This window comes from Streptomyces sp. NPDC023573 (assembly GCF_055559735.1).
This window is the reverse complement of sequence record NZ_JBVHKB010000007.1, coordinates 394,590-496,163: the sequence shown is the minus strand read 5'-3', so window position 1 is coordinate 496,163 and position 101,574 is coordinate 394,590. Positions and strand designations below refer to the sequence as shown.

Genomic DNA, 101,574 nt, shown 5'->3' with positions numbered 1-101,574 from the left:
CCGGTTCCGGCAGCAACGACGACCGCGAGAAGCCGGACTCGTGGAAGCACGACAAGCCCGAGGGTGGCGTCCACGCAGGTGGCGGTGCGCTGGCCGGTCTGTCGGCGGACGACTGGGAGAAGGACAAGGACAAGGACAAGGAGTCCGGTTCCGGCAGCAACGACGACCGCGAGAAGCCGGACTCGTGGAAGCACGACAAGCCCGAGGGTGGCGTCCACGCAGGTGGCGGTGCGCTGGCCGGCGTGTCGGCTGACGACTGGGAGAAGGACAAGGAGTCCGGCTCCGGCTCCGGTGACAGCGAGCAGACCTGGAAGCACGAGAAGCCCGAGGGTGGCGTCCACACCGGCGGTGGAGCGATGGCGCTCTCCGGCAGCGGCCTGGCCGCCGGTTCGGTGCTGATGCTCGGTGGCCTGGGTGCCGTCGCGTACAAGCTGCGCCGCCGCAACGCCTCGGGTGCGGCGGCCGCCTGACCGGCGCTCCGCACTGCTGATCGAATCCGTCGTGGCCGCCGCCCTCTCCGGGGCGGTGGCCGCGCCGATTTCCCCCGTACAGCCACCCGTCCCTCCCGTACGCGAAAGGCAGCATGCGCATGGCCGCCCCGCAGCCGTCAGAACCAGCCCCCGCCTCCCCTGCCCTCGGCCGTTCCCTGCTGTGGCCCGTCGCGGCGGTGGGGCTGGGCTTCCTCCTCGTCTACAACTCCTTCGACGCGTCGGCCGGAGTCCCGCCGGCCCCTGCCGTGGTGTCCCTCCCCGCGGCCTCGGCCCCCGTCTCGTCCACACCGTCCGCGTCCGCGCCGCCCGCCGGCCTCGGGCTGCCCCGGTCCGAGCCCGAACGGATCTCGATCAAGTCGATCGCCGTCGACGCTCCCTTCACGCCCCTGTCGATCGGCCCCTCCGGACAGCTGGACGCACCGCCCGCGCACGACGCGAACCTCGCGGGCTGGTTCAAGGACGGCGCCACCCCGGGCGAGCGCGGCACCTCGGTGGTGGCCGGGCACGTCGACACCAAGACCGGTCCCGCTGTGTTCCTGCTGCTCAGCACGCTCAAGGCGGGCAACACGGTGGACATCACCCGCCGGGACGGCGCCGTCGCGACGTTCAAGGTCGACTCGGTCGAGACGTTCAGCAAGGAGGACTTCCCTGACGACCGCGTCTACGCCGACAACGGCACCGCCCAGCTGCGGCTGATCACCTGCGGTGGTGTCTACGACAAGAAGAAGAAGGACTACGAGGACAATGTGGTGGTGTTCGCGCACCTCGCCTCCACCAAGAGCCCCTGAGGCGGTCCGGCCCCTGCCCCTGACGTACGGGTGAGGGCTTAGCGTCTGCGTGCTCCCGGCCGGCCGGGCCCGGAGCACGCAGACGAGGAGTCCGCCCATGACCGCCCGCCCGTCCCTGCCGCGTGCCGCACCGGCGACGGCTGCCGGGACCGCACCGAGGGCGCTTCGGTTCTACGAGGAGCGAGGGCTGCTGCCTCCTCCGACGCGCAGCACCACGGGGCAGCGGCGGCAGTACAGCGCACGCGATGCCGCCCGGGTCGGATTCATCCGCGAGCTGCTGTCCCTTGGGCTCACCGTGGAAGACCTGAGCCACTGCGCGGACCGTCTCGACCTGCTGATGGACGATCCGCCGCAGCGCTGCGGCGCATCCGGGACGGGGGGCACGGAGAGCCCGGGGGTCGCCGCGCGGAGGCCGGCCGTCCTCGACTCGGAGATCGCCCGCCTCACCCGGCTTCGCGAGCAACTGGCGTCCCGCGTCGGGGTGGATGCCCGGCCCTCCGCTGACGCCACCGGTATCCACTGGCTGGGCCGTCCCCCGCGCACCTAACATCCCGGGGTGACCACGAGCCCCGCCGGCGTGCGGATACAGCAGCGACACACCGACCGTCCGGGCCGTGACATGGCGGTGGACCTCTGCGCGGTCTCCGAGCTCGGCCGGCTCGCCGGACACGCGGACCGTCGTTCGAGGCATCTGGGGCTCGCCCTCCTCGCCGAGCGGGCGGCCGAGCCCCACCTGTCCGCCGGTGAAGCAGCCGAGCTGGCGGAGCTGCTGCCGCCGGACGTTCCCGAGTCGCCGGACGAGTCGCTCCTCCTGGCCGGGCTCCACGGGCGTCTCGGGATCCACCTCCCGCGCGGACTGCCCGCCTGGCGTACGGTCCCGATGCCGGAACGGGTACGGATCGCCTGGCTGCGGGCCGACCTCCTCACCGACCCCTCCGCGCTGCGGGACGAGCCGCCCGGCGAAGTGCTCCACCAGGCCGTGCGCTCCATCGACGCCTGGGACGCCCACCGGCCTGACCGGCTCGTGGCGGAGGTTCTGGAGACCCGTGACCCCGCCGTGCGTGCGGAGGCCGTCCGGCTGATCCGGCAGGGCCTGCACGCCGGCCTGCTGGCCCCCGGCCTCGCCAGGGACCATCTGGCCGGGCTGCTCGGCTCGGATCGGGACGACACGGCCGTCGCGGCTGCCGCCCTGGAGGAACTGGCCGAACCCTGGGCGGCGTCCGACCCTCTTCCCGCCACCCTCTTCGCCCCGCATCTCGACCCCGCCCGGCCGCTCGGGGTGACGGCTCGCGCCCTCACCGCTGCGGCCCGGCACGGGCACCGGGCGCTGCTGCGGCGTACGGCGGCGGACCCCGCCGCACCCCCGGCGGTACGCCGACTGGCCATGGAACTCCTCGGCGACCTGGCGGAACGCGGTGACATCGGCGCGCTCCTGGACATCGCGGCCCAGGACCCACTGCTGCTCGGCGGACCCGCGATCAGCTGTCTGCAAGGGCTCCACAGGCGCGGGCACTTCCCCGACGCGTCGCAGGCGCCGGCCGTCGTCGGCCTGGCGCTGGCCGATCACTCGATCGACTCCCGCACGGTCGCGACGGTCCTCTACACCTGCCGCCGGACGGTCCTCGACCTGCTCGTCGACGCCCCGGCGGACGACCCGGGCGCGCCACGCCGGCTCGACCTGCTCGTCGCCCTGGCCGGGCAGGGGACGGGAGACCTCCCGATCGGGGCCGCCGTCACCCGGCTGCTGCCCTCCGCCCGCGTACCCGCGCCGTTCCTCGGCGCGATCCGCGCACTCCGTCACGAGGACGCCGAGGAGGCCGTCCTCGCGCTGCTGCCCCGTGTCCCGGCCGCCGCCCTCGACACGCTCGAAGCCATCGGTGGGGACCGCACCGTCGCGGCGCTGACCGAGGCGCTCGGCCCGGAGCCCGACGGACGTGGCATCGCGCCCTTCCTCCGTCCCGTACGCCACCGGGCACTCGAACTCCTGTGGCAGCTGAACACCGATCCGGACCTCCGGCGCCGCCTGCTCGCCCGTGTCGGTCCCACCGCGCCGCCACCGGCCGTCGCGGCCGACCTCGGAGCCCCCGACGAGCGCGAACTGGCCCTGCTGGCCGCGGGTCCCGAACCGGCCGATCCGGTGGCGGCGCTGTGCGCGCTCGCGGCCCGCGGGAGCGCCGCCACTCTGCCCGCCCTCACCGGCCTGCTGCTGAGGACCGTGAGCGAACTGGCGGCGTCATGGGAGACGGTGGAGACGGGCCCGCACCCGGAACCGGCCCGTGCCACGGAGCCCGTGATCCCCCAGGAGATCGTGGACGCCGTACGCGGTCTGGGCGGCCGCCTGCACGAACGCCGCAGGATCAGGCCGTCCTGCCTGCTCGGTGCCCGGGACGCCCGGGAGGCCGGCGACGCGCTCATGGCCGGAATCGTCCTCGACCTGCTGGACCGGCCGGACCTGTCCGCCCGTCAGCAGTCCGTCCTCCTGGAAGTCCTGCGGCGCACGCCCTCCGCGGAGACCCGCCCCCGCGTGCACCGGCTGCTCCGCCACCGCGATCCGCATGTGCGCAAGCAGACGATCGCCGCCCTGGCCGCGGGCGCGGCGGGCGAGGACGCCCAGGCACTGTCGGCCACACTGATCGCCCTGACCCGGGCCGAGGACATCCAGACCGTACGCCAGTCGCTGCTGGCCCTCGGCCACGCGGAGGCCCGCTGGGCCTGCCCGGCGATCACCGCACTCCTGGAACACCCCACGATGAACATCAGGAAGACCGCCGCGTCGGTCCTCGCGAGCGCCGGGACACCGGCCGCGGTCCCCGGCCTTCTACGCGCCCTCGGCCGCAACGACAACCCGGGGCTGCGCGCCGGACTGGCCGCCGCGCTGCGCGCGGTGCTGGGCGACGCCTGCACGGCCACGGTCCTCGCCGCCGCGGCGCGCACCGGGGACATCCGTGAGCGCACGCGGCTGCTGGGGGCCCTCACCGGCGACCTCACCGCCCGCACGGTCGTCGCCCTGGCCGATCAGAGCTCCCCGCTCGTGCCGGATCTGCTCGCCGCGGTGGCCGACGGCCGGATCCGTCTCGGCGCGGGGAGCGCCGCCGGCCTCGCGGAGCTGTCGGCCGCGTACGGGATCACACCGCCCGGCCGTCCGTCGGCCGGGGACGCCGGTTCATGGGCAGCCCGGCTCGTCGGCCACGGCTGGAGCGCACCGGTCGCCCTGTGCCTGGCGGACAGCCCCGACGCGCTGCCGCCGCAGCGCCTGAGGGAGCTGCGGCCGATGCTCGCGGAGTGGCTCCGCCTGGCCCGGTCCGTACCGGAAGCCGCCCGCGACCGGGTCATCGGCCTCGTGCTGCGGCTGTGCCCCGCACCGTGGCCGGCCGACGAACTGGAGAAGATGGCGGACTCCGTCCAGGTGCTGACGGACGGTCTCGCGGGTCAGCGGGAACACCGGGCCGGACTCCTCGCCGTGCTCCAGGCCGTGGCGCCACGGCTGCCCTGGCCCGAGCGCATGGCGCTCGCCGACGCCGTACGGGCCATGACGCCCCCACAGCACGTGCCGGCGCTGCGGCTGCTCCGCGCCTGCGACGCCGTTCCGGTCAGAGGCGACCTGGACCGGGCCCTGGCCGCCGCCCGCCTCGACGACGACGTACAGCAGGCCGAGACCGCCGTACTGCGTGAGGCGTTCGGTATCCCGGAGGAGCCGCCCACGCCGGGCAAGGAGACGGAAGCGTGGCGGTCCGCACTGCGCCTGGCCCTCCGCACCCGCCGCGCTCTGGAGGAGTTCCGGCGCCGTGTCCCGTACGCAGGGGACTCCCGGCAGTGCCTTCGCGCCCTCGTCGACGCCTACTCCCAGGCCGACGACAACGGTGTACGCGCCCTCCTCGTCGACTGGATGACGGGCATTCAGCCGCTGGGAGCGCCCCCGTGGACGCTCTCGGAGCCGACGGGCCCGGCTTCGGAAGTCGTACGCGACGACCACGGCCGGCCGCGTTCCGCCGAGCGGCGCACCCGGCTGATGGACCTGCTGGAAGCACCCGACCCCGGCCGCAGATCCGGCGCCGCCCGGCAGCTCCTGGACTGGCCGGAGCCGGATACGGCCCGGGCGGTCCTCGACGCCCACCTCCGAGGACGTGTCGGCCTGCCGCCCGGAGAGCGCCTGGCACGCGCCCTGGCCACCGTCGCCCCCGAGGAGCTGAGCGGGGAGGAGGTCGTGCCCGCCAGGGTGACCGGCCTCGCCCCGCACCTGGGCCCCTGGGACCTCGTGCCCCTGATCCCGCTGCTGCTCGGATGGTGGGAGCACGGCCCCGCCGGTCTCCGGGCGGAAGCCGCCCACGCCCTGCGGGCGGCGCCCGCCGAAGTCCTGGCGGAGCACCTCCTGCCCCGGATCGAGGCAGGAGCCTGGGGACTCCTGGACCTGCTGGCGGGACGGCCGCTGCTGGGTTCCCCGGACAGGACGAGAGTCCGGGAGCGGCTGTGCGCCGAGGGGCGGGACGACCTCGCCGAGAGGCTTCTCCTGGACGGGGGCCCTGTCCCCCGCACGACGGCTCCCGCCGGAGCGGTCCACCGGCCCGGGCGTGCCGAACTGCTCCGCCTGGCCCGGACCGGGGGACCGGAGCAGATACGCAGGGCCCTCACCCGCCTCGCCGAGGAGCACACCGGCCGCGCGCCGGACCCGGACCCCGCCCTGAAGGAGGTGATCGGTGAGCTGCTGACCCATCCCCGGCCCAAGGTCAGGCTGCACGCCCACCGGATCTCGCGCACCATGCTCGACCGGCCGGCCCACCTGCTCCACACGGCCGTCCTGCTGGACGACCCGCAGCCGGACGTCAGACGCACGGCCATCAGGACGCTCAGCCATGCCGCCTGGGAGCCGGCCGTTCCCGCGCTGGTCGCTCTGCTCGGCCACACGCATCCGGCGGTCCGCCAGGAGGCCGCCGAGGGGCTGCTGCTGATGGGCGGAGCCGCGGTCCCCGCTCTGCGGCACGCCGCGGGCCAGGCCCGTCCCGACAAGCGCTCGCGCTATACAGACGTCCTGGACCGGCTCACCGGGTCCGGCGGCGCGCCGCCCCTCCGGTGAGTGCTCAGTGGGCGCCCTCCCGCTCGGCCACGGCGACCTGGTGCAGCGTGCGGCCGGTGCGGGCCGAACGCGCGTGGTACGGGTCGGGGGTGCCCGGCCGGTCGTGGACGGCCTGCCGGTCGTCGGCCTTGATCAGCAGCCAGGCCTCCGGCCCCCGGGTCCCTTCCTCGTCGTCGATACGGAAGCGGGTGAGCGCGAATTCCCCGTGCAGCTTCGCCCCCTCGAGCCGGAACGTGGCATGTCCTCGCTCCAGGGACTCGGCGAACGGGACGGGGTCGCCCGCGAGGTCGTGACTGGTCGGGGTGTAGGTGCCCTGGTCCCAGACGATCACCGTGCCGCTGCCCTGCTCGTCCTGCGGAATGACCCCCTCGAACTCGCGGTACTCGAGGGAATGGTCGTCCGTCGGAACGGCCAGCCTCTTGTCGCTCGGATTGTCCGACGGGCCTCGCGGCACGGCCCAGGACTTCAGGACGCCGCCGACCTCGAGACGGAAATCGAAATGCATGCGCCGGGCGTCGTGGATCTGCACCACGAAACGCCGTGTGCTCTCGCTGTCCACGCCTGATCCTTCCGCCGGGATGCGGTCGGACGATGCGCGCCTGCCCGGTCGAGGCCGTGCGGGCACCGCACAGTCCATGCCTCCACTGTGCTTCCGTCGGCCGCGCGCCGCACGGCGGAAGCCGCGCGGCGACTCCGGTCAGCCGGTGTACCGCGCGAGTGTCCGGTCGGCCGCCGCGCCCGAGCGGTGCCACCAGGTGGTCACCGGTTCCCACACCCGGATCCCGTCCGGTGCCCCCGGTGAGGCGGCGTCGAAGGTCCGCCCGCGGTGCGCGGGGTCCCCGGCGACCGTCAGCCGGTCCACCACCCGCAGTTCCGTGGCCGCCGGGTCCAGCGTGCGCACCGCGGCGTAGCCGGATCCGCCCGCCGGCAGACGGTACGGACCGCTCCCGCCCTCGGGTACGGGCAGGGCCGGGCCGTCCAGGCCGCCGAAGACGACCGTGGGGACGCGGTCGACGACGCAGGCATGCCGGCCCCGGTTGGTGACGCTGATCCGTACCGTCTCCGGCTGGTCCGAGGCCGCGGCGGCGACGTCCAGGCTGCTCTCCCGACACGTCGGGACAGGGGGCGCGGCGGAGGAGGCCGTCGCGGCGCCGGCCGGAGCCAGCAGGGCGAAGGCCAGGGCGACGGTGGCGGGAACGGTCACTTCGGCACGGATGCGCATGAGTTGTCCGTTCCCCGCCACGTCCACTTCTACCTGTGCCCGCCCGGTCCGGACCAGATCCTTGACGGGCCTCGGGCCACTCTCTTAAATCAAGTGTTGAAAGATGCCGCCCGGGTGAGTGTGCCAAGCGTTCACCTCTCGGCGTTCATCTGTCATGCGCATGACATTCATCCCCCCACCCCGAAAAGAAGTGAGACCGTGCATTCTCCCCACCACAGCGGACGCCGCCTCCCGAAGAGGCGCCGTACGACGCTGTACGCCGCGCTCTCCCTGCTCTGCTGCTCCGTGGTCATGACCGCGCTTCCCGCCGGAGCCTCGGCCGCACCCGACCCCCACACGGCTGCGTCCTCCACCGCTTCCCGGACGGCGGCCGTGGCCTTCGCCGACGAGTTCGACGGCCCCGCGGGCTCGGCCGTCGACGGCGGCAAGTGGCTGACGGAGACCGGCGACAACGTCGACAACCACGAGCGGCAGTACTACACGGCGGGCAACAGCAACGCCGCCCTCGACGGCCAGGGCAACCTGGTCATCACCGCACGCAAGGAGAACCCGGGCAACTACCGGTGCTGGTACGGAACCTGCGAGTACACCTCGTCCCGGCTCAACACCTCGGGAAAGTTCACCGCGACGTACGGACACGTCGAGAGCAGGATGAAGATCCCGCGCGGACAGGGCATCTGGCCGGCCTTCTGGATGCTCGGCGCCGACATCGGCAGCGTCGGCTGGCCCAACAGCGGTGAGATCGACATCATGGAGAACGTCGGCTTCGAACCCGGCACCGTCCACGGCACCCTGCACGGCCCCGGCTACTCCGGCTCGGGCGGCATCGGCGCCGGATACACCCTCCCCGGCGGAGCCGCCTTCGCCGACGACTTCCACACCTTCGCCGTGGACTGGGCCCCCGACTCCATCACCTGGTCCGTCGACGGCACCGTCTACCAGCGCAGGACACCCGCCGACCTCAACGGCAACCCCTGGGTGTTCGACAAGCCGTTCTTCCTCATCCTCAACCTCGCCGTGGGCGGCTACTGGCCGGGCGACCCCGACGGGAGCACCAGCTTCCCGCAGCAGCTCGTCGTCGACTACGTCCGGGTGACCACAGCCGACTGAGCACGGACGCGGACCGGCGCCGGCCACCGCCGCCGGTCCGCGTGCGGACGTAGCATGATCCGTATGGAGCAGCGCACACTCGGCAGGACCGGCCGTGACGTATCGGTCGTAGGACAGGGCACCTGGCAGCTCGGCGGGGACTGGGGAGAGGTGCGGGAGGCCGATGCCTTCGGCGTCCTCGACGCCGCCGTCGAGTCGGGGGTCACCTTCTTCGACACCGCCGACGTCTACGGCGACGGCCGCAGCGAACAGCTGATCGGCCGCTATCTGAAGGAACGCCCGGACGCGGAGGTCTTCGTCGCCACCAAGATGGGCAGGCGTGCCGAACAGCTTCCGGAGAACTACGTCCTGGACAACTTCCGTACCTGGAACGACCGCTCACGCGCCAACCTCGGCGTCGACACCCTCGATCTCGTACAACTGCACTGCCCGCCCACGGCGGTCTACTCCTCCGACGCCGTGTACGACGCCCTCGACACGCTCGTCTCCGAGCAGCGGATCGCCGCGTACGCGGTGAGCGTGGAGACCTGCGCCGAGGCGCTCACGGCCATCGCCAGGCCCGGAGTCGCGAGTGTCCAGATCATCCTCAACCCCTTCCGCCTGAAGCCCCTCGACGAGGTCCTCCCGGCCGCGGCGGAGGCCGGGGTCGGCATCATCGCGCGCGTGCCGCTCGCCTCCGGACTGCTGTCCTGCAAATACACCGCCGACACCGTCTTCGCTCCGGAGGACCACCGCACGTACAACCGCCACGGCGAGGCGTTCGACCAGGGCGAGACGTTCTCCGGCATCGACTACGCCACGGGCGTGGCCGCCGCGTCGGAGTTCGCCGGTCTCGCGCCCGAAGGTGCCACCCCGGCACAGACCGCGCTGCGCTGGATCATCCAGCAGCCCGGTGTCACCGGTGTCATCCCCGGTGCCCGGTCGGTGGAGCAGGCCCGGGCCAACGCTTCGGCCGCCGCTCTCCCGCCGCTTCCGCAGAGCACCCTCGACGCGGTGCGCGACCTGTACGACCGCCGGATCCGCGCGGAGGTCCACTCGCGCTGGTGACCGAGGCTCAGTCCTCCTCGCCCTCGCCGTCCTGGCCCGGCTCCGCCGCAGGTCCGGTCGGCGCGGGCGATTCGAGCCCAGCGGTCGGCGAGGAGCCGGGATCCGGGGTGTCCGCCGCGCCGGTGTCCGGTGCGAAAAGGACCGTGCCCAGATACACCGCCGCCAGGAAGGCGACCGTACCGGCCACCGCACTCGCCACGCGCGGGCGGCGGCGGATGGCCTCACTCGTCTTGATCCGGCGCGTCGTGGCCGGTCTGGCCGCGGATCTGGACGTCCGGGGCGCGGGAGCCGCCCGTCTGCGCCCGCCGGACTGCGGCAGCCGGTACGTCGACGGCCCCCCGGCCGCCTGGGCGTTCGGGGCCGGCGCGGGAGGGACATGCGCGGCGGGCCGCGGGGCGGCGGTCGCGTGGTGCGGCAGCGGCTCGGGCCGGCCGCGCCAGGCATCCGTACGGAACCAGTCGGAGACCTGCTGCGCGCTCGGCCGGTCCTCGGGCTGCTTCGCCAGCAGACCCAGGAGATACGAATCGAACGCCGGGGAGATGTCCACCCCCCGCTGTCTGACCGGCACCGGAGGCGTGTCCACGTGCTGGTAGAGCGTCGCCGTCGCCGTGTCCGAGCGGAACGGCGGCTGACCGGCCAGCAGTTGATAGATGACGCAGCCCAGCGAGTACATGTCCGACGCGGAGTCCGCCGTACGGCCGAGGGCCCGCTCGGGAGCCAGGTAGAGGCTCGTACCGACGATGTGGCCGGCCGTGGTCAGCGCCGTGGAGGGGTCGTCGACGAACTGGGCGATGCCGAAGTCCCCGATCTTCACGGACCCGTCGGCGTCCAGCATCAGGTTGCCGGGCTTGATGTCCCGGTGGACGATGCCCTGCCTGTGGGCGGCGGCAAGACCGGCGGCGGCCTGGCCGGCGATATGGGCCACCTGCTCGGGATGGACGGTCTCCTGAGCTTCCAGCAGATCCCCGAGGCTCCTTCCCTCGACCAGCTCCATCACGAGATAGAAGCGGTCCTCCCAGGAGCCGAAGTCGAACACGGCCACCAGGTGAGGGTGGCTCAGGCGCGCTGCCGTCTGCGCCTCGAGGCGGAAACGCGCGGTCGACGAGGCATCGGCCTGGTCGCCCAGCAGCAGCTTCACCGCCACCGCACGGCCCAGCACTTCGTCCGTGGCGCGCCACACCTCACCCATACCGCCACGGCCGATGGGGGATATCAGCCGGTACCGCCCAGCAACCAGCACCTGTGCACACCAATCTCGAATTATGGCCCTCTCCGACTGCCGCGGCGGCGACCTCATCGGGCTCATCGCCTCGGTACGGTGCGTCGGGGTGCGCGGCATGATCAGGATATCCGTCCCCGGGGCCGCCGCTCGCCCGGCCTAGGCGCGAGACGCGGGATCCGGCCAATCGGCGGACCGGACCGGCTTGTTCTCACCCGCCGCGGAGCCACTCCAGCACCGCGGCAGCGGTGAACTCCGTCTGTCCGCCCGGAAACAGCAAATCCGCCTTCCCGAACTCCGCGCCGTCCGCCGTCGCATGGGCGTCGGGTACGGCGACGCACCGCATGCCCGCCGCGTGAGCCGCCCGGACACCAGGGACGGCGTCCTCCAGGACCACGCACGAGCCGGGCGCCACACCGAGCCGCCGGGCCGCCTCCAGGAAGACGTCGGGCTCCGGCTTGCCGTGTGCCACCTCCTCGGCGGACACGTAGAGCGGGAGGTACGCGTCCAGTCCCGTGACCGCGAGCGAAGCCGCGATCGCCGCCCGGGAGGACCCCGACGCCACCGCCATCGGCACCCCGTCCTCGTGCAGCCGCTCGACGAGGGCGCGCATCTCCGGAAAGGCTTCGGTCGATGCCCCGGCGAGCTCCAGGTACAGGGCGTTCTTGCCGGCCAGGAGTTCGTCGACCGGCGCCTCGATCCCGTACTCCTCCCGCAGGACCGTGAGGGTCTCCCGGGTGCCGATCCCGATGAAGCGGGTGTGGTTCTCCCAGCTGAAGTCCCGCACGCCGTACCTGGCGAGGAGCCGGCGCCCCGCCTCGTAGTAGTTCGGCTCGCTGTCCACGAGGGTGCCGTCGAGATCGAAGAGGACGGGCGGGGTGGGGAGGGGCGCGGTCTTCATGGCCTCCAGCATGCCCGAAGGCGATCAGCCGGGGCCCGCCGCCCGCCCCACCGTCTCGACCAGTGGCAGGACCCGGTGTGCCACCCGCTCGCGCAGAGCCACTTCCGTCCGGGTCCTGACCACTCCGGGGAGCTGGATCAGCTGCTGGATCACATCCTCCAGATGCCCGTTGTCCCGGGCCACGACGCGCGTCAGGAGGTCGCCGCCCCCGGTCGTCGAGAACGCCTCGATGATCTCCGGCACGGCGGCGAGCGCGTCACCCACCTCGTCCAGATGCCCCTGGGTCACCTCAAGATGCACGAAGGCGAGTACGGGGTGTCCGAGGGCCGCGGGGGAGAGGGCGGGGCCCGTGCCCGTGATCACTCCGTCCCGCTCCAGCCGGTCCATCCGGGCCTGCAGGGTGCCGCGCGCCACGCCGAGGATGCGCGCGTACTCGCGCACGCTGGTGCGGGGCTGCTCGATGAGCAGCCGGAGGATACGGGTGTCGAGAGCGTCCACCGCCATGCCGGGCTGTGCTCCTCCTGGGCCGGAGATCGGTCGCCCGACTCTACCCAGGGCGTGGGTCACCCGGCACGGCGCCGGCCGTGAGGTCTGCCCAGGGCGTGGGTCACCCCGGCCGTGAGGTCTTGCCCAGGGCGCCGGCGCGCCCGGCAGGCCAGGTCGGTCGCGGTGACCGTTTGACGGTGCCGACAGGGCGTGATTGCTTTGAGCGGTGGAAAGGTTTCATAGGGTTACTCCCGGTCTGTGACCGAAAGCGGTTGAACATGGCTCTCGCTTCGCCGGTGCACTCACACAACGAGTGGGACCCGCTGGAGGAGATCATCGTCGGGCGGCTCGACGGTGCGACGATCCCCTCCGGTCATCCGGTCGTGTCGTGCAACATCCCGCCCTGGGCGGGGCGCCTGCAGGGGCTGGCGTCGGGCCTCGCCTACCCACGCCGGCTGGTCGAGCCCGCGCAGGAGGAACTCGACCGGTTCGTCGAGCTGCTTGAGTCCCTCGACGTCACCGTCAGGCGCCCGGACCCGGTCGACCACAAGCGGCGGTTCAGCACCCCCGAGTGGACATCGCGTGGATTCTGCAACACCTGCCCGCGGGACAGCATGCTCGTGATCGGCGACGAGATCATCGAGACCCCGATGGCCTGGCCGTGCAGGTACTACGAGACCCACTCCTACCGCTCGCTCCTCAAGGACTACTTCACGCGCGGCGCGCGCTGGACGGCGGCACCGAAGCCGCAGCTCACCGATGAGTTGTTCGACCCGGAATTCCGGCCCCCCGCGGCCGGCGAGCCCATGCGCTACATCCTCACCGAATTCGAGCCGGTGTTCGACGCCGCGGATTTCGTGCGCGCCGGACGCGATCTGTTCGTCACCCGGAGCAACGTCACCAACCGCATGGGCATCGACTGGCTGCGCCGCCATCTCGGGCCCCGCTACCGGATCCACGAGATCGAGAGCCGCTGTCGCACCCCCATGCACATCGACACGACGTTCCTCGTGCTCGCTCCCGGCAAGGTGCTGGTCAATCCCGAATACGTCGACGTCGACCGCCTGCCCGACATACTGCGGTCGTGGGACATCCTGATCGCCCCCGAACCCGACCGGATCGACGACCGGCTGCTCAAGCTCACCTCGCTCTGCGGCAAGTGGCTCAGCATGAACATCCTCATGGTCGACGAGAAGCGGGTCATCGCAGAGCGGCGCCACACGGGCATGCTGCGCGCTCTCGAGAAGTGGGGCTTCGAGCCGATCCCGTGCGATCTCCTGCACTACGCGCCGTTCGGAGGCTCCTTCCACTGCGCGACGCTCGACGTCAGGCGCCGCGGAACGCTCGAATCGTATTTCGACTGAGCGCTCCGCTACGCCTGCTCGCACGCCCCGGCGGGTGAGCGGGTGCTCAGACCGCGGACCAGCCGTTGTCGACAGGCAGGATCGCCCCGTTGATGTTGCTCGCCGCGTCGGATGCCAGGAAGAGGATCGCCGCCGCCTGCTCCTCGGCCCGGGCGGGCGAACCGACATTGCCCATGTAGGGGGCGAGGGCGGCCGGCCCGTGGGCGCCCCGGTCCGCGTCGACCCGGATGTTGGTGACCGTGCCGCCGGGCGCGATGGCGTTGGAGCGGATGCCCTTGTCGCGGTACATGACGGCCAAGGACTTGGTCAGGCCCGCGATGCCGTGCTTGGACGCCGTGTAGGCGGCACCCGCGGCGCTGCCCCTCAGGGAGGCCTCGGACGCGGTGAAGACCACGGCGCCCTTCCCCGCGGCGAGCATGTGCGGCAGCACGGCCCGTGTGAGGCGGAACGGAGCCGTGAGGTTGATGCCGATGACGCGCTCCCACTCGTCGTCACCGGTGTCGGCCGCGGCCGACATGCTGTCCATGATTCCGGCATTGTTGACCAGGACGTCTATGCCGCCGAACTCCTCCGCCGCCGTCGCCGCCACCCGGTCGGCGACGGTCTGGTCCCGCAGGTCCCCGATCACGGTGACCGCGGTCCCGCCGGCCTGCTTCGCCTCCTCCGCGACGGTCCGGGCGGCCGCCTCGTCGACATCGGCGATCACGATGCGGGCCCCCTCCTTCGCGAACAGCAGGGCGGTGGCCCGGCCGATGCCGGATCCGGCGCCGGTGACGATGACGCTGCGGCCCGGGCCGCTGGTGGTGGTGTTCACGTGATGCTCCTCGGCTTCGTCGACAGGGCAGGAACGCTACCTTTAATGGCGGCGAGTGCCAATATGGCAAGTGGTGCCATAAAAAGTGTCGCTACGATGGGTACAGCCGTGAGGGAAGGTGGCCGAAAACCGTGGAAACCGCGCACGCCGGAGGGGTGCCCGACCCTGCCTCGGCCGCCGCCGGAGCCGTCGGCGGCGCCCGCCTCGGACGCCCGCCGCTGACCGAACGGCGCAAGGCCGCGACCCGGCTGGAGATCGCCCGCGAAGCCGTGCGCCTCTTCGCCGACCGGGGTGTGGCCGCGACCACCGCCGAGGAGATCGCCGCCGCCGCGGGGATCTCGCAGCGGACCCTGTGGCGCTACACCTCCTCGAAGGAGCTGTGCGTCCGCCCCTTGCTGACCTACGCGCTCGACTTCGTCATCGCGCTGATGAGGTCGTGGCCGCGCGACCGGCCGCTGGCGGAAGCCGTCGCCGGAACCCCGTCCTCCCACCCGCCCGCATCGGCGGACACCGACGCGGGCGCCCTCCGCGACCTGGTCCTGCTCACCCGGACCGAACCCGCGCTGCGCGCCGTATGGCTGCAGGTCCACCATGACGCGGAGCCGGCCTTCGCCGCGGTCATCGCCGAGCGGACGGACCGCGGGCCGGACGACCTCGAACCACGGTTGCAGGCGACCCTGCTCAACGGGGCCCTCCGCGTCGCCGTCGAACAGTGGGCGTGGAGCGCGGACCCGCAGCCGGTTTCGCTGTCACGCACCATCCACCGCGCGCTGGGGCTCGCCCGCTCCGGTCTGTCCGACTGAGCGCCCTGACCGGCGCTTTCGGACGTGTCCGCTCGCGCGTCCCGTCGTTGACCACGGCATGAACCTGCGGTCCATCCCCCTCGTGATCGTCGCCCTCCTGAGTACGGTCGGCTGCGTCTCCGTCCCGGCCGAAGCGGAGAGGCCCTCGCCCTCCGCCTCCGTACCTTCCGGAAACAGGCCCGCCGCACAGGCGCCCCCGGTACCCACCGAGCCCGCGGCCGTCCAGGACACGCTCGGGAGGACCGAGAAGGGGCCGGACCGTGCGGACAGTGGGAAGGAGAAGAAGAAGGGGTCACGTGCCCCGGCCCGGCGTGCCGACGTCGTCGCGCCGCCCGTCCGCCAGGAGGCACGGAACCAGCCGCTACGTGCCGCTCCCGACCGGCCCCGAGCGCCACGCGGCGTGGGCGCGCCCCACCGGCCCCGCCCGGGCCGGACGTACGACATGCGCACCGTCTGTGCGACGGGGCAGGGGGTCGCGTCCGCCGAGATCGTCGACCTGTGCCGCTCCACGTACGGCCGTTGACGGGCGGCACGGAGCGTGACCGCACCGCCGTGCGGTCACCTGTCCAGGGGCGGCCGGCACCCCGGGCGCAGCACCGCCGGCGGGTCTCGCGGGCGCGGATGACGAACACGCGCCGGTGCGAGACGTACGGTCGCGCAATTCGGATGCGGCGGACGCGGCCGCATACCAGGATGTCGTGCGATGACGAACTCACCGCAGCCCAGCACGCCGCCCGCCCGTCCTCTCGCGCTCGTCACCGGAGCCGGCCGTCCCGAGGGCATCGCGTATGAAGTCGCACTCGAACTCGCGGGTGGCGGCTGGGACGTCGCCTTCACCTATCTGACCGCCTATGACGCCCGGATGGACTGGGGCGCGACCCCGGGCGCGGCGGACCGACTGAGCACCGAACTCGCCGGACTGGGCGCGGAGGCCGCCGGGTTCGAGGCCGACCTGGCCTCCCCGGACACCCCCGCGCAGCTCTTCGACGCGGTCACCGGACGGTTCGGCGGACGCCCCGTCGACGCCCTCGTGATGTGCCACGCCGAGTCCGTGGACTCCTCGATCCTCGACACGAGCGTCGAGAGCTTCGACCGCCACTTCGCCGTGAACGCCCGCGCGAGCTGGCTGCTGCTCAAGGAGTACGGGGCCCGGTTCGCGGGAACGCCCGGGCGCGGCCGGATCGTCGCCCTCACCAGCGATCACACGGCGCACAATCTGCCCTACGGGGCCAGCAAGGGTGCCCTCGACCGGATCGTCCTGGCCGCCGCCCGTGAGTTCGCCGGGCTCGGGGTGACCGCGAACGTGATCAACCCGGGTCCGGTGGACAACGGCTGGATGCCCGCCCCGCTCAAGGAGAGGCTGACCGAGGCCACACCGCTGGGCCGCCTGGGCGTCCCGCGGGACTGCGCGAACCTGGTCGGATTCCTCTGCTCCGAGCAGGGCGGATGGATCAACGGGCAACTGCTCAGCAGTGACGGCGGGATCGGGAGCTGACGGCCGGCCACCGGTGGCCCGGGTGGCGGCTCCGCCGTCCGGACTCCTGAGCCGTTCGTGCGACGTATCGCCTCCGGCTGGTCCGTTGGCTCTGCCGTGGCCGAGCGGTGTCGGCCGTTCATGGGCCATTGGCACAGGAGATCGGGTGTCGGTTGAACCATCAGTCCCCCTGGTGCTGAAATAGAGCTATCAATGGCGCTGCGGGTCCCTCGGGGATCACCGCGGCGCCTTTCTCGTGTCTGCGCCGGCTCACGTGCGGAAGGTAGGGGGCAACTTGCTGAAGAGGGCGTTCGTGGCACCGGATCCGGGACGGATGCGACTGCGGTTCGCGTCCCGGGCCGTGCTCGGCATCGGGCTCGCCGTCGCGCTGTGCGGGGCCGCCGGGCATTCGCTGGAGGCGGCCGTCACCGGTGGCCTGGCAGCGCTGCTCGCACTGTTCACGGTGACCGACGCGACGGTGCGTGGGCAGGCGATCACGACCGCCTTCCTCCCCGCCGTCGGTCTCCCGGTGCTCACGCTGGCCGCTGTGCTGCACGATGTACCCGTCGCCCGTGACCTGGCGTTCCTCGCCGTCGTGGGGGCCGGGGTGTACGCGAGGCGGTGGGGGCCTCGCGGACACTCGCTGGGCGTGTTCGGCTTCATGTCGTATTTCTCCGCCCAGTTCCTGCACACCGTGCCCGGCCGGCTGCCCGAGCTGTACGCGGCCGTGCTGCTGTCGCTCGCCGCGTCGTCGGCGGTGCGGTTCGGCGTGTGGTGCTACGAGCGGCGGTTCCGGGCCCCCGTGGCGGTCGCCCTCCCCTCCGGGGCGTCCGGGCTCGCGCGGATCACGACGCGGCAGGCCGTGCAGGCGACCGTGGGGGCCGGCTTCGCGCTCGCCGTGGGGCAGGTGCTCTCCGACCAGCGTTGGTACTGGGCTGTCGGCGCCACCTGGTGGGTGTTCGTGGCCACGACCTCGCGAGGCGAGACCGTCGTCCGCGGGTTCCGGCGCTTCCTGGGAACGGTGCTCGGGATCGGGCTGGGCTTCGCCGTGGCCGTGCCGTTGCACCATGAGCCGGTCGTGGCCGCCGTGGTCGTGGCGGCCAGTGTGTTCGGGATCTTCTACGCCGCCGCCGTCTCCTACACCTGGATGATGCTGGCCGTGACCGTCATGGCGAGCATGCTGTACGGGCTGCTGGGCGTGCTCGACACCGGGCTGCTCGTGCTGCGGGTGACCGAGACGGCGGCAGGTGCGCTCGGTGCCGTACTGGCGGTGCTGTTCGTGCTGCCGGTGACCACGCACTCGGTGACCGAGGCCTGGGTGGAGCGGGCGCTGCGATGTGTTCATACGTGCACGGCGGAGGCCGCCGCCCGGCTCGCGGGGAGCGAGGACGCCGACCCGCCTGGGCGCGTCGTCGAACTGGAGGCGATCCTCGGCCGCGTGCGCCTGTCGCTCGCGCCGCTGGTGCACCCGCTCAACCCGCTGCGGGCCCGTAAACGACGGGCACGGCTGGTGCTCGCGCTCCTCGACGACTGCGTGCGCGAGGTGCGCGGCCTGGCCGCCGTCGCTGCCGACCCGGAGGCCTCGCACGACGTCCGGCTCGCCGCGGCCTGCTGGCGGGTGGAGGCCGCCGTCGAGGCCCTCACCGACGCGCCGGCCGTCGGGCACCGCCTCCGGCCCGCCGACACGACGGCCACGGAGCCGACGGGCGCCGATCAGATGCTCGCCCACCTCCACGCGCTGGAGCAGGCCCTGCTCGAACTCGCCGTGCCCCTCCGCAGGTCCCGCCCGGCCCCGGCCGGCGCCTGAGCCGTCGTCCACGGCGGGATCGGCGGGCATCACCCCGGCTCGGACCACGCCCCCGCCCTCCGGCGACAGGCGCCCTGCCCCTCCCGCTTTCAGGCCGGGAGCGGGACAGGGCGCCTGCTACCGTCGGCCGGGAAGATCGTGACGGACGTGAAGAGGGGTAGCGGGATGGGCGCCGATCAGGAGAAGCGGGCATTCATAGGGTCGTTCACGTCGGCGGGCGGACTCGGCATCAGTGTCGCCGCCATCGACCGGGACACCGGGGCGCCGTCCGTGCTCGCGTCCACGGACGCCGTCGCGGACCCCTCCTTCCTCGCGGTCGGCCGCAGCCCCGGGACGGGCGGCCCCGTGCTCTACGCGGTCAGTGAGACCTCCGACGGCGCCGCCGCGGCCTTCGCCGTCGACGACGACGGCACACCGCGGCTGATCGGCGAGGTACGGCCGGTCGGCGGGAGCAGCCCGACCCATCTGACCCTCGCCGCGGGCCACCTCCTGACGGCCAACTACGGCTCCGGGAGTGTCACCGCGCTGCCGGTCCGGGACGACGGCTCACCCGGCCCGGCGGCCGGCGTGCTGCGGCACGAGGGCCGCGGCCCCGACGAGGGCCGCCAGTCCGGCCCGCACGCGCACCAGGTGGTGGCCGACCCCTCGGGGAACTGGGTGCTGAGCGTGGACCTCGGTACGGATTCCGTCCGCGTCTGCGCGCTCGACCCCGCCACCGGCTCCCTGCGGCTGCACGCCGAGACGGCACTGCGGCCGGGGACCGGACCGCGTCATCTCGCCTTTCACCCGTCCGGGGGACACGCGTACGTCCTCAACGAGCTCGAGCCGACGGTCACCGTGTGCCGCTGGGACGCGGCCGGAGGCCTGCTCGAACCGCTGGGGGAGACGCAGGTGCTGCCGCACGACCACGACGAGGGCGAGGACGCCCGTACGTACCCGTCGGAAGTGGTGGTCTCGCACGACGGACGGTTCCTGTGGACCGCCAATCGCGGCCACGACAGCATCTCCGTCCTCACACTCGACGAGACGGCCGAGAAAATCGCCCTGGCGGCGGCCGTGGGCTGCGGCGGACGCTGGCCCCGTGATCTCACCCTCGACCCCACAGGCCAGTGGCTCTACGCCGCCAACGAGCACTCCGGGAACGTCAGCTGGTTCGCCGTGGACGCCGAGACGGGAATCCCGGCACACGCGGGCTCCATCGAGGTTCCGGCCGCCTCCTGCGTGGTCTTCGCCTGACGCCCGGCCCGGAGACGGCATGCGGCGCGGACCGTGGGAGCCGGTCCGCGCCGCACCGTCCGGTGCGAAGGGCGCTGATCAGTGCGCCTGCGCCCCCTGGACCCCCTGAGGGGTCTCCGGGGTGATGCCCAGCGTCGTCGCGTACAGCGAGAGAACCAGCTTGCCGATGGCCGGGTACGCGCCGAGCGGCTCGGCTGCCGAGCAGCCGGCCTCCTTCGCGGCGGCGTCCAGCAGCCCGGCGTCGATCTCCGGCCCCACCAGGTACGGCGCGAGCGCCAGCTGCGCGGAGCCGGAGTTCTGCAGCTGCGCGGCGACCGAGGCGACCGAGCCCTCCACGTCCAGGGCCGCGGCCATCACGGGCACGGCGAGACGGGCGGCCAGCAGCATGCCGGTGATCCCGGCGGCCTGCACGGCCTCCTCGCCGCCCACCGTGGCCAGCACGATGCCGTCGGCCGCGGTAGCCACGGTGAACAGCCGCGCGCGGTCGGCGCGCGCCAGCCCGGCCTCCGAAAGGCGTACGTGCAGTGCCTCGGCGAGCAGCGGGTGCGGACCCAGTACGTCGGTCAGCTCGGCCTGCGTGCCGCTGTCCATGACGGCCTGCCGTATGCGTCGCATCAGGGCGCTGTCCGGGCCCGCCAGCAGCGGTACCACGACGGCGGACGGGCCCGAGGGCTCGGCGACCTCGCGGCCGGCGGCGACGGCCTGCTCGTAGCGCGCGGTGCGCTCGGCGGCGGCGTGGGTGAGCGTGGAGACAAGAGTGGGATATCCGGCGTCGTCGCCGTCGAGATAGCCGATCTGCGCGTTCAGACCGGGCAGCTCGGACCGGGCGATGCTGATCACTTCCTCGGCCAGGCTGCGCGAGGCCGGGGAAGGGGTACCGGGAAGGGCAAGAACGAGCGCGGCTGCGCCCTCAGGTGCGACCACGGGCTCCGGGCGGCGGTGCCGTCCGGACTGGCGAGGTCGCGGCATTCGTACAGGCAGGCCGGAAGCGGGCCCAGTGGGGGTGCTCATGGCGCCGCATGCTACTGGTTTTGGGTGCCCCTCTGTTCGGGGAGGGGGTCGTCAGGCGTTATCTGTCCGTATATGTCTGTTGAATGGCATAGCAGGCGACTGACCTGCTCCGTCCCGGCGGACGAGCGCTCGAAACGTCTACGTTACTCCCGGTACGTAGAGCAGCGACGGGTGGGCCGGGAGTCGCAGCCCCGGGCCTGCGAGGGCCCGGGCGATCTCCAGCGCACCGTGCAGCGGGTCACCCTCCGCCGGAACCACCCGCGCCTGCGGGACCTGCCGCGCCAGCTCCTCCCGCAACGGGCCGAGAAGAGGCTCACCCATGCGGAACAGCCCACCGGTCAGAGCGACTTCACACCGATCGGTGCGGGATCCTGAGGGGCGCGGACACACCGCTGCCGCCGCCTCGGCGATGTGGGCCGCCGCCCCCCGCAGAATGCCCGCCGCCACATCGTCCTGAAGGGCACAGGCCCCGACCTCGGGGGCGAACGAGGCGAGCAGCGCCGGACGGTCCGTACGCGGATAGAGCAGGCCCGGAAGGCCGCTGACAGGCCCGAAGACCGCCTCGAGCCGCGCCAGCAGGACGGACGACCCTCCGCGGCGGCCGTCATGGGCCCGCATCGCCGCGTCGAGCCCCGCGCGGCCGATCCAGGCGCCGCCGCCGCTGTCGCCCAGCAGGTGCCCCCAGCCGTCCGCCCTGTGCCATGACGTGAGGTCGGTGCCGAGCGCGATCATGCCGGTGCCGCCCGCGACGACCGCGCCGAGGCGCTGTCCCAGCGCCCCGGCGTACGCGGTCACCGCGTCCGCGGCCAGCGCCACCCGCCGGACGCCCAGCGCGTCCGCGAGCGCGCCGGGCAGCTGGGCCCGCAGCTCCTCGCCCAGGGTCGCCATCCCCGCGGCCCCCACGGCCGCCGCGGTGACGGCCGCCCCGGGCCCCGCCTGTTCCAGCAGCCGGCGGACGGCGGGCAGCAGCTGCTCCAGGAGGTGCCCCGCGTCGATGCCTCGCGCACCCGTCCGTACGGGCTCGGCGCACGCGGCGGTGACCGCCGGGTGCCCCGCCGCCACCGGTGCGAGCGCCACGCGCAGCCCGGATCCGCCGGAGTCGACGCCCACGGCGAACGGCCGGTGCGGGGCGCCGGTCACGGCAGCTGCCAGTCGACCGGCTGTGCCCCCTGGCGCTGGAGAAGTTCGTTGACCTTGCTGAAGGGGCGGGAACCGAAGAAGCCGCGGTCGGCCGACATGGGGGAGGGGTGGGCGGACTCGACCGCAGGGTAATCACCCAGCAGCGGACGCGCGTTGCGGGCGTCGCGCCCCCACAGGACCGACACCAGCGGCGTCCCCCGGGCAGCCAGCGCGCGTATGGCCTGCTCGGTGACCTCTTCCCAGCCCTTGCCCCGGTGGGCCGCAGGACGCCTGGGAGCCGTCGTGAGCGCCCTGTTGAGCAGGAGCACCCCCTGCCGGGTCCAGGGCGTCAGATCGCCGTTGGAGGGCCGTGGAAGCCCCAGATCCGCGTGCAGCTCCCGGAAGATGTTCTCCAGGCTTCCGGGCAGCGGGCGGACGTCCGGGGCCACGGCGAAACTGAGGCCGATCGCATGCCCCGGCGTCGGGTAGGGATCCTGCCCGACGACCAGGACGCGCACCTCCTCGAACGGCTGCTGGAACGCCCGCAGGACGTTGGGCCCCGAGGGCAGGTACGTACGCCCCGCGGCGATCTCCGCCCTGAGGAAGTCGCCCATTGCGGCGACGCGTTCGGCCACGGGCTCAAGGGCTTGCGCCCATCCCGGCTCGACGATCTCTTTCAACGGTCTTGCTGCCACGGGGCGCACTCTACTGGTGCGCCGACGGGGCGATGACCGCGCCCGTCGTCCGCCCGTTCACCGCGGCATGACCGGTCAGCGGAGCACCACCGCCCGCACACACAGGACATCCGGCAGATGGGAGACCAACTGCTCCCAGGTGTCACCGTCGTCCGCGCTCGCGTACACCTCGCCGTTGCGATTGCCGAAGTAGATCCCCGCCGGGTCGGCGTCGTCCGTGCAGAGAGCGTCCCGCAGCACCGTGCCGTAGTGGTCACCGTCCGGGAGGCCCCGCGTCAGAGGCTCCCAGGTCTCTCCCGCGTCCTGCGTACGGAAGACGCGGCAGCGGTGGCCGGCGGGGACCCGGTCCGCGTCGGCGTTGATCGGGAAGACGTAGAACGTGTCCGCGCGATGCGGGTGCGCGGCGGCGGCGAAGCCGAAGTCCGAGGGCAGGCCCGCACCGATGTCCTTCCAGTGCTCCCCGGAGTCGTCGCTCCGGAACACGCCCCAGTGGTTCTGCAGATAGAGCCGGTCGGGGTCCGCCGCGTCCCGTGTCACCTTGTGCACGCACTGGCCGAACTCGGGGTCCGGGTCCGGCAGGAAGACGGCGGAGACACCCTTGTTGGACGGGGCCCAGCGCTCGCCGCCGTCCTCGGTCCGGAACACTCCCGCCGCGGAGACGGCCACGGTCACGGCTCCGGCGTCCCTCGGGTCGGTCAGGATGGTGTGCAGCCCCTCGCCGCCTCCGCCCGGCACCCACCTGGACCGCGTGGGGTGCTCCCAGAGCGGGCGGACCAGCTCGAACGACTCGCCGCGGTCGTCCGACCGGAACAGCGCCGCGGGCTCGGTCCCCGCGTAGACGACGCCGGGGGCCTCGGGGCCGGCGGGCTGCAGCTGCCAGACCCGCTCCAGCGACGCCTCGGTGAACTGCGGGAACTTCACGGCAGGTTGCTTCGGCTCCACCCAGGTCGCGCCCAGGTCGTCGGAGTGGAAGACGGAAGGGCCCCAGTGCGCGCTGTCGCCGCCGACCAGCAGCCGGGGCTTCTCGCCGCGGGTGTCGATCGCGATGGAGTAGATCGCCTGCGCGTTGAAATGCGGATCGCCGAACGTCCACGAGCCGCGGTGTCTGCGGCCGATGAAGAGTCCCTTGCGGGTGCCTACGGTGAGCAGTACTTCGGTCATGACTGGACCTTCCGAGACGCCGTTGTGCCGGTCGGGGTCAGTCTGCACCCGGCCACTGACAACGGCCGGGAGACGCGGCGCCGGCCCATGCCGCAGGGGCAGGGCGAGGCAGCGCACCCTGGACCACGCCGACACCGAGCGCACGGGCGTCCGTCGTCACCCAGGGGGGACGAGGCCACCCTCAGCGCGCAGGCGGAGCCGTGCTGCTGCGCACCACCAGGCTCGTCGCCAGGTCGACCCGGGTGGTCGCCGGTTTCCTGCCCCGGCCCAGGTCGAGGACCAGCCGGGCCGCGGTCTCGGCCATCTCTATGAGCGGCTGGCGCACCGTGGTGAGCGGCGGGCCGATCCAGCGCGTGAGCGGCAGGTCGTCGAAGCCGACCACGCTGAGGTCTTCCGGGATCCGCAGTCCCAGCTCACGCGCGGCCTCGTAGACACCGAGTGCCTGCAGGTCGTCCCCCGCGAAGATCGCCGTCGGCGGTTCCGGCAGGCGCAGCAGCTCCAGGGCCGCCGTGTAGCCGCCCTCGTGGTTGAACTCGCCCTCCCGGACCAGGTCGGGGTCCATCGGGACGCCCGAGGTCTCCAGGGCGGCGCGGTAGCCGTCGATCCGGGCGCGGCTGCACATCATGCGTGCCGGTCCACCGATCACGCCGATCCGCCGGTGGCCCAGACCCGTCAGGTGGCGGGTCGCGGCGAGCCCGCCCTGCCAGTTGGCCGCACCGACCGAGGGGATGTCGTCGCCCGGGTCGCCCGCCGGGTCGACGACGACGAACGGGATGGAGCGGCTCGTCAGCTGGGCACGCTGCGCCGCGTCGAGGTCCGAGAGCACCAGGATCACTCCTGCCGGCCGGCGTGCCAGCACACCGTCCACCCATGTCTGGCCCGGGGTGAGCCGGCCCGCGCTCTCCGAGAGGACCAGGCTCAGGCCCTCCTCCCGCGCGACGTTCTCGACGCCCCGGACGACCTCCATCGCCCAGGCGCTGTCCAGCTCGTGGAAGACCAGGTCGATGAGCTGTGACTGCTGGGAGGCACCGCGCCTGCGGCGGTAGCCGTGCCGCAGCAACAGCTCCTCCACCTTCGTGCGCGTACCTGGGGCGACATCGGCGCGACCGTTCAGCACTTTCGAAACTGTCGGAGCCGAGACTCCGGCCGCTCGGGCGATCTCTGCCAGCGTGGCGGTGCTCTCCGACGACTCGCCGACGGGCGCCTTCTCCTGTTGGGGCTGGACCTTTGCGGGGCTCATGCACGAATCGTAGCTCCCCCGCGGCTCTGGGCAGGCGTCTGGGCAAGGTTGGTAAATCCTTGCTCCCGCCCTCTTGACGCGCCCGAAACACGACCGTACGGTTCCGGCAACATTCGAAAGGCACGCCGAAACATTCGACAGAGGGTGCGGTCATGCGGTCGGGGATATTTACTCAGGGCACACGTACGACGAGATGGGCCGCGGCGGGCGCGGCCATGCTCATGGCCGGCGTGCTGGCCGGCTGCGGTTCCGGAGGCGGCGGGAGCGACGGCGGAACCATCACCGCTTACGTCTACGGGGACGACGCGGTCAAGGTTCAGCAGGCGGCGGTCGAAACGTTCAACAAGACCTCCAAGGTCAAGGTGAAGCTGGTTCCGGTCCCCGGCGCCGACTACGTGAACAAGCTGCGCAGCGCCATGGGTTCGCCCAGCGCCCCCGATGTCTTCTTCAACTGGGGCGGCGGGTCCATCAAGCCGTACGTCGACTCCAAGGACCTGGTCGATCTGACCTCGACGGTCAAGAACGACGCCACGCTCAAGGACGGCTTCATTCCCTCGATCATGACGGCCGGCGGTCTCGAAGGGAAGGTCTACGGGGTGCCCATGCGCGGCATGCAGCCCGTGATGCTCTTCTACAACAAGACCCTCTTCGCCGAGCACAAGATCGAGCCGCCGAAGACCTGGGAAGACCTCCAGGCGGCGATCAAGACCTTCAAGGCCGCCGGGATCATCCCCTTCGCGCTCGGCGGCTCGGAGAAGTGGCCCGAGCTGATGTGGATGGAATACCTGCTCGACCGGATCGCGGGCCCCGAGGTCTTCAAGAGGATCCAGGACGGCGACACCGACGGCTGGGGCGATCCCGCGGTGCTCAAGACGGCACAGACCGTCAAGCAGCTGATCGACCAGGGCGCCTTCGGCAAGAACTTCAACTCCGTGGACTACGGCAGCGGAGCGGCGCCGACACTGCTCAGCAAGGGCAAGGCCGCCATGCACCTCATGGGTTCGTGGGAGTACTCGACGCAGCTGGGCAAGGCGCCCGAGTTCGCCAAGAAGGACCTCGGCTGGACCGCCTTCCCGACGGTCGCCGGAGGCGTGGGGGACCCCGCGAACGTGGTGGGCAACCCCACCAACTACTGGTCCGTCAACGCCCGGACCAAGCACAAGGACACCGCCATCGCGTTCCTGAAGACGATGGCGTCGAAGACCTACGCGCAGGCCCTCGTCGACAACGGTGACGTACCCACCACGTCCAACGCGGCGTCGATGCTGAGTGGTTCGCCCAACCCGGAGTTCGCCACCGACCAGTACGAAATGGTGGAGAAGGCCCCGAGCTTCACCCTCTCGTGGGACCAGGCGCTCGAATCCCAGTACGCCACGCCACTGCTCACGGAGATCAGCAAGCTGTTCGCCGGCAAGACCACCCCCGAGCAGTTCGTCGAAGCAATGAAGGCCGCCAAGTAACGATGTCCCACCACACTCCGGTCGCGAAGAGCCACGGAGACAGGAAGGCGGCCGCCGGCAACGTCGGCCGCCCGCCGGTCGCCTGGGCCGTCCCCGGCATCCTCTTCTTCGCCGTCTTCGCGATCGTCCCTCTGGCGATCGCCGTCTATCTCTCCTTCACCGAGTGGGACGGACTCGACTCCCCGACCTTCACGGGTCTGGACAACTGGACCCGGCTGTTCAGCGACTCCGAGTTCGGCCAGGCCGCCTGGCTGAGCCTCCTGCTCACCACGATCAGCTGGGTCTTCCAGACTCCGGTGGCCCTGCTGCTCGGCGTGTGGGCCGCGGGCCGCCAGCGCAGTCGCGCGTTCCTGTCCGCGATCTTCTTCATCCCGCTCCTGCTCTCCACCACCGCCATCGCGATACTGTTCCGCGCCCTGCTGGACCCCAACTTCGGTGTGATCCGGACGATCGGGCCCTGGCTCGGCATCGACCCCAACGTCATGGGATCGTCCACCGGCGCCCTGCTCGTGGTGGCGTTCGTCGGCGGCTGGCAGTTCATGCCCTTCCACACGCTGATCTACCAGGGCGGCGCCCGGCAGATCCCGGAGGTCCTCTACCAGGCCGCCTCCATCGACGGCGCGGGCATGGTGCGGCAGTTCTTCCACATCACCCTGCCGCAGCTGCGCCACACGATGACGACCTCGTCGATCCTGATGATCGTCGGCTCGCTGACGTACTTCGACACCGTCCTCATCATGACCAAGGGCGGCCCCGGCACGGACACGACGATCCTGCCCTACCTGATGTACCGGACCGGCTTCCAGACGTACGACCTCGGCTACGCGGCGGCCATCGCCACGGCTCTCGTCGTCGTGGCCACCAGTATCTCGTTGATCATGGTCCGCCTCAGTGGCTTCGGGACCATGCGCTCCACCCGGGAAGGTATGTGACGATGTCGATCGACACCCGCCCCGCTTCTCCGCGGCAGCGCACGACACCGGCCCCGCCGCACCGCGGCCGACCGGCCCGCCGGCGCAGGCCCCTGGGCAACCCCGTCGCCGGCATCGGCTCGCTGATCTGGCTCGTCATCGTCCTGGTGCCGCTCTACACGCTGGTCTCCGCGTCGCTGATGCGGCAGGACGAGGCGCTGAACGGCGACCCGCTGGCCATCCCCTCGGACCCGACGCTCGACAACTACATCTTCGTGCTCGACAGCGGGTTCCTCTCGCTGATCGGCAACACCGCGATCGTCGCCGTGGCCACGGTGGCCATCGTGCTGGTGCTCTCCGTCCCGGTGGCGTACGTCGCGGTGCGCACCCGCAGCCGGCTCTCGTCGCTCGCCTTCCGGACCTTCCTGCTCGGGGTGGCGATCCCGGCACAGGCGGTGATCGTGCCCCTGTACCTGATGATCGGCAAGATGGGGCTGTACGACACCCTGTGGGCGATCATCCTGCCCACCGCCGCCTTCGCGATGCCCGTAGCGGTCCTCGTGCTGAGCGGCACGATGCGCGACGTCTCCGAGGAGATGTACGAGGCGATGGCCCTCGACGGCGCCTCGCCCGTGCGCATGCTCTGGCAGCTGGCGGTGCCCCTGTCCAAGGCCGGGATCAGCACGGTGGCGATCTTCTCCGCCCTGCAGGCGTGGAACGGCTTCCTCTTCCCGCTGATCCTGACCCAGTCGGAGGAGCAACGCGTGCTGACGCTCGGGCTGTTCAACTTCATGAGTCAGTTCGGCGTGAACATCCCCGCGGTACTGGCGGCGATCATCCTCTCCGTCATACCGATCTTCGCCGTGTACCTCGTGGCGAGGCGGGCGCTGATCAGCGGACTGATGGGGGTGGGCGGCAAATAGCACATCGACGCCGCTCCGGACCACCGCACTCATGAGAGGAACCCCTGCCGCCATGGCAATCCACCCCGCCCCACACACCCGCCGGGCCGATACGCCCACCACCGTCGACGGCCCGTGGAGCGACCCGTCGCTCACCCCCGAGGAGCGGGTGGCCGACCTCGCGGCCCGTATGACGCTCGAGGAGAAGGCCGCCCAGCTCTACGGCATCTGGGTGGGCGCCGACGCGGAGGGCGACGGAGTCGCGCCGCACCAGAACGACATGGTCGACCCGGTCGACTTCGAGGACATCACCACGCGCGGACTCGGCCAGCTCACCCGCCCGTTCGGCACCGCACCGGTCGATCCCGGCGTCGGCGCGGTCTCCCTGGCCACCGCGCAGGCCAGGATCTCCGCGGCGGGCAGATTCGGCATCCCCGCCCTCGCCCACGAGGAGTGCCTGGCCGGCTTCACCGCCTGGGGCGCCACCGCCTATCCGGTCCCGCTCGCCTGGGGCGCCGCCTGGGACCCGGAGCTGGTCGCCGAGATGGCCCACCGCATCGGCAGCGACATGCGGTCGGTCGGTGTCCATCAGGGCCTCGCCCCCGTCCTGGACGTGGTGCGGGACCTGCGCTGGGGCCGCGTGGAGGAGACGATCGGCGAGGACCCCTACCTCGTCGCGACCATCGGTACGGCCTACATCCGCGGCCTGGAGTCCTCGGGGGTCGTCGCCACGCTCAAGCACTTCGCGGGCTACTCGGCGTCGGCCGGCGCCCGCAACCTCTCCCCGGTCCGGGCCGGCACCCGGGAGATGGCCGACGTGATCCTGCCCCCGTTCGAGATGGCGATCCGTGACGGCGGTGCCCGCTCGGTGATGCTGTCGTACGCCGAGATCGACGGCGTACCCGTCGCCGCCGACGCGTCGCTGCTCACCGGACTCCTCCGCGACACCTGGGGATTCACCGGCACCGTCGTCGCCGACTACTTCGGCATCGGCTTCCTCGAGACCCTGCACAAGGTGGCCGCTGACCGCGGTGACGCCGCACGCCTTGCCCTCACCGCGGGCGTCGACGTGGAGCTGCCCACCGTACGCAGCTACGGGGACGCCCTGGTCGCCGCCGTGCGCGACGGACTCGTGGCGGAGGACCTGGTGGACCGCGCCCTGCGCAGGGTCCTGCTGCAGAAGTGCGAGCTCGGCCTGCTCGATCCGGACCGCACGGTCCTGCCCGCCGTGCTCGACGGGCTGGATCCCGAGCAGGCACGCGGCACCGTGGACCTGGACCCGCCGCGGAACCGCGCCCTGGCCCGGCTGCTCGCCGAGCGGTCCTGTGTCCTGCTGGCCAACCCGGAGGCCGCGCTCCCGCTGAGCGGCACCGGACGGATCGCGGTCGTGGGACCCCGCGCCGACGACCCGCTGGCCATGCTCGGCTGCTACTCCTTCCCCAGCCACGTCGGGGTCCAGCATCCCGGAACAGCCATGGGAATCGACGTGCCGACCGTGCTCGAGGCGCTCCGCGAGGAGTTCCCAGGTGCGGGCATCGACTACGCGCAGGGCTGTGAGGTGGACGGCACGGACGCCTCCCGGATCGAGGAGGCCACCGCTCTGGCGGCCGGGGCCGACGTCTGCGTGGCCGTACTGGGCGACCGGGCCGGGCTCTTCGGCCGCGGCACCTCCGGCGAGGGCTGCGACGCGGCCGATCTGGCGCTGCCCGGTCTCCAGGGCGAGCTCCTCGACGCGCTGCTCGCGACCGGGACCCCGGTCGTCCTCGTCCTGCTGACGGGACGGACGTACGCGCTCGGCGGGCGGGCGGACCGGCTGGCCGGCTGTGTGCAGGCGTTCTTCCCCGGTGAGGAGGGCGGCCCGGCGCTCGCCGGTGTGCTCTCGGGGCGGGTCAACCCCTCCGGCCGACTGCCCGTGGGCGTGCCCAACGGTGCGGGCGGCCAGCCGTGGACGTACCTGCAGCCGCCGCTCGGCCTGGCCAACGGGGTCAGTAACCTGGACCCGACCCCGCTCTACCACTTCGGCCACGGGCTCTCGTACACCTCGTTCGCCTGGGAGGGCAGTGACGACGTGCCCGCCGACCTTCCCACCGACGGCGAGACCGACCTCGCCGTCACCGTCCGCAACACCGGAGACCGCGACGGGGCCGAGGTGGTCCAGCTCTACGTCCACGACCCGGTCGCCCAGACCACGCGCCCGGAGGCGCGGCTCATCGGGTACGCCCGGGTGCCGCTCGCCGCGGGGGAGTCCCGGAAGGTCAGTTTCCGTTTCCACCCGGACCTCGTCTCCTTCACCGGGACGGACGGGCGCCGGATCGTCGAGCCCGGCGACCTGGAGCTGCGCTTCGCCACCTCCAGCGACCAGGCCGACGCCAAGCACACCGTACGGCTGCGTCTCACCGGCCCTGAGAGGACCGTCGATCACCGGCGCCGCATGGTGTGCGCCACGTCCGTCGACTCGCTGATCCCGCGGGCGTGACGTGTGGGGGCTCCGGCCCCCACACACCCGCCCCGCGCCCCGGGGAGACGCAGGGGCGGTCCCGAAACTTTCGAAGGCCACCTCGGCGCGCCCGGGGGCAGGCTCAGCGGCCCCGCGCCACCACGGAGAGAGACCTCTTCCGAAGTGGGCCTGCCTCCCCGCGTCGCCCCCCCTGGACATCCGCCGAGGGCTCACGCCCGACCAATTTGTCATGCGTATGAACAAAATGGGAGAGGGACATGGACAAGCACACCAGCCGCAGATCGGTCCTCGGGGCAGGCCTCGGGTTCACGGCCCTGACGGCCACGCCGCTCGCGTCGCTGATGGGCCTCACCGGGGAGGCCGCCGCGACGCCGGGCGGCCCGGGGCCCTCTCCGGCGGTCCGCCCCACGGACCCCGGCGCGTACATCTCCTTCATCTCCCGATCCGGCGCCTTCCCCCTGGTCAGGTCCGGCAGGGCGGCTCCGCTCGTGGTCAGCGACCAGGACCACGCCGGCGTCGTCCGGGTGGTGGGCGATCTCCGCGACGACATCGAACGTGTCACCGGCGTGCGCCCCGCACTCTCCCGGAACGAAGCGCCCCGCGCCCGCGAGATCGTCATCGTCGGCACCATCGGCCGCAGTCCGCTGATCGACGGCCTGATCGCCGCGGGCAAGCTCAAGGTCTCCGGGATCGCGGGCGCGTGGGAGACCAGCCTGCAGACGGTCGTGGAGAAGCCGCTGCCCGGCGTGGACCGCGCGTTCGTCATCGCCGGCAGCGACCAGCGCGGCACGGTCTTCGGCGCGTACGACGTCTCCCGGGGCATCGGGGTCTCGCCCTGGTACTGGTGGGACGACGTCGCCCCCGTCCACCGCGACGCGCTGTACGTCCTGCCGGGCCGGCACACCCAGGGCACGCCCGCCGTGAAGTACCGCGGGTTCTTCATCAACGACGAGAACCCGGCACTCGGCACCTGGGCACCGGCCTTCTTCGGCCCCGGCAAGGCGCCCGGCTTCGAGGGCGGCTTCAACGCCGCGTTCTACGCCAGGATCTTCGAAGTGATGCTGCGGCTGAAGGCCAACTACCTCTGGCCGGCGGTCTGGGGCCGGGCCTTCGCCGAGGACGACCCCGAGAACCACGCCACCGCGAAGGCCTACGGGGTCGTCATGGGCACCTCGCACGAGGCGCCCATGATGCGGGGCATCGAGGAGTGGAACCGGCACGCCGTCGCCGCTGTCCGCGACAGCGCCGGGAACATCACCCGGCCGGGCCACGACCCGTACGGCGGCACCGGCGAGTGGTCGTTCCGCCGCAACGCCGAAGCCGTCAAGGCCTACTGGCGCGAGGGCGTGCGCCGGATGGCGGACGAGGACTTCGAGGGCGTGGTCACCCTCGGGATGCGCGGCAACGGTGACGTCGGCCTGCCGGACGGCGACGGTATCGACCTGATGACGGAGATCATCGCCACCCAGCGCCAGATCCTCGCCGAGGAACTCGGCGCGCAGGACGCCGCCCCGCAGGTCTGGACCCTCTACAAGGAGGTCCAGCACTACTGGGACCGCGGCCTGCGGGTCCCGGACGACATCACCGTCGTCCTCACCGACGACAACTGGGCCAACGTCCGCAAGCTGCCGGACCTGAAGAACGACGCCCGCAGCGGCGGTTACGGCCTCTACTACCACTTCGACTACGTCGGCGTGGGGCGCAACTACAAGTGGGTCGACACCGCCTCGCTCCCCAACATGTGGGACCAGCTCCACCAGAGCGCGGCCTACGGCAACCACGGCCTCTGGGTCACCAACGTGGGCGACCTCAAGGGCAACGAGCTGCCCACCCAGTTCTTCCTGGAGTACGCCTGGGACCCCGGCCGCTGGCCCCTGGAGGCGCTCCCGGAGTGGGAGGAGCGCTACGCCGCGCAGAACTTCGGCGAGCGCCGGGCCGAGGAGATCGCCGAGATCCTGCGTACGTACGCCCGGCTGCAGTCCCGCCGCAAGCCCGAGCTGCTCAACCGGAGGATCACCCTCGACCCCGCCAAGGACCCGGCCACGGACTCCTCCGCCGTCGTCTACGACGACCGGGCCACGCCCTTCAGCATCGTCGACTACCGCGAGCTGGAGCGGGTCACCGAGGACTGGCAGCGCCTCGACGCCGCCGCCGAACGTGTCCGGCGGAGCCTGCCGGCGTCCGCGCAGGACGCCTGGTACGAGCTCGTCGGCTACGCGGTCCGGGCGACCGCCAACCTGTACGCCCTGCGGGAGGCGGAATTCACCAACCTGCACTACGCACCCCAGGGCCGCGCCCTGACCAACCAGCTCGCCGCCACCGCCGAGGCGGGCCTGGCCGAGGACTTCGCACTGGCGCGCCGCTTCGGCACCGAGGTCGCCGACGGAAAATGGGAAGGCTTCCAGACCCAGCCGCACATCGGCTACGGCGATGTGGACCGTTACGGGCCGAACGCCCCCTGGCAGCAGCCCGAGCTGAACGACGTGGCGATCGCGGACGAGATCTTCCCCGCCGTGCGGCGCATCGAACTCCCGCGCAAGGCGGAGATGGGCGTGGCCGTCGACGGCTCGTCCGACTGGTGGCCGGCGTCCGGCACGGAGGCCGTCCTGCCCGTCTTCAGCCCGTACCAGAGCCAGCCCGCGCAGTACGTGGAGGTCTTCAACCGGGGCACCGAACCTTTCGGCTTCCGCATCCGGACGGGCGCCTCCTGGCTGATCGCCGACCGGACGCGGGGCAGGGTGGACGCCCAGACCCGTGTCACCTTCCGGGTCGACTGGTCCCGGGCCCCGAGGGGCGTCACCCGGGTCCCCGTCACCGTCTCCGGCCCGGGCGGCAGGGAGATCACCGTCCGTGCCGTGATCGACCGGCCCCGGCTGGAGCGGTCCCGGCTCAAGGGCTTCGTGGAGGCCAACGGCTACGTCTCCATCGAGGCCGACCACTTCCACCGGGCGGTCGGCGGCAACGGGATCTCCTGGCGTCGCATCCCGCATATCGGCCGCACCGGATCAGGCATGGAGCCCTTCCCGGTCACCGCGGCACGGCGGACTCCGGGCGGCCGGGGGCCCCGGCTGGAGTACCGGGTCAGCGTGTTCACCACCGGGCCGGTGACCGTATGGGCGTATCTGTCGCCCCGCAACAACGCCCTGGCGACCGACGGACTCACGTACGCCGTCTCCTTCGACGACGAAGCCCCGCAGTCCGTCAACATCACCGAGGTCACCGGGGCGGACGACGGCACCATGAACACGCAGTGGGCCCGCAACACCTCGGACAACGTGAACCGCACCGGCACCGCGCACCACATCGGCCGGGAGGGCGCCCACGTACTGAAATTCTGGATGGTCGACCCGACCGTGGTACTCCAGAACCTCGTGGTGGACACCGGCGGCCTCAAGCCCAGCTATCTGGGCCCGCCGGAGAGTCTCCGGCTGAGCTGACCGGAGCGGGACGAGGAGGCGGCAGGGATGAGCATCGAGATCCGGGACACCGAGGGGCGCGGCGCGGCGCTTGAGGTGGCCCCCGGGCCCGCGGAGGGGCCCCTCCAGGTCGGGCTCCGCATCGAGGGCGCCTCCTGGTCCTGTTCCACGGCCTCGGCCAGGGAGCTGGCCGCGGCGCTCGTCGCCGCGGCCGCCGAGGCGGAGAACGCGCGGTCGGCGGAGCCCGTCACCGTCAAGGCGCGCGAGCTGCTGCGCGGCGACGTACGGGACGGGAACCGGCTGATGACGGTGGAGTCCGTCCGTACGGACGGCGCGAACGTCCAGGTGACCTGGAACTCGGGAGGCGGACGCAGCTGGAGCCAGATGTACGAGGCCGACGCCGACATCCGCCTCCGGCGGCGGCTGCGGCCGGAGGGGTGAGCCAGGCGTCGTACGGGACGCTTCATATTTCGACATCCGCCGTAGTACGGTGGATCTCGTAGTACGGTGGTTCTCGTACGAAGCGACGGCCCGGCACGCCCCGGGCCGCCGCGCCGCCCGTCGCGTCCCGAGGTATCGGAGTCCCCCTGTGAGTGCACTGTTCGAGCCCTACGCCCTGCGGTCGCTGACCGTTCCCAACCGCGTCTGGATGGCCCCGATGTGCCAGTACAGCGCGGAAGCGTCAGGCCCTGACGCGGGTACGCCCAACGAATGGCACGTCGCCCACTACGCCTCCCGCGCGGTCGGCGGCACCGGCCTCGTCCTCGTCGAGGCGACCGCCGTCAGCCCGGAGGGCCGGATCAGCCCCGCCGACCTCGGCATCTGGAACGACCGCCAGGTGGAGGCGTTCCGGCGCATCACCACCTTCCTCAGCGGTCAGGGCACGGTCCCGGGCATCCAGCTCGCACACGCGGGACGCAAGGCGTCGACCGACCGTCCCTGGCGCGGCGGAGCCCCCATCGGCGTCGACGACCCCGAGGGCTGGAAGCCGGTCGCCCCGAGCCCCCTCGCGTACGACGAGCAGCACACGGTGCCCGCCGAGCTGAGCACCGAGGACATCCAGCAGATCGTGCGGCAGTTCGCCGACGCCGCCCGCCGGGCGCTCGACGCGGGCTTCCAGGTCGCCGAGATCCACGGCGCGCACGGCTATCTGATCGGCGAGTTCCTCTCCCCGCACAGCAACCACCGCACCGACGCCTACGGCGGCTCCTTCGAGAACCGCACGCGCTTCGCGCTGGAGGTCGTGGACGCCGTTCGCGCCGTGTGGCCCGAGGGGCTCCCGCTCTTCTTCCGTATCTCCGCCACCGACTGGCTCACCGAGAACGAGGGCGACCCGCGCGAGGGCTGGACCGCCGACGACACCGTCCGCCTCGCCCGCGAACTGCTCGCCCACGGCGTCGACCTGCTCGACGTGTCGACCGGCGGTCTCGCGCCGAAGGCGCGGATCCCCGTCGAGCCCGGCTACCAGGTGCCGTTCGCCGAGCGCGTGCGCAACGAGACCGGTCTCCCGGTGGCCGCCGTCGGGCTGATCACCGACCCCGTGCAGGCGGAGAAGATCGTCACCGACGGCAGCGCCGACGCCGTCCTGCTCGGCCGGGAACTGCTCCGTGACCCCTACTTCGCCCGCAACGCCTCACGCTCACTCGGCGGCGACGCCGAAGCGCCCGAACAGTACGGCTACGCGGTGTGACGCCGCGTCAGTGGGTACGCTGAGCGGCGATGTTCACTCCCCAGGGCCCCACACTGCGCGAACTGGCCGTGCAGGCGCTCTCCTCGACGATGCGCGGTTACGACCTGCTCGCGCCGAAGTTCGACCTGACGCCCTACCGCACCCCGGACCGGGTGCTCGAAGCCGTCGCCGGCGCGGTGCGGCCCCTCGGGCCCTTCGAACGCGGTCTGGACGTCTGCTGCGGCACCGGAGCGGGGGCCGGCGTGCTGCGCGAGCTGTGCCGGGAACGGGTCACCGGCGTCGACTTCAGCGCCGGCATGCTCGACGTCGCCCGGGACGCCTTCACCACCGGCACCGGCGGTCCCGCGGTGGACTGGGTCCGGGCCGACGCCCTGGCCCTGCCGTTCAGGGGCGCCTTCGACCTGGCCCTGAGCTTCGGGGCGTTCGGCCACTTCCTGCCGGAGGAACGCCCCGCGCTGTTCGACCAGGTGTACGCGGCGCTGCGGCCCGGCGGCCTGTTCGTCTTCCCGGTGGGCGCGCCGCCCGCGGTGGGCTCCCGGGCCTACTGGTCCCTGCTCGGCTTCGACCTGGCCATGCGGGCGCGCAACGCGCTGTGGCGTCCGCCCTTCGTCATGTACTACCGCACCTTCCCGCTCGCCGGAGTGGTGGACGACCTCGTGGGGACCGGATTCACCGTGCGGCTGCTGCCGCTGGAGGAGTTCGGCCGGAGACCGGACGGCAGTCCGCACGTCCGGCTCGTGGCGGCGGCCCGTGGATAAAACTACGACGACTCTCGTACAATGGGTCTCCCCGTACGAAGTGGAGGCACCGTGACGTCGAACGCCGCTCGCGTGCTCGCCCACCCCTCGCGCGAGGAGATCCGCGTCGAGGGCGTGCTCCACGCGCTGTCCGACCCGATCAGGCTCCGGATCGTGCACCAACTGGCGGGCGCGACCGACGAGCAGGCATGCTCCCGCTTCGATCTCCCGGTCTCCAAGTCCACCACCACACACCACTTCAGGGTGCTTCGAGAGAACGGCGTCATCTCCCAGTTCTACCGAGGCACGGCCAAACTGAGCTGCGTACGGACCGAGGATCTGGAGGCGCTTTTCCCCGGCCTGCTGGACAGCGTTCTCGGCGGGGTGGAGCTCCAGGCCGAGCGTCTCGGCCTGGTCTGACGCGCTACCGGGACCCGTCCCGGGCCGCGTCGAGCAGCCCGGACCAGTCGGGAATCTCCACCGGCCCGCGCCTGCCGACGATGTGGGCCTCACGCACCCTGCGCGAAGCCGTCGGTGCCGGCGTCCGGGTGGGCGCTGTACGAGGAGACGAACTCGGAGAGGCCCGGGGCCCCGGCGGAGCCCGGTCAGGTCATCAGGCCGCGCATCCGGTCGATCTCCACGGCCTGCTGCGCGACGACGTCGTTGGCCATCTCCTCCACCAGCACGTTGTTGCCGTCCGCGAGAGCCTCGGTCGCCATCGTCACCGCGCCCTGGTGGTGGGTGATCATAAGCTCCAGGAACAGCTTGTCGAATGCCTTGCCCTGGGACGCACGCAGCTTCTCGATCTGCTCGCCGGTCGCCATGCCGGGCATCGTGGAGTGGTCGTGCGTCTCCTCCCGGTCGTCCCCGCCGTTGTTTTTCAGCCAGCCCTCCATGGCGCCGATCTCCGGCTTCTGGGCTGCCGATATGCGTTCCGCGAGCCGTTCGACGGATGCGGAGGAAGCCCGTCCGGGAACGAGGGCGGTGAGCACGAGCGCCTGTTCGTGATGCTCGATCATCATGCGGGCGTAGCGGAAGTCGGCGGAGTTGGGCGTGTCGTCCCCCGCGGCCTTCACCGCTTCGTCCGCCGAGAGCGTCCTGGCCGGCTCGCCGGGCTTCCCGGGCGCCACGACCGAAAGGCCCTTGTCCGCCTCGGCTTCGGCCGCTCCGCCGCTGCCGTCGTCGCAGCCGCCCAGAGCGAGAACTACGGCCACGAGCGTCGTCGCCAGAGCGGCTGCGCGCACGCGTGTGGTCCGACGGGGCATCAACACGGCGACCTCCATGGGCACATGAGTCTGTCGCAGACTGTCCTAACACCTTCCACCAGCTCGTGATCAAAAACTTTTATTACGTCTCTGTTGCCATCTGTTGGTGTGTACATGAGAGGGACGATACTGCCGGGGTCCAAGGACCGTTCGTCGATGAACGGATACAAGGGAGGACGCAGTGACCTCGTTGCACACCACCAGCGTGCGGCGCAGACGTCTGGGCGTGGCGGCAGCCGCGGCCGGGCTCATCGCCACGCTGTTCACGGCCGGACCCGCGGCCGCGACACCGGACCCCGGCGACACCGCCACCACCCGCAGCGGTGTTTCCGCGAGCGAGCAGGCCGAAGCACGGGCTGCGATCGAGAGCGGCGAGATACCCGGCGTGGACGAGATCGTCCACAGCGCCAACATCGAGCACCTCACGAACGTCCCCAAGGACGCGCTCCAGGGGAACAACACCGACCTGGCCTTCCAGGGCACCTACGCCTACGCCGGAAACTACGACGGCTTCCGGATCTTCGACATCCGCAACCCGAAGAAGCCGAAGACCGTCGCGCAGGTCCTCTGCCCCGGTTCGCAGAACGACATCTCGGTCTCCGGGAATCTCCTCTTCCTGTCGACCGACTCCTCCCGCAGCGACAACTCCTGTGCCAGCACCACCCAGCCGGCCACGGAGAAGTCCTCCTGGGAGGGCATGAAGGTCTTCGACATCAGCGACAAGCGCCACCCGAAGTACGTGGCCGCAGTCGAGACCGCGTGCGGTTCGCACACCCACACGATCGTTCCCGAGCGCAGGAACGTGTACGTGTACGTCTCCTCGTACTCGCCGAACGAGACGTTCCCGGACTGCCAGCCGCCGCACGACGGGATCTCCGTCATCAAGGTGCCGCGCAGCGCCCCCGAGGACTCCCGGATCGTGAACTTCCCGGTGCTCTTCCCGGACGGCGGCAACCCCGGAGCGCCGGCCAACCCCGGAGTCTCCAGGACCACCGGGTGCCACGACATCACCGTCCTGCCGTCCAAGGACCTGGCGGCCGGGGCGTGCATGGGTGACGGCCTGCTGTTCTCCATCAAGGACCCGGAGAACCCGAAGATCATCGACCGGGTCCAGGACAACGTGAACTTCGCGTTCTGGCACTCCGCGACCTTCAACCAGGACGCCGACAAGGTCGTGTTCACCGACGAGCTCGGCGGCGGCGGCGCGGCCACCTGCAACGACGAGATCGGCCCGAACCGCGGTGCCGACGGCGTCTACGACATCACGGGCAGGGGGGACCACCGCAAGCTGGTCTTCCGCAGCTACTTCAAGATCGACCGTCCGCAGGCGGACACCGAGGTGTGCGTCGCGCACAACGGCTCGATCATTCCGGTCAAGGGCAAGGACCTGATGGTCCAGGCCTGGTACCAGGGCGGCATCTCCGTGTGGGACTTCACCAACTCCTCGAAGCCGAAGGAGATCGCGTACTTCGAGCGCGGCCCGGTCTCCACGGACGCGGTCACCACGGCCGGCCCGTGGTCGGCCTACTACTACAACGGCTACATCTACTCCAACGACATCGCCAAGGGGTTCGACGTCCTGAAGCTCGACGACCGGCGGACCGACCCCGCGAAGAAGGTGCGGCTGAAGGAGCTCAACGTGCAGACGCAGCCGGACTACTTCGCCCGCTGAACCACCGGTTCCTCCCGCAGGTGAAAGTGAGTGCCCCGCCGGACGGTCTCCGCCCGGCGGGGCACGTCTATCTCATTGACCGGTGGGCGGCACGGGGACATGCTGTACCCCTGATTCCGGCGATGCGGGGGATCGCCGGAATCAGTCACGGGCGGCGCCCCGCCGGCAGCTCAGGCGGCCGGCCGCACGCTCGTACCCGCGGCGGCGGCCCACTCCACCAGCAGGCGCTGGTACTCCGTCTCTTCGTCCGGGGACAGCAGTCCGCCCGAGCGCTGCCACAGGGTGCGGATCTCTTCGTTGACCACGGAGGCGGTGCGCACGGTGGCGGACGGGTTCGGATACGGGGACATGTCCACCAAACTAAACCCCCTGCGGGCCGAGGGACCCCCTCAGGGACAGGGATATCCCTCACACCGCCTCCCGGAATCCTTCACGGACGGTGGGTGCCGGGGGCCTCCCCGGCCTGTTCCACGAGCCTGAGCGCCCGGAGCCCGTCCGGCCGCTCCGCCACGGGCAGATGGTCCACGAAACGCACCTCACAGCCCACGGCGGCCGCGCCGGCGTCCGCGTGGCGGTCGTCACCCACCATGACCACATCCGCGGGATCCAGCTCCAGCAACGCGCACGCCGTGCGGAACAGGCGCGCATCGGGCTTCTGGACGCCGTGTTCGTAGGACAGGACGTACGCGTCGACGTATTCGTCCAGGCCGTGCGCGCGGAAGACGGGGCGCAGGTCCCAGCCGATGTTGCTGACGACGCCGACCGCGGTGCCGCCGCGCCGCAGCCCGCGCAGGACCTCCGCCGCATCGGGATACGGCTGCCACGCCGCAGGGCTCATATGGCGGTCGTACAGCGCGTCGTACAGGCCGGGGTCCGGAAGGGCCACCTGGCGGGCCAGGCCGGTGTACGCCTCCCTGTGCGCCTGCGCGGTGCGGTCGCGGCCGGCCCACGCGGCGGCCAGCGCCGGCGGGATCCGTACGGGGGCCGGGCCCCCGGGCAGAGCTCCGGCCTCGGTCAGCAGACGCGTCCACCGCTCGAAGTCCGCCTGTTCCACGGCCGTGCCCCGCGCGTCGAGGACCGTGCGCAGCCACGCCGAGACGGACTCGATCCGGAAGAGGGTCCCGGAGAAGTCGAAAAGTACACCCTTGATTGGCATGAGCCGATCTTCCCCGCCGCCGGCGGGGATCTACAAGGGCGTGCCGCCGTCGCCGGCCGGCCGCCGGGTACGCCTGGTGTATTCGGTGTAGCCGGCCGCCGACAGCGACGCCACGGCGAGCCCCAGGAGCGTTCCGCCCACCACATCGCTCAGCCAGTGCACGCCCAGGTAGACACGGGTGAGGGCCACGCCGGTCACCGAGATCACGGCGAGCACGAGTGAGCCCCACCACAGGGACGGCCGCGCGCCGTACAGACGCAGCAGCCACACGAGCAGCCCGCAGGTGACCGCCGCCGTCATGGCGTGACCCGAGGGGAAGGCGGCGTAATGCGCCGAGTCCACCGGGTCGATCCACCGGGGGCGTTCCCGGCCCACGGCCGCCTTCAGCCCCTGCTGCACGAGTGAGGTGAGCAGACTCGTCGCGGCGACCCAGCCCGCGAGCAGCCGGAAGCCGCGCCACCACAGGGCGACCACGACGACGGCGGTCAGCAGGCGCATGGTCCACGGGTCCCACACCCAGTCCGTCAGCACGCGGCTGACGTGGACGAGCCCCGGTTCGGTCACCGCCCGGCGGTGCAGTGCCCCGGCCACCGAGGTGTCCACGGACATCAAGGGCGACCAGCGCACCGCGACCAGCACGAGAAGACCGAGGGACAGCGAGGCGCAGACGAGGCCCGTGATCAGCAAAGGGCGCCGGGCGCGCGGGGGGAGGGGAGGAGGGGAGTGCATGGGGTGATCCTGGTGCATGATCCGTGCGTGAAGCTATCCCAGTGCCCTGAGTCCCGGCACGAAGGCCACCAGCAACGGCACGACGGGCACCAGCGCGGCGGCGGCGGTCAGCCGCAGCCGGCGGCCCGCGGTCAGCCGGTCCACGGGGGCGAGCAAGCGGTTCACCCTGAGCGGCACATGGGCGCCGGAGGCCGGTGCCGGGCCGAACACGCCCCGGTCCTCGTTGAGTTCGACCAGGGCGAGCGCGATCGTGAGACGCCCGAAGCGCCGTGACGCCACGTCGTCCGCGGCCAGTTCGACGAGGTGGTACATCTCGTCGCGGAACGCCGCGAACACCGGCACCTGCGGGAAACCGGTCGCGAGCGCGTCCGAGCAGTGCAGGAGCCAGTCGTGACGGGCCTGGGCGTGCCCCTGCTCGTGCGCGAGCACGGCATCGAGCTGACGTCCCTTCAGCCGGCCGAGCGCCGCGGTGGTGATGACGAGCTGGGGAGCCGCCCCCGGCAGCCACCAGGCATCGGGCCGCTCGCCCTCCAGCACCACGAGGCGCCCGCTGCCGGGCTCCTCGCCCGGCATCAGCGGGGAACGGACCAGCAGTTCGCCGCGCCGCTGCCGGCGGCGTGTCCGGGCGCGGTGGACCTCCCGTACGAGCATGGCGGCGGTCCATGCTCCGCCGAGCGCCAGCAGGACCGCGATGACCGCCGACCACGGCCCGTACGCGCCCAGGGCGTACGCCTCGACCACGGCGTGCGGAGCGGGTGCGAAGACATGGCCGCGGACCGCCTGCCAGGCGGCGGCGGCACTGAGGGTCATGGAGAGCCCGAACGACACCAGGACGCCCGCGACCACGCACTGCCAGACCCACAGCGCCACGACCGGCTCACGCTCCGGCCACCGGGCTCTTGCCATCAGGCCGGGGGCCATGACGGCAGCCAGTGCACCGAGCAGCAGCAGCGCGAGGGAGACCAACATGCCGTCAGCCTATGAGTGCGCGGTACCCACGGGTATGGCCACGCGCGCCAAGTGACGTACGACACGGCCTCGGGCCCGCCGCCTCAGAGCGTGAGCAGCATGGCGAACATGGCTGTCCCCATGGTCAGCCTGCACGCCAGGGCCACTTCCGGCCGCGCGCGCCAGGCGGGGGCCGCCGCCACGCCGGTGCGGCCGCCACCGCCCCCGCCGGCCGGCACGCCGACGGGCGAGGGGGCGGGTATCAGCCGTCCCGCCGAGTGCAGGACGTAGAACGCGTAGTAGACCAGCAGTGCTCCGGTCACCACGGGGATGCCTCCGGCCGTTCCCGCTCCGTGGCCGGCGTGGCCGCCCCCCGCGGCGTGGGCGGCTCCCGGGGCCATGGTCACGGCCATGTAGACCATGGCCAGCGAGCCGACCAGATGGTGCAGATGGTGACCGCCGCCCCTGGCGTACACGACCGCGTGCAGCGCGGCCGCGCCGAACACCACCGCGTACACCACCCACATCCACTCCGGGAGCGTGAGCAGGGCCGCGGGCACGGCCATCGCGGCCATCCCGAACCCCATCAGCGCCTCGGCGCGCGCCGATCTGCGTTCCCGCTCCGTGCCGTCGCGGGCCCGCAGCAGGCAGTACGCCCCCGTGGCCCCGCACAACACCATGAGCAGCCAGCCGGACAGCGCCGGTCCGTGCACGGTGCACCTCCCCCTACGGCGAATCACGCCGGTGTCGTCCCATCGATGCCCCGTACCGGCCCCTCCTACCGGGGCGCATTGGGGTACCGGGGGAGCGCGCCGGCATCTGCGGGGGCGCGGCAGGGGGCGGGTTAGTCTCGGGAGAACACGTCGGCAGCACACCACCGGAGAAGAGCCACATGGACACCGCCCCGGCCACGGCACGGACAGAACTCACCTTCCGCGACGCGACCGGCGACGACGTGCCGGTCCTGGTGCGACTCGTCGAGTCCGCCTACCGCGGCGACGCCAGCAGGGCCGGGTGGACCACCGAGGCGGACATCCTCCAGGGGCAGCGCACGGACGCCGACGGGGTGCGCGAGGTGCTCGCGGTCCCCGGGGGCCGGGTTCTCGTGGCCGAGCGGGACGGCGAGCCGGTCGCCTGCTGCCAGCTCGAACACCGTGGGCAGGCCGCGTACTTCGGCATGTTCGCGGTGAGGCCGCAACTGCAGGGCGCGGGCCTGGGCAAGGTCATCATCGCCGAGGCGGAGCGCACGGCCCGTGAGGACTGGGGTGTGAGCGAGATGCACATGACGGTAATCTCGGTCCGGGAGGACCTGATCGCCTGGTACGAGCGCCGGGGTTACCGCCGTACGGGAGAGCTCACGCCCTTCCCGTACGGCGACGAGCGCTTCGGCATCCCGCAGCGCGACGATCTCGCGTTCGAGCTCCTGGTCAAGGAGCTGTAGGGCGGAGCGGGAAGCGCGCGGGGCGCCTCAGGCCGTGAAGCGGCCCGCGCGACGGATCTCCGGGTAGTCGGTCGTCGCGCCGTCCAGGCCCAGCGCGCGGACAAGACGCAGGTGGTCGGGGGTGTTGACCACCCAGCCGATGACCTTCAGACCCTCCGCGTGGGCGCGCTCGACGACCTCGAGGGTGAGGCGGCGGATGTTCAGAGCGAGTGTCGCCGCGCCCACCGCCTTCGCCCGGTCCACCACATCGCCCTCCCAGTGGCTGGCGATGAGCACCGTGCGTACACCCGGGACGAGCTGAGCGATCTCGGCGACCGCCTCGTCGTGGAACGAGGAGACCTCGACGCGGGCGGACAGATCGCGTCGCAGCATCACCTCTGCCAGTGCCCGCGCCGCCGCCACGTCCTTGATCTCGGCCTGGACGGGCGAGCCGATCGCGTCGAGCACCTCCTCGAAGACCGGCACCCGCTCGCCCTGCCCGGCGTCGAGTTCGCGGAGTTCCGCCAGCGTCTTCTCGGCGATCAGCCCGCGCCCGTCCGTCGTGCGGTCCACCGCGGCGTCGTGCATCACGGCGAGCGCGCCGTCCTTGCTCAGGTGGAGATCGAGTTCGACGGCGTCCATGCCGGCCTGCTCCGCGTGCGTGAACGAACGCAGGGTGTTCTCCGGCTCGACACCCATGACCCCGCGATGACCGATGGTGAGAAAAGTCAAGGCACTCCCGCTTCCGTCCGTCGTGTATGCCCCGCGTGCGGCTCCTACCCCCAGGGAACCAGTTCTCCCCTGCAGGACGGCCCTTGCCCTGCCAGTGCGGCGGAAGAAGTTGTCGCGCGGAGGTGTGGCAGGAAAAATAACGGTGAACATGTGAGTCGGCAGGATAATTTTCTGCCCTCCACTTGTCCGATGGAGACGTGGGTGGATACGGTTGCTTGACGCGAGGTTCTCCCGTGAAGGAAGTGTTATGACGGAAATTCTTGAGCACGCCGCCGCCACCGGCGCGATAGCTTCTGCCCAGCGGGTTGTGGAGCACCCTGCCTGGCCGGCGCTCAAGAGTGCCGTGGAGGAGCTCCGCCCCTGGCAGTCCAAGGACGGCTCCATCGACTTCGGGGCCGACGGCGCCCCCTCCGCCGAAACGGCCGGGGCCGTCATCGAGCGCGTCGTCACCGCCGTCGAGCAGCTCTCCCCGCTGCTCCCGCACGACGCCGCCTACCACCGCGCGCTCGTCACCGACCTGCGCCGCTGGGCCGCGGACGGGTTCGGCGTCCCGGACTTCCTCGACTCCCTGCTCGCCTTCCAGCCCGCCAGGAGCCGCGTGGACGGCCTCCAGCACCTGGTCGTGTTCGCGATGTACACGCAGAACGGCAACCCGGACCGCAATCTCGAGGCCGTCGTACTGCGGATGGTCTGGCCCGAGTGGCTCGCCGACCTGGAGGCCACGCGCTACGACAACCCGCTGTTCTGCGGCATCACCTTCGAGGACTTCACCTCGGGCTACGACACCAACTCCGCCGTGCTCTTCCCCGAGACCATCGCCGTACGCGAGGCCCCGGAGCGCTTCAGCTGGGGCGGTATCTTCTGCGACCGCGAGGCCGCACGCTTCCGCCGGGTGACCGAGGCGTCCGTCGACCTGCTGGGCGTCGAGCTGCCCGACGACGTCCGCGAGATGATCGGTGACCAGAAGCGGTGCGAGCAGGCGTTCGTGCTCTGGGACATGGTCCATGACCGCACCCACAGCCACGGCGACCTTCCGTTCGACCCGTTCATGATCAAGCAGCGCCAGCCGTTCTGGATGTACGGGCTCGAGGAGCTGCGCTGCGACCTCACCGCCTTCCGGGAGGCCGTGAAGCTGGAGGCCGACGGCTTCGGCCAAGGCCGGGACGTCCAGTTCGCCGTGCTCTTCGACCGCATGTTCCGCTTCCCGGTCACCGGCGAGCGCGTGCGCAACTACGACGGCCTGGGCGGTCAGCTGCTCTTCGCCTACCTCCACAAGCACGACGTGGTCCGCTGGACCGACAACACGCTCAAGATCGACTGGGCCCGCGCCCCCGAGGTCACGAACCAGCTCTGCGGTGAGATCGAGAAGCTCTACCGCGACGGCATCGACCGCCCCAAGCTCGTGCACTGGTTCGCGGCGTACGACCTGGTCGCGACCTATCTCGCGCCCCACCCGGGATCCCGCTGGGCCAAGGGTCCCGACGCCCTGGACCTGAACCAGCCGCCTCGTAAGCTCGTCGACGACGTGCTTCCGGACGAGTTTCCCCTGAGCATGTTCTATGAGGCGCTCTCGAAGAAGCTGAAGCATGTGATCGCCTCCACCAAGGGGATCACCGCGGCGGACGCCGGGCGGGCAGCTGCATGAGCGCGGGTTCTGAGGAGGCGGTGGCGATGAACGGAACGGACAGGGCCGACAGCGGTGCGCTCGAGGGCGCCGTGATCGCGGTGGCCGGGGCGGCGGGGCCGGCGGGCCGCGCCACTCTGCTCAGGCTGGCGGAGGCGGGGGCGACCGTGGTCGCTTCCGACGCGAACCCCGAGCGGCTCGTGGAAGCGGTCGACGCCGCGCGTTACGCCCACGGGGGAGCGACCGTCACCGGCGACACGGTCGATCTGCTCGATCCCGGTGCCGCGCGGGAGTGGGCCCTCAAGACCGAGAAGGAGTTCGGCCGTGTCGACGGACTGGTGCATCTCGTCGGGGGCTGGCGCGGGGGGACCGGCTTCGCGGACACCAGCCTGGCCGACTGGGACTATCTGGAGAAGCTGCTGATCCGCACGGTCCAGTCCACTTCGCTCGCCTTCCACGAGGTCCTCCAGCGCAGCGACCGGGGCCGGTACGTCCTGGTCAGCGCGGCCGGAGCCGGCCACCCCACCGCGGGCAACGCGGCCTACGCCGCGTCCAAGGCGGCGGCCGAGGCCTGGACGCTCGCCCTGGCGGACGCCTTCCGCAAGGCGGGGGGCGACGCGGGACCGACGTCGGCTGCTGCGATCCTGGTCGTCAAGGCACTGGTGCACGACGCGATGCGCGCCGAGCGCCCGAATGCGAAGTTCGCGGGCTTCACGGACGTCACGGAGCTGGCCGAGGCCATCGCCGGAGTCTGGGACAAGCCCGCCGGAGAAGTGAACGGAAAGCGTCTGTGGCTGACCCCGCAACCGTAAGGACCGACGCGCGACGTCATCACGACCCGCAGGTGCGTGGTTTCGCCAGTGACAACTACGCGGGCGCGCATCCGGAGGTCCTCGCGGCCCTCGCCCTCGCCAACGGCGGCCACCAGGTCGCCTACGGCGAGGACGACTACACCGGACACCTCCAGAGGATCATGCACGGCCACTTCGGCCCCACCGCCGAGGCCTTCCCGGTCTTCAACGGCACCGGAGCCAACGTCGTCGCCCTCCAGGCGCTGACCGACCGCTGGGGTGCGGTCATCTGCGCCGAGTCCGCCCACATCAACGTGGACGAGGGCGGCGCGCCCGAGCGGGTGGGCGGCCTGAAGCTGCTCACCGTTCCGACCCCGGACGGCAAGCTCACACCGGAGCTCATCGACCGGGAGGCGCACGGCTGGGACGACGAGCACCGGGCGATGCCACAGGTCGTCTCGATCACCCAGAACACCGAGCTCGGCACCGTGTACACGCCCGGCGAGATCCGCGCCGTCTGCGAGCACGCCCACGCGCGTGGCATGAAGGTGCACCTCGACGGTGCCCGGATAGCCAACGCCTCGGCGTCGCTGGACGTGCCGATGCGTACGTTCACCAACACGGTCGGCGTCGACGTCCTGTCCTTCGGCGGCACCAAGAACGGCGCGCTCTTCGGGGAGGCCGTCGTCGTCCTGAACCCGGACGCGGTCCGGGCCATGAAGCATCTGCGCAAGCTGTCGATGCAGCTCGCCTCCAAGATGCGCTTCGTCTCGGTCCAGCTCGAGGCACTGCTCGCGCGGGATCTCTGGCTGCGCAACGCGCGCCACGCCAACGCCATGGCCCAGCGGCTCGCCGACGGGGTCAGGGCGGTGGACGGGGTGGAGATCCTCTACCCGGTGCAGGCCAACGCCGTCTTCGCGAGGCTGCCCCACGAGGTGAGCGAACGGCTGCAGAAGCGGTTCAGGTTCTACTTCTGGGACGAGAAGGCGGGAGACGTCCGCTGGATGTGCGCCTTCGACACCCACGAGGACGACGTCGACGCGTTCGTCCAGGCGCTCAAGGAAGAGATGGCCAGGCAGTAGCAACGGCATAGTTATGCGGTCGGCCGGAAATGTATTGCGTCCGGTCGACCGCCTCGCTACGCTCCCCGGGCATGAAGCTGATCCAGCACGACTCGGACATCTCCGCCTACCTGGCCGAAGGCGAGGTCATCGACCACCGCCATCCGCTGGTGCGGGAGACCTCTGAGCGCCTCGGTGCGGCAACGGCCGACGCATATGCATACGCCTCCGCGGCCTTCGCGTTCGTACGTGACACCATCCCGCACTCGATGGACACGGGCGACCCGCGGGTCACCTGGCGCGCGTCCGACGTCCTCGCCGCCCGCACCGGTATCTGCTACGCCAAATCGCATGCCCTGACGGCCCTGCTGCGGGCCGCGGGTATCCATGCCGGCCTCTGCTACCAGCGGCTCGCGGGGAGTGACGGCGCGGGCCTCGTCGTCCACGGCTTGATCGCGGTGCGTCTTCCCGGGTGGGATCGGTGGGTGCGGCAGGATCCGCGCGGAAACGTGGGCGGGATCGACGCCCGGTTCTCGGCCGGTGAGGAACGGCTGGCCTGGGTGCCGCGACCTGAGTTCAATGAATTGGACTATCCGGTAGTCTATGCCGTACCGCATGCGGCGACCCTCCATGCCCTGCGGAGCTCACGCGACGGCGCGGAGCTGGGCCGGAACCTGCCGGCCGCGCTCTGAGCCCCGCCATGCCCCCCGAAACCCGCACCGGAGCAATGCAGAAGATGACCCTGACGATCACGGTCTCCGACGAGGTCCGCAGCCTCGCACCCGGCTTCACCCACATCGCCGTGGAGGCGCACGGCCTCGTCAACGGCCCGACCACCGAGGAGAGTTCGGCACTGCTCGACGACGCCACGCGAAGGCTCACCGAGCGGCTCGGCGGCAGGGCCCCGCACGAGGACCCTCACATGGCCGCCTGGCGCGAGATGTACACGGCCTTCGGTGCCAAGCCCTCCCGGACCCGCAACTCCGCCGAGGCCCTCGCCCGGCGCGCCCTCACCGAGGCCGGGCTGCCCCGCATCAACCGCCTGGTCGATCTCTACAACGCGATCAGTGTCGCCCATCTGATCCCGGTCGGCGGAGAGGACACCGACCGCGTCAGCGGCGCCATGAGACTGGTGCGCTCCACCGGCCTCGACCCGTTCCCCACGGTCGCGGGCGGCGAGGAAGTCATGGAGCACCCCGAGCCCGGGGAGGTCGTCTGGCGTGACGACGAGTCCGTCACCTGCAGGCGCTGGAACTGGCGTCAGGGCACACGCACCCGCCTCACCGAGGAGTCGGTCGACGCCGTCTTCCTTCTGGAGAGCCTCGCTCCCATGACGGTGCCGGAGCTCGGCGCCGCGGCCGCCGAGCTGGCCGAGTCGCTCGAGAAGCTCAGCCCCGGAGCGCGGATCACCCTCCACGACCCGGCGTGACGTTTCCCCCGCCGCGCGGAGGGTCAGCCGAGTTCGCGGGCCTCCGCGGGCGTCGGAGCCGTACCCCCGAGGTGCGCCGGTACCCACCAGGTGTCGGCCGCGTCCTTGGGGCGCACCGGATAGGCGCGCTGTGCCGCCTCGAGGAGCTCCTGGACGCGTTCACGCAGCCGGCGGGTGATCGCGCCCGCGTACTGGTCGGTGGGGGCCTCCAGGGCTTCGCCCACGCGGATCGTGATCGGGGTGTGGCTGCGCCGGAAATTGCGCGGGCGCCCCTTCGTCCACAGCCGCTGGGTACCCCACAGCGCCATCGGGATCAGCGGTACGCCCGCTTCCTGGGCCAGGCGCGCGGCGCCCGACTTGAAGCTCTTCAGCGTGAACGACTGGGAGATCGTCGCCTCGGGGAACACGCCGACGATCTCGCCCGCGCGCAGCGACGCGAGCGCGTGCGCGTAGGCGTCCTCGCCCTGGTTGCGGTCCACGGGGATGTGCTTCATGCCGCGCATCAGCGGCCCCGACACCTTGTGGCGGAACACCGACTCCTTCGCCATGAAGCGGACCAGCCGCTTCTGGGGCAGGGCGCCGAGCCCGGTGAAGATGAAGTCCAGATAGCTGATGTGGTTGCTGACCAGAACCGCGCCACCGGTCTTCGGGATGTGCTCCGAACCCTGGGTGTCGATCTTCAGGTCGAGCGCCTTGAACAGCGTACGAGCGGCGCCGATGACCGGCCGATAGACGAGTTCTGCCATCTGGATGAAGACCCTTCTTCAATGCCTGGGGAGGGTTCTCCCGGCGGAAGTTACGCAGCCGTAGGTTTTCGGCATTGGGGCGATCGTGCCCCATGTGCGACGCCGTGGCCAGCCCCAAAGGGTCCGGCGCGAGAGATTCTCGTCACGTGAATCATCCGGGAATGTATCGAGGTCGCGGGGTGCTGACCCTTTGCGCAGAGCTCTGAGAGGGAGGCCGGGATGGACGGGCGGACGGACACGGGCACGCTGGACGCGGCCCAACTCGGCGCGGAACTGGGGGATCGTGCGACTCTCGTGCAGTTCTCGACCGCGTTCTGCCAGCCGTGCCGCGCCACTCGGCGCACCCTCGCGGAGGTGGCCGGGATGGTCGACGGTGTCGCCCATGTCGAGATCGACGCGGAGGCGCATCTCACGCTCGTGCGCAGCCTCGGCATCAGCCGCACCCCCACCGTCCTGGTGCTCGACGCGGCGGGACGCATCGTCCGCAGGGCGGCCGGCCTTCCGCGCACGGCGGACGTCGTCGCCGCGCTGGGTGAGGCGATCTGACGGACCGTGACGCATCTCCCACCTGACGGCACGCACTTGACTGTGCACACCACGCATCGTCACTCTGACGTTATGCCGCCAGAACTCCTTCTTTTCGGCCGGGTCCATGTCGACCTCGGGCGCCACGCGAGTGCGCGCTGTCCGGGTGCCTGAAGAACCCACGGCCCCGTACGCCCCCTCGCGGAAGGACTCCCCATGACGGCCTCGCCCGATCTCGCCACCACCCGGACGGCATCCCCCGAACTCCTCCGCTCCGTCTTCCGGCAGCACGCCGCCGGGGTCGCGGTGATCACTGCCGCGGGCGCGGGGCCGGTCGGCTTCACCGCCACCTCGCTCAACTCCGTCGCCGCCGAGCCCCCGCTGATCTCCTTCGGTGTGGGCACCTCGTCGTCCAGCTGGCCCGTGGTCGCGGAGGCGGAGCACGTGGGCGTGCACATACTCGGCGAGGACCAGCAGGAGCTCGCCGCGACGTTCGCCCGCAGCGGCGCCGACCGGTTCGGCCCGTCCACCGACTGGAGCGCGGGCCCCGAAGGGGTGCCGCTGCTCGGAGGTGTGGTCGCCTGGCTGGTCTGCCGGGTGGTCGCCCGGATCCCGGCGGGGGACCACCGCATCGTGATCGCCGAGGTCGTGGCCGGGGATCCGTCGCCGGGTGGCAGGCCGCTGGTCTACCACCAGGGGCGTTTCACGGCTCTGCGAGACTGAGGGCGAGCAAGCCGGTGCCGGTGCCGACTCCGTTGGGTACGTCACAGTTCCAAGCGCTTGCTTATGGGTAATGTACTGGGTGTACTGGCGAGTAATATTTTGGCCGGAAGCCGGGTCGCCCCGACCGGAAACCGCCCGATAAGGCGCCTATGCTGCGTGCAACAAGGCAGCCCAGAAATGACGATGCAGTAGGAGAGCCGGCGTGAGCTTGAGGATCGTTGTCTGTGTGAAGTACGTGCCCGACGCCACCGGCGACCGGCACTTCGCCGATGACCTGACCCTGGACCGTGACGACGTCGACGGTCTGCTGTCGGAGCTCGACGAGTACGCGGTCGAGCAGGCACTGCAGATCGCCGACGAGGCGGACGACGCGGAGATCACCGTGCTCACGGTGGGTCCCGAGGACGCCAAGGACGCGCTGCGCAAGGCGCTGTCGATGGGCGCCGACAAGGCCGTCCACGTCGAGGACGACGACCTGCACGGCACCGACGTCATCGGCACCTCCCTGGTCCTGGCCAAGGCTGTCGAGAAGACCGGTTACGACCTGGTCATCTGCGGCATGGCGTCGACGGACGGCACCATGGGCGTGCTCCCGGCGCTGCTCGCGGAGCGCCTCGGCGTCCCGCAGGTCACCCTGCTCTCCGAGGTCTCGGTCGACGGCGGCACCGTGAAGGGCCGTCGCGACGGCGACTCCGCGTCCGAGCAGCTCGAGGCGTCCCTGCCGGCCGTGGTCTCCGTGACCGACCAGTCGGGCGAGGCCCGCTACCCGTCGTTCAAGGGCATCATGGCGGCGAAGAAGAAGCCGGTCGAGTCGCTGGACCTCGATGACCTGGAGATCGAGGCGGACGAGGTCGGCCTGGGCGGCTCCTGGACCGCGGTCGACTCCGCGGCCGAGCGTCCCGCCCGTACCGCGGGCACGATCGTCAAGGACGAGGGCGAGGGCGGCAAGCAGCTGGCCGAGTTCCTTGCGGGCCAGAAGTTCATCTGAGCCCCGGCCGTTCCCTCACCGCCCCGCACTCCCTCGCACGCAGGAGATTGAAGTCCCATGGCTGAAGTTCTCGTCTATGTCGACCACGTGGACGGTGCCGTCCGCAAGCCCACCCTGGAGCTGCTGACGCTCGCCCGCCGCATCGGCGAGCCGGTCGCCGTCGCGCTGGGCAACGGTGCCGCCGACACCGCCGCCGCGCTCGCCGAGCACGGCGCGGTCAAGGTCCTGACCGCCGACGCGCCGGAGTTCGCCGACTACCTCGTCGTACCGAAGGTGGACGCGCTGCAGGCCGCGTACGACACGGTCTCCCCGGCCGCCGTACTGCTGCCCTCCTCGGCCGAGGCCAAGGAGATCGCGGCCCGCCTCGCGCTCCGCATCGGTTCCGGCATCATCACCGACGCCGTCGACCTGGAGGCCGGTGACTCCGGTCCGGTCGCCACGCAGTCCGCGTTCGCGGCCTCGTACACCACCAAGTCCCGTGTCTCCAAGGGCACCCCGGTCATCACGGTCAAGCCGAACTCGGCCGCCGTCGAGGCCGCCCCCGCCGCGGGCGCCGTCGAGGCTCTCGCTGTCTCCTTCTCCGCCACGGCCACCGGCACCAAGGTCCTCTCGCGCACCCCGCGTGAGTCGACCGGGCGTCCGGAGCTGACCGAGGCCGCGATCGTCGTCTCCGGCGGCCGCGGCGTCAACGGCGCGGAGAACTTCGCGATCATCGAGGCGCTCGCCGACTCCCTCGGCGCGGCCGTCGGTGCCTCGCGTGCCGCGGTCGACGCCGGCTGGTACCCGCACACCAACCAGGTCGGCCAGACCGGCAAGTCGGTCTCCCCGCAGCTGTACATCGCCTCCGGCATCTCGGGCGCGATCCAGCACCGGGCCGGCATGCAGACCTCGAAGACCATCGTCGCCATCAACAAGGACGCCGAGGCCCCGATCTTCGACCTCGTCGACTACGGCGTCGTCGGCGACCTCTTCGACGTCGTCCCGGCTCTCACCGACGAGGTCAAGACCCGCAAGGGCTGACCCGGCAGGCGCTCTGCCCGTACGAAGGCCCGGGGCCGCGTGGTGTTCTCACCGCGCGGCCCCGGGCTCTTTCCGATCACCATTGACGCCGAGGACGGGGGCTTATAACTTCACTATGCGGATGAAAGATTCCGGGAAGCGGAAATACTGAAACGTGGAGGGTACGGTCATGGGTCAGCAGGAGAAGGTGGCGACGAGCCTCGCCGGCACGGTCGGCGAGGAGATCAGCGCCTCCCTCACGTCGGTGGACGCCGAACTCGCCCGCCGGTACCCGGGAGACCCCGGCACGCGCCAGCCCGTCCACACCGTGTACGTGCCCGCGGACGACTTCACGTCCACGACGCTCCGCACCTGGGGAGACCAGGCGCTGGCCGCGCTGGACGAGCACGCCCCCGACGCCGCCGCCCTCGCCTCCGTCCTGGGCATCCCGCAGGAACTGGCGGAGCCGGTCCACGACCGCGTACGCGCCAAGCTGGAGCGTGAGCCCGTCGAGGACCTGCGCATCGACTTCGAGGACGGCTACGGCCCTCGCCCCGACGCCGAGGAGGACGAGGCCGCCGCCCGCGCGGCGCGTCTGGTGGCCGAGGCGTACGCCGACGGGACCGCGGCTCCGTACATGGGCATCCGGATGAAGTGCATGGAAGCCGCCGTGCGCGACCGGGGCATCCGCACCACGGACATCTTCCTCACCGGTCTGATGCGCGCGGGAGGCCTGCCCGAGGGGCTTGTCCTGACGCTGCCCAAGGTGACGTACCCCGAGCAGGTCACGGCCTTCGTACGACTGCTGGAGGCCTTCGAGGAGACCCATGGACTGCCCTCCGGGCGCCTCGGGTTCGAGATCCAGATCGAGACGAGCCAGTCCATCCTGGCGGCGGACGGAACCGCCGCGGTGGCCCGCATGATCGACGCCGCCTCGGGCCGGGCCACCGGTCTGCACTACGGAACCTTCGACTACAGCGCCTGTGTCGGTGTCAGCCCCGCCTACCAGGCCAGTGACCACCCCGCCGCCGACCACGCCAAGGCCGTCATGCAGGTCGCCGCCGCGGGAACCGGAGTGCGGGTCTGCGACGGTTCCACGAACGTGCTCCCGGTCGGCCCCGCACAGCAGGTCCACGACGCCTGGCGCCTGCACCACGGCCTCACCCGCCGCGCTCTGGCCCGCGCCTACTACCAGGGCTGGGACATGCACCCGGGTCACCTGCCCACCCGCTACGCCGCCGTCTACAGCTTCTACCGCGAGGGCCTCGGCCAGGCCGCGTCCCGGCTCGCCGCCTATGTGGCCAAGGCCGGCGGGGACGTCATGGACGAGCCCGCGACCGCGAAGGCGCTGAGCGGCTACCTGCTCCGCGGCATCGACTGCGGCGCCCTGGACGCCACGGAGGTCACGGACCTCACCGGCCTGAGCCGCGCGGATCTCGACGGCTTCGCCTCGCCCCGGCGCGGCGGGCTGACCGTGACGGCGCCGTAAGGGATCTCGTCCGGAACGCCCGGGGCCCACGCGCCCCGGGCTTTCACGCGGGCGGCAGTTCTCCCGAGCCTCGCGGGATGAGCCGCGTGGGGAGCTCCACCCTCGCAGGGGCGTGAGCGGCGCCGTCGAGGCGGCGGAACAGGTGCTCCGCCGCGGTGCGGCCGACCGCCGCGGCGTCCTGGGAGATCACCGTGATGCCGAGCAGGTCGGCCAGCTCGATGTCGTCGAAGCCGACCAGGGCGATCCGGCGTTCGCACTCGGCCAGGACGCGGACCGCGGTGACCGTCACACGGTTGTTGCCCGCGAAGAGGGCGGTCACCGGCTCGGGCCCGGCCAGCATGGCCTCGGCGGCGGACCGCACCCGGGCCGGGTCGGTCGGGCCCAGGGAGACCCAGGCGTCCTCGACCTCGATACCCGCGTCGGCCAGGGCCGCGTGGTACCCGCGCAGTCGTTCCGTCGCGGTGTGGATGCGCGGCTGGTCCCCGATGAAGCCGATCCTGCGGTGGCCGTGCGCGACCAGGTGGGCGACGCCAGCGCGCGCTCCGCCGAAGCTGTCCGACAGGACCATGTCCGCGTCGACCCGGCCCGCCGGACGGTCGACGAACACGGTGGCGATGCCGGCCTTCATCTCCGGCTCCAGATAACGGTGGTCGTCGCCCGCCGGGATCACGATGAGGCCGTCCACCCGGCGGGCGCAGAGTGCCAGGACCAGCTCCTGCTCGCGCTCCGGGTCCTCCGCGCTGGAGCCGTTGATCAGCAGTGCGCCGTGTGCGCGGGCCACCTCTTCCACGGCGCGGCTCAGCGGGCCGTAGAAGGGGTCCGCGAGGTCCTCCAGCACGAGGCCGATGGACGCGGTGCGTCCCTTGCGCAGGACGCGCGCGCTGTCGTTGCGGCGGAAGCCGAGGGCCTCGATGGCTTCCTGGACGCGGCGTTCGGTGTCGGGGGTGACTCCGGGCTCGCTGTTCACCACCCGGGAGACCGTCTTCAGGCCCACTCCGGCACGGGCTGCCACGTCCTTCATGGTCGGCCTGTTGCCGTAGCGGGACTCGGAATGGCGGGCGGTCTCGGCCACGGTGCGCTGTCCTGTCGTCGGGGACGGGTGATTCCGGCCCTCCCGGTGGTGCCGGGAAGGGGCCGGATGCTGTGGCGTCGAGCATAGGCCCTGGACAACGTTGTCAAGAGAATGGAGACTGGGAGCATCATCAGACTGAAGCCGCAGGTCCTGCGCCTCACCCCTCCGGAGAGTCCACACCGATGCATACCGACCTCGTCACCGCGCTCGACATCGGCGGTACCAAGATCGCCGGGGCGTTGGTGGACGGCGGCGGATCCCTCCTCGTACGGGCGCAGCGCCCCACCCCGGCCCGTGAGGGCGCGGAGGCCGTGATGGGTGCGGTGAGCGACGTCCTGACGGAGCTGGCGGCCTCCCCGCTGTGGCACCGGACGCGTGCGGTCGGCATCGGGAGCGCGGGGCCCGTGGACGCCTCGGCGGGCACGGTCAGCCCGGTCAACGTCCCCGGCTGGCGCGGTTTCCCGCTGGTGGAGCGAGTGGCCGCGGCGACCGGCGGGCTGCCGGTCACACTGGTCGGCGACGGGGTGGCCATGACGGCGGCCGAGCACTGGCTGGGTGCCGCCCGCGGTTACGACAACGCGCTGTGCCTGGTCGTCTCCACCGGTGTCGGCGGCGGCCTCGTGCTCGGCGGAAAGCTGCACCCGGGCCCCTCGGGCAACGCCGGCCACATCGGCCACATCAGTGTCGACCTGGACGGCGATCCCTGCCCCTGCGGTGCGCGCGGCTGCGTGGAACGCATCGCCAGCGGGCCCAACATCGCCAGAAGGGCCCTGGAGAACGGCTGGCGCCCCGGCCCGGACGGCGACACCACGGCCGCCTCGGTGGCCGCCGCCGCGAAGGCGGGCGACCCGGTCGCCGCCGCCTCCTTCGAGCGGGCCGCCCAGGCCCTCGCCGCCGGGATCGCCGCCACCGCCACCCTGACGGACATCGACATCGCCGTGATCGGCGGGGGAGTGGCGGGAGCGGGTGAGGTGCTCTTCGCGCCGCTGCGCAGGTCCCTGCGCGACTACGCCACGCTGTCCTTCGTCCAGAACCTCACCGTGACCTCCGCGGTGATGGGGACCGACGCGGGGCTGGTCGGTGCGGCGGCCGCGGCCTCGACGGTCCGCCACGGCGCCTCGAACGGTGTGCGGGCCGCCGCCACCCCGTAGAACCGTCGCCACTCCGTAGAACCCGCCGCCACCCGGTCGGGCCGGGCCCGCCCGGTCAGCGGTCCCGGTCCGTCGGCTGCTGGGGCACCACCACCAGGAAGGCGTCCTGCTCCAGGTCCATCACCACCTCGGCGGCCATGCCCTCGCCGCGGCGGGCCGCGGCGAACTCCTCCGCGGGCCGGCTTCCCCGTGGCCCTCCCGCGGGAAACTGCCCAAGTACCGTGCGGCGCACCGCGCATCCCCTCGTCGTTCCAGTTGCTGTCCGCTCCAACGACGTCCAGCCGTCACTCGTTACGGCGATGCGCCGGGCCGGGCCCGTACAGTGAAACGCCCTCCGGCGTCCGCGCCGGCGCAACCGCGTCGCCCCTGCGGGGTTTCCGGAGCGGGGTGTTGCGGGCAAGCCACAGGGGGCTACGGAAGAGGGGGACCCGTGATCGTCTGGATCAACGGTGCGTTCAGTGCGGGCAAGACCAGCGCCGCGTGCGAACTGATCGATCTGATCCCGAACAGCACCTTCTACGACCCCGGACTGATCGGCGGGGGACTGCGTCGGCTCCTGCCACAGAAGAAGCTCGCCGAAGTGACCGACTTCCAGGACCTGCCGATATGGCGGCGTCTGGTGGTCGACACGGCCGCCGCGCTTCTCGCCGAACTCTCCGGGGTGCTGGTCGTCCCGATGACACTGCTGAGACAGGAGTACCGCGACGAGATATTCGGCGGGCTCGCCTCCCGGCGCATACCGGTGCGCCATGTACTGCTCTCACCTGAGGAAACGATCCTGCGGAGCCGGATCGCCCAGCGCGAGAAATACGCCGACGACCCCGAGCGCAGTGCGCGCGTCCGGCAATGGGCCTACGAACACATCGAGCCCTACCGGGCGGCCCTCGGGTGGATCACCGCGGACGCCCACACCATCGACACCAGCGCCCTCACCCCGTACGAGACGGCCGAGCGGATAGCCGAAGCCGTCCGCACCGGCGAGGCCAGGGAGTGCGGCATAGTCCAGACCCCCGAACCGCGAGCGGAGACCGTCGCCTCCGGGGTGCTGCTCTTCGACGAGCAGGACCGGGTGCTGCTCGTCGACCCCACCTACAAGCCCGGCTGGGAGTTCCCCGGCGGGGTCGTGGAGCCAGGCGAGGCCCCGGCCCGGGCCGGGATACGTGAGGTCGCCGAGGAGCTGGGGCTTCACCTGGACACGGTGCCGAGACTTCTGCTCGTCGACTGGGAGGCGCCGCAGCCGCCCGCGTACGGAGGGCTGCGCTTCCTGTTCGACGGCGGCCGGCTGCGGAGGGAGGACGCCGCGCGGCTGCTGCTGCCGGGTTCGGAACTGCGCGGCTGGCGGTTCGTCACCGAGGAGGAGGCGGCCGGTCTGCTCCCGCCGACCCGCTTCCAGAGGCTTCGCTGGGCACTGCGCGCCCGCGAGCGGGCCACCGTGCTGAATCTGGAGGCCGGAGTGCCCGTGGGCGGCTCGTAGTGCCCTGAGGGCCGTCGGCCGTCAGGGCGGCCGCCCGCAGGACGGGGGCCGCGTCGGCGGCCGGCGGTCGCCGTGGCCGAAGCAGGCGACGGCCGGGCGCCCGTCGCGCCGGAGATACGCCCGCCGATGGGGAAGCGGAACAGGCGCGGCTGCGGGAGTACCTCGACACGGCCCAAGCGGTGCACGTACGGACGGCGGGCGCCCCGCCGCCCGGAGTTCCGCTCCGGGCGGCTTCGCCGGCGCGAACTCCGGGGACGGACGCGTCTCTCAGCCGTTCCTGGACTCCGCGTAGTTCCGCAGGAAGAGGGCCTCGGCGACCGAGAGCCGCTCCAGCTCCTCGGGGGACACGCTCTCGTTCACCGCGTGGATCTGCGCCTCGGGCTCGCTCAGCCCGATGAGCAGGATCTCCGCCTCGGGGTACAGCGCGGCCAGGGTGTTGCAGAGGGGGATGGAGCCCCCCATGCCGGAGGTCTGCATCTCCTCGCCCGGGTAGGCGAGCCGCATGGCCGCGGCCATCGACGCGTAGGCGGGGCTGGTGACATCGGCGCGGAACGGCTGCCCCTGGCCGACCTGTTCGACACGGACGCGCGCCCCCCAGGGGGCGTGCGACTCGAGGTGGGCGGTCAGCAGCTTCGTCGCCTCGGAGGCGTCATGCCCCGGCGGCACCCGCAGACTGATCTGCGCCCGGGCGCTCGCCTGGAGCGACGGAGTGGCTCCGACCACCGGCGGGCAGTCGATGCCGATCACGGTGACCGCGGGCCGCGCCCAGATGCGGTCGGCGACCGTACCCGTGCCGATGAGCTCCACGCCGTCGAGCACCTTGGCGTCGGCGCGGAACTCGCTCTCCGCATACTGCAGTCCGTCCCACTCCGCGTCGGCCGTGAGTCCGTCGACCGTGGTCGTGCCGTCCTCGGCCCGCAGGGACGCCAGCAGCTGGATCATCGCGGCCAGCGCGTCCGGTGCGGCGCCGCCGAACTGCCCGGAGTGCAGGTTTCCTTCGAGGGTGTCCAGCCGCACCCGCAGCATGGTCATACCGCGCAGCGTCGCGGTGACGGTGGGCAGCCCCACGCGGAAGTTGCCCGCGTCACCGATGACGATCGAGTCGGCGGCCAGCAGCTCCGGGTGCTCCTCCGCGTACCGTTCGAGGCCGCCCGTGCCCTGCTCCTCGGAGCCCTCCGCGATCACCTTGACGGAGACCGGGACACCGCCGTTCGCCATGAGGGCGCGCACCGCGAGCAGGTGCATGATGAAGCCGCCCTTGCAGTCCGCCGTGCCCCGGCCGAACCAGCGGCCGTCCCGCTCGGTCAGCTCGAACGGCGGGGAGAGCCAGGCGGACTCGTCCAGCGGCGGCTGCACGTCGTAGTGCGCGTAGAGCAGCACCGTGGGCGAGCCGGGCGGGCCCGGCAGGTAGCCGTACACCGACTGGGTCCCGTCGGGGGTGTCGAGCAGCGCGACGTCCTGGAAGCCCTCGGTGCGCAGCGCGTCGGCCACCCAGCCGGCCGCCGCCTCGCACTCGCTCCGGGGGAACTGGGCCGGATCCGCCACCGACCGGAAGGCCACCAGCTCGGCGAGCTCCGCTTTCGCGCGGGGCATCAGCGAGGCGACGGTCTCGGAAATCGGACGGGCGGTCATGGGCACGCTCCTCGTGGGTGCGACGTTAGGACTATGGCGCGGTGAGTACGCGGCCGGGGGCGACGCCGTGGACGCGGCGTCGCGTGTACAACGCATTCATGGCTGATCCTCCCACAGCGGAGTTCGGCCGCGACGCGCCGTAGGATGCCGTGAGCAGCTGGGGCCACTGGTCGGATCAGGAGCAGAAGCACATCGTGAGCAGCGAGAACGCAGACGCCGGACGTGAGCCGGATGAGACGTCGTCGGTACCGCCGGAGTCCTCGGTATGGGACGTCGTCGTGGTCGGCGCGGGCCCGGCGGGAGCTTCCGCGGCGTACGCGGCGGCCGTCGCAGGCCGTCGGGTGCTGTTGCTGGAGAAGGCGGAGATCCCCCGCTACAAGACGTGCGGCGGTGGAATCATCGGGTACTCGCGGGACTCCCTGCCCCCCGGGTTCGAACTCCCCCTGAAGGACCGGATCCACGCGGTCACCTTCTCGCTCAACGGGAAGCTGTCGCGCACCCGCAGGTCCAAGCGGATGCTCTTCGGGCTGATCAACCGGCCGGAGTTCGACGCGGGGCTGGTGGAAGAGGCCCAGAAGGCCGGTGCCGAGCTGCGCACCGGCGTGGCGGTGACGCGGGTCGAGCAGCACGGCACGGCCGTACCCGACCGGCGCACGGTCGCCGTCGTGCTGGCCGGCGGGGAGACGGTGCTCGCCCGTGCCGTCGTCGGCGCGGACGGCAGTGCCGGCCGCATAGGGGCTCACGTCGGGGTGAAGCTCGACCAGGTGGACCTCGGGCTCGAGGTGGAGATCCCCGTCCCGGCGACGGTCGCCGAGGACTGGGCCGGCCGGGTGCTCATCGACTGGGGCCCGCTGCCCGGGAGTTACGGCTGGGTCTTCCCCAAGGGCGACACCCTGACCGTCGGCGTCATCTCGGCGCGTGGCGACGGTGCGGGGACCAAGCGGTATCTGGAGGACTTCGTCGGACGGCTGGGCCTCGCCGGATTCGAGCCCACGGTCTCCTCCGGCCATCTGACCCGGTGCCGCAGCGACGACTCGCCGCTCTCCCGCGGACGGGTCGTGGTCTGCGGCGACGCGGCCGGGCTGCTGGAACCCTGGACCAGGGAGGGCATCTCCTTCGCACTGCGGTCCGGGCGGCTCGCGGGCGAATGGGCCGTGCGGATCGCGGAGTCGCACGACGCGGTCGACGCCCGCCGGCAGGCGCTCAACTACGCTTTCGCGATCAAGGCGGGGCTCGGTGTGGAGATGAGCGTCGGGCGCCGCATGCTCAGGCTGTTCGAGCGGCGCCCCGGGATCCTGCACGCGGTGCTCACGGGCTTCCGCCCCGCGTGGAACGCGTTCGCCGGGGTCACCCGGGGGACGACATCGCTGGCCGAGCTGGTCCGCACGCATCCGCTGGCGCAGCGGGCGATGCATGTGATGGACCGCCAGAGGCCCGACGAGGTCAGCTCTCGACCGTGATCCGGAAGACCGGGTGGTCGGGGCAGGCGGCCAGGAGCTCGGCGTCGGTCGACCTCGCCGTGATGCCCTGGAAGTACTGGTTGACCTCCCAGCCCCAGCGCTTCAGATAGGCGCGGACGATCCGCACCTTCTGCTCGTCGTCCGCGATCTCCACGGCGGTGAAGGCGCGGACCTTCCGGCCGATCTTCAGCTCTCCGCCTCCGGCCACGCGCATGTTGCGCACCCACTGTGAGTGGCCGCGGGCGGAGACCAGGTACTGGAAGCCCTCGTGGTGGTGGGGGTTGACGGGGATGCGCTGCATCCGGCCGCTCTTCCGGCCCCGTACCGACATTTCGGCGGAGCCGAGGAGGCTGACTCCGTGCCGTGCGAGCCAGCCGACGACACCGTTCAACCGCTGGGCGAAGGCGTTGGCCTGGAGGTAGTACGGCTGCTGCGACATGGGTGGCTCCTGCCATCGAGTGCCGATTGGGAGAGCAGTGCTCTCGCTTGAGATCAGTGTGCACGAGTGCGGTGCGCCAAAGCAAGAGCGGTGCTCTTGTTTATGTTCAGTGCTCCGATCGCGTGGCAGACTGGAGCCATGAGCACCATTCGAGGAGCCCGTGAACGCGTCCGCATCGAGATCACCGCGGCGATCAAGGACGAGGCCAGGAGACAGCTCGCCGCCGAAGGCGCCGCCAAGCTCTCCCTGCGTGCCGTCGCACGGGAGCTCGGCATGGCGTCCTCCGCGCTCTACCGCTACTTCCCCAGCCGCGACGACCTGCTGACGGCCCTCATCGTCGACGCCTACGACGCGGTGGGCGAAGCCGCCGAGAAGGCGGCGCGCGGCGAGGCGGGCGCCCCCGCCCTTCCTCACCCGGCCCGCTGGCTGGCGGTCGCCTGTGCCGTGCGCGACTGGGCGCTGGCCCATCCCCATGAGTACGCGCTGATCTTCGGCTCACCGGTCCCCGGCTACACCGCCCCGCAGGACACCGTCGGCCCCGCCTCCCGCGTGGGCCAGGTCCTGATCGGCCTCGTACGCGACGCCTACCTCACCGACGGCCTCGCCGTGCCCCCGCAGGACGCCGCGCTGCGTACCGAGGGTGCACGCATGGCGGCCGATCTGGCGGCCGATCTGCCGCCCGCCGTCGCGGTGGCCCTGGTGGCCGCGTGGGCGCAGCTCTTCGGGCTGATCTCCTTCGAGCTGTTCGGCCAGTTCAACCGTGTGGTCGAGGCGCGCGAACAGCTCTTCCGGCATGCCGCTCACGAGCTCGGGCGCTCGGTCGGACTACCGGCCGGCCGGCCGGCCGCTACCGGGGATGCGGGAGGCTGACGCGGGGCGGGGGGCCGAGGGGCGTGTCCGGCGCGCGAATGCGGGGCGCAGTGTCTGGGGAAGTGCCCCGGAGGGGTACTCCGCAGCAAGCCGCCGCGGGCCCGGAGGCCGACGGGCCGGCCATGGCCCCCCGGTGCGGACCGCACGACGGCGGGGAGGGGCACACCGCGAAGCCCCCGCGTCAGCCGTGCCATGGCCGCCCCGGGTGCCCGGGGCGGAGCGCAACTCGTCGTACAGGCCTACGAGTCGGGGCTGGTGCGGCCCGGCCGGCTCGGTCGGACCGTCGGCAGGCGCCGCTCCTCGACCGCGCGGGGGAAGCGCCGGAGCACGTGCACCACCCGGAGGGCGAACACCAGAGCGCCGAGCACGGCCCCCACCCGGAACAGCACGCGTTCCGCGCCGCCCGGCAGTTGGAGGAACAGCGCGGGGAGGCAGACCCCGGCGAAGGTGGCCGCGGCCACCACGACTCCGCTGACCACGGCATAGCCGGTCTCCACGGTCATGGCGTCCCGTTCCGCCTGGGTGCGTCGCGACATGTCCGAAGTGTCACAGGAGTCCCGGCCGACGGCAAGGACGAACTTCCCTGCGGCATCCCGTCCTTGCACGCGGCTCCCCGTCGCGCACGGACCACCCTCGGAACATCTTGATGCGTGGGCATTTGATGTGCGTGCAGGCATGTTCCGCGCCTCTGCTAGCGTGCGGCCATGGCAGCGAAGAAGTCCGAGCAGGCGCTCGTCGGCGAGTGGCGGGAGATGCTCGCACTGCACGCCAGGACCCTGGGTGAGCTGGACCGGGCGCTGGACCGGCACGGCCTGGGCGCCAGTGACTTCGAGGTCCTGGACGTCCTCACGGAAGCCGGTGCGGAGGGCGGCGAAGGCTGCCTCCGCGTCCAGGAGATCGCCGCGCGGGTCCATCTCAGCCAGAGCGCGCTGTCGCGTCTCGTCGCGCGGCTGGAGAGGGACGGCCTCGTGCGCCGAGCGATGTGCGTCGAGGACCGCCGCGGTGTGCGGGTCGAGCTCACGGAAGCCGGCCGGACCCGCCATGCGGAGGCCCGGCCCCTTCAGCGGGCGGTGCTGTCCCGGATGCTGAACCGGGAAGCGGGAAGGCCGGGGATCTGAGCGGACCCGGCCCCGTTCAGGACCAGACGACGGCGGAGTTCCGCTCCCACAGCGCGACGACCCCGGGGTCTCCCGAGAATCCGAGGGACGACAGCGGCACACGGTTCCACAGCCCCAGGTAGAGCTCCTCGGCCGTGCCGCTCAACGTGCAGTCCACAGGCGTCTCCAGGGCGGTGTCTCCGCGCACCGTGAGCGGCGGATCGGCCGACAGGCGTACGGTCCACACCGCGTCCGTGTCCACGGCCCTGACCCGAAGAGTGCGTGGAGGGTCCGTACGGACACGGCTCTTGGCACGGGCGTGGAAGCCGGCCAGCAGTTCGTCGATCCCGTCCACCGCGTGCGGCGGTGCCACGGAGGTCAGGGGGCCACCCCGGGCCGACTCCGTGTCCACCCGGTGGATCCTGGTCTCGTGCGCCTGCCGGCGTGCCCAGAAAGCGAGCGGGGCCGGCGAGGGAAAGACCGTCCAGCACTGCAGGCCGACCGGTGCGGCCCGGAGCGTGTCGAGAAGCAGGCGGTGGCCCTCGGTGAAACGGTCGAGCAGCGCGTCACCGTCGAGATCGGGCTCCTCCGCCGCCGGGTAATACGTCCGGTGCCCGCCGACGACCAACGAGGTGGCCCAGCGGTGCACCATGCATATGTGCTGGAGGAGGTCGCGCACCCGCCATCCCGGGCAGGTCGGGACCAGGGCATCCGTCCCTGCCTCGCGTGCGGCCCGGGCGAGGGCGTGGCCTTCGGCGGTGAGGGCTGTCAGGTGCTCGGTGGTCTCCACGTCGGCGATTGTGCCAGAGCGGTTTCACGCGCTCAGAGGAGTGCGCAACCACTCCCGGGGTGATCTCCGGCGGCCGGTACGGGACCGAGGCGGATCCGCGAAGTCGTGTCGCCGAAGGCCGGTGTCGCCGGAGTGAGCGGCTGCCGGTCGTCCGTCACCTCAACCGCTCAGGTGCTCGTTCACGTTGCGGGCGACACCGCCCAGCACCGCCGCCGTCGCGGCGAGCAGCGTCACCGTCGTGAGGGCGACCGGGAGGGAGATCCAGTCGGCGAGGAAGCCGATCACCGGCGGCCCCAGGAGCATTCCGCCGTAGCCGAGGGTCGACGCCGCGGCCACCCCGCTGGGCCCCGCCAGCGCACCCGCCCGGCCGACCGCGACGGGAAATATGTTGGCCAGGCCCAGGCCGGCCACGGCGAACCCGAGCAGTGCGAACCAGACGGCCGGAGCCAGGGCGCCGAGCAGCATCCCCGCCGCCGCCGTGGCCCCGCCCGCCACCAGGGTGCGAGTCTGCCCGAACCGTTCGAGGAGAGCGGTGCCGCTGAGCCTGCCGATGGCCATCGTCAGCGCGAACAAGGAATAACCGGCGGCGGCGAGACCGGGGGTGGCACCCAGATCCTGGCTGAGGTGCAGCGCGCCCCACTCGGCCAGCGCCCCTTCACCGTACGCCGTGCAGAGCGCGATGACGCCGAAGAGGACGACGACCCGGCGCGCCTGGGTGCTCATACCCTTCGGCCGCTCACCGGCATCCTCCGCCCGACGCTCCGCCGGGGGCGCGGCGGTCCGGCCCCCCAGGAGCACCGGGCCGGTCACCGCGGTGACGAGGAGTCCGATGCCCGTCAGGGCGAAGAGATGGGTGGCGGGCGACAGGCTGCCCGCGACCAGCCCGCCGAGACCCGCGCCCGCCATGCCGCCGAAGCTGAACGCGGCGTGGAAGCCCGGCATCACCGGGCGGCGCAACGCGGAGACCACTTCGACGGCCGCGCTGTTCATCGCCACGTTCAGCCCGCCGTACGCGGCACCGAAGAACAGGAGCACGAGGCCCAGGGTGAGAGGCGAACCCGTCTGTGCCGGAAGGGCGATGCTCAGTGACAGCAGGACACCGCAGACCACGGTGACCGCGTGGCTTCCGTGGCGCCGGCAGAGCCTCCCGGTGAGCATCATCGTGATCACCGCACCGGCGGAGACGCCGAGCAGGGCGAGTCCGAGGGTGGAGGCACTGGCCCCCGTCTGCTGCTTGATGGCCGGGATGCGGACCACCCAGCCGGCGAAGAGGAACCCGTCGAGGGCGAAGAACACGGTCAGCGCGGTACGGAGGCGGGCCGGCGAAGGTGGAGCGGTGTCTCCGCCACGTTCCCCCGGCAGGGCCGTCCGCAGTTTGTTTACTTGCGGCACAAAGTGAGGATAGGGTCGCCCCGAGGGCCCGCGCAAGACCGGTGCACCGATGACCGGCCGGTGAACGGTGCGGGGCGCCGGAGCGTCGGCAACGGCTCCGGATCATGGGAGACTCGCCCCCATGAACGGCAAGTCGACCACCACGCGGACGAAGTTGGAGAGGGGCCGCAGCGCGCTCGGGCCCGCCCTGGAGCTCGTGCACACCGGGCGTGCCCCCACCCGTGCGGTACTCACCTCCGAGCTCGGCGTCACCCGTGCCACAGCGGGCGCGGTGGCCGCGGAGCTGGAGGCGCTCGGACTCATCAAGGTCGACTCCAGCCCGGGCTCCGCCGCCGGATCTCAGGGCCGCCCCTCGCACCGGCTGTCCATCCGTGACAGCGGGCCGGTGGCTCTCGCCGCCCAGGTCCACTCCGACGGCTTCCGCGCCGCGCTCGTGGGGCTCGGGGGAAGGATCGTGGCCACCGCGCCCGGCTGCGTCGCCGTCATGGCCGATCCCGCTCAGGTCCTCGGCGAGGTCGTCGAGGCCGGTGCCCGGCTCCTGCGTGAGACCGGGCTGCGCTGTGTCGGGGCCGGGCTAGCCGTGCCCTCCGCCGTGGCCGAGCCCGAGGGGACGGCCCTCAATCCGCTGCACATCGCCTGGCCGGCGGGAGCGCCGGTCCGGGAGATCTTCTCCACCTGCGTACGCGCCGCGGGCATCACCGGGCCCGCGTTCACCGCCAACGACGTCAACCTCGCCGCCCTCGCCGAGCACCGGCACGGCGCGGGGCGTGGTGCCCAGCACCTGCTCTGCGTCGCCACCGGCCACCGGGGGGTCGGCGGCGCCCTCGTCCTGGACGGCCGCCTCCACAGCGGCAGTTCGGGACTCGCCCTGGAAGTGGGGCATCTGACCGTCAACCCCGAGGGCGGCCCCTGCCACTGCGGCGGACGGGGCTGCCTCGACGTGGAGACGGACCCCCTCGCCTTCCTCACGGCGGCCGGCCGGGAGCCCGGCCCCGAGGAGTCGCTGCTCAAGCAGTCCGGCGGCCTGCTCCGCACGGAGTACGACGACCCCGATGTGCGGGCCGCGGCCGAGGAGCTGATCGACCGTCTCGGCCTCGGCCTGGCCGGGCTGGTCAACATTCTCAACCCGGACCGGATCATCCTCGGCGGCCTGCACCGCGATCTTCTGGAGGCCGACCCCGAACGCCTGCGGGCCGTCGTAGCCGACCGCAGCCTCTGGGGGCGCAGTGGAAGCGTGCCGATCCTGTCCTGCACGCTCGACCACAACAGCTTGGTGGGCGCGGCCGAACTGGCCTGGCAGCCCGTACTCGACGACCCGCTGACCGCACTGGCCTGACCGGCCTGACTGCTCCGTTTCCCGCTCCGGCGGGACGAGCCGTCCGGCGGCCCGGGCGACCGCTACGACCAGGACGGGCCGTCGTGGCCGCGGGCCGCAGGTGAGGCCCCGGGCTCGAACGGAGCGGAGCGCGTCGGTCCACGAGGACCGGCGCGCTCCTGTGTGCGCGGTGTACGGCGCCCGGCCGCCTTCCCGTCAGCCGACCACGGCCGACCGGGCCCGCGTCCGTGCTGTCGTGGGCTCCATGAGCCCCGCCGCGTCCGAGCCGAACGGGCCGTCGGTCGTCGACCCGTACACCGGAAGAGGGGGCAGGGCGGTGGCGAACGACGGTGCGGGCAGGGTGAACCAGATGACCTTCCCCGCGTCGGCGCTCGGTCGTACGCCCCAGCTCTCGCTGAACGCGGCGATCATCGCCAGTCCGCGCCCGGAGGTGGCGGACGACTCGGCGTCGCACATGGTCGGCAGCCGGGGGTCGTGGTCGTGGACGGAGACCGTCAGCCGATCGAGCAGCAGTTCGATCTCGACGGTGCATGACTTGTCCGGCTGTGCGTGCCGGTGGACATTGGTCAGGAGTTCGGTGACGCCGAGCGCTGCCGGGTCGATCAGAGGATCGAGATGCCAGTAGCGCAGTTGCGCCGAAATGATTCTGCGGACCTGACCGATCCGCGGCGGCAGGGCTTGGAGCTCCACCGCGCAGTGCCTGCTTGGCTCGCTGATCACGGCTGCGACTCCCCGAAATAGGTCCGGAAGAAGACGAAGGAACGGATCCAGCAGATGACTGGCTGCTGTTTCTGGTCATGCGTGGTCCGCCCTGCATGGCTCCCGGCGGGGGCGGCTTACGCTGTCACCGCCGGTACACCATCAGTGACGTGTGACCAGCGTGACTCAGGGGGTTGGGCTCCGCAACTCGCGGTGTCCTTACCGGACCGTAGAGTCAGACACGCCGTCCCGCGGCACTGCGCAGTGCCTCCAGGAATCTGCGGACCGGCGCGGCCCCGCCGGGCCTGCGGTTGCGCTGCCCCATGGTCAGCCGGTAGCGCACGCCGTCGATCCGGGCGACCGCCGAGTCGGCGGCCAGGAACCACGGCTTCCCGGCGCTCACCGCGGTGACCGGGGCGCTGGCGATCTCCCGACCGTTGCTCGTCAGCAGCGCGATCCGGCCGTCCTCGACGATCACCTGCCCCGCCCTGGTCAGTGACCGCGCCCACCGGCGGATCCTGACGTCGCTCGCCCTGAACTCCGCAGCGCCGAACTCCCGCGCGCCGAAATCCGCAGGGCTGAATTCTGTCTCGGCCATGGCGACTTCGCCCCCCCTTGTACCGGCTTCTGCAATTCTGCCCGTGGAGAGTGCCCCTACGCCAGGCCTCACCGCGGTCGATTCCGGCCGTGGCCCGCACCGGCCACGCGCCCGGGGCGCGCCGGTGGGACGCCCGGGCCAAGGGAGGCCTATGGGTCGCCAAAGTAAACATTTGCGCAGGTGGGAGGAATATCGTGGGTCCTACGGAGAACCGTCGTCACCCGAAGGAGACCGCTGATGGACACCGGTGAGCACACACCTGGCGGTGGCGTCATGGAGACCGTCGACGTCGACCGGAGCGACCCGGACTACCGGGCCTGGCTCAAGGAGGCGGTGCGCAAGGTCCAGGCGGACGCCAACCGCTCGGCGGACACCCATCTCCTGCGCTTCCCGCTGCCGGAGCACTGGGGCATCGACCTCTACCTCAAGGACGAGTCGACGCACCCGACCGGCAGCCTCAAGCACCGGCTGGCCCGCTCCCTCTTCCTCTACGGCCTCTGCAACGGCTGGATCCGCCGCGGCAAACCGGTCATCGAGGCGTCCAGCGGCTCGACGGCCGTCTCGGAGGCGTACTTCGCGAAGCTGATCGGCGTGCCCTTCGTCGCGGTGATGCCCAGGACCACCAGCCCCGAGAAGTGCCGCCTGATCGAATTCCACGGCGGGCAGTGCCACTTCGTCGACGACTCCCGCAGGCTGTACGAGGAGTCGGCGGCCCTCGCGGCCGAGACCGGCGGTCACTACATGGACCAGTTCACCTACGCCGAGCGCGCCACCGACTGGCGGGGCAACAACAACATCGCCGAGTCCATCTACCAGCAGCTGAGGCTGGAGCGGTACCCCGAACCCGCCTGGATCGTCGCCACCGCCGGCACCGGCGGAACCTCCGCGACCATCGGGCGCTACGTCCGCTACATGCAGCACGACACACGCATCTGCGTGCCGGACCCGGAGAACAGCTGCTTCTTCGACGGATGGACCCGGCACGACCAGCTGGCGACCAGCGACTGCGGCTCACGCATCGAAGGCATCGGCAGACCCCGGATGGAACCGAGCTTCGTGCCCGGGGCCATCGACCGCATGATGAAGGTCCCCGACGCGGCCAGCGTCGCCGCCGTCCGGGTGCTGGAGCGCGCCATCGGCCGCAAGGCGGGCGGCTCGACCGGCACCGGGCTGTGGAGCGCCTTCAAGCTGGTGGCCGAGATGGTGGAGAGGGGAAGCACCGGGAGCGTCGTCACGCTCTTCTGCGACCCGGGCGACCGCTATCTCGACAAGTACTACTCGGACGAGTGGCTGAGCGGGCAGGGGCTCGACATCCGGCCGTACACGGAGACGATCGACCACTTCCTGGCCACCGGCACCTGGCCCGCCTGAGCGGGGCGGCCGCTCCCCCCGGACCTGGAAGCCGTTCCACCGCGACGAGGGCGGGGCGTCGCCCAGGCGCCCGCGTGGCGCGGCAGATCGGCGCAGACCGCTCCAGCGGCATCGCACTCCTCGCCGCCCTTCGGGCGAAGGCAGCCGAGCCACCGCACCCCTCGGCCGGGAGGCGCGGTCGGGCCTCAGTCGTCGAGCAGGGTGCCGAGCACCCGGCCGAAGACCCGCTGTCCCGCGCCGGCCAGCAGCGGATCCGTCCAGCGCGGCAGCAGCCTCACACGCAGCTCCTCGACCCAGATCACATGCGAGCCCGATCCGGTCGGGCACACATCGATCGACGCCTGGCCGCGCACCACGGAACCGCGCTTCTCCAGCCGGCACAGCCCCGCCCGCCCGGCGGCCGGCGGGGTCCACCGCACCACTTCCATCGGATCGTCGAAACCCAGCGGCCCCACACCGGTACGGGCCACGAAGACCGTCCCGGGCCGGGTGGGAAAGCCCGCGTGCACGGTGACCGAGGTGAACGGAATGGTTTCGCCGTGCCGCTCCCAGTCGGTCACCCGTCGCCACGCCTCGGCGGCGGGGAGGGGAGTGAAGCGCTCAATGCGGAATACGGCCACAGTCCGATCCTAGGACGTCCGCCGCCCGCCGGCCCGGGAACGGAAGGCGTGGGCCGCACCCGTCGCAGGACTACTCGTCCGCCGGCCCGCCAGCCACCACCAGGCCCGGAAGGTGCTCCTCGATCTCCTGCCTGATGAGGTCCGGCAGACCCGCGTCCGTCACGAAGGCATCGACCTCGTCGAGCGCCGCGAACGAACTCAGGCCCACCGTGCCCCACTTGGTGTGGTCGGCGACCACGACGACGCGCCTGGCCGCCCGCACGAAGCGGCGGTTCGTCTCGGCCTCCGCAAGATTGGGCGTGGAGAGACCCGCCTCGACCGAGATCCCGTGCACACCGAGGAACAGGACATCGAAGTGGAGCGAGCCGATCGCGCGGTCCGCGACCGGCCCGACGAGCGAGTCCGAAGGCGTACGCACCCCGCCGGTCAGCACCACCGTGGCCGCACCGGCCCGCCCGCCACCCGACGCCGTCGGCCGCTGCGCGCCGTGGAACACATCGGCGACCCGCACCGAGTTCGTCACCACGGTCAGGCCCGGCACATCCAGGAGATGCCTGGCCAGCGCGAACGTGGTCGTACCGCCGGAGAGCGCGATCGCGCTGCCGGGCAACGCCATCCCGGCCGCCGTGCGCGCGATGTCCTCCTTCGCGCTGAGCTCCAGTGTCGACTTCGCCTCGAAACCGGGCTCGTGCGTGCTCGCCTCGACGACCGGCACGGCTCCGCCGTGGACCTTCTCGATGACGCCCTGGCGCGCCAGCGCGTCCAGATCCCGGCGGATGGTCATGTCGGAGACGCTCAGCTTGCGGGTAAGCTCGTTGACCCTGACCCCGCCGCGCTTGCGCACATCGTCCAGAATGAGCGCACGCCGCTGCTCCGCGAGCAGATTCTGATTCTCGCTCAACGCCGGGCCCCGGTCCTTCGCTCTGTCCGCACGGTCCGGCAGCGGTCCTGCGGGACCCGCTCATCCTCCCACGCACGCGTACGAGCCGTCCCACTGGGGAGATTCGGTGAGAGCCGGTGCGTCGGACGGCTCCCGTCGGCGATGGTGATGACTGCGCACCAGCCAACTCGCCCCGCGCACACCAGCCCAGCTCGTCCCGGACGAACAGCCACCCACCGGCTGCGAGCCGGAAGGACCAGAGAGCGAGTCACCGACATTGCCCCCTGCCCCCAAGGCCGAGGCCGCGCAGAGCGCCGGCGTCGCACTGGAACTGCTCGTCCACGGTGTCGGCGGAACCACTCCGCAGGAGATGCTCGGCGACCCGCGCACGACCAGGATCACCGGTGACGCCACGGCCGCCATTCACCGGCGCACCGAGGACGTCGGAGCCGAACACCACCCCGAGCGCCACCGGGACGGTCCCATCGCGGAGGCCTACTGCTGGTCGAACCTCACCTCGGGCAACGGCTCCCGCGCGCTGTGGCTGCTGCTTCTCCCCTTCATGGTGGTCAACCTCGCCCACTGGATGCGGCCCGCCGCCCAGGGCCGTAGGCGGACGGTCCGGCTCTACGGGGTGCTGGTACGGCTCCTCGCGCTCAGCCTGACCGTGCTCCTGACCGCCGCGGTCTGCGAGGTCGCCCTCGACCTGGTGGCCTGGCAGTGCGCGGGGACGCCCGAGTGCTCCGTGCAGCGCTCCTGGCTGGGCTTCCTCTCCACGCGGCAGGACGGCTGGTTCGCCCAGCCAGGACGCCGCCTCGCCGTCGCGGCGCTCGTGCCCGCCGCCCTGGTGGGACTCCTCTGGTACCTGTCCAACCGCACCTGGAGCGCCTACGAGTCACAGCGCCCCCTGACCTGGGACGAACCGGACAGCGCGGAGACGGACGAGGAGGGGGACACGGACGCGGCCGCGGGCGCCGGAGCCCCCGCCGTCCGCCCGGCCATGGGCAGGCCCGGCTTCTGGTACGGACGCAGGCTGGTGGCCCGGCTGCGCGCGGCTCACACCGCTGCCGGCCTCCTCACGGTCGCGGCGGCGGTGGGCAGCACGGCGGCGCGGCACGACCGGGCCGCCGACAGCCCCGTACCCCCGGTCGCCGGCGTCCTGTTCGAGGCCGTCCTGGTCCTGTGCGCAGCCGTCGTCGTCGCGGTCGTCTGCCACCGGGGACGCAGCGAGCGACGCCTCGACAACCGGCTCGACCGGGCCGTCACCACCTTCCTGCCCGGAGCCGCCCTCGCCCTGCTGCTCGGCGCCGTCGTCTACGCCGGCTGGTCACGCCCCGGCTGGGTGTCCTCGGGCGCCCTCTCCGGGGAGACCGTCTTCCGCACGCTCGCCGTGGGCCAGGGGCTGCTCGTCTCCGTGCTCGCCGTGGTGGCCCTGGGCCTGTACCGGCGCGCTCCCGAGCCTCGCACCACCCTCCACGGTCTCGGCGGACCGGCGGTGGCCATGCTCGCCTGCGCGCTCGGCGGGGTGATGACCGGCGGGATCGCCCAGCGGGTGGCCGACTGGCTCGACGGCCCCGGGACGCCCGGCATGGGTGCGGGCGCGGACATAGAGGGGCCGCCCGTGCTCCTCAGCTGGCAGGCCTCCGTCATCCCGGTCCTGCTGCTGCTCCTGCTCCCACCCGTCGTCTGGCTGGCCGTCCGCACCGTGCGCCGTGCCCGCCGGCTGGGGCCCGCCGTCGAGGCGGAGTACGAGGAGAGGAACCCCGAGCCCGGGCGCACCCGGCAGATCGCCCGCATCCGGGCGACCGCCGCGCTCACCGATTCCGCGCCCGGGATCCTCGGACTGCTCTCCGCCGCCACCCTGCTGCTCGGTGCCGGTGCGGTCACCGGTTCCTGGCTCACCGGCGAGGTCCCCGGCCTCGCGACCGACGGCGCGGGCCCGCTCGTCGAGTCGGCCGCCGAGACCGCCCAGTCGACCGGCTCCTGGATGACCGGTTTCGGCGTGATACTCCTCGTCACCTGGGGACGCCGCGCCTACCGTGACGTCTCCGCCCGGCGCACCATCGGCATCCTCTGGGACGTGGGCACGTTCTGGCCGCGTGCCGCCCATCCTTTCGCGCCCCCCTGCTACGCGGAGCGGGCCGTCCCGGACCTCTCGTCCCGGATGTGCGCCTGGACGGGGAGCACCCGCGGCAGGCTCGTCATCTCCGGCCACTCCCAGGGCAGCGTGCTCGCCGCGGCAGCGGTGTGGCAGCTCCCCGACTCCGCCCGGCACCGGGTCGCGCTGCTCACCTACGGATCCCCGATCGAGCGGCTGTACGGGCGCTGGTTCCCGGCCTACTTCGGCCGCGTCCCCCTCGAAGGGCTGCACCGGTCCGTCCACTGCTGGCGCAACCTCTGGCGTTCGACGGACCCGATCGGCGGCCCCGTCAGGATCGACGAGGGGCCGGACCACGAAGTGGACCGGGGCCCGCTGAAGGACCCGCTGGTCTACGGCCGCACACCCGAACACCCGCTGCCGGAGCCCGTCCTGGGGCACTCGGACTACCAGGCCGACCCGGTCTTCGCCGTCGAGCGTGCCGCGCTCCTGGAACGGCTCGAGCCCGTCGTGCCCCAGCAGGCGGGTGCGGACAGCCGGGGCAGCACCGCTCAGGGAAGTGCCGGAAGGTCCTCGGGATAGAGCATGGTCAGCTCCTCGGTGGTCGGTTCGGGAAGCTGGGCGACCCGGCCCGCGTGCCGCTCCACCATCGACTCGAAGGTCTGACGGGCCGTCCGGCCGTTACCGAAGGCGGGACCCTTGGGAAGCGCCGTGAAGTACTTGAGCAGCGCTTCCCCCGTCCCCTCCGCCAGGCTGTACTCGTGCTCGTCGCTCTGCTGCTCGACGATCCGCAGCAGCTCCTCGGGCTCGTAGTCACTGAAGGTGATGGTCCGCGAGAACCTGGACGCCACACCGGGGTTGACGGTGAGGAAGCGCTCCATCTCGTGCGTGTACCCGGCCACGATCACCACCACGGCGTCGCGGTGGTCCTCCATCAGCTTCACCAGCGTGTCGATGGCCTCCCGGCCGAAGTCGCGGCCCGAGTCCTCGGGCGAGAGCGCGTACGCCTCGTCGACGAACAGGACTCCACCGCGTGCCCGGTCGAACGCCTCCTGGGTGCGGATCGCGGTGGACCCGATGTGCTCGCCGACCAGATCGACGCGGGACACCTCCACGAGATGGCCGTGCTCCAGGACACCGAGCGAGGCCAGGATCTCCCCGTACAGCCGGGCCACCGTCGTCTTGCCCGTGCCGGGGGAGCCGGTGAAGACCAGGTGCCGGCGCACCGACGCCGCCTTCAGACCGGCCAGCCGGCGGCGCCGGCCCACCTCGATCATGTCGGTCAGCGCCCGCACCTCACGCTTGACGCTGTCGAGCCCCACCAGCGCGTCGAGCTCGCCCAGCACGGCGCCCGGGGCGCGCACCGGCTCGGCGGGCGCCGCGGGTACGGCAGGGGGCTCGGCCGGCCGCTGCCCGGGCATCGTGCCCAGGAGCCCGGGCGTGGTCTGCGTCGCCGTCAGGACCGGCGGGGGCGGGGGAGTGGCGCCGCGCAGCCCGCTCTCGTCGCTGGTGCAGTCCCGCGCCACCGGGCCGCCGGTACTGCCGTCACCGCCGGAGCCGTCGGCGAACTCGTATCCGCCGCGCGCGCACCGCTCGGTCCGGCACCGGGTCAGGGTCGAGCGGCAGCCGTCCATCACATGGAAGCCGTAACCGTCGCTCCCCGTGACCCGGCAGCTGTCGAAGGTGCCGCGGCCCTCCGCGGAGACATAGAAACCGGCCTCCGCGGGCGAGGTGACGGTGCACCTCTCGATGGTCGGGTCGGCGCCCTTGGTCACGATGACCCCGGTCTGCGCCGCGTCGATCGTGCAGTTGTTCAGCGTGCCGCCGCTGCCGTGGTCCCGGAACCACGCTCCGGTGGAGGCCTCGCGGATCCGGCAGTCGTCGAGCTGGGCGGTGGCGCCGTCGCTCACCGAGACCGCCGTGTTGCGGATCTGGGTCAGATCACTGTCCACGACATCCGCGCGTGATCCCCGGTCGAGGACGAAGAGGGCGTCGGGCACGTCATGCACACGGCACGAGTCGAGTATCACCGTGGCTCCGTCGCTCACCCACACCGCCGGATAGTCACCCGTGCTGTCGTGGATCTCGCACTGGTTGGCGTCCACGCGGGTGCCCGGGTCCCAGACCGACAGACCGTTGCGGCCGAATCTGCGGACGGTGGACCGGGTCAGGGTGAGGACCGAACGGGAGCGCAGGTCGACCGCGTTCTCCGGGATGTCGTGGATGTCGCAGTCCGCGAGGGTGAGGACCGCGTCGGTGTCCAGGGTGACCCCGTCGGCGGACGTGCGGTGCACACTGCAGTCCGTGAGGTGCGCGGTGCCCCGGGAGGAGACCTGCACCCCACTGCCCTTGATCTCGTACACCTCGCAGCCGACCGCCTCCAGGCCGCTGCCCTCCCCGGTCACGCTCAGCCCCGCGCCCGACGAGTGGTGCACGCGGCAGCGCTCGAGCCGGGGGTGGGCGCCGTCGCGGACCGAGACGCCGGACTGGCCCGCCGAGACGATCTCGCACTCCTCGAACACGCCCCCGGCGCCGTCGAGTACGGCGATGCCCACCCCGGCCGGGTTGTCGACCGTGCAGCGGCGCACGGTCGGCCTGGCGGCGCCCCGCACCTCCATGCCCGCGGCCGACCTGGTCACGATGCGCAGGTCCGACAGCTCGGGGGCACCCTCCTCGACGAGCAGCGCGGGGGCGGCCGAGTCCTGGCCCTCCACATGCAGGTCCTGGACGACGGCGGAGGCGCGGACGGTCAGGGGGACACCGTCGACCGGCGCGATCCGTACCGAACCCGCGGATCCCTCGGCGCCGCGCAGCGTCACCGCGCGGTGGACGACGAGATTCTCCCGGTAGGTGCCGGGGGCGATGGTGAGGACGTCACCGTCAGCTGCGGCCTCCAGGGCTGCGGTGAGGGATGCGTATTCGCCCGTGCGGCGCCGCCATCGCGATGTGCCGGTGTGCGTCACCTGGACCGTGCCCTGTGCCATGGTGCTGCTGTGCCCCCACCTCGTGCCGTGTGCGCTGCCTCGTGTGTGTCCCCAGGGACGCCGGTCGGCCGGCAGCCCTCTGGCCCGCCTTGCCGAGGAGTCGGGCGGGCCGGTCCACCGTAGCGCGCGTGACGGGCGCGAGTTGACGGGTCGGCCGCCGAGGCCCATCGGTCAGCCGGATACGCGGGGAACCCGCACCACCTGGGTCAGCTGCCCGTACCCGTTCTGCCCCAGTCGGGGCCGACTTCGGCCCACGCGCGGTCGAGCCGGGTGTACCGCCGTTGCACCATGCGCCATACGACGAGCCTGCGGGCGATTTCGGTCAGACCGACCGCGATCAGCGTCGCACCCAGGCCTGCGAGCACCGAGTGGGTGCGGGCGGTGGACATGTCCATGGGACGCATCGCGGGACGGCCCCGGTCGTCCGTCCAGATCTCGATCCGGGTGCCGGGCGCGGTCTCCGTGGACCCCGTCGACACGGTGCCCGTGCGTGCCGTACCGTCCGGGGCGAGCCAGTCGGCCACCACCGACGTACGCATGGATCCCTCGGCGACGGCCGCCTCGGGGTCCTGGGCGAAGCGGGAAGCGCCCGGGGCCGCGCGGACCACGACGGCCGCGGTCGGATGGCGTTGCTCGTGCTGGGTCCGCACCGTCCGCCGGAGCGCGTCGTCCGTGAGTGCGCCGGCCTTCCAGCCGATGGCCGGTGCCGCCAGCAGCATCAGGAGCAGCGCGGACAGCGCCACCCATGCCTCGTGCCGGTCGGTGGCCCGGCACACCGGATTGTGCCGCCACCGCCGGATTCCCAGTACCGCTCGCACAGTCATGCACCCCCTTCCCTGTCCGTGATAACCCGGGAGGGCGGCGATTACGTCCTCCGAAGGCGAAGAGAGAGCAACCTCACGCCGGCAACGGCCCCCGTGCCCCGCCGAGTTCCGATCCACCCCGGCTTCCGGTGCGCCCGGTGGTCAGCCGGGGATCCGCACCGGGTCCCCGGGACGGATCACACCGGTGCCCTCCGGGACCATGAGCCGGCCGAAGAGCAGGTGCCTCCCGTCCATGCGGTGCCGGGCGAGCGTGCGCAACGGCTCCTTGCCCCGCTCACCGGTCCGCTGGTCGGTGGTCGTGATGACGCACCGTCCGCACGGCTTGGCGACACGGAACGCGACCTCCCCGATCGTGATCCGCTTCCAGTCGTCCTCGGCCCAGGGCGCGGTGCCGTCCACGACCACGTTCGGCCGGAAGCGGTTCATCGGCAACGGCCCCTCGTCCGGATGGTCCCCCTGGGCCACCAGCGAGTTGAGCGCGTCCAGCGAGGCACGCGTGGTGAGGAGCAACGGCAACGCGTCGGCGAGCGACACCGTCTCGCCCGGCCGGCCGAACTCCGGATCGAGGGGTCTGCGGTGCGACGGCGCGTCGAGATGGACGAGCCGGACCTCCGCACCGAGACGTGCCCCGAACCACGCGTGGGCGGCGTCAGCGGCCACCACCGTCGTGACCTCGCTCCGGTGGAGCTCCGCGACGACCGTGCGGGCCGGATCGGGCACCTCCACCGTCAGGGACGGGCTCCCGGGCGCCGACAGCACGAGTCCGCCGCCCGGCACGGGCTCGGCGGACAGCCGCGCCATGCGCGGCTGCTGACGCTGTGTGACGACCCTTTTCGCACTGTCGATCAGCATCCAGCGGCGGTCGCCGGCGAGTCCCCATGGCTCGACGACGGCCTCGTCGGCGGCGTGGGCAGCCAGCGACTTGACCGGGTGGACGTGTACGGCACTGAGCACAGGCGAGAGCATGCGTTCATCCTGCCAGCCGTCACAGACAACGGCAGGCGCCGTCCGTCAGTAGCCCCGGCTCTGGTACGGGCGGTTGTACGGATCCTCGTACGGCGACTGCGCGGGGGCGGGCACGGGGCGGGCCGCCGCGGGACGCATCGCCTCGTAGCCCGTGCCGGGCCGCTGCTGCTGTTGCTGCTGGTAGCCACGGGGCGACGACGGCTGCTGCGGGATGTACGGGGCCGGAGCGCTCTGCAGCTGCGCGGGCTGCATCATCGGCGCCTGCTGCATCCCGGCGTTCTGGTACTGCGGCTGCGCCGCCTGCTGAGGGTAGCCGTAGGACCCGGTCGGCTGCGACGGGGCCGCGGGCAACGCGGGAAGCGCCGACGGCAGAGCCGGCAGGTAGCTGTTCCCGGTGTCGTAGGCGGCGGGCACCCGGATCGGCGCGATCTGAGGGGTCCCCCGCTCGGCCACGAGGGAGTCGTAGATCGGGGTGTCGGGGAACGACGGCGCGGCGTAGTAGCCGCTGCCGTAGGTGGAGCGGGGGGAGGTCATGACACATAAGTTAAGCCCACGATGTGCCGGTTGGGGAGCCCCAATCTTGGGGTTATCCGTTTTACGCTGCTTTTGTCGGCTCCACCTGCTCGGGTGACGTCAAAGCCTCCGTAAACAACAGGAGGCTTTTCTGCCGGACGGCTCTTGAACTGACGAGAAGTGGTGGTGGGATCACAAAGGGCGACGTCCGGTTGCGCTCATGAGAACGCACGGCTCCGACCGCGAGGTCCTGGACCGCGCGCCGGCAGACCCCGCTGCCTCGCCGGCCTGCCCTTCACTCCCGCCGAGACGGCGTGTTCGGTCGTCACCTACCGGCGTTCGTTGCCGCCCACGGGTGCGGCGCGACGTGCCTGTGACCGCGCCCGCCTCCGCCTCACCCCTGTCCCGACGGGGCAACGCGGCAGACGTGTGGTCGCTGCGGGCGTTCTCCCTGCGGTCAGGTGCCCGTCATGTTCGGTGCGGAGCCGCGCCCTTCGGCGGGACGGGAATCAGCTCCCGCGCGCGGTCGAGCAGGGCGGCCGGGTCCGGGTCCGCCTGCAGGGTCTTGAGCATGAGCAGCCACCACTGGTCCAGCCGCGTCCTCCAGTCCCGCACGCCCGGTACCTCGTCGGTCAGCGTGCAGAGCCCGAAGAACGAACACACGAGTGTCACGGCCGCGGTGGACGGTTCCACTCGGCCGGTTCGCCTCGCGTGCGTGCCTGGGACAGGAGCCGGGTGGCAGCCGGTGCCCAGGCGTCGAACGGGGTGGGGACGGAGGCATTGATGGTTCGGCGTTCCCCTCGGAGACGTGCGCCCGCGCGTGCCATCACGTCCTCGCCGAAGAATCGCGCGACGGCGGAGCTGAGGCCGACCAGCTGTTCCAGCGGTGGAATGCCTTGGGTCGCGTAGGGGTCGATGAGTTGCGGCCAGGCGGAGAACTGCTGGCGAACCACGGCCAGTGCCGGCTCCTCCTTGCTGGAGTAATGGAAACAGATTGCTCCACTGGTTCTTCCGGAGTGATCACTCATGCCATTTACGCTCGTTCCCGAATATCCACGTTCGACAAATAGATGTGCTGTCGATTCGAGCAGGACTCTGCGTGTTTCGCGAGCCCTGTCCTGTACTGCGTTTCTACCTTCGTTCAAGAGTTCTTGAAAATCTCCATTTGTGGGTCCAGGTCTCCGCTTCGAGGGGCCTGGCATGACGCGCGGAAGATTCTATTATTATCCGGTCCTGCTCGCCGGTGGCCCGTACTCAACCTTTTTCGCCCGCGATGAGGAATCGTTTCCCCGAGGGTGTGGGCCTTCGCTCGGCCGGCGCCGTTCCGCCCCTTGAAATCGCTGCTCACATGGCGCGTCGGTCGCTCTCTACGGTGTCGTCCCCGCGCTGTTTCGGGAGTGCGCTCGTGGTCGCCCGGGGTTTTTCCGTCACTCGAAATGGTGATTGCGGAGTGCGAAGTCCTAAATTAACGTATGGCCACGATGTTTCGGCTCAAGGTCGAAAGGGCGGTTGCGTCTCCATGAGGCGCACGCTGATATCGCATGGTGCGGTTGTGATGCCCATGCGTAATGACCGCCTTATTCCCGGATGGAGTAATCGCATTCCGGTACCAGTCTGCGCCCGCGCACCGAACCGGTTGACGCGGCCTGTGAGAACGGCAGTCCTATGACAGCTCATCCCATTTTATCCTGGTCTCCTTCCGCAGTCGTTTTCGACTGCGACGGGACCCTGATGGACACGGAACGACACTGGCAGGAGGCTCGGAATGCCACATTCCGAGCGTTCGGCCTCAAACCGCCGGCGGGGTTCGCGGACCGGGCCAAGGGCGTCCATTTCACCGAGTGCGGGGCGCTCATGGCCGAGGAGACGGGGAAGCCGGACCTGGTGCACGACTTGACCGGGACGCTGCTCAGCACCTTCACCGCGCTGGTCGAGCAGGACCCCGTCACGATGCCCGGTGCTGCCGCACTGGTCCGGCTGGCTGCCGGCCGCCGTCCTCTCGCGGTAGCGAGCAACTGCCCCCGGGAGATGGTGGAGTCATGCCTCGGACGGGCGGGGCTCCTCGGTTGCTTCGACCATGTGGTGGTCGCCGGCGAGGAGGTGCGGCCGAAGCCGGAGCCCGACGTCTACAGCCTGGCAGCCCGACTCTGCGGCGTACCGCCCGGGGAGGCCCTGGCCGTGGAGGACTCGCTGACCGGAATGGAGTCGGCACGCCGGGCGGGTCTTCGTGTCATCGGAATCGGTCCGTGCCCGCCGGGCCCCGAGTCGGAACAGGCCGACCTGTGGGTCCCGAGCCTGGCCGACCGTGAGCTGGTGTCATGGGCCAGGAGTCGGCTCGGCGTCTAGAGCGGCCCGAGGAGGGAGGTGCGGGCCCGGCGTGCGGGTGCGGTCAGCCCGTTGGCAGATGAGGTGCCAGGGTGTGCACGGGCGCGGCGGCGGAGGAGAAGAAGAGGGCGATGCCCACCGCTCCGGGATCAGGGATGCCGGTCGCCCGTTCACCCAGGTAGCTCGCCCGGCCCATGCGCGCGGTCAGGGACGCTGTGTCCCGGACCCCCTGCCATGCGGCGTCCGCCGCCGCGGCCAAGGCCGCGGCGGGTGAGGCGCCTTGCGCCACCCGCAACGCGGCGGCGGCCGGAGCGAGTGCGTCGACCAGTGTCTTGTCCCCAGGTGAGGCATTGCCCACACGGCGGATGGCGGCCAGCCCCCTGGCCGTGCCATCGGCGAGCGCGGCCGTCGTCAGGCCGTAACCGGCGGCGGCCTTGCTCAACGCCTGGAACAACAGGCCGAACAGGGGGCCGCTGGTGCCCCCGATCTCGTCGAGGAAGGCATGGGCGACGGCCCCCAAGGCATCCGCGGGCCCGGCCGACGGTTCCATCCGGTCGAGGAGGGGACCGGCGGCTCGGACCCCGGCTGCGAGATTCGCTCCGAAGTCGCCGTCCCCCGTCCGCTGGTCGAGTGAGGTCAGCTCGGGCTCGGTGGCATACACCGATTCAGTGAAACCCTGGATCCAGAAGCGGGTCCGCACGCCGTCGAAAGCGGTGGGCGTCATGGTTTCGTCCTCCTGCGTCTGTCGAGACCTGTCCGGAGCCCGGCAGGTCTGCCGCTCACCACCGCAGTGCCGGAGTGCGGACCGGCGCATCGTAGAAATCCAGCACCGTCCGGTCGGCGACCATGAGGGTCAGGGAGAAGCCCCGCATGTCGAGGGCAGTGACGTAGTCGCCCACGAGGTGCCGGGCGAGCCGCACCCCCCGGGCGTCGAGAACCCGGCCGAGTTCCCCGAATATGCCGTACAGCTCGAGAGAGGTGACCGCGCCCAGACCGTTGACCAGGGCGACGACCGAGTCCTCGGGGCCGGGGCGCAACGCGTCCAGCAGCGCATCCGTCATCTCTTCGACCAGCGCACCCACGCGCACCTGGCTCCTGGTACGGCCCGCGCGCTCACCGTGGATTCCGACGCCGTACTCCAGTTCGCCGGGCGGCAGGGTGAAGGCCGGCTCGCCGTCGGCCGGCGCGTGGTGGGCGGCGGAAGCGGCTGCGAGTGTCCGGCACCGGCCTGCCAGCGTGGTGCCGAGATCCGTCAGCTCGGTGAGTCCCAACCCGCTGTCCGCGGCGCCGCCCAGAACTTTCTCCACCAGCACCGTGGCACCCGTGCCGCGCCGCCCGGCGGCCACCTCTTCGGAGTCGGAGGCGAGATCGTCGTCGACGAGGACCCGGCCGCAGGCGATACCCGCGTCTGACAGCCGCTCGGCGGCGATACCGAAGTTGATCCGGTCTCCGGTGTAGTTCTTGACCACGTGCAGGACGCCTTCCGGCCTGGCCACCGCGAGGGACGCCCGGTAGATCTGCCGGTTGTGCGGCGAGGCGAAGATTCTTCCGGGGCAGGCGGCGTCGAGCATGCCTGCCCCGACGTAGCCGATGTGCAGGGGCTCGTGTCCTGAGCCCCCGCCCGAGAGAAGGCCCACCAGCCGAGTGGGCGCGGTGTGCAGAGCCGTGACGTACCCGTCGGCGGCGTTGTACTTCACGATATCCGCGTGCGCGCGAGCGAAGCCGGACAGTGCGTCGGAGGCCAGTTCGCCGGCGCCGTTCTCGAAGTACCTGGGCATAAGTGGCACGCCTTTCGTCCCCGGCACGAGACCGGATGGGTCAGCCTCCGGACGAGAACTCCATGGTGCGGGTCACGATGTGCATACGGCAACTCGCTCGGAGTGCCCGCCGGGTGGTGCGGCGTGGGAGGCGTGCATCCCCGGACACATCGGAGCGGGCCGGTCCGGCCCCGCGGGACCGGTTGGCCGCGCGGCGTTCGCGTGCTCGCACCGCAACCCGGGCCGGGAGCCGGCCTGGTGATGACCAGCCCTTTGCATCTACAGCGCTGTAGAAGTCGAGGGGGGCGCCGGCCGGATGCCTGGACTCGAAGCGTTACGTCCGGACGTGTGGTTCAGGGGGCCCCGTCGGCGGTGTCCGGTTCGGGGTTCCAGTCCAGGAGTCTCACCTTCGCGACGGTGCGCACATGGCGCCGCATCGCCGCGGCGGCGGCCTTGCCGCGCCGCTCCTCGATCGCGTCGAGGATCGCCTGGTGCTGGGTCAGGGAGCGGCCGGGCCGCCGCGGCTGGCGCAGGGACTCGTGCCTGCTCTCGGTGATCTGGTCGGCGATCGACCGCATGAACTCGGCCAGCAGCGCGCTGTGGGCGGCAGCGGTCACCGCCGCGTGGAAGCGCCGGTCGCCCTCGATGCCATGACCGCCGTCGGCGATCTCCGCGGCCATGTGGGCGAGCGACGCCCGCAGTGCGGTCAGATCCTGCTCGGTGCGCCGCTCCGCCGCGAGTTCGGCCAGTTTGGTCTCCAGCGCCTCGCGCGCCTCCAGCACGTCGGGCAGTCTGCGCCGGCGCTCGACGAGCCGCTCGACGGGCTCGGCGTCCAGCCCGTCCCCGAGGAGGTAGGTGCCGCCTCCGTGCCGCACCTCGACGAGCCCCTGCACCTCGAGGACGACGATGGCCTGCTTCACCGAGGCCCGCGACACTCTCAGGCGCTGGGCGAGGTCGCGCTCAGGCGGAAGCCTGTCGCCGGCCATCAGGCCGCTCTCGGCGGCGAACGACCGCAGCCGGTCGAGCACTTGCTCGTACAGCCGCGTGCGCCCCATGGGCCGCAGTGCGTCGGACATCCCCTGCCCCTGTTCCGGAGGCCCCCGCGCCCTCCTGGCACCGGCAGCGTAGCAGCGCCGGGTGGTCCGGAGGCTGAACCAATTCCTGCGCACCCCCTTGACGGCTGCTGCCGCTCCCCGGACTCTGAGTGCCGTCAACAGGCGAAGTGGCTCATCCACCAGACCAATGAGGGTCGGCCCAGGACAGGAGCCCGCAATGTCCGCGGAACTCATCTCTATCCTCGTACTCGTGGTGGTCTTCGTGATCGCCACCACCCGCTCGATCAACATGGGCGCGCTGGCCTTCGCGGCCGCCTTCGTGGTGGGGGAGCTGGTCGCCGACCTGGACGCGGACGGCATCTTCGCCGGCTTCCCCGGAGACCTTTTCGTCGTCCTGGTCGGGGTCACCTATCTGTTCGCGATCGCCCGGGCCAACGGCACCACGGACTGGCTGGTGCACGCCTCCATACGCATGGTCGGCGGACGCATCGCCCTGATCCCCTGGGTGATGTTCGTGATCACCGGGGCGCTGACGGCGATCGGCGCGGTCAGCCCCGCCGCGGTGGCGATCGTCGCGCCGATCGCCCTGAGCTTCGCCGCCCGTTACGGCATCAGCCCGCTCCTGATGGGCGCGATGGTGGTGCACGGGGCGCAGGGCGGCGGTTTCTCCCCGATCAGCATCTACGGCTCGATCGTGAACGGCATCGTGGAGCGCGAAAACCTGCCGGGCAACGAGATCGCCCTGTTCCTCGCCTCGCTGGCGGCCAACCTGGTCATCGCCGGTGTGGTGTTCGTGCTCTTCGGCGGCCTGAAACTCCCCCGGCGCGGCGCCACGGACAGCGACGGGTCACCCGGGCCCCCCGCCGACGAGGAGACCACCCGGCTCGACGCGCCCAGGGCGGCCACCCTCCTCGCGCTGATCGCCCTGGTCGTCGCCGTGCTCGGCTTCGATCTGGACGCGGGCCTGACCGCCATCACACTCGCCGTGCTGATCAGCGCCGCGTGGCCGGACACCAGCCGCAAGGCGGTCGGCGCGATCGCCTGGCCCACCGTGCTGCTCATCTGCGGCGTCCTGACCTACGTCGGCGTGCTCGAGGAGATGGGCACCATCACGTGGGCCGGGGAGGGTGTCGGAGGCATCGGAGTACCGCTGCTCGCGGCGCTGTTGCTGTGCTACATCGGCGCGATCGTCTCGGCGTTCGCCTCCTCGGTCGGCATCATGGGCGCGCTGATCCCGCTGGCCGTGCCGTTCCTCGCACAGGGTGAGATCGGGGCGGTCGGCATGATCGCGGCGCTGGCCGTGTCGGCGACCGTGGTGGACGTCAGCCCCTTCTCGACCAATGGTGCACTCGTCCTCGCCGCGGCGCCGGACGTCGACCGGGACCGCTTCTTCAGACAGCTGATGGTCTACGGGGGTGTCGTCGTCGCAGTGGTACCCGCCGCGGCGTGGCTCGTCCTGGTGGTGCCGGGATTCGGATGACTCCCGGGGGACCGCCGCCCGCGGCCCTCTCCTTCCCGCCGTTCCGTCGATCGGAGTACGACGCGTGAATGCCCCCACGGCACTGTTCCCCGCACTCGCCGAGCGCAGTTCCCGGCCCGCCCTGCGGTTCGGGGACCGCACCCTCTCGTACGAGGAACTCGCGGCGTCGGCCGGCTCCCTCGCCGCGGCCCTGGGCGCGGCCCACCGGGTCGCCGTCTGGGCGACGCCGACCCTGGAGACCGCCGTCGGTGTGGTGGCGGCCCTCCTCGCCGGAGTGCCGGCGGTGCCGCTCAATCCGCGGACCGGCGAGCGGGAGCTGGCGCACATCGTGGCCGACAGCGCGCCGTCGCTGGTCCTGGCCGCAGCGGACGACGCACTCCCCGCCGCCCTGGACGGACTGCCCCGCCGGAACATCGACGCGCACGGGGGGCCGGTGGGAGCGCTGCCCGCCGAACCCGGCCCGGGCCATCCCGCCCTGATCGTCTACACCTCCGGCACCACCGGCCCGCCCAAGGGCGCCGTCCTGCCGCGCCGGGCCCTGACCAGCACGCTGGACGCCCTCCGGGACGCCTGGGGGTGGGACGCCGAGGACGTACTGGTCCACGCGCTGCCGCTCTTCCACGTGCACGGGCTCATCCTCGGCATCCTCGGGCCCCTGCGGCGCGGGGGATCGGTGCACCACCTCGGGCGGTTCAGCACCGAGGGCGTCACACGGGCGCTCGACGCCGGGGCCACGATGCTGTTCGGGGTCCCGACCATGTACCACCGCATCGCCGAGGTCCTCTCCGTGGCGCCGGGTGACCCCGCGCTCGCCCGGGCGCTGTCCGGTGCGCGCCTGCTGGTGTCGGGATCGGCGGCGCTTCCGGCGCGTGACCACGAGCGGATCGCGCAGGCGACGGGCCGGACCGTCATCGAGCGCTACGGGATGACGGAGACCCTGATGAACACCAGCGTGCGCGCGGACGGCGAGCCTCGGGCCGGAACCGTCGGAGTGCCTCTGCGCGGGGTCGAGTTGAGGGTCGTCGACGAGGAGGGCGCACCGGCCGGTACGGGCCCGGACGTCGTGGGCGAGATCCAGGTGCGGGGCCCGAACCTCTTCACGGAGTACCTCAACCGGCCCGAAGCCACCACCGAGGCGTTCACCACGGACGGGTGGTTCCGCACGGGGGACATGGCGGTGCTCGATCCGGACGGCTACGTCCGCATCGTCGGCCGCAAGGCGACCGACCTCATCAAGAGCGGCGGCTACAAGATCGGCGCGGGCGAGATCGAGAACGCGCTGATGGAGTACGCCGGCGTGAGGGACGCGGCTGTGACGGGCGAGCCGGACGCCGACCTCGGCGAGCGGATCGTGGCGTGGATCGTACCGGAGGACCCCCGACACCGCCCCGGCCTGGCCGAGCTGGCCGGTCACGTCGCCGCTCAGCTCGCCCCGCACAAGCGTCCGCGGGCCGTGCGCTACCTGTCCGAGCTGCCCCGTAACGACCTCGGCAAGATCATGAAGCGGGCTCTTCGGGCGTGAGGCTCCGGCCCGGACGGGCGCAGACGCACGGGCCCCCGGACCTCCCGCCTGAGCGCGGCCGGAGGACACCGGCACACCACCCCCCCTTCCTGACTCCTTCACGGAAAGGCAAGCCGTTGATCCAGCCCTTCCTCGCCCGAGCCCGAGCCCGAGCCCGAGACCGCCGCCTCCGGGCCACGCAGGGCAGACGTACCTCGATCGCGTTGGCCGCCGGCGCGTTGGCCGCGGCGCTCGCCGTCTCCGCACCGACCACGAACGCCGCGGGTGACACCGCGTCCGGGCAACCGGCCGGCTCGCGTGGCTGGTTCACGTCCTGGTCGAACTCGCAGCACGACCTCGCCCCCACGCCCTTGCGTGACCAGACCGTCCGCATGATCAGCCACCTCAGCCAGGGGGGCGACGCGCTCCGCATCCGGATCCAGAACACCTTCGGTACGACCCCCCTCACGGTGGACGCCGCCACCGTGGGACTCACGGACGGCAGGAGCGCTGCCACGCGAGGGCGCCCCCGGCCCGTCACCTTCGACGGCCGGCCGGACGCGGTCATCCCCGCCGGCGGCGAGCTCTGGAGTGACGCCACGACCCTGACGACCCGCGCCCAGACGGACGTCGCGGTCTCCCTGTCCGTCTCCGGCACCGTCCTCCCCGGCCGGCACGGGACCGCGTTCCGTACCAACTACCTGACCGCTCCCGGCACCGGGGACCACACCCGCGACACGAGTCCCGCCGCCTACACGGAGACGACCGAGTCGACCTACCTGGTCACCGCCGTGGACGTGCACAACCCGCGCCTGAAGGGCAGCCTCGTCGCCTACGGCAGCTCCGTGGTCGACGGGGTCGGATCCACCGACTGCGGCCCCGGCTGCACACAATTCGGCGCCGACCGCCGGTGGACCGACGACCTCGCACGGCGGATCACCACGGAGCTGCCCCCCACGGGCCGGCTCGCGGTGGCGAACGCCGGCGTGAACGGCACCACCAGCGCCCCCGACTGCCCGAAGCTCGCCGAGACCGTGCGCGGTCTGGACGCCGGGGCGCGCCTGCAGAGGGACGTCCTGGCCCTCCACGGAGTCACCGGGGTCCTCTACTACTACGGCACCAACGACCTGCCCGCCGGATGCGACGCCGGGCAGGTGCTGGCGAGCTACCGCGACACCTTCCGCCGGCTGCACGAGGCCGGCATCAAGGTGTACGTCACTCCGGTGACCCCCCGCCCCGGCTACACCGACGAGCAGAACAGGGTCCGTCACACCGTCAACTCGTACGTTCTGAACAGGAACGACTGCAGTGGCACCTGCGACGGCATCATGGGCTTCGACCAGGTCCTCAAGGATCCGGTGAAGCCGAACGCCATCAACCCGCCCTACGACACCGGCGACGGTGTCCACGTGAACATCTCCGGGCAGGAGGCCCTGGCCGGCACGCTCTCGCTGCCGATGCTCGCCTCCTCGGCACGTCGGTGACTCCCGTCCAGGTGTGGGCTCCCCGCAGGTCCGGGGATTAGGTTGTCGGGAGACTCTCCGGGCAGCCGGACTCGTGATGGGGGCGAGCATGACCATGCACAAGGGAACCAATGTCGCGGTGCCGGCCCGGACCGTACGGGTCGAACTGGGCCGGCGCACGTCACCCGGGACACCGGACGTGGACGCCTCGGCACTCCTTCTGGTGGCGGGCAAGGTACGCAGCGACGCGGACTTCGTCTTCTACAACCAGCCGGAGCACGCGTCCGGAGCGGTGCGCCACGAAGGCAAACAGACGTCAGCGGGCGCCGTCACGGAAAGCCTCACCGTGGATTTCTCGCGCATGGAGCCGGCGGTCGACCGTGTCGTGATCGCGGCCTCGGCGGACGGCGGCACGTTCGGACGGGTGACCGGCCTCTACGTGCGGATCGTGAACCCGGCCGACGGCTCCGAGATCGCGCGCTTCGAGAGCGCGGACGCGACCGTCGAGACCGCGTTCATCCTCGGCGAGCTCTACCTGCGCCAGGGGGCCTGGAAGTTCAGGGCCGTAGGACAGGGATACGACACCGGACTCGCCGGCCTCGCGACGGACTTCGGTATCTCCGTCGACGAACCGCAGCAGGCGCCCTCGCCCCGGCAGCCGCAGAGGGCTCCCGAGCCGCCCGCCCGTCCTGCCGCCCCCACTCCGCCGGCCGCCCCGCCAGCTGTGCGGCTGACCAAGGTCACGCTGACCAAAGAAGCCCCCAGGGTGTCGCTGTCGAAACAGGGCGGCACCTCCGGAGCGCTGCGCGTCAATCTCAACTGGGAAGTGCGCAAGCAGTTCAAGGGCTGGGGCGCGAAACTCGGCAGGGCCGTCGCCATGCACGCGGACCTGGACCTCGATCTCTGCGCACTGTACGAGCTCACGGACGGCAGCAAGGGAGTCGTGCAGGCACTGGGAAACGCCTTCGGCTCCCTCCGGCAGCCGCCCTACATCCTCCTGGACGGGGACGACCGTACGGGCGCGGTCTCGTCCGGCGAGAACCTCACGGTCAACCTCGACCACAAGGACCGGCTGCGCCGCGTCCTGATCTTCGTCACGATCTACGAAGGCGCCCGGAGCTTCGCCGACCTGCACGCCACGGTCACGCTCCAGCCGCAGAACGGCGCGGCGATCGACTTCTCCCTCGACGAATGCACCGTGCCCTCCACGGTGTGCGCCCTCGCGCTGATCACCAGCGACGGGGGAGACCTCACCGTGCAGCGCGAGGCCCGCTACCTCGTCCCCCAGCGCGGCGTCAGCCCCCAGCGGACCATCGACGCCGCCTACGGGTGGGGCATGAACTGGACACCCGGGCGCAAGTGACCCGCCCCGGTGCCGGGCTCAGGGTTCCGGTGCGGCCTCGGGGCGGGCGTACGTACGCCCCTTCCAGGCCGCACCGAGCCCCCGGTAGTGCCGCACCGCGGAGTCCACCGTCATCAGGAGATAGAGGACCGCGGTGAAGGGCAGCAGCGGTGCCAGCCACAGCGACTGCCGGTAGTACCCGAGCATGGGCATGTAGGTCCCCGCCATCACCGCCCAGGCCGCCCCGCCCGCCGCCGCTGCCACTGGATCGCCTGTCAGCAGCCCCGCCGCCAGGGTGACGGGCGGCGCGACATAGACCAGACCCAGACCGAGGACCGTGCCCGCCAGCAGCGCGGGGCTGTGCCGCAGCTGCGCGTACGCACTGCGCGCGACCATGCGCCACAGGTCCGCCAGCCGGGGACAGGGCCGCACGCTGTCCACCCGGTCGGCGAGCCCCAGCCAGATGCGGCCCCCGCTGCGGCGCACGGCACGCGCCAGCGACACATCGTCGATCACCGCCGAACGGATGGACTCCGGGATCCGCGCCCGCTCGACGGCTCCGGCCCGCAGCAGGACGCAGCCGCCCGCCGCCGCGGCCGTCCGTGACCCCTTGCCGTTCACCCGGCGGAACGGGTACAGCTGCCCGAAGAAGTAGACGAAGGCCGGCACGACCAGCCGCTCCCAGGTGCTCGTCACCCGCAGCCTGGCCATCTGCGAGACCAGGTCGAAACCGTCCTCGCTCCCGGCCGCGGCGACGAGCTCCCGCAGGCTGTCCGGTTCATGGGCGATGTCGGCGTCCGTCAGGAGCAGGAACTCGGGCTTCCGCCGCCGGGCCAGTTCCATTCCGTGCCGCAGGGCCCAGAGCTTGCCCGTCCACCCCGGTTCCGGCTCACCGGGCGTCACCACGGTCAGCGGCAGCCCGCCGTACCGCTCGGACAGCGCCCGGGCGACCCCGCCCGTGCCGTCACCGCTGCAGTCGTCGACCAGGAAGACCTCCGCTTCACCCGGATAGTCCTGGGCGAGCAGCGACGGCAGACTCATCGGCAGGACCTCGGCCTCGTCCCTCGCGGGGACGACCACAGCCACCGAGGGCCAGCGCGCCGGGTCCCCGCGCGACGGCAGCCGCTGGTCGGTCCGCCAGAAGAAGCCCTGGCCGAGCAACAGCCACATCCACACGATCAGCGAACCCACGGCGGTCCAGGCAACGGCGCTCATCCGTCGAAGTGTGCCCCACTCCGGCGGTGCCGCAAGGGCTGTCGACTATGGTGACCGGGTGAAGATCGCACTCATGGACTCGGGGATCGGCCTGCTCGCGGCAGCGGCCGCGGTACGCCGGCTGCGGCCCGACGCCGATCTGGTGGTGTCGTCGGATCCCGGGTCGATGCCCTGGGGGCCCCGTACGCCCGAGGACGTGACCCGGCGCGCGCTCGCCGTGGCCCGCGCGGCGGCGGCCCACCGGCCGGACGCCCTGATCGTCGCGTGCAACACCGCCTCCGTCCACGCCCTGCCGGCCCTGCGGGCCGAACTGGAGCCCGGGCTGCCGGTCATCGGCACGGTGCCCGCGATCAAGCCGGCCGCCGCGGGCGGTGGGCCCTTCGCGATCTGGGCCACACCGGCGACCACCGGGAGCCCCTACCAGCGTGGGCTGATCAACGAATTCGCCCGCTCCGTGGACGTGACCGAAGTGCCCTGCCCGGGTCTCGCCGACGCGGTGGAGCACGCGGACGAGGAGGCGATCGACCGTGCGGTGGCCGCTGCCGCCGCCCTCACCCCGGCCGGGGTGACGGACATCGTCCTGGGCTGCACCCACTACGAACTGGTGGCCGAACGCATTCGTGCCGCCGTCGAGAGCAACCGGCCCGGCCGCGCCCCCCTCGTGCTCCACGGCTCCGCCGACGCGGTGGCCGCGCAGGCGCTCCGCCGTGTCGGGGCGGTGCCCGCCCCGTCGGCCGAACCGGTCGGCACTCTCGCCGTCCTCCTCGCCGGACACGCGGCCGACCTGCCCGAACCCGCTCTGGCCTACGCCGAGGGCCTGCTGCTCAAGGCCGTGACCCCCGCGCTCTGAGCGCCCCGCCCGACGCACACCCCACCCCGCGGCGCGGAACGTGGGTACGCTGCTTGACATGACGGACCACCCCGGTAACACGCGGCACGGTTCGAGCCAGGCCCCGAGCACGGTCTGGACGGGACGGGCCACCAATCGCTTCCAGTGGCTGCTCGCGGCCATCGGCGCGGCATGTCTGGCGCTCGGCATCGAACTCGCGGTCGACTCGGCCTGGCACGGCGGGTTCGCCCCGCTGCTCATGTCCGTCATCGGCTGCGTCGCCGCGGGGCTCCTGATCCTGTTCGGGACGCTCGCCTTCGTCCACGTGGCCGTGAAGGTCGACGGCGACGCCCTCGAGGTGCGCTGCGGCCACGCCGGACTGCCCAGGCGCCGGATCCTCCTCACCCAGGTGGTGGGCGCGGACTTCGTCCCGCGGGTCACCCCGCGCCAGTGGGGCGGCTGGGGCTACCGCTGGCGCCCCGAGCAGGGCACGGCCGTGGTCGTGCGCCGGGGGGAAGCGCTGGTGCTCCGGCTGGGGGACGGCATGACCTTCACCGTCACGGTGGACGACGCGGAGGCCGCCGTACGTTTCATCCGGGACCGCCTGCATCTGACGGCTTCCGGAAAGCCCCCCGGGAGCTGAGCCCGGCCGGGACCCGGGACGGCAGGAGCGGCTGCCGCCCTCACAGCCGCCCACCGTAGACTCCGGCAGGTGAGCGCCACCATCACCACCGCCGAACCGCCGCCCGCCCCCGTGTCCCGCAGCAGGAAGCTGTGGCCGCGGCTCGTCCGGCCCGCCGCCGCCGTGCTGTCCGGTGTGCTGCTCTACGCGAGCTTCCCGCCCCGGCCGCTCTGGTGGCTGGTGCTGCCCGGTTTCGCCCTGCTCGGATGGGTCCTGACCGCACGGCGGCTGCGCGCGGCACTGGGCCTCGGCCTCCTCGCGGGCCTCGGCTTCATGCTGCCCCTGCTGCACTGGACGGGGGAGGAGGTCGGCCCCGTACCCTGGCTGGCGCTCGCACTGGCGGAGGCCCTGTTCATCGCCGTCGGCTGCGTCGGGATCGCCGCGGTCTCCCGGCTCCCGTACTGGCCCGTCTGGGCAGCGGGCGTATGGACCCTGGACGAGGCGCTCCGCGCCCGTGTCCCCTTCGGCGGCTTCCCCTGGGGCAAGATCGCCTTCGGCCAGGCCGACAGCGCTTTCCTGCCGCTCGCCGCGCTGGGCGGGACCCCCCTGCTCACGTTCGCCGTCGTACTGTGCGGCTTCGGGCTCCTGGAGGCCGTGCGCCAGGTCCGCCGCTACCGGGCCGACGGCACGGTGGCCCGCTCCGCCGTCGTCGCCGCGGCCGTCACCGTGGCCGCCCCCGTCGCCGCCGCCCTGGCGGCCCTCCCGCTCGTGGACGACTCGCCCGAGGACGGCACCGCCACCGTCGCGGCGGTCCAGGGCAACGTGCCGCGCCTGGGGCTCGACTTCAACTCCCAGCGCCGGGCCGTCCTGGACAACCACGCGGAACGCACGGAACAGCTCGCGCGGGACGTGAAGGCGGGCAAGGTGCCCCGGCCGGACTTCGTGCTGTGGCCGGAGAACTCGTCCGACCTCGACCCCTACCGCAACGCCGACGCCCGCGAGGCCATCGACCGGGCCGTGCGCGCCATCGGCGCCCCCACCGTCATCGGCGCCGTCCTCACCCCGGACACCGGACCGCTCCGCAACACCCTGATCGAGTGGGACCCGGAGAGCGGACCGGTGGACACCTACGACAAGCGGCACATCCAGCCGTTCGGCGAGTACATGCCGATGAGGTCGGTGGCACGGATCTTCAGCAAGGACGTCGACCGGGTGCAGCGGGACTTCGGCCCCGGCAGCGAGGTCGGCGTGTTCGACCTGGCGGGCACGAAGGTCGGGCTCGTGACCTGTTACGAGGCCGCGTTCGACGACGCCGTACGCGACACCGTCAAGGACGGCGGACAGCTGATCGCCGTACCGAGCAACAACGCGACCTTCGGGCGCAGCGAGATGACCTACCAGCAGCTGGCGATGAGCCAGGTGCGGGCGGTCGAGCACGGGCGGTCCGTCGTCGTGCCCGTCACCAGCGGCGTCAGCGCGGTGATCCGGCCGGACGGCACGATCGTGGAGAAGACGGAGATGTTCACCCCGGACGCCCTGGTCGACGAGGTGCCGCTGCGGTCCTCACTCACCCCCGCGACCCGTCTGGGGGACCTGCCCGAAGCCGTCCTGGCGCTGCTCGCCGTCGTCGGTCTCGGCTGGGCGACCGCCCGTTCGGTGCGCGCGAGGAAGCGGCGGCAGGACCGGTCGGCCGGGCCCGAGGACGTTCCGGCCGCCACGTAGGCTCGGCCGCATGGCTACTCCAGACTTCATCCGCGACATCCGCGCCACCGCCGGCCACCAGCTGCTCCTGCTGCCGGGAGTCACCGCCGTCGTCTTCGACGACCAGGGCCGGGTGCTGCTCGGCCGGCGGTCGGACACCGGCAAGTGGTCGGTCATCGGCGGGATCGGCGAGCCGGGCGAGGAGCCGGCGGCGACCGCGGAGCGCGAGGTGTACGAGGAGACGGCGGTGCGCTGCGTCGCGGAGCGGGTGGTGCTCACCCAGGCGCTGAAGCCGGTGCAGTACGCCAACGGCGACCGTTGTCAGTATGTCGACATCACCTTCCGGTGCCGGGCCACCGGCGGTGAGGCACGGGTGAACGACGACGAGTCGCTGGAGGTCGCGTGGTTCGATGTCGACGCGCTGCCGCCGCTGAGCGAGTTCTCCCTCTTCCGGATCAAGCAGTCGCTCACGGACGGCCCCACCTGGTTCGAGCGGACTCCCGGGGACTGACGGGCCCGGCTCCCCGGCGCACGGCGGAGACGGGCCCTTGGGCGCGGCCGGTTCAGACGCTACGGGCGTCGGCCGCCGGCGTCGCGGTGTCCGCGGCCCGCCGGGCGGCGTCCGGCTCGATGTCGGCGAGGTCCCGGCTCCTGGTCTCCTTCGCGCAGACGATCGCCAGCACGGTGAGGAGCGCGGCGGCGATGACGTACAACGAGATCGGCGTCGAGCTCCCGAAGTCGGCGAGCAGGGCCGTGGCGATGAGGGGCGCGGGGGCGCCCGCGGCGACCGACGAGAACTGGGCGCCGATCGACGCGCCCGAATAGCGCATCCGCGTCGCGAACATCTCGGCGAAGAAGGCCGCCTGCGGGGCGTACATCGCGCCGTGGAAGATCAGTCCGACGGTCACGGCCAGCAGCAGACTCCCGAAACTCCTGCTGTCGATCAGCGCGAAGAACGGGAACATCCAGAGCCCCACACCGATGGCGCCGACCAGATAGACCGGCCTTCGCCCCACCCGGTCGGACAGTGCCCCCCACAGCGGGATCACCGCGAAGTGCACGGCGGACGCGACGAGTACGGCGTTGAGCGCCGTCTGTTTGCTCAGGTCCGCGGACGTCGTCGCGTACACCAGGATGAACGCGGTGATCACGTAGTAGCTGATGTTCTCCGCCATCCGCGCGCCCATGGCGATCAGCACATCGCGCCAGTGATGCCGCAGGACCGCGACCAGAGGCATCTTCTCGGCGGGTGCGGCCGTCGCCTTGCGCTGCTCGGCCTGGGCCAGGGCCGCCTTGAAGACGGGCGATTCGTCGACGGAGAGACGAATCCACAGACCCAGGATCACGAGCACCCCGGAGAGGAGGAAGGGTATCCGCCAGCCCCACGCCTCGAAGGCGGACTCGGACATGAGCGCCGTGAGGGCGGAGAGCACCCCGGTCGCGAGCAACTGCCCTGCGGGCGCGCCCGTCTGGGGCCACGAAGCCCAGAACCCGCGCCGTTTCGCGTCGCCGTGCTCCGACACGAGCAGCACGGCCCCGCCCCACTCGCCGCCGAGGGCGAACCCCTGCACCAGCCGCAGGACGGTGAGCAGGACGGGGGCGGCGGAGCCGATGGTGGCGTGCGTCGGCAGGAGGCCTATCGCGAATGTCGCGCCGCCCATCATCAGCAGGCTCAGCACCAGCAGCTTCTTGCGCCCGAGCCGGTCGCCGTAGTGACCGAACACCAGGGCGCCGATGGGGCGCGCGGCGAAGCCCACGGCGTAGGTGAGGAAGGAGAGGAGAGTACCGACGAGCGGGTCGGACCCGGGGAAGAACAGCTTGTTGAAGACCAGTGCGGCGGCGGAGCCGTAGAGGAAGAAGTCGTACCACTCCACCGTGGTCCCGACGAGGCTCGCGGCGACGACGCGGCGGAGGTTCGACGGCGGTGGGGGAGCGGTTGTCGGTGCTGCCATGGATACCACTTCCGGACAGTTGGCGGGGACGTTTCCGTGTCGCCATACCGTAGGAAGGGGCAGGTCAGGGGCGTATGTGGCGGGACACCATAGTTCGGGTGCACGGTGTGCGGGCGGACGCCACGCCGCCCGCCGCCCGCCACGGGTACGCGCGGCCCTGAGGGCGGGGTCCCGCACGCCGGGACGCCGCAGGTGCCCGTGGCCACACAGCCGGATATCGGCTACGGACTCTGCCGCACCGGCTGGGGCCCCTCTGGCTCGCGCCCCCGGCGGGGGAGCAGCAGAGGGGTCGCCAGCACGAACACACCGGCCAGGCCGATGGCCGTACGAGGGCCGAGCAGGCTGCCCAGTACGCCCCAGAGGGCCGTCAGCAGCGCGGCGGAGACCTTGGTCGTCACCGCCCAGGCGGACAGGGTGCGGACGACCCGGTCGGTGGCCGTGCGCTCCAGGCGGCAGGTCGCGTGGACGGGGTTGAAGACCGCGCAGCAGAAGATGAGTCCGAGCTCGACTCCCGTCACCAGCAGCAGCCCGCCGGTACCGGGTCCCAGGAAGGCCAGGCCGACGGGCCAGACCGCGCGCAGCGTCCCGGCCACGACCAGGACCCGATGCTGCCCGAACCGGTCGGCCAGCGGTCGGGCCAGCCGTGAACCGAGCAGCCCGCCGACCGCGGGGGCGGCGAAGGCGAGGCCGTACTGCCACGGCGCGAACCCGAGCCGGCCGAGCATGAGAACGGCGAGCAGCGGCTGGGTGGCCATCACCAGACCGTTGAAGAGGGCGGTGTTGAAGAACAGGGCGCGCAGCGTCGTGTCGGCGAGGATGTGCCGCCAGCCGTCGAGCAGTTCCCCGGGCCGCATACGGGGCCCCTCCCGTCGCCCGGGCGACGGCTCGTGCCCGCCCGTCGCGCGGATGCCCGTGGCCGAGAGCAGATAGCTGACCGCGTCGGCCACCAGCGTGGCCACCGGGCCGAGCAGCCCGGTCACCGCGCCGCCCAGCGGCGGTCCGACGATCGTGGTCGTCCAGTTCGTGGACTCGAACCGGGCGTTGGCGACGAGCATGTCCTCGGGCGGCAGCAGCGTCTTCAGGTATGCGCCTGAAGCAGCGCGGAAAGTGATGTCGGCCGCCGACACGACCATCGTGACCAGCAGGAGCTGAACGAACGTGAGCGCGCCCAGCGCGAACGCGACGGGGACGGTCAGCAGCGCCGCGCACCGCACCAGGTCCATCGCGATCAGCACAGGCCGCTTGCGGCGGAACTCCACCCACGGGCCGAGCGGCACCGCGACGGCCGCGCCCACCGCCGCCCCCACGGAGGAGAGCGCCGCGACCTCGGCCGGTCCGGCGTGCAGCACCTGGACGGCGATCAGCGGGAACGCGCCGAAGGCGAGCCAGGTGCCGAGCGCGCTGCTCGCGTACGCTCCCCAGAGCCACCCGAACGGCCGGCCCAGCCGGTGTCCGGGGCGTCGCCCCGGCCGCTGCCAGCTCCTCATGCCCGGCCCCTCACCCTGCACCCGTACAACCGATACGCGATCGGTTTCATCAAACCGAGCCCTGTGACCGGGGGTCAAACAACCACATGGCCGCAGGTCACAACCAGAGGTTGTGACCGTAGGGTGGCGGGCATGGACCTCGACGCCGTCCGGACCTTCGTCACCGCCGCTGACGCGGGGCAGTTCCAGGAGGCCGCCACCGAGCTGGCGGTCACCCAGCAGGCCGTCTCCAAGCGCATCGCCGCGCTGGAGCGGACCCTTGGTGCGCGACTGTTCACCCGCACCCCGCGCGGCGCCGCACTCACCATCGACGGGCAGGCGTTCCTGCCCCACGCGCGCGAGCTGCTGCGCGTCGCCGAGCGCGCGGTCGCGTCCGTGCACACCGGCAGCCGCCCGCTGCGCGTCGACGTGATCAACTCGTGCGGTGCGGTAGCGGGCCTGCTGCGAGACTTCCACCGGGCGCACCCCGAGATCGATCTCGACGTGGTGATGCTGTTCGAGATCGAGACGGCCGTCGCCGCGATCCGGTCCGGTGCGATCGACGCGTCCTTCCGCGCCGTGGCCGCGCCCGGACGGCTCCTCCCGGAGGACATCGAGTCGGTCCGGGTGCTCGACGAGCCGCTCGAGCTTCTCACCGGTCCCGCCCACGCGCTGGCGGACGCCCGGACGGTGACCGTCACCCAGCTCGTCGGGCACCGCATCTGGATGCCGGGCATCGTGCCCGGTACGGAGTGGGCCGCGTACTACGACGACCTCGTCGCCGAGTTCGGGCTCACCATCGAGGCGACCGGCCCCAACTTCGGCTCCGACGCCCTGCTGGACACCGTCGCCGACACACCGGCCCTGGCCACCTTCATGGGAGGGCGGACGCGCCTCGTCCGGCCAGCCGGCCACGGCCTGCGCCGCATCCCGGTGACCGGCCCGACGCCCGTCTACCCGCACTCCCTCCTCTGGCGCCGCGACAACCCCCACCCGGCGCTGGCCGCCCTCCGCGCCCACCTCGCCGCCGGCGCCACCGGCCACGGCGCGGCCGGGACCTGGGCGCCGGACTGGGTGCTTCCCCGCTGAACGCCGAGGTGTGGCGAGGCCGAGGAGTCCGGCCGCCGAAGGCCGCCCCGCACGACCACGATTCTAATACCGGTATAGTTTGACCGGTATAGTTGTTGGTTCCGTGAGGAAAGTGGCACATGATCGAGATCCTGAACACCACCATGCTGGCCCGCGCCAAGGACACAGGCGCCCTGGTCGCGGACATCCTGCAGACCCTGAAGGGCCGGAGCGCGGTCGGCACGAACCTCCTGGACATCGACCGGTGGGCCAAGGCCATGATCACCGAGGCGGGAGCGCAGTCCTGCTACGTCGACTACGCGCCGTCCTTCGGACGTGGCCCGTTCGGCCACTACATCTGCACGGCCGTCAACGATGCCGTGCTCCACGGACGGCCCCACGACTACACGCTCGCCGACGGCGATCTGCTCACCCTCGACCTTGCCGTCTCCCAGCGCGGAGTCGCCGCGGACGCCGCCATCAGCTTCGTCGTGGGCAAGGCGCAGCCCGCGGAGAGCCTCGCGCTGATCAGCGCGACCGAGCGCGCGCTGGCCGCGGGAATCGCCGCTGCCGGACCCGGAGCCCGTATCGGCGACCTCTCCCACGCCATCGGCACGGTCCTCGGCGAGGCCGGATACGAGATCAACACCGAATTCGGGGGGCACGGCATCGGGTCGACGATGCACCAGGACCCGCACGTCGCGAACACCGGGCGGCCCGGCCGTGGATACAAGCTGCGCCCCGGGCTGCTGCTGGCACTGGAGCCGTGGGTCATGACGGACACCGCCCGACTCGTCACCGATGCCGACGGGTGGACGCTCCGAAGCGCGACGGGCTGCCGGACGGCACACACCGAGCACACGATCGCCATCACCGAGGACGGGGCCGAAATCCTCACGCTGCCGAAACCGTAGGGGTCGTGAGGCCGAAACCGCGGCGCTGTCGCACCGGACTCCGGGAGCCGGCCACGGGCGGGGGCGCCGCGCGGGACGTGACCGGCGCAGGCCCCCTCTTCGAGGGGGCGGGCGGCGGAACGGGGGCTCTACTTGGTCGCGCCTGAGGCGAAGCCGTTGTAGATGTAGCGCTGGAGGAACAGGAACGCGATCAGCGTGGGGAGGATGACGAGTACGGCTCCTGCCGAGATGTTCTCCCAGTGCGCTCCGAAGGGGCCTTTGAACCGGAACAGGGCGGTGGAGATCGTGCCGAGTTCCTGCGAGGGCATGTAGAGGAACGGGATGTAGAAGTCGTTGTAGGTCGTGATGCCCTTGATGATCACCACGGTGGCGACCGCCGGCTTGAGGAGCGGGAAGATGATCTTCCGGTAGATCGTGAAGGCGTTCGCGCCGTCGAGCCGCGCGGCTTCGTCGAGGGAGACCGGGATGCCGCGGATGAACTGCAGGAAGATGTAGATCGAGACGATGTCCGTCCCCATGTAGAGCAGGATCGGTGCCCACCGCGTGTCGAACAGGCCGAAGCTGTTGATCACCTGGAAGGTGGCGACCTGCGTGGTGACGCCGGGGACGAGCGTGGCGATCAGGAAGAGGCCCATGACGAGCTTCTTGGCCCGGAAGTGGAAGCGGTCGATGGCGTAGGCCGTCATCGACCCGATGACCACGGTGCCGGTGATCGAGAACAGCAGGATGAACGCGGTGTTCCCGAACGCCGTCAGCATGTGGCCGTCGGAGAACGCGGTCGCGTAGTTGCCGAAGTTCAGCCAGTCACCGGGCAGCGAGAGCGCGCCGCCCTCGGTGACCTCCTTCGACGTCTTCAAAGAGGTGAGGAAGACGACCGCGAGGGGGAGGAGAACGACCAGCGAGGCGACCACGAGCGACAGGTGGACGAGTGTCTGTCCGAGTCGGCCGCGCCGGCGAACGCGTCGCGGGTCGGCTCCGGAGCGGGGGCGAGCGGCGGTCTGCGGGGCCGTGGTCATACGAGGTCCACCTTTTCGTCGGGCACGAGCCGGCGCTGGATCCAGGTGATCAGCAGAATGATCAGCAGCAGCACCACGGCGGCGGCCGAGGCCAGCCCCGTCTTGTTGAACTGGAACGCGAGCTTGACCGTCTGGATGACGAACGTCGACGTGCCGGTCGCGCCGCCGGTCATGATGTACGGGATCTCGAAGACCGCCAGGGACCCGGAGATCGCCAGGATGACGCTGAGACTCAGGACGGGCCTGATGCTCGGGGCGATGATGTGCCGGAACTGCTGCCACCGGGTCGCGCCGTCCAGTTGGGCGGCCTCGTAGAGCTCGCCCGGGATGGACTGGATGGCACCGAGGAACAGGACGAAGTTCAGGCCCGTGAAGCGCCAGACCGAGACGCCGGCGAGCGAGGTGTTGGCCGACGTGGGGTCACCCAGCCAGGCGTGGTCGGTGTCCGCACCGAACCAGGACAGGACCGAGTCAAGGGTGCCGCCGTCCTGGAAGAAGTACAGGAAGACGAATCCGATGGCCACGCCGTTGATGAGATAGGGGAAGAACAGGAGCCCCTTGAAGAGATTGCGGTACCGCAGGTTGAAGCTCAGCACCGTGGCGAAGTAGAGCGCGATGGCGATCTGCGCCGCGGAAGCCGCGAGGTAGTAGAAGCTCACGAAGAACACCCGG

The 101,574-nt window shown here is 71.8% G+C and carries 95 protein-coding genes and 2 pseudogenes (1 of these 97 cut by a window edge); 53 read left to right on the top strand and 44 right to left on the bottom strand.

Features of this window, described 5'->3' with window-relative positions:
• From ACZ32T_RS24585 to ACZ32T_RS24570, 4 genes and pseudogenes are all read left to right on the top strand, one after another.
• Positions 1-470: pseudogene (locus tag ACZ32T_RS24585) on the top strand (hypothetical protein); the annotation flags it as partial.
• A 119-nt stretch (positions 471-589) separates the two neighbouring features.
• Complete coding sequence (locus ACZ32T_RS24580; protein WP_467368993.1) at positions 590-1,279, top strand: class F sortase; 690 nt, start codon at positions 590-592, stop codon at positions 1,277-1,279.
• 97 nt (positions 1,280-1,376) lie between these two features.
• Positions 1,377-1,826: a helix-turn-helix domain-containing protein gene (locus ACZ32T_RS24575; protein WP_467368991.1), complete on the top strand. Its 450-nt coding sequence runs from the start codon at positions 1,377-1,379 to the stop codon at positions 1,824-1,826.
• Between the two features lie 9 nt (positions 1,827-1,835).
• On the top strand, positions 1,836-6,350 hold the full coding sequence (locus ACZ32T_RS24570) for a HEAT repeat domain-containing protein (protein ID WP_467368989.1): 4,515 nt from the start codon (positions 1,836-1,838) through the stop codon (positions 6,348-6,350).
• A gap of 4 nt (positions 6,351-6,354) precedes the next feature.
• Here the strand turns inward: ACZ32T_RS24570 and ACZ32T_RS24565 are convergent, their stop codons facing one another.
• Together ACZ32T_RS24565 and ACZ32T_RS24560 are read right to left on the bottom strand one after the other, a co-directional pair.
• Positions 6,355-6,987 carry a DNA polymerase ligase N-terminal domain-containing protein gene (locus ACZ32T_RS24565; RefSeq protein ID WP_467265367.1) on the bottom strand — a complete coding sequence of 211 codons (633 nt, stop codon included), beginning with the start codon at positions 6,985-6,987 and terminating at the stop codon, positions 6,355-6,357.
• 60 nt (positions 6,988-7,047) lie between these two features.
• Positions 7,048-7,572 carry a DUF4232 domain-containing protein gene (locus ACZ32T_RS24560; RefSeq protein WP_467265369.1) on the bottom strand — a complete coding sequence of 175 codons (525 nt, stop codon included), beginning with the start codon at positions 7,570-7,572 and terminating at the stop codon, positions 7,048-7,050.
• A gap of 198 nt (positions 7,573-7,770) precedes the next feature.
• Between ACZ32T_RS24560 and ACZ32T_RS24555 the strand changes: the two genes are divergently transcribed.
• Together ACZ32T_RS24555 and ACZ32T_RS24550 are read left to right on the top strand one after the other, a co-directional pair.
• Positions 7,771-8,682 carry a glycoside hydrolase family 16 protein gene (locus tag ACZ32T_RS24555; protein ID WP_467265371.1) on the top strand — a complete coding sequence of 304 codons (912 nt, stop codon included), beginning with the start codon at positions 7,771-7,773 and terminating at the stop codon, positions 8,680-8,682.
• Between the two features lie 54 nt (positions 8,683-8,736).
• Positions 8,737-9,729: an aldo/keto reductase gene (locus ACZ32T_RS24550; protein ID WP_467368987.1), complete on the top strand. Its 993-nt coding sequence runs from the start codon at positions 8,737-8,739 to the stop codon at positions 9,727-9,729.
• 7 nt (positions 9,730-9,736) lie between these two features.
• Here the strand turns inward: ACZ32T_RS24550 and ACZ32T_RS24545 are convergent, their stop codons facing one another.
• From ACZ32T_RS24545 to ACZ32T_RS24535, 3 genes are all read right to left on the bottom strand, one after another.
• Positions 9,737-10,918, bottom strand: coding sequence for a serine/threonine-protein kinase (locus ACZ32T_RS24545; protein ID WP_467265694.1), 1,182 nt, complete (start codon positions 10,916-10,918; stop codon positions 9,737-9,739).
• Between the two features lie 241 nt (positions 10,919-11,159).
• Positions 11,160-11,849: an HAD family hydrolase gene (locus ACZ32T_RS24540; protein ID WP_467265375.1), complete on the bottom strand. Its 690-nt coding sequence runs from the start codon at positions 11,847-11,849 to the stop codon at positions 11,160-11,162.
• Between the two features lie 24 nt (positions 11,850-11,873).
• Complete coding sequence (locus tag ACZ32T_RS24535) at positions 11,874-12,353, bottom strand: Lrp/AsnC family transcriptional regulator (protein WP_467265377.1); 480 nt, start codon at positions 12,351-12,353, stop codon at positions 11,874-11,876.
• Between the two features lie 260 nt (positions 12,354-12,613).
• On the opposite strand from ACZ32T_RS24535, the gene ACZ32T_RS24530 reads away from it, so the two are divergent.
• Positions 12,614-13,699, top strand: a complete 1,086-nt coding sequence (locus ACZ32T_RS24530) for an amidinotransferase (RefSeq protein ID WP_467368986.1) — start codon at positions 12,614-12,616, stop codon at positions 13,697-13,699.
• 46 nt (positions 13,700-13,745) lie between these two features.
• Here ACZ32T_RS24530 and ACZ32T_RS24525 read toward each other — a convergent pair whose 3' ends face one another.
• Positions 13,746-14,513, bottom strand: coding sequence for an SDR family NAD(P)-dependent oxidoreductase (locus ACZ32T_RS24525; protein ID WP_467368984.1), 768 nt, complete (start codon positions 14,511-14,513; stop codon positions 13,746-13,748).
• A gap of 155 nt (positions 14,514-14,668) precedes the next feature.
• On the opposite strand from ACZ32T_RS24525, the gene ACZ32T_RS24520 reads away from it, so the two are divergent.
• The 5 genes from ACZ32T_RS24520 to ACZ32T_RS24500 all read left to right on the top strand — a co-directional run bounded on the left by ACZ32T_RS24520 (position 14,669) and on the right by ACZ32T_RS24500 (position 19,833).
• Positions 14,669-15,316 carry a TetR/AcrR family transcriptional regulator gene (locus ACZ32T_RS24520; protein WP_467369038.1) on the top strand — a complete coding sequence of 216 codons (648 nt, stop codon included), beginning with the start codon at positions 14,669-14,671 and terminating at the stop codon, positions 15,314-15,316.
• Positions 15,317-15,374: 58 nt separating this feature from the next.
• The gene (locus tag ACZ32T_RS24515; protein WP_467368982.1) at positions 15,375-15,839 is read left to right on the top strand and encodes a hypothetical protein; all 465 of its coding nucleotides are present in this window, start codon (positions 15,375-15,377) and stop codon (positions 15,837-15,839) included.
• Positions 15,840-16,019: 180 nt separating this feature from the next.
• A complete protein-coding gene (locus ACZ32T_RS24510; RefSeq protein ID WP_467265385.1) occupies positions 16,020-16,811 on the top strand; it encodes an SDR family oxidoreductase in 792 nt (263 codons plus the stop codon).
• A gap of 274 nt (positions 16,812-17,085) precedes the next feature.
• A complete protein-coding gene (locus ACZ32T_RS24505) occupies positions 17,086-18,597 on the top strand; it encodes an FUSC family protein (RefSeq protein ID WP_467368980.1) in 1,512 nt (503 codons plus the stop codon).
• Positions 18,598-18,762: 165 nt separating this feature from the next.
• Complete coding sequence (locus ACZ32T_RS24500) at positions 18,763-19,833, top strand: lactonase family protein (RefSeq protein ID WP_467265387.1); 1,071 nt, start codon at positions 18,763-18,765, stop codon at positions 19,831-19,833.
• A gap of 78 nt (positions 19,834-19,911) precedes the next feature.
• On the opposite strand, the gene ACZ32T_RS24495 is transcribed toward ACZ32T_RS24500, so the two are convergent.
• The 5 genes from ACZ32T_RS24495 to ACZ32T_RS24475 form a co-directional block, all read right to left on the bottom strand.
• Positions 19,912-20,844: a sirohydrochlorin chelatase gene (locus ACZ32T_RS24495; protein WP_467368978.1), complete on the bottom strand. Its 933-nt coding sequence runs from the start codon at positions 20,842-20,844 to the stop codon at positions 19,912-19,914.
• 138 nt (positions 20,845-20,982) lie between these two features.
• The gene (locus ACZ32T_RS24490; RefSeq protein ID WP_467368976.1) at positions 20,983-21,984 is read right to left on the bottom strand and encodes an N-acetylglucosamine kinase; all 1,002 of its coding nucleotides are present in this window, start codon (positions 21,982-21,984) and stop codon (positions 20,983-20,985) included.
• Positions 21,981-22,658 (bottom strand): uracil-DNA glycosylase, encoded by a 678-nt coding sequence (locus ACZ32T_RS24485; RefSeq protein ID WP_467368974.1) that lies wholly within the window; start codon positions 22,656-22,658, stop codon positions 21,981-21,983. The genes ACZ32T_RS24490 and ACZ32T_RS24485 overlap by 4 nt, the downstream gene beginning before the upstream one ends.
• Before the next feature lie 75 nt (positions 22,659-22,733).
• Complete coding sequence (locus ACZ32T_RS24480) at positions 22,734-23,819, bottom strand: WD40/YVTN/BNR-like repeat-containing protein (RefSeq protein WP_467265395.1); 1,086 nt, start codon at positions 23,817-23,819, stop codon at positions 22,734-22,736.
• A 181-nt stretch (positions 23,820-24,000) separates the two neighbouring features.
• Entirely contained in the window at positions 24,001-25,059 is a 1,059-nt protein-coding gene (locus tag ACZ32T_RS24475) for a LacI family DNA-binding transcriptional regulator (RefSeq protein ID WP_467265397.1), read from the bottom strand.
• A 215-nt stretch (positions 25,060-25,274) separates the two neighbouring features.
• On the opposite strand from ACZ32T_RS24475, the gene ACZ32T_RS24470 reads away from it, so the two are divergent.
• The 9 genes from ACZ32T_RS24470 to ACZ32T_RS24430 all read left to right on the top strand — a co-directional run bounded on the left by ACZ32T_RS24470 (position 25,275) and on the right by ACZ32T_RS24430 (position 37,053).
• Positions 25,275-26,519 carry an extracellular solute-binding protein gene (locus tag ACZ32T_RS24470; protein WP_467265399.1) on the top strand — a complete coding sequence of 415 codons (1,245 nt, stop codon included), beginning with the start codon at positions 25,275-25,277 and terminating at the stop codon, positions 26,517-26,519.
• A 2-nt stretch (positions 26,520-26,521) separates the two neighbouring features.
• On the top strand, positions 26,522-27,451 hold the full coding sequence (locus tag ACZ32T_RS24465; RefSeq protein WP_467368972.1) for a carbohydrate ABC transporter permease: 930 nt from the start codon (positions 26,522-26,524) through the stop codon (positions 27,449-27,451).
• Positions 27,452-27,453: 2 nt separating this feature from the next.
• Positions 27,454-28,353, top strand: a complete 900-nt coding sequence (locus ACZ32T_RS24460) for a carbohydrate ABC transporter permease (RefSeq protein WP_467265403.1) — start codon at positions 27,454-27,456, stop codon at positions 28,351-28,353.
• Positions 28,354-28,405: 52 nt separating this feature from the next.
• Positions 28,406-30,808, top strand: a complete 2,403-nt coding sequence (locus tag ACZ32T_RS24455; RefSeq protein WP_467265405.1) for a beta-xylosidase/alpha-l-arabinosidase — start codon at positions 28,406-28,408, stop codon at positions 30,806-30,808.
• Between the two features lie 239 nt (positions 30,809-31,047).
• Complete coding sequence (locus ACZ32T_RS24450) at positions 31,048-34,227, top strand: glycosyl hydrolase 115 family protein (protein WP_467368970.1); 3,180 nt, start codon at positions 31,048-31,050, stop codon at positions 34,225-34,227.
• A gap of 27 nt (positions 34,228-34,254) precedes the next feature.
• Positions 34,255-34,647, top strand: a complete 393-nt coding sequence (locus tag ACZ32T_RS24445) for a hypothetical protein (protein ID WP_467368968.1) — start codon at positions 34,255-34,257, stop codon at positions 34,645-34,647.
• A 148-nt stretch (positions 34,648-34,795) separates the two neighbouring features.
• A complete protein-coding gene (locus ACZ32T_RS24440; protein WP_467265411.1) occupies positions 34,796-35,896 on the top strand; it encodes an NADH:flavin oxidoreductase/NADH oxidase in 1,101 nt (366 codons plus the stop codon).
• Between the two features lie 29 nt (positions 35,897-35,925).
• On the top strand, positions 35,926-36,654 hold the full coding sequence (locus ACZ32T_RS24435) for a class I SAM-dependent methyltransferase (protein WP_467368966.1): 729 nt from the start codon (positions 35,926-35,928) through the stop codon (positions 36,652-36,654).
• A gap of 51 nt (positions 36,655-36,705) precedes the next feature.
• Positions 36,706-37,053, top strand: coding sequence for an ArsR/SmtB family transcription factor (locus ACZ32T_RS24430; RefSeq protein WP_356716898.1), 348 nt, complete (start codon positions 36,706-36,708; stop codon positions 37,051-37,053).
• 185 nt (positions 37,054-37,238) lie between these two features.
• On the opposite strand, the gene ACZ32T_RS24425 is transcribed toward ACZ32T_RS24430, so the two are convergent.
• Positions 37,239-37,898, bottom strand: coding sequence for a DUF305 domain-containing protein (locus ACZ32T_RS24425; RefSeq protein WP_467265700.1), 660 nt, complete (start codon positions 37,896-37,898; stop codon positions 37,239-37,241).
• Between the two features lie 181 nt (positions 37,899-38,079).
• Here ACZ32T_RS24425 and ACZ32T_RS24420 point away from each other — a divergent pair, with 181 nt between their 5' ends.
• Positions 38,080-39,570, top strand: coding sequence for an LVIVD repeat-containing protein (locus ACZ32T_RS24420; protein ID WP_467265416.1), 1,491 nt, complete (start codon positions 38,080-38,082; stop codon positions 39,568-39,570).
• Between the two features lie 170 nt (positions 39,571-39,740).
• Here ACZ32T_RS24420 and ACZ32T_RS24415 read toward each other — a convergent pair whose 3' ends face one another.
• The 5 genes from ACZ32T_RS24415 to ACZ32T_RS24395 form a co-directional block, all read right to left on the bottom strand.
• Positions 39,741-39,920, bottom strand: coding sequence for a hypothetical protein (locus ACZ32T_RS24415; RefSeq protein WP_467265417.1), 180 nt, complete (start codon positions 39,918-39,920; stop codon positions 39,741-39,743).
• 80 nt (positions 39,921-40,000) lie between these two features.
• Positions 40,001-40,726, bottom strand: a complete 726-nt coding sequence (locus ACZ32T_RS24410; RefSeq protein WP_467368964.1) for an HAD family hydrolase — start codon at positions 40,724-40,726, stop codon at positions 40,001-40,003.
• Between the two features lie 30 nt (positions 40,727-40,756).
• On the bottom strand, positions 40,757-41,455 hold the full coding sequence (locus ACZ32T_RS24405; RefSeq protein ID WP_467265421.1) for a phosphatase PAP2 family protein: 699 nt from the start codon (positions 41,453-41,455) through the stop codon (positions 40,757-40,759).
• Positions 41,456-41,488: 33 nt separating this feature from the next.
• Positions 41,489-42,424, bottom strand: a complete 936-nt coding sequence (locus tag ACZ32T_RS24400; protein ID WP_467368962.1) for a M56 family metallopeptidase — start codon at positions 42,422-42,424, stop codon at positions 41,489-41,491.
• A gap of 83 nt (positions 42,425-42,507) precedes the next feature.
• Positions 42,508-43,116, bottom strand: coding sequence for a DUF5134 domain-containing protein (locus ACZ32T_RS24395; protein ID WP_467368959.1), 609 nt, complete (start codon positions 43,114-43,116; stop codon positions 42,508-42,510).
• 179 nt (positions 43,117-43,295) lie between these two features.
• Between ACZ32T_RS24395 and ACZ32T_RS24390 the strand changes: the two genes are divergently transcribed.
• Positions 43,296-43,844 (top strand): GNAT family N-acetyltransferase, encoded by a 549-nt coding sequence (locus ACZ32T_RS24390; protein WP_467265427.1) that lies wholly within the window; start codon positions 43,296-43,298, stop codon positions 43,842-43,844.
• 27 nt (positions 43,845-43,871) lie between these two features.
• On the opposite strand, the gene ACZ32T_RS24385 is transcribed toward ACZ32T_RS24390, so the two are convergent.
• Positions 43,872-44,522, bottom strand: a complete 651-nt coding sequence (locus tag ACZ32T_RS24385; protein ID WP_467265702.1) for a glycerophosphodiester phosphodiesterase — start codon at positions 44,520-44,522, stop codon at positions 43,872-43,874.
• A 280-nt stretch (positions 44,523-44,802) separates the two neighbouring features.
• On the opposite strand from ACZ32T_RS24385, the gene ACZ32T_RS24380 reads away from it, so the two are divergent.
• From ACZ32T_RS24380 to ACZ32T_RS24360, 5 genes are all read left to right on the top strand, one after another.
• Positions 44,803-46,200, top strand: coding sequence for a DUF6421 family protein (locus ACZ32T_RS24380; protein ID WP_467265429.1), 1,398 nt, complete (start codon positions 44,803-44,805; stop codon positions 46,198-46,200).
• 26 nt (positions 46,201-46,226) lie between these two features.
• Positions 46,227-46,991, top strand: a complete 765-nt coding sequence (locus ACZ32T_RS24375; protein WP_467265431.1) for an SDR family NAD(P)-dependent oxidoreductase — start codon at positions 46,227-46,229, stop codon at positions 46,989-46,991.
• Positions 46,970-48,052 carry a threonine aldolase family protein gene (locus ACZ32T_RS24370; RefSeq protein WP_467265433.1) on the top strand — a complete coding sequence of 361 codons (1,083 nt, stop codon included), beginning with the start codon at positions 46,970-46,972 and terminating at the stop codon, positions 48,050-48,052. Before ACZ32T_RS24375 ends, ACZ32T_RS24370 begins: the two co-directional genes overlap by 22 nt.
• Before the next feature lie 71 nt (positions 48,053-48,123).
• The gene (locus ACZ32T_RS24365; RefSeq protein WP_467368957.1) at positions 48,124-48,723 is read left to right on the top strand and encodes a transglutaminase-like domain-containing protein; all 600 of its coding nucleotides are present in this window, start codon (positions 48,124-48,126) and stop codon (positions 48,721-48,723) included.
• 44 nt (positions 48,724-48,767) lie between these two features.
• Positions 48,768-49,460: a B3/B4 domain-containing protein gene (locus ACZ32T_RS24360; RefSeq protein WP_467265704.1), complete on the top strand. Its 693-nt coding sequence runs from the start codon at positions 48,768-48,770 to the stop codon at positions 49,458-49,460.
• A gap of 23 nt (positions 49,461-49,483) precedes the next feature.
• On the opposite strand, the gene ACZ32T_RS24355 is transcribed toward ACZ32T_RS24360, so the two are convergent.
• Positions 49,484-50,206 carry a lysophospholipid acyltransferase family protein gene (locus tag ACZ32T_RS24355; RefSeq protein WP_356716922.1) on the bottom strand — a complete coding sequence of 241 codons (723 nt, stop codon included), beginning with the start codon at positions 50,204-50,206 and terminating at the stop codon, positions 49,484-49,486.
• Between the two features lie 219 nt (positions 50,207-50,425).
• On the opposite strand from ACZ32T_RS24355, the gene ACZ32T_RS24350 reads away from it, so the two are divergent.
• The 5 genes from ACZ32T_RS24350 (at position 50,426) to ACZ32T_RS24330 (ending at position 54,930) form a co-directional block, all read left to right on the top strand.
• Positions 50,426-50,752: a TlpA family protein disulfide reductase gene (locus ACZ32T_RS24350; protein ID WP_365933492.1), complete on the top strand. Its 327-nt coding sequence runs from the start codon at positions 50,426-50,428 to the stop codon at positions 50,750-50,752.
• Between the two features lie 195 nt (positions 50,753-50,947).
• Positions 50,948-51,454 (top strand): flavin reductase family protein, encoded by a 507-nt coding sequence (locus ACZ32T_RS24345; protein WP_467265438.1) that lies wholly within the window; start codon positions 50,948-50,950, stop codon positions 51,452-51,454.
• 202 nt (positions 51,455-51,656) lie between these two features.
• On the top strand, positions 51,657-52,442 hold the full coding sequence (locus tag ACZ32T_RS24340) for an electron transfer flavoprotein subunit beta/FixA family protein (RefSeq protein ID WP_467265440.1): 786 nt from the start codon (positions 51,657-51,659) through the stop codon (positions 52,440-52,442).
• A gap of 57 nt (positions 52,443-52,499) precedes the next feature.
• Entirely contained in the window at positions 52,500-53,462 is a 963-nt protein-coding gene (locus ACZ32T_RS24335) for an electron transfer flavoprotein subunit alpha/FixB family protein (protein ID WP_467265442.1), read from the top strand.
• Between the two features lie 169 nt (positions 53,463-53,631).
• Positions 53,632-54,930 (top strand): DUF6986 family protein, encoded by a 1,299-nt coding sequence (locus tag ACZ32T_RS24330; RefSeq protein WP_467265443.1) that lies wholly within the window; start codon positions 53,632-53,634, stop codon positions 54,928-54,930.
• A 43-nt stretch (positions 54,931-54,973) separates the two neighbouring features.
• Here ACZ32T_RS24330 and ACZ32T_RS24325 read toward each other — a convergent pair whose 3' ends face one another.
• Positions 54,974-56,002 carry a LacI family DNA-binding transcriptional regulator gene (locus ACZ32T_RS24325; protein WP_104790888.1) on the bottom strand — a complete coding sequence of 343 codons (1,029 nt, stop codon included), beginning with the start codon at positions 56,000-56,002 and terminating at the stop codon, positions 54,974-54,976.
• A 182-nt stretch (positions 56,003-56,184) separates the two neighbouring features.
• Between ACZ32T_RS24325 and ACZ32T_RS24320 the strand changes: the two genes are divergently transcribed.
• Positions 56,185-57,153 (top strand): ROK family protein, encoded by a 969-nt coding sequence (locus ACZ32T_RS24320; protein ID WP_467368955.1) that lies wholly within the window; start codon positions 56,185-56,187, stop codon positions 57,151-57,153.
• Between the two features lie 55 nt (positions 57,154-57,208).
• Here ACZ32T_RS24320 and ACZ32T_RS24315 read toward each other — a convergent pair whose 3' ends face one another.
• Entirely contained in the window at positions 57,209-57,385 is a 177-nt protein-coding gene (locus ACZ32T_RS24315; RefSeq protein ID WP_467265447.1) for a hypothetical protein, read from the bottom strand.
• A gap of 198 nt (positions 57,386-57,583) precedes the next feature.
• Here ACZ32T_RS24315 and ACZ32T_RS24310 point away from each other — a divergent pair, with 198 nt between their 5' ends.
• Positions 57,584-58,627, top strand: coding sequence for an NUDIX hydrolase (locus ACZ32T_RS24310; RefSeq protein ID WP_467368953.1), 1,044 nt, complete (start codon positions 57,584-57,586; stop codon positions 58,625-58,627).
• A gap of 267 nt (positions 58,628-58,894) precedes the next feature.
• On the opposite strand, the gene ACZ32T_RS24305 is transcribed toward ACZ32T_RS24310, so the two are convergent.
• On the bottom strand, positions 58,895-60,259 hold the full coding sequence (locus ACZ32T_RS24305) for a M20/M25/M40 family metallo-hydrolase (protein ID WP_467265451.1): 1,365 nt from the start codon (positions 60,257-60,259) through the stop codon (positions 58,895-58,897).
• A 194-nt stretch (positions 60,260-60,453) separates the two neighbouring features.
• Here ACZ32T_RS24305 and ACZ32T_RS24300 point away from each other — a divergent pair, with 194 nt between their 5' ends.
• Complete coding sequence (locus ACZ32T_RS24300; RefSeq protein WP_467265453.1) at positions 60,454-61,719, top strand: geranylgeranyl reductase family protein; 1,266 nt, start codon at positions 60,454-60,456, stop codon at positions 61,717-61,719.
• On the opposite strand, the gene ACZ32T_RS24295 is transcribed toward ACZ32T_RS24300, so the two are convergent.
• Complete coding sequence (locus tag ACZ32T_RS24295) at positions 61,703-62,158, bottom strand: nitroreductase/quinone reductase family protein (protein ID WP_467265455.1); 456 nt, start codon at positions 62,156-62,158, stop codon at positions 61,703-61,705. The two genes, ACZ32T_RS24300 and ACZ32T_RS24295, sit on opposite strands and share 17 nt — an antisense overlap.
• Positions 62,159-62,296: 138 nt before the next feature.
• Here ACZ32T_RS24295 and ACZ32T_RS24290 point away from each other — a divergent pair, with 138 nt between their 5' ends.
• Both ACZ32T_RS24290 and ACZ32T_RS24285 read left to right on the top strand, forming a co-directional pair.
• Positions 62,297-63,028: a TetR/AcrR family transcriptional regulator gene (locus ACZ32T_RS24290; RefSeq protein ID WP_467368951.1), complete on the top strand. Its 732-nt coding sequence runs from the start codon at positions 62,297-62,299 to the stop codon at positions 63,026-63,028.
• Positions 63,029-63,208: 180 nt separating this feature from the next.
• Positions 63,209-63,304 (top strand): annotated as a pseudogene (locus ACZ32T_RS24285) (DNA-binding response regulator); the annotation flags it as partial.
• Here ACZ32T_RS24285 and ACZ32T_RS24280 read toward each other — a convergent pair.
• The gene (locus ACZ32T_RS24280; RefSeq protein ID WP_467265459.1) at positions 63,268-63,564 is read right to left on the bottom strand and encodes a DUF6332 family protein; all 297 of its coding nucleotides are present in this window, start codon (positions 63,562-63,564) and stop codon (positions 63,268-63,270) included. The pseudogene ACZ32T_RS24285 and the gene ACZ32T_RS24280 sit on opposite strands and share 37 nt — an antisense overlap.
• A 168-nt stretch (positions 63,565-63,732) precedes the next feature.
• On the opposite strand from ACZ32T_RS24280, the gene ACZ32T_RS24275 reads away from it, so the two are divergent.
• A complete protein-coding gene (locus ACZ32T_RS24275; RefSeq protein WP_467368949.1) occupies positions 63,733-64,146 on the top strand; it encodes a MarR family winged helix-turn-helix transcriptional regulator in 414 nt (137 codons plus the stop codon).
• A 16-nt stretch (positions 64,147-64,162) separates the two neighbouring features.
• Here the strand turns inward: ACZ32T_RS24275 and ACZ32T_RS24270 are convergent, their stop codons facing one another.
• Positions 64,163-64,915, bottom strand: a complete 753-nt coding sequence (locus ACZ32T_RS24270) for a maleylpyruvate isomerase family mycothiol-dependent enzyme (protein WP_467368947.1) — start codon at positions 64,913-64,915, stop codon at positions 64,163-64,165.
• A gap of 159 nt (positions 64,916-65,074) precedes the next feature.
• On the bottom strand, positions 65,075-66,307 hold the full coding sequence (locus ACZ32T_RS24265; protein ID WP_467368946.1) for an MFS transporter: 1,233 nt from the start codon (positions 66,305-66,307) through the stop codon (positions 65,075-65,077).
• Positions 66,308-66,428: 121 nt separating this feature from the next.
• On the opposite strand from ACZ32T_RS24265, the gene ACZ32T_RS24260 reads away from it, so the two are divergent.
• On the top strand, positions 66,429-67,643 hold the full coding sequence (locus ACZ32T_RS24260) for an ROK family protein (RefSeq protein ID WP_467265466.1): 1,215 nt from the start codon (positions 66,429-66,431) through the stop codon (positions 67,641-67,643).
• Between the two features lie 195 nt (positions 67,644-67,838).
• On the opposite strand, the gene ACZ32T_RS24255 is transcribed toward ACZ32T_RS24260, so the two are convergent.
• Positions 67,839-68,363, bottom strand: coding sequence for an ATP-binding protein (locus tag ACZ32T_RS24255; RefSeq protein ID WP_467265468.1), 525 nt, complete (start codon positions 68,361-68,363; stop codon positions 67,839-67,841).
• Between the two features lie 214 nt (positions 68,364-68,577).
• Positions 68,578-68,940, bottom strand: a complete 363-nt coding sequence (locus ACZ32T_RS24250) for a hypothetical protein (RefSeq protein WP_467265470.1) — start codon at positions 68,938-68,940, stop codon at positions 68,578-68,580.
• Positions 68,941-69,177: 237 nt separating this feature from the next.
• Between ACZ32T_RS24250 and cds1 the strand changes: the two genes are divergently transcribed.
• Positions 69,178-70,311 (top strand): L-cysteine desulfhydrase Cds1, encoded by a 1,134-nt coding sequence (gene cds1, locus ACZ32T_RS24245; protein WP_467265472.1) that lies wholly within the window; start codon positions 69,178-69,180, stop codon positions 70,309-70,311.
• A 185-nt stretch (positions 70,312-70,496) separates the two neighbouring features.
• On the opposite strand, the gene ACZ32T_RS24240 is transcribed toward cds1, so the two are convergent.
• Complete coding sequence (locus tag ACZ32T_RS24240) at positions 70,497-70,931, bottom strand: SRPBCC family protein (protein ID WP_467265474.1); 435 nt, start codon at positions 70,929-70,931, stop codon at positions 70,497-70,499.
• A gap of 70 nt (positions 70,932-71,001) precedes the next feature.
• Positions 71,002-71,832, bottom strand: coding sequence for a DeoR/GlpR family DNA-binding transcription regulator (locus ACZ32T_RS24235; RefSeq protein WP_467265476.1), 831 nt, complete (start codon positions 71,830-71,832; stop codon positions 71,002-71,004).
• 349 nt (positions 71,833-72,181) lie between these two features.
• On the opposite strand from ACZ32T_RS24235, the gene ACZ32T_RS24230 reads away from it, so the two are divergent.
• Positions 72,182-74,491, top strand: a complete 2,310-nt coding sequence (locus ACZ32T_RS24230; RefSeq protein ID WP_467369036.1) for a hypothetical protein — start codon at positions 72,182-72,184, stop codon at positions 74,489-74,491.
• Here the strand turns inward: ACZ32T_RS24230 and ACZ32T_RS24225 are convergent.
• The 6 genes from ACZ32T_RS24225 to ACZ32T_RS24200 form a co-directional block, all read right to left on the bottom strand.
• Positions 74,461-76,893 carry a right-handed parallel beta-helix repeat-containing protein gene (locus ACZ32T_RS24225; protein ID WP_467368944.1) on the bottom strand — a complete coding sequence of 811 codons (2,433 nt, stop codon included), beginning with the start codon at positions 76,891-76,893 and terminating at the stop codon, positions 74,461-74,463. The genes ACZ32T_RS24230 and ACZ32T_RS24225 overlap by 31 nt on opposite strands.
• A gap of 206 nt (positions 76,894-77,099) precedes the next feature.
• On the bottom strand, positions 77,100-77,717 hold the full coding sequence (locus tag ACZ32T_RS24220) for an Rv1733c family protein (protein WP_467368942.1): 618 nt from the start codon (positions 77,715-77,717) through the stop codon (positions 77,100-77,102).
• 141 nt (positions 77,718-77,858) lie between these two features.
• Positions 77,859-78,683, bottom strand: coding sequence for an MOSC domain-containing protein (locus tag ACZ32T_RS24215; RefSeq protein ID WP_467265482.1), 825 nt, complete (start codon positions 78,681-78,683; stop codon positions 77,859-77,861).
• 45 nt (positions 78,684-78,728) lie between these two features.
• Complete coding sequence (locus ACZ32T_RS24210; RefSeq protein ID WP_467265484.1) at positions 78,729-79,217, bottom strand: DUF6643 family protein; 489 nt, start codon at positions 79,215-79,217, stop codon at positions 78,729-78,731.
• A gap of 447 nt (positions 79,218-79,664) precedes the next feature.
• The gene (locus ACZ32T_RS24205; protein ID WP_467368940.1) at positions 79,665-79,868 is read right to left on the bottom strand and encodes a hypothetical protein; all 204 of its coding nucleotides are present in this window, start codon (positions 79,866-79,868) and stop codon (positions 79,665-79,667) included.
• The gene (locus tag ACZ32T_RS24200) at positions 79,865-80,398 is read right to left on the bottom strand and encodes a TetR family transcriptional regulator (RefSeq protein WP_467368938.1); all 534 of its coding nucleotides are present in this window, start codon (positions 80,396-80,398) and stop codon (positions 79,865-79,867) included. The genes ACZ32T_RS24205 and ACZ32T_RS24200 overlap by 4 nt, the downstream gene beginning before the upstream one ends.
• Positions 80,399-80,861: 463 nt before the next feature.
• On the opposite strand from ACZ32T_RS24200, the gene ACZ32T_RS24195 reads away from it, so the two are divergent.
• Positions 80,862-81,542, top strand: a complete 681-nt coding sequence (locus ACZ32T_RS24195; RefSeq protein ID WP_467368935.1) for an HAD family hydrolase — start codon at positions 80,862-80,864, stop codon at positions 81,540-81,542.
• Positions 81,543-81,585: 43 nt separating this feature from the next.
• On the opposite strand, the gene dhaL is transcribed toward ACZ32T_RS24195, so the two are convergent.
• From dhaL to ACZ32T_RS24180, 3 genes are all read right to left on the bottom strand, one after another.
• Positions 81,586-82,245 (bottom strand): dihydroxyacetone kinase subunit DhaL, encoded by a 660-nt coding sequence (gene dhaL / locus ACZ32T_RS24190; RefSeq protein WP_467265488.1) that lies wholly within the window; start codon positions 82,243-82,245, stop codon positions 81,586-81,588.
• Between the two features lie 55 nt (positions 82,246-82,300).
• Entirely contained in the window at positions 82,301-83,299 is a 999-nt protein-coding gene (locus tag ACZ32T_RS24185; protein ID WP_467368933.1) for a dihydroxyacetone kinase subunit DhaK, read from the bottom strand.
• A 332-nt stretch (positions 83,300-83,631) separates the two neighbouring features.
• A complete protein-coding gene (locus ACZ32T_RS24180) occupies positions 83,632-84,354 on the bottom strand; it encodes a FadR/GntR family transcriptional regulator (RefSeq protein ID WP_467265492.1) in 723 nt (240 codons plus the stop codon).
• A 196-nt stretch (positions 84,355-84,550) separates the two neighbouring features.
• Here ACZ32T_RS24180 and ACZ32T_RS24175 point away from each other — a divergent pair, with 196 nt between their 5' ends.
• The 4 genes from ACZ32T_RS24175 (at position 84,551) to ACZ32T_RS24160 (ending at position 90,140) form a co-directional block, all read left to right on the top strand.
• Positions 84,551-85,813, top strand: coding sequence for an SLC13 family permease (locus ACZ32T_RS24175; protein ID WP_467368931.1), 1,263 nt, complete (start codon positions 84,551-84,553; stop codon positions 85,811-85,813).
• A gap of 64 nt (positions 85,814-85,877) precedes the next feature.
• Complete coding sequence (locus tag ACZ32T_RS24170) at positions 85,878-87,335, top strand: acyl-CoA synthetase (protein ID WP_467368929.1); 1,458 nt, start codon at positions 85,878-85,880, stop codon at positions 87,333-87,335.
• Between the two features lie 203 nt (positions 87,336-87,538).
• Positions 87,539-88,798, top strand: coding sequence for a GDSL-type esterase/lipase family protein (locus ACZ32T_RS24165; RefSeq protein WP_467368927.1), 1,260 nt, complete (start codon positions 87,539-87,541; stop codon positions 88,796-88,798).
• A 76-nt stretch (positions 88,799-88,874) separates the two neighbouring features.
• Entirely contained in the window at positions 88,875-90,140 is a 1,266-nt protein-coding gene (locus tag ACZ32T_RS24160; RefSeq protein WP_467265500.1) for a TerD family protein, read from the top strand.
• Positions 90,141-90,158: 18 nt separating this feature from the next.
• Here ACZ32T_RS24160 and ACZ32T_RS24155 read toward each other — a convergent pair whose 3' ends face one another.
• Positions 90,159-91,334, bottom strand: coding sequence for a glycosyltransferase (locus ACZ32T_RS24155; RefSeq protein ID WP_467368925.1), 1,176 nt, complete (start codon positions 91,332-91,334; stop codon positions 90,159-90,161).
• Positions 91,335-91,392: 58 nt separating this feature from the next.
• Between ACZ32T_RS24155 and ACZ32T_RS24150 the strand changes: the two genes are divergently transcribed.
• From ACZ32T_RS24150 to ACZ32T_RS24135, 4 genes are all read left to right on the top strand, one after another.
• Positions 91,393-92,184 carry a glutamate racemase gene (locus ACZ32T_RS24150; protein ID WP_467265504.1) on the top strand — a complete coding sequence of 264 codons (792 nt, stop codon included), beginning with the start codon at positions 91,393-91,395 and terminating at the stop codon, positions 92,182-92,184.
• Positions 92,185-92,242: 58 nt separating this feature from the next.
• A complete protein-coding gene (locus tag ACZ32T_RS24145; RefSeq protein WP_467265506.1) occupies positions 92,243-92,806 on the top strand; it encodes a hypothetical protein in 564 nt (187 codons plus the stop codon).
• 69 nt (positions 92,807-92,875) lie between these two features.
• The gene (lnt, locus tag ACZ32T_RS24140) at positions 92,876-94,507 is read left to right on the top strand and encodes an apolipoprotein N-acyltransferase (RefSeq protein WP_467368923.1); all 1,632 of its coding nucleotides are present in this window, start codon (positions 92,876-92,878) and stop codon (positions 94,505-94,507) included.
• A 10-nt stretch (positions 94,508-94,517) separates the two neighbouring features.
• A complete protein-coding gene (locus ACZ32T_RS24135) occupies positions 94,518-94,997 on the top strand; it encodes an NUDIX hydrolase (RefSeq protein WP_467265510.1) in 480 nt (159 codons plus the stop codon).
• A gap of 52 nt (positions 94,998-95,049) precedes the next feature.
• Here ACZ32T_RS24135 and ACZ32T_RS24130 read toward each other — a convergent pair whose 3' ends face one another.
• Together ACZ32T_RS24130 and ACZ32T_RS24125 are read right to left on the bottom strand one after the other, a co-directional pair.
• Positions 95,050-96,438: an MFS transporter gene (locus tag ACZ32T_RS24130; protein WP_467265512.1), complete on the bottom strand. Its 1,389-nt coding sequence runs from the start codon at positions 96,436-96,438 to the stop codon at positions 95,050-95,052.
• Positions 96,439-96,659: 221 nt separating this feature from the next.
• Entirely contained in the window at positions 96,660-97,925 is a 1,266-nt protein-coding gene (locus ACZ32T_RS24125; protein WP_467368920.1) for an MFS transporter, read from the bottom strand.
• 132 nt (positions 97,926-98,057) lie between these two features.
• Here ACZ32T_RS24125 and ACZ32T_RS24120 point away from each other — a divergent pair, with 132 nt between their 5' ends.
• Both ACZ32T_RS24120 and map read left to right on the top strand, forming a co-directional pair.
• Positions 98,058-98,993, top strand: coding sequence for a LysR family transcriptional regulator (locus tag ACZ32T_RS24120; RefSeq protein ID WP_467368918.1), 936 nt, complete (start codon positions 98,058-98,060; stop codon positions 98,991-98,993).
• Between the two features lie 119 nt (positions 98,994-99,112).
• Positions 99,113-99,886, top strand: coding sequence for a type I methionyl aminopeptidase (gene map, locus ACZ32T_RS24115; protein WP_467265518.1), 774 nt, complete (start codon positions 99,113-99,115; stop codon positions 99,884-99,886).
• A gap of 128 nt (positions 99,887-100,014) precedes the next feature.
• Here the strand turns inward: map and ACZ32T_RS24110 are convergent, their stop codons facing one another.
• Both ACZ32T_RS24110 and ACZ32T_RS24105 read right to left on the bottom strand, forming a co-directional pair.
• Positions 100,015-100,902 (bottom strand): carbohydrate ABC transporter permease, encoded by an 888-nt coding sequence (locus tag ACZ32T_RS24110; protein WP_467265520.1) that lies wholly within the window; start codon positions 100,900-100,902, stop codon positions 100,015-100,017.
• Positions 100,899-101,574, bottom strand: the 3' portion of a protein-coding gene (locus ACZ32T_RS24105) for a carbohydrate ABC transporter permease (RefSeq protein WP_467265522.1). 293 nt of this gene lie beyond the right edge of the window; only the last 676 of its 969 coding nucleotides appear in the window; its start codon lies off the right edge, out of view; it ends in the stop codon at positions 100,899-100,901. The genes ACZ32T_RS24110 and ACZ32T_RS24105 overlap by 4 nt, the downstream gene beginning before the upstream one ends.

Bases quoted from the DNA above. Each gene is read 5' to 3' on its own strand.
- ACZ32T_RS24160 (WP_467265500.1), top strand. From the start codon at position 88,875: ATGGGGGCGAGCATGACCATGCACAAGGGAACCAATGTCGCGGTGCCG.
- ACZ32T_RS24405 (WP_467265421.1), bottom strand. From the start codon at position 41,455: ATGCACTCCCCTCCTCCCCTCCCCCCGCGCGCCCGGCGCCCTTTGCTG.
- ACZ32T_RS24180 (WP_467265492.1), bottom strand. From the start codon at position 84,354: ATGTCCGACGCACTGCGGCCCATGGGGCGCACGCGGCTGTACGAGCAA.
- ACZ32T_RS24410 (WP_467368964.1), bottom strand. From the start codon at position 40,726: ATGCCAATCAAGGGTGTACTTTTCGACTTCTCCGGGACCCTCTTCCGG.
- ACZ32T_RS24460 (WP_467265403.1), top strand. From the start codon at position 27,454: ATGTCGATCGACACCCGCCCCGCTTCTCCGCGGCAGCGCACGACACCG.
- ACZ32T_RS24135 (WP_467265510.1), top strand. From the start codon at position 94,518: ATGGCTACTCCAGACTTCATCCGCGACATCCGCGCCACCGCCGGCCAC.
- ACZ32T_RS24465 (WP_467368972.1), top strand. From the start codon at position 26,522: ATGTCCCACCACACTCCGGTCGCGAAGAGCCACGGAGACAGGAAGGCG.
- dhaL (WP_467265488.1), bottom strand. From the start codon at position 82,245: ATGACGCCCACCGCTTTCGACGGCGTGCGGACCCGCTTCTGGATCCAG.
- ACZ32T_RS24185 (WP_467368933.1), bottom strand. From the start codon at position 83,299: ATGCCCAGGTACTTCGAGAACGGCGCCGGCGAACTGGCCTCCGACGCA.
- ACZ32T_RS24500 (WP_467265387.1), top strand. From the start codon at position 18,763: ATGGGCGCCGATCAGGAGAAGCGGGCATTCATAGGGTCGTTCACGTCG.
- ACZ32T_RS24350 (WP_365933492.1), top strand. From the start codon at position 50,426: ATGGACGGGCGGACGGACACGGGCACGCTGGACGCGGCCCAACTCGGC.
- ACZ32T_RS24560 (WP_467265369.1), bottom strand. From the start codon at position 7,572: ATGCGCATCCGTGCCGAAGTGACCGTTCCCGCCACCGTCGCCCTGGCC.
- ACZ32T_RS24415 (WP_467265417.1), bottom strand. From the start codon at position 39,920: ATGTCCCCGTATCCGAACCCGTCCGCCACCGTGCGCACCGCCTCCGTG.
- ACZ32T_RS24110 (WP_467265520.1), bottom strand. From the start codon at position 100,902: ATGACCACGGCCCCGCAGACCGCCGCTCGCCCCCGCTCCGGAGCCGAC.
- ACZ32T_RS24335 (WP_467265442.1), top strand. From the start codon at position 52,500: ATGGCTGAAGTTCTCGTCTATGTCGACCACGTGGACGGTGCCGTCCGC.
- ACZ32T_RS24580 (WP_467368993.1), top strand. From the start codon at position 590: ATGGCCGCCCCGCAGCCGTCAGAACCAGCCCCCGCCTCCCCTGCCCTC.
- ACZ32T_RS24450 (WP_467368970.1), top strand. From the start codon at position 31,048: ATGGACAAGCACACCAGCCGCAGATCGGTCCTCGGGGCAGGCCTCGGG.
- ACZ32T_RS24290 (WP_467368951.1), top strand. From the start codon at position 62,297: ATGAGCACCATTCGAGGAGCCCGTGAACGCGTCCGCATCGAGATCACC.
- ACZ32T_RS24515 (WP_467368982.1), top strand. From the start codon at position 15,375: ATGAACCTGCGGTCCATCCCCCTCGTGATCGTCGCCCTCCTGAGTACG.
- ACZ32T_RS24295 (WP_467265455.1), bottom strand. From the start codon at position 62,158: ATGTCGCAGCAGCCGTACTACCTCCAGGCCAACGCCTTCGCCCAGCGG.
- ACZ32T_RS24130 (WP_467265512.1), bottom strand. From the start codon at position 96,438: ATGGCAGCACCGACAACCGCTCCCCCACCGCCGTCGAACCTCCGCCGC.
- ACZ32T_RS24280 (WP_467265459.1), bottom strand. From the start codon at position 63,564: ATGTCGCGACGCACCCAGGCGGAACGGGACGCCATGACCGTGGAGACC.
- ACZ32T_RS24545 (WP_467265694.1), bottom strand. From the start codon at position 10,918: ATGGGTGAGGTGTGGCGCGCCACGGACGAAGTGCTGGGCCGTGCGGTG.
- ACZ32T_RS24215 (WP_467265482.1), bottom strand. From the start codon at position 78,683: ATGCTCTCGCCTGTGCTCAGTGCCGTACACGTCCACCCGGTCAAGTCG.
- ACZ32T_RS24305 (WP_467265451.1), bottom strand. From the start codon at position 60,259: ATGACCGCCCGTCCGATTTCCGAGACCGTCGCCTCGCTGATGCCCCGC.
- ACZ32T_RS24475 (WP_467265397.1), bottom strand. From the start codon at position 25,059: ATGAGCCCCGCAAAGGTCCAGCCCCAACAGGAGAAGGCGCCCGTCGGC.
- ACZ32T_RS24530 (WP_467368986.1), top strand. From the start codon at position 12,614: ATGGCTCTCGCTTCGCCGGTGCACTCACACAACGAGTGGGACCCGCTG.
- ACZ32T_RS24470 (WP_467265399.1), top strand. From the start codon at position 25,275: ATGCTCATGGCCGGCGTGCTGGCCGGCTGCGGTTCCGGAGGCGGCGGG.
- ACZ32T_RS24535 (WP_467265377.1), bottom strand. From the start codon at position 12,353: ATGGCGGTGGACGCTCTCGACACCCGTATCCTCCGGCTGCTCATCGAG.
- ACZ32T_RS24220 (WP_467368942.1), bottom strand. From the start codon at position 77,717: ATGACTGTGCGAGCGGTACTGGGAATCCGGCGGTGGCGGCACAATCCG.
- ACZ32T_RS24385 (WP_467265702.1), bottom strand. From the start codon at position 44,522: ATGGGTGTCGAGCCGGAGAACACCCTGCGTTCGTTCACGCACGCGGAG.
- ACZ32T_RS24510 (WP_467265385.1), top strand. From the start codon at position 16,020: ATGACGAACTCACCGCAGCCCAGCACGCCGCCCGCCCGTCCTCTCGCG.
- ACZ32T_RS24550 (WP_467368987.1), top strand. From the start codon at position 8,737: ATGATCCGTATGGAGCAGCGCACACTCGGCAGGACCGGCCGTGACGTA.
- ACZ32T_RS24425 (WP_467265700.1), bottom strand. From the start codon at position 37,898: ATGCCCCGTCGGACCACACGCGTGCGCGCAGCCGCTCTGGCGACGACG.
- ACZ32T_RS24575 (WP_467368991.1), top strand. From the start codon at position 1,377: ATGACCGCCCGCCCGTCCCTGCCGCGTGCCGCACCGGCGACGGCTGCC.
- ACZ32T_RS24230 (WP_467369036.1), top strand. From the start codon at position 72,182: ATGCTCGGCGACCCGCGCACGACCAGGATCACCGGTGACGCCACGGCC.
- ACZ32T_RS24210 (WP_467265484.1), bottom strand. From the start codon at position 79,217: ATGACCTCCCCCCGCTCCACCTACGGCAGCGGCTACTACGCCGCGCCG.
- ACZ32T_RS24455 (WP_467265405.1), top strand. From the start codon at position 28,406: ATGGCAATCCACCCCGCCCCACACACCCGCCGGGCCGATACGCCCACC.
- ACZ32T_RS24345 (WP_467265438.1), top strand. From the start codon at position 50,948: ATGACGGCCTCGCCCGATCTCGCCACCACCCGGACGGCATCCCCCGAA.
- ACZ32T_RS24360 (WP_467265704.1), top strand. From the start codon at position 48,768: ATGACCCTGACGATCACGGTCTCCGACGAGGTCCGCAGCCTCGCACCC.
- ACZ32T_RS24495 (WP_467368978.1), bottom strand. From the start codon at position 20,844: ATGAGCACCCCCACTGGGCCCGCTTCCGGCCTGCCTGTACGAATGCCG.
- cds1 (WP_467265472.1), top strand. From the start codon at position 69,178: ATGGACACCGGTGAGCACACACCTGGCGGTGGCGTCATGGAGACCGTC.
- ACZ32T_RS24225 (WP_467368944.1), bottom strand. From the start codon at position 76,893: ATGGCACAGGGCACGGTCCAGGTGACGCACACCGGCACATCGCGATGG.
- ACZ32T_RS24565 (WP_467265367.1), bottom strand. From the start codon at position 6,987: ATGGACTGTGCGGTGCCCGCACGGCCTCGACCGGGCAGGCGCGCATCG.
- ACZ32T_RS24540 (WP_467265375.1), bottom strand. From the start codon at position 11,849: ATGAAGACCGCGCCCCTCCCCACCCCGCCCGTCCTCTTCGATCTCGAC.
- ACZ32T_RS24155 (WP_467368925.1), bottom strand. From the start codon at position 91,334: ATGAGCGCCGTTGCCTGGACCGCCGTGGGTTCGCTGATCGTGTGGATG.
- ACZ32T_RS24480 (WP_467265395.1), bottom strand. From the start codon at position 23,819: ATGACCGAAGTACTGCTCACCGTAGGCACCCGCAAGGGACTCTTCATC.
- ACZ32T_RS24175 (WP_467368931.1), top strand. From the start codon at position 84,551: ATGTCCGCGGAACTCATCTCTATCCTCGTACTCGTGGTGGTCTTCGTG.
- ACZ32T_RS24435 (WP_467368966.1), top strand. From the start codon at position 35,926: ATGTTCACTCCCCAGGGCCCCACACTGCGCGAACTGGCCGTGCAGGCG.
- ACZ32T_RS24390 (WP_467265427.1), top strand. From the start codon at position 43,296: ATGGACACCGCCCCGGCCACGGCACGGACAGAACTCACCTTCCGCGAC.
- ACZ32T_RS24275 (WP_467368949.1), top strand. From the start codon at position 63,733: ATGGCAGCGAAGAAGTCCGAGCAGGCGCTCGTCGGCGAGTGGCGGGAG.
- ACZ32T_RS24330 (WP_467265443.1), top strand. From the start codon at position 53,632: ATGGGTCAGCAGGAGAAGGTGGCGACGAGCCTCGCCGGCACGGTCGGC.
- ACZ32T_RS24260 (WP_467265466.1), top strand. From the start codon at position 66,429: ATGAACGGCAAGTCGACCACCACGCGGACGAAGTTGGAGAGGGGCCGC.
- ACZ32T_RS24200 (WP_467368938.1), bottom strand. From the start codon at position 80,398: ATGCCAGGCCCCTCGAAGCGGAGACCTGGACCCACAAATGGAGATTTT.
- map (WP_467265518.1), top strand. From the start codon at position 99,113: ATGATCGAGATCCTGAACACCACCATGCTGGCCCGCGCCAAGGACACA.
- ACZ32T_RS24365 (WP_467368957.1), top strand. From the start codon at position 48,124: ATGAAGCTGATCCAGCACGACTCGGACATCTCCGCCTACCTGGCCGAA.
- ACZ32T_RS24380 (WP_467265429.1), top strand. From the start codon at position 44,803: ATGACGGAAATTCTTGAGCACGCCGCCGCCACCGGCGCGATAGCTTCT.
- ACZ32T_RS24400 (WP_467368962.1), bottom strand. From the start codon at position 42,424: ATGTTGGTCTCCCTCGCGCTGCTGCTGCTCGGTGCACTGGCTGCCGTC.
- ACZ32T_RS24120 (WP_467368918.1), top strand. From the start codon at position 98,058: ATGGACCTCGACGCCGTCCGGACCTTCGTCACCGCCGCTGACGCGGGG.
- ACZ32T_RS24355 (WP_356716922.1), bottom strand. From the start codon at position 50,206: ATGGCAGAACTCGTCTATCGGCCGGTCATCGGCGCCGCTCGTACGCTG.
- ACZ32T_RS24145 (WP_467265506.1), top strand. From the start codon at position 92,243: ATGACGGACCACCCCGGTAACACGCGGCACGGTTCGAGCCAGGCCCCG.
- ACZ32T_RS24375 (WP_467265431.1), top strand. From the start codon at position 46,227: ATGAACGGAACGGACAGGGCCGACAGCGGTGCGCTCGAGGGCGCCGTG.
- ACZ32T_RS24445 (WP_467368968.1), top strand. From the start codon at position 34,255: ATGAGCATCGAGATCCGGGACACCGAGGGGCGCGGCGCGGCGCTTGAG.
- ACZ32T_RS24250 (WP_467265470.1), bottom strand. From the start codon at position 68,940: ATGGCCGAGACAGAATTCAGCCCTGCGGATTTCGGCGCGCGGGAGTTC.
- ACZ32T_RS24320 (WP_467368955.1), top strand. From the start codon at position 56,185: ATGCATACCGACCTCGTCACCGCGCTCGACATCGGCGGTACCAAGATC.
- ACZ32T_RS24195 (WP_467368935.1), top strand. From the start codon at position 80,862: ATGACAGCTCATCCCATTTTATCCTGGTCTCCTTCCGCAGTCGTTTTC.
- ACZ32T_RS24125 (WP_467368920.1), bottom strand. From the start codon at position 97,925: ATGAGGAGCTGGCAGCGGCCGGGGCGACGCCCCGGACACCGGCTGGGC.